We start from the raw sequence: 115,343 nt of genomic DNA, 5'->3' as shown, positions 1-115,343 counted from the left end.
CATACCACTGGCCACGACAACGTTCGTTCAATCGCGAACCTGCAGCTCTTATGTGGCAACATCGGTATTGAAGGTGGTGGTATCAACCCTCTGCGTGGCCAATCGAATGTGCAAGGTGCATGCGATATGGGTGCATTGCCAAATAACCTGCCGGGTTATCAAAAAGTGTATAACCCAATGGTTCGCCAAAAATTCGCGATGGAGTGGGGCGTTGCTGATTTGCCTGCTGAAACGGGCTTAACACTGACCGAGATTATTGATGGCGCGTGTAATCGAGATGTACGTGGTTTATATGTGATGGGTGAAAACCCTGTACTAAGCGATCCGAATCAAGCACACGTGATTGAAGGGCTTGAAGCGTTAGATTTTCTTGTAGTGCAAGACATCTTCTTAACTGAAACGGCCCAGTATGCCGATGTGGTTCTGCCGTCTTGCTCGTTCGCTGAGAAGTCTGGTCACTTTACTAATACTGAACGACGCGTTCAGCGTATTAACCCAGCGGTATTGCCTCCAGATGACGCGAAAGAGGATTGGGTGATTATCCAATTGCTGGCTAATGCAATGGGCGGCGGTTGGAGCTACGATTCAGTTGCGGACATTACTAATGAGATTGCTCGCGTCACACCACAATACGGTGGTTTACGTTGGGAAAACATCACGGTCAATGGCGTGCAATGGCCAAGCAATAAAAACAACCCTGATGGCACTCGTATTATGCACCAGACTCAGTTCACTCGTGGACGTGGTCAGATGGAAGCGATTCCGTTTCGATATGCAGCAGAGCTGCCAGATGCGGAATACCCGTTAGTATTAACGACAGGGCGTATCTTAGAGCAATTCCATACAGGTACTATGACGCGCAAAACGAAAGGTCTGGATAACTTAGCAGGGCCACGTGCCATGGTCAGTGTGCATGATGCTGAAGCGTTAGGAATCTCGAATGGTCAGATGCTCAAAGTCTCGACACGTCGCGGCGAAATTGAGATCGCAGCGTTTGTAACGAAGCGAATGCAGAAAGGCGTGGTGTTTATTCCATTCCATTTCGTGGAGTCTCCAGTTAACCGTTTGACTACGACAGCGACAGATCCGCATGCCAAGATCCCAGAGTTTAAGGTAGCGGCGGTACGTATTGATCCGATTCGTGAGCCTGAAATTGAAGCTACAGAGGCTTAGCCCAACCAGTTAACTTAATGGCAGAGACTAAAAAGCCGCGTAACTCTCAGAGTTATGCGGCTTTTTTATTGAGCTTTATAGGTATCAAGTGACCTAGTCAGCAAACAGCTTAGTTTGGAACAATCTCGTTACCGTGAACACCGAATTGCTTAGCAGCGTATGCCACGCGCTCTGCAGGTTTCGGGTATTCAGCTGGTGTACCAAGGTTCTCAATATGGTGCAATCGAGGTAGCAGACCAGCACCGTTCGCGATTTGGATAGCCAAACCTGGACGTGCGTTAAGCTCAAGTACCATTGGGCCTTCTTCTTGGTCTAGAACCATGTCAGTACCCATGTAGCCAAGACCTGTCATTTCCCAAGCACTTGATGCCAGTGTTAGCAGTTTTTCCCAATGCGGCACTTGAAGTAGCGCCAACTCTTTACCCGTATCTGGGTGGTGAGTGACTGGGTGGTCAAACTGAACTGCACGAACGGCTTTACCCGTCGCAATACAAATACCTACACCCACAGCGCCTTGGTGCAAGTTAGCCTTGCCGTCTGAAGCTGAAGTAGATAAGCGCATCATCGCCATAACAGGGTAGCCCTTGAATACGATAATTCGTACATCTGGCACACCTTCGTAACTGAAGCCATCGAAGCACTCATCAAACTTGATGAGGTTTTCAACTACTGCTACGTCATTCTTACCACCAAGTGAGAAAAGACCCGCAAGAGCGTTACTGATGTGACGTTCTACGTCTTCCTCATTGATAGTTGAACCTGATGGCTTGGTATAAACGCCGTCCTTGTGAGAAGTCACAACAAGGATGCCTTTACCACCACTGCCTTGAGCTGGCTTGATTACGAAACCCGGCCACTCTTTTACCATCTTGTGGATTGTTTTTACTTCAGCTTGGTGACCAATAACGCCAATCAGCTTTGGCACCGTAGCGCCAGCCTGTTCAGCGATGATCTTAGTCTTAAGCTTGTCATCAACGAGTGGATACTTGGAACGATCATTGTAGCGACCAATGTAACTATGGTTACGCTTGTTCATTCCCATTATGCCTTTGTCTTTCAACCTAAACGGTGAAGTAAACTGATCAAACATAACTTAGTCCTCCGCTAGCGGTTTAAAGCGACGAAGCTCTGTTAGACGGTAGCCTGTGTAGTTACCTAGTAGCAAGATGGTCGCTAGAATAACAAGCTGTAAACCAATAAAGTTAAACGTTAAGTGCTGAATGAATGGGTTAGTCATGCCTAGGTAAACAAGAACCGCAGTGAATAGAGAACCACCACCTTGTAGCATTACTTCTTTCGCGCCTTCTTCTTCCCATAGGATAGACATACGTTCGATAGTCCAAGATAGGATGATCATTGGGAAGAACGTAATTGACAGACCTTCAGTTAGACCGACTTTAAACGCGACCACGGTAAACACGGAGATAATCATGATTACCGTAATGATTACGGCGGATATCCTGGCTACCAGTAGCAAGTTGAGTTTGGACAAGTAACTTCGAATGATAAGACCCGTACCAACGATCAGTAGGAAGCCAACAATACCCGTTACCAATTGTGTTTGAACAAAGGCCACCGCAATCAGAACTGGCATGAAGGTACCAGACGTTTTCAGACCGATGATGACACGCAAGAACACAACAATAAGCGCACCGATAGGAATCAGCATGATGGTTTTAAACATCGCTTGCTCTTCTAGCGGTAGGCTATGAATTGATAGGTTTAACAGCTGATCAGCCGATACTTTACTGTTGGTTGCTTCAGTCGGTGAAACCTCTTGAGCAATCATAGAGAAGTGAACTTTACTGTTCTGACCGCCCACTACATCTAGCAGAGACACGTTTGACTCGTCCCAGATCAGTAGGTTTGGTTGAACTTGCTGTTCGCTGGATTCAGGAGAGAACAGGATCCACTCATCGTTATCCCAAATCTGAATCATGTTCTGGATAGATTGACGACGACGGCCATCTTCTAGCTCGATAACACCAACCACTTTGTTGTGTATTTTCGCTGCCGAAAGTAGCTTGTGTGTCGCTTCCACTTTGGTCATGTTGTTCAGAATCAGCGCTGAGTTTTGGCTGTCTGGATCATTCAGCGTTTTGATGAGCTCACGAGTGAACGTTAGATTGTCTGCAGAACGCTTTGTCGCTCTATCAATCAGAGCAAGAGACGCTGCTTTTTCCGGACCGTCGAAGCTTGGCTGAACCACTTCACCCTCTGGTGGTGTGTCGTTCACTTTAGCTTGGTTGTCGACTAGGAATTGTGTCTTGTAGTAGATGGTTTGAGGGCCATCTGCGTAACGAATAGACCACTCAGCACGACGACCTGACTCAGTATTTAAGTAAGAAATACCGTAACCTGGTGATGAAGCCGATTCGCCGATAAGTGTGTAGTTAGACTGAGTATGAGGAGCCGCTAAGGAAACTTTCGCTTCTTTGCCTACAGCGTTGAACTCAATGCGAGCTTCAACGTCCCAAACCTGCCTAGTTTCCCCTGGAGTCCAAGGTACACCGTAGGTCGTATGTCTGAACATACTCAGTGTTATGCCTGCCACGATAAGCAGGAATATAGAGATATAAAATGGAATTCTTGACGTCATAGCTTACCCTACTATTGTTATTTAACTTCCGTTTGTACGTACTTTTTACTTACATCTACTAGCGCTATGTCTTTGATAAATTCGCGCCCTAGTAATACAGGGTGACTCATTTGAGAGCGATCCGCCAATGTAAATTGCGCTTTTTCATGGATTTTTCCAACTTTAACCCATAATTCAATCACAGCTCGACGTTCTGTCTGATCATTCGTTGATTGACGGATTTTCACATAACGTACAACAGGTGCTTCAATCCACTTTTGGTCTTCTGCCGCTTGTCCTTGGTCTTCTAGGTGGAACTTAACCCAGTTCTTACCATTTCGTTCGAATTCTTTGATATCGACAGCATTTAGAGAAGAGGTCGTTGCGCCAGTATCAACTCGAGCATCAAAGCTTTGTTTGATTGAGTCGATAGATACTTTTTCGATTCCGCCAAGGATAGTTGGTTGTGAGGTAGGAGCGATAGGAGCCGCTGCAACTGCCACGGGTTCTTCTTCTTCCTCTAGCTCTTCAATGACTTTGTGTTCCATGCTCGTTAGATGGACATCTAACTGGTTTGAAAGGGTGATGATTTCGTCTTCTAAGCTTTCAATGTAATCACTTTGATTACTGACTTGCAGTTCAAGATTTTGAACCTTATTTGCGATGTTTGTCTCTGAGCGGGCAATAGCATCGAGAGTTTCTTGGTGGTAGGCAGCACCGTTAGTAAGGGTACAACCAGAGAGCAAACCAACCGCCACAATAGGCGATAATCGCTTAAACATAAAAAAAACCTTTGGAAATTAGAGAATAGTTCAGACTATTTAGAAGTTTAGCCCACAAAAAAGGATGCGTGAAGCATCCTATTGTAAGAGTCTGGTCATATTGAATCGCAATGTGAGCGCTACGCCAATTATTGTAATTTGAAATAGCTCACTTATTAAACATAAGTCAATTTTCGTTCAATTTACGCGCATTTTTGTGAAAGCTCACAGCGAAGCAAAAGGTGGCGTTGTAGCCACCAAAAAGCCATTACTCTGTTCTCGACTAAATAATGGCTTTTGGGCATCATATTTATGGCTTAGTCGCCACAAGAATGGCACGTCTTGGTGCTGGGTGACCTTCAACCGTTTTACTTGGATCATTCGGGTCTAAGTAATCTGGTAGAGAGTTGTGTGTCATCCATTCTGTCGTGCGTTGTTCGCCGATTGTGGTGACATTTTCGTCAACGATGCGTACGTCTTCAAAGCCTACCTGTTCAAGCCAACGTTTTAGTGCGCGAGCAGATGGGAAGAAGTACACGTTTCTCATCTGCGCGTAGCGGTCAACAGGAACCAGAACTGCATTTTCATCGCCTTCAATCACTAAGGTTTCAAGTACCAATTCACCGCCAGACACCAATTGGTCTTTCAGTTGAATCAAGTGATCAAGCGGAGAGCGACGGTGGTATAGCACGCCCATGCTGAATACAGTGTCGTACGCTTCCAGTTTTGGTAGTTGTTCAATACCTAGAGGTAACAGGTGCGCACGTTGGTCATCGCCCATTAACTTACGGATCGCTTCAAACTGAACCAAGAAAAGGTGAGAAGGGTCGATACCTACTGTAAGACGAGCGCCTTCGCCAAGCATGCGCCACATGTGGTAACCATTGCCACAACCTACATCAAGTACAGAACGGTTTTTAAGTGGTGAGATATGTGGAAGCACACGATCCCATTTCCAGTCACTGCGCCATTCCGTATCGATATGAATGTCGTGAACCGTGTAAGGGCCTTTTCTCCAAGGGTGGAAAGTCTTCAGTAAGCTTTCTAGCTTTTTAAGTTCACCTGTGTGGAACGGTGTAGAGCTACCAATGGTTACTGAGTTTTTCAGATCAACTTGGTCTGGCACACCTTGTGGAATCTTGTTCAGTGCACGTAACCAGCGGTCGAAGTCGCCGTGTTCTGCATTTTGCCAATCCGTCAGCTGTTGAGGAAGAACATTAAGCCACGGCTGAAGGCGAGTATCTTGGGCAATGAGTTGATAAAAATTGGCAAAATTAAACATTAGAACAAGTTCCTAAATTTTGTTACCCGATACTATCGTCATCCTCGAACGCGAGTCGACGAGTGCATCGGGGATCTATAAATAGATGCTAGAGTGTTTTGTTAAGGGGCGCTTTCTGAGTCGCTCGACACTCATAAAAATACTAGTGATTAAGGTAAAGCAAAAAAGAGAGATTCCCTATCACGTTCGTCCCTCAAAGTAGGGAATGACGGGTATCATTCAGTATCACTTAGCTAGACTATTTAATGGCGAACATCGAACCAAAGTTGAAACATTGGAACCACACTTCGCTGCTAGAGAAGCCAATTTTATCAAAGCGCTCTCTGTGTACAGGGATAGAGTCAGGGCGCATCACATTTTCAATCGCGCTACGCTTTTGGCTCACTTCTAGCTCGCTGTATCCGTTCGCACGTTTGAAATCATGGTGCAGGTCGATAAGCAGTTCATTTGAGCTTTCGTCTTCGAATACGTATTTTTCTGACAGGATTAAGATGCCGCCTGGGCGTAAGCCTGCGTGAATTTTCTCAAGCAAAGCGTATCGGTCATCTGGAGACAAGAATTGCAGCGTAAAGTTAAGCACCACAACAGAAGCGTCTTTGATTTCTACTTCACGAATATCAGCTTCGATCACTTCTACCGGCGTGTCGCTGCGGTAAGCGTTAACGTGCAATTTGCAGCGCTCAACCATCGCTTCTGAATTGTCGATAGCGAAAATCGTGCAACCTTCTTGTTGGATGTGACGACGCATGGAAAGCGTTGCGGCACCAAGAGAACAGCCAAGGTCGTAAATATTTGAATGCGGCTTTACGAAGCGCTCTGCCAGCATGCCGATTGCTGAGATGATGTTGCTATAGCCAGGCACCGAGCGTTGAATCATATCCGGAAATACTTCAGCAACCCTTGCATCAAAGGTGAAGTCTCCAATTTTATCAATAGGAGCGGAAAAGATATTGTCTGTGTTGCTCATGGCATTCTCTCTCGACAGTCAGCGTAATTGGCACAGAATTCGTACCAAATAAAAGGGGACGTATTTTACGTAAAAAAAGGACTGCTGTCACGAAAACTGAGATTACTGCTGAGGGATGTACAAGAAGACTTAAAACATCGAGATTTGATGGTTGCCTTTCTGAGCTGGAAACTGAGCAAGATCGGGCAGTAATAATGACGTATTTTCAGACACTTGTTTCTGCAATAGCTCGTAAATAGCAATCGCGAGTTCAGGAGCATGGTTATTGTCTGGGGTGTGAATCATTAAATACGGTTGTTTGCCTTCACTAAGCCAGGTTGGGATTTTGCTAAACCATGGCTTAAAAAACTCGATGTTAGGCGCTTGGTCGGGATGTCCAATAAAGCGAATCATCGGTTTTTTTGCAGTCGCTATGGCATGAACGGGCACACGCGGTTTTTTCTGATGCGCATCGATCACCGCATCTGTGGTTGGCGGTGCGGAAAAAACGGGGCGGCTATCCATAATAATGCGATTGATGCCTTCTTCAACGAGCCACTGGTTAAAGCGTTTTTCAGCATCACCTTTGTCAAAGAAACCAAAGTGGCGGACTTCAACACCCAACTGCATGTCCTTTGGAAACAAAGTACAAAACTTTTGCAGGGCAGGGAGCATGCTCGGTTCAAAGCTGTGTGGTAGCTGAATCGTCCATTGACCTATGCGATCATGTAACGGTGACATGGTCATTAAGAACTCTTTGAGTTCGGCTTGGCAGTGTCTCAGTTGTTGCTGGTGGGTGATGAATTTGGGTAGCTTAAAAGTGAACCTGAAGTCATCGTGACTGGCGGCTTTCCAGTTATGTAAGGTAGACATACTTGGTGTCGCGTAAAAGGTCGTGTTGCCTTCAACGGTATGAAAAACTTGGGTGTATTTTTCTAGGCGTTCCGCGGGCTTTGTTCCCTTACCATAGAACTGACTTTGCCACTCAGAATGAGACCACATGGTTAATCCAAGTCTTAAGGGTAAAGTTTCTGCTGTTATTACACGATCATCCATCTATTACACCGTTAATTATCACGCCATCAGTCATTATAAAAAGTTTTTGGGTTGAAATTAGGGCGTGTTGATCTTTCGAGCTGGTTTTTGCAGCGAGTTGCTGGGTATTTATACAAGGCAGAGGCTTTGATGTGTAGCTAGCCTACATGAGAAGCCGATAACGCAGTAAAAATGACCAGCAAACGCTGCCCGAAGGGTTCGGCTAAAAGCGTTTTACTCTTTGTTGAGGGAGATTTACTTAGAATGACTAGGCTACTTCCCCCTCGCCGCGATTAAAACGCTTTTATCTCGAACAAAATTTAACCACGGAAGGTCAACGCGCCCTAAAATCTACTGTACGAGAGTTTTGCTGATTAAGGTACTTTCGAGATATAATTATCGCAATTTTTTCGGTTTTGATGAATCTTTGCGCACTTGGTGGGCTAAAAAGCAGCAAAGCCAGATAAAACACAATAAATTCGAATGTGGAAGGTCGATTTTAACCGAGTTTCCGCGTATAAATGTTTCTTTGCTCTGTTGTGTGGAATGACCACTGACAGCTTGGAAATTAGTAAATAATTAAGAGATTGGGAAATTCATTATGCGTACCCATTACTGTGGTAACCTGAACAAGTCCCTGGCGGGACAAACTGTAGAATTGTGCGGCTGGGTAAACCGTCGCCGTGATTTAGGCGGTCTTATCTTTATTGATATGCGTGATCGTGAAGGCATCGTTCAGGTTGTTGTCGATCCAGATATGAAAGATATCTTCCCGATCGCTAACCAACTGCGTAATGAATTCTGTATCAAATTTACTGGTGAAGTACGTGTTCGTCCTGACAGCCAAGTAAATAAAGACATGGCTACTGGTGAAGTAGAGCTTTACGCGACCGGTCTAGAGATCATCAACCGTTCAGAAGCGCTTCCACTAGACTTCAACCAAACGAACTCTGAAGAGCAGCGTCTTAAGTACCGTTACATCGATCTTCGTCGTCCAGAAATGAGCGACCGTATCAAGCTTCGTGCACGCGCTTCTAGCTTCGTTCGTCGTTTCCTTGATGAGAACCTGTTCCTAGACATCGAAACGCCAGTACTAACTAAAGCGACGCCTGAAGGTGCTCGTGACTACCTAGTACCAAGCCGTGTTCACAAAGGCAGCTTCTACGCGCTTCCTCAATCTCCTCAGCTGTTCAAGCAACTGCTGATGATGTCTGGTTTTGACCGTTACTACCAAATCGTTAAATGTTTCCGTGATGAAGATTTACGTGCTGACCGTCAGCCTGAATTTACTCAGATCGATATCGAAACATCGTTCATGTCTTCTCAAGAAGTACGTAACATCACTGAAAAGCTAGTTCACGATATGTGGAAAGAGCTTCTAGATGTTGAACTAGGTCAATTCCCAGTAATGCCTTTCTCTGAAGCGATTCGTCGTTTCGGTTCTGATAAGCCAGATCTACGTAACCCACTAGAGCTAGTGGACGTTGCTGACTTAGTTAAAGACGTTGAATTCAAAGTATTCTCAGGCCCTGCAAACGACGAAAAAGGTCGCGTAGCGGTTATCCGTGTACCAGGTGGTGCTAAGCTAACTCGTAAGCAAATCGACGGTTACGCAGAACACGTAAACATCTACGGCGCGAAAGGCCTAGCTTGGATGAAGGTTAACGACCGTGCAGCAGGCATGGAAGGTATTCAATCTCCAGTTGCCAAATTCCTAAGCGAAGACGTAATCAACGGTATTCTAGATCGCACTCAAGCTGAATCTGGCGATATCATTCTGTTCGGCGCAGACAAAGCGGGCATCGTTGCTGAAGCAATGGGCGCACTTCGTCTTAAACTAGGTACTGATCTAGAGCTAACAGATACATCTGCTTGGGCTCCACTGTGGGTTGTTGACTTCCCAATGTTCGAAGAAGACGGCGAAGGTAACCTACACGCAATGCACCACCCATTCACATCGCCACTAGGTGTGAACGCGGAAGAGCTAAAAGCGAACCCAGCAGCAGCAAACTCTGATGCATACGACATGGTAATCAACGGTTACGAAGTAGGCGGCGGTTCTGTACGTATTCACAACGCAGAAATGCAAACGGCTGTATTCGGTATCCTAGGTATCGAAGCTCAAGAGCAACAAGAGAAGTTCGGCTTCCTACTAGATGCTCTTCAATACGGTACTCCACCACACGCTGGTCTAGCATTCGGTCTTGACCGTCTAGCGATGCTACTTTGTGGTACAGAGAACATCCGTGACGTTATCGCATTCCCGAAAACAACAGCTGCAGCATGTCTACTAACAGACGCGCCAAGCCTAGCGAACCCAGCATCACTGGAAGAGCTAGCAATCGCTGTTAAACTAGCGAAGAAAGAAGACTAATCAAACGATTAGCCTAACTTTCTATTGAAGCTTTGAGTTTTAGATAGAGCTAAATTTTGCAGTAGAACAATAAAATGCCCGTTAATTTGACGGGCATTTTTTTTTGCGTTCGATATACTAAGCTCATAAAGCATGTATAAATAATCAGTGTTTGAAGTTATGTCTATTATCTTAGGGATTGACCCTGGCTCACGCATTACCGGTTACGGTGTTATTCGCCAAAATGGCCGCCACCTATATTACTTAGGGAGTGGTTGCATTCGCACCTCAGAAAAAGAGTTGCCGGGTCGACTCAAGCAGATCTATGCCGGTGTGAGCGAAATCATCACTCAGTTTCAACCCGATGTGTTTGCGATAGAACAGGTCTTCATGGCGAAGAATGCGGACTCGGCGCTTAAGCTGGGACAAGCTCGTGGCAGTGCGATCGTAGCAGCTGTAAATGCGGATCTGCCTGTTCATGAATACGCGGCTCGTTTAATTAAGCAAGCGGTGACTGGTAATGGTGGTGCGGACAAGTCTATGGTTCAGAACATGGTGATGAGCATGCTTAAGCTACCTGCCAAGCCACAGGCTGATGCAGCCGATGCTCTGGGCGTAGCGATCACTCACGCCAACACCAACAAAACTTTGATTGCACTTGCGGGTAAGGCGACAGGCGCAAGAAAAGGGCGTTACCGTTAATTCCCATTCTTCTGTTAGCTCCTACCATACAGTCTTTTAAACCAATTCTACTGATGAGCCTCACGACTTGTTTGGCTCATATCAAAATACTACGCCGCTAAATCCTTGATGAAATGAGATCTTTCGAACAGAACCCAGATAATAACATTGCATATCATTTAACATGTTATTAACATTGGTCGGAGGTCTAACAAGTTAATCAAGGATGATCACTGATGAACCCTATCAAGCTGTGGCGCACGCTGTTTCTACCCAAAAATAATGGGTGGAGTAACAACGAAGTCAGACAAGCCGATATCTTATTACTCTTTACCTTTATCGCCTTCTTTGTGGGTGTCTACAGCTTAATCAAATGGACAAAGCACGAAGAGCAACTCCTGATCGCCACATCTGTATTCCTTATCGTGTTCGAATTGATCTCTGCACTGCTGTTGCGTGTTACCAATAAACCAAGCCTTGCACTCAATTTTGGCTTTGTCGGGATGGCAGTACACGCGCTGAATATCATCTACCAAAGCGGTGGTGTGGTGGCATCGACTCAGGCTTATTGGGTTCCTTTGTTAGTGGTCGCTTTTTTCTTGTCAGGAACACGCATTGTCGCCTTAGTATGGAGTGGGTTAGTGATTGGCGTTTCATTGGTGATGACGTCGGCTCACCTGAACGGCTTTGAATTTCCGCAGTTAGTACTTACTCCGGAAGCGGTGGTGGTTGAAACCTGGTCTGGTGTGATTATGCCGCTGGTGGTGATTTGCATTGCTCAAGCGTTTACTGCCAAACAAAAAGAGGTCGCAATCGAAATGGCGGAAGAAGCGATTTCAGAAAGCCAGCAGGTTGCCAATCAAGCAACTCAAAGTGAAGCGCGACTCTCGGTGGTGCTCGATCAAGCCAATTCCAACTCTGAAAGCTTACAGGGTGTGTCTGTTCATCTAGACCAACAGTCGCGAGACTTACATTCTCAAGTTGAAGTGCTGAACATCAACTGTGAATCTCAAGCCAGCGCCGCAGAACAGATGAGCCAACAATTGCACCAAATGACTCAAGGTATCGAAGAGTCCAATTCATTTGTCTGTGAGCTGAAAGAACGCAGTGAAGCGGTTGGCGAGAAAGCGCAAAAGAGCTCTGAGTCATTAGAAGCCTCAACCAGTGCAATCACTCAGATCATTCAAAGTAATCAAGAGATCATGAAAGTCGCTGACTTGATTACTTCAGTAGCGGAACAAACTAACTTGTTGGCATTAAACGCGGCCATAGAAGCGGCTCGCGCAGGTGAACAGGGAAGAGGCTTTGCGGTCGTCGCAGACCAAGTGAGAGAGTTATCGGCGAAAAGCAGTCATTCCGCAATAGAAATTCGAACCTTGTTGGACCGCAGTAAAGACGAAGTGGAACATGGCCGAGCGATTATTGAAACCACGGCGAATGAGATGAACGGCATCATCTCGGAGGTGCAAAGCATCTCGACTGACGTTAATCAGCTCACCAACATCATGGCGATGCAGATGAATTCTTTGAAAGAGCTCGATCTTGCGAGTTCAGAAGTGGCGCAAAGTGTCGCGGAAACTAAATCTGTGTCGGGGTTAGTAGCTAATTATGGTTCTGAACTCACAGGACATGTTACCTCTGTCAAAGAGTTGGTCGAAAGCTTAAATAACGTGGTTTCACAAGCCAAACAAGCGTAAATAAATCACCCGAATAAACACAAAGAACTGGATAAGCATCCAGTTCTTTTATATTCTGTCCCTCAAATTATATACCATCAAGAGAGTGAATTGTGATCGGACGTCTACGCGGTACATTAATAGAAAAACAGCCACCAGAGTTATTAATTGAAGTGAGTGGCGTTGGCTATGAAGTTCAAATGCCAATGAGCTGTTTTTATGAATTACCAAACGTTGGCGAAGAGGCAATTATCTACACTCACTTTGTTGTTCGTGAAGATGCACAACTGCTTTACGGCTTCAACACAGTTAAAGAACGCGCGCTGTTCCGCGAAGTCATTAAAGCGAATGGTGTTGGCCCTAAGCTTGGCCTTGGCATCCTTTCAGGTATGACGGCGAGTCAGTTTGTTCAGAGTGTTGAGCGTGAAGACATTTCTACGCTTGTGAAATTACCGGGTGTTGGTAAGAAAACGGCTGAGCGTCTTGTTGTTGAAATGAAAGACCGCCTGAAAGGTTGGGGCGCAGGTGATCTGTTTACGCCTGCAACGGATGCTGCGCCGATTGACTCTATGCCAACCGTTCATGACGCTGAAGAAGAAGCGGTAAGTGCACTACTTGCATTAGGCTACAAGCCGACTCAAGCTTCTAAGGTTGTTTCTCAAGTGGCTAAAGAAGGCATGACGAGCGAACAACTGATTCGTGATGCCTTGAAGTCGATGGTTTAAGTAAAACCGACACTGAAATCGCGATGTAAGCTCAGTACTGCATCGCGTTAATCTCTAGCGAGTACTATCTCGTTAGAATATGCTTAGTATTGATGTGCTCCGGTATTGGTGAGCGACTAAGCAAGAATTAAAGATAACAGAGTTAACACTCTTAAATTGGAACCCTCTATGATTGAAGCTGATCGCCTCATTGCTCCTGATAATCCGGTCTTTAAAGATGAAGATGTTATTGACCGCGCGATACGACCGAAAGCATTAGCCGACTATCAAGGTCAGGATCACGTCCGTGGTCAGATGGAAATCTTCATCAAAGCAGCTCAACTACGTAATGAGGCACTCGATCATCTGTTGATATTTGGTCCGCCTGGCTTGGGTAAAACTACCTTGGCGAATATCGTTGCCAATGAAATGGACGTTAACATTCGCACCACTTCAGGACCTGTACTAGAGAAAGCAGGGGACTTGGCGGCATTGCTGACCAACCTTGATGAAAATGATGTGCTGTTCATCGATGAGATCCACCGTTTAAGCCCTGTGGTTGAAGAGGTGTTGTATCCAGCGATGGAAGATTACCAATTGGATATCATGATTGGTGAAGGACCTGCGGCGCGGTCAATCAAGATCGACCTTCCACCTTTTACCCTGATTGGCGCGACGACTCGTGCTGGTTCTCTGACGTCTCCGCTGCGTGACCGTTTTGGTATTACTCAGCGTCTTGAGTACTACAAAGTTGAAGACCTACAAAACATCGTTCAGCGCAGTGCCGATTGCTTAGGTTTATCTATGGAGTCTGCAGGGGCGTTGGAAGTGGCTCGTCGTGCTCGTGGCACACCTCGTATCGCTAACCGTCTATTGCGTCGTGTGCGTGACTACGCGGAAGTAAAAGGGGATGGGCATATTTGCCCTGAGGTTGCCGACAAAGCACTAAACATGTTGGATGTCGATGCTAAAGGTTTCGACTACATGGACAGAAAGCTTCTGCTTGCGATTATGGAGAAGTTTGGTGGTGGCCCGGTTGGTATCGACAATATGGCTGCCGCGATTGGTGAAGAGAGAGACACTATTGAAGACGTGTTAGAGCCTTACTTGATTCAACAAGGTTACCTACAAAGAACGCCAAGAGGTCGAATCGCTACTGACAGAGCGTATTTACACTTCGGAATAGATAAACCGTCTAATCGTTAAATTCTTCATTTTTAAAGATCCCAGTTGCATAAGCGCTGGGATTTTTTGCTTTTTACTGAATAACAACTCTTTGAGCGAGTCGATAAAAAGGCTGAATAATGGCCATCAAAAATGAAAACTTTGATTGCAGGTTTGATTTGGCTAACAAAAAATGAAATAAGTTGTCATATTTTTTGTTAATACTTTATGGGTAGTTGTAATTCGCATGTTGAGGCAGTGCTGAGCTTTTGTCACAGATATCATGCACTGTTATTAACGGAGGCTAAATTGGTGTGATTTTAATCATGATTGTTCAAAAATAACTCTAATTTGCTCGAATAAAATTGATACAAATCAAAGCAAGGTTCTCCTATAAACCTTTTGAAACATACTGATTTTACCAGTAATATTAGCGCCAGCTATATTAGCTCATGCTTAACAATAATCTAACTATAACGGTACGTTTTTGCTACAAATTTCAATTTGTAATAACAATTACACAAATTGTTTTAACATGGATTTTTGCGGTGAATAATCACACAAGTGTCATTCAGCCGACACAAAGGAGTTACCATGATTGATGTTGTTGATCTGTCGCGATTGCAATTTGCATTTACAGCGATGTATCACTTCCTATTTGTTCCACTGACACTAGGTATGGCATTTCTACTTGCCATCATGGAGTCAGTTTATGTAATGACTGGCAAGCAAATTTACAAGGACATGACTAAGTTCTGGGGTAAATTGTTTGGTATTAACTTTGCTCTTGGTGTAGCGACAGGCTTAACCATGGAGTTCCAGTTTGGTACTAACTGGTCTTACTATTCTCACTATGTTGGCGACATCTTTGGTGCTCCGCTAGCTATCGAAGCGCTTGTTGCATTCTTCCTAGAGTCTACTTTTGTTGGTCTTTTCTTCTTCGGTTGGGACAGATTGTCGAAGCGTCAGCACTTAGCGGTAACTTGGTTAGTAGCACTTGGTTCTAACTTCTCTGCGCTTTGGATCTTGGTAGCTAACGGCTGGATGCAAAACCCAGTAGGTGCGGAATTTAACTTTGAAACGATGCGTATGGAAATGGTGAGCTTCGCTGAAGTTGTACTAAACCCAGTAGCACAGGTTAAATTCGTACACACAGTAGCGTCTGGTTACACAACGGGTGCAATGTTCATCCTTGGTATCAGTTCATACTACATCCTTAAAGGTCGTGACCTTGCCTTTGCTCGTCGCTCTTTTGCGATTGCAGCATCTTTCGGTATGGCGGCGATCCTGTCAGTAATCGTGCTAGGTGATGAATCTGGCTATGAGCTTGGTGAAGTTCAAAAAGTGAAGCTAGCTGCAGTAGAAGCAGAGTGGCACACGGAAGAAGCACCAGCAGCATTTACTGTTTTTGGTATTCCAAACCAAGAAACAATGGATACTGACTACGCAATTAAAATTCCTTACGTAATGGGCATTATCGCGACACGTTCTCTTGATAAAGAAGTAACGGGCCTGCGTGACCTACGTGATGACCACGTTGACCGTATCCGTACTGGTATGTACGCGTACGAGCTACTTGAAAAGCTACGCGCAGGCGATAAGTCTGAAGAAAACATGGCTGCGTTCGATGAAGTAAAAGGTGACCTAGGTTACGGTCTACTTCTTAAGCGCTACACAGACGACGTTGTAGATGCAACAGAAGACCAAATCCAAATGGCTGCGGATGATTCAATCCCAACAGTTTGGCCTCTATTCTGGTCATTCCGTCTGATGGTTGCTTGTGGCTTCATCATGCTGTTTGTATTCGGTGCGGCGTTTGTTCAAACGTGTCGTCAGAAGATCGAGCAGAAACCATGGGTACTTAAAGCTGCGCTGTTCTCAATCCCACTTCCTTGGATTGCGATTGAAGCTGGTTGGTTCGTTGCTGAGTTTGGTCGTCAACCATGGGCGGTTGGTGAAATCCTGCCGGTTAACGTTGCTGCATCAGCACTGACTATTGAACAGCTTTGGACTTCTCTATTCGCTATCCTGGCACTGTACACAGTGTTCTTGATTGCTGAAGTTTACCTAATGCTAAAATTCGCACGTAAAGGTCCAAGTAGCTTAAAGACAGGCCGTTACCACTTTGAACAAAACGATAACTCTGTTGAAGACAAAGTTAGCCGTTCAGTCGAAGTATAAGTGAGGGAATATTATGTTTGATTACGAAAGCTTACGACTTATCTGGTGGGTATTGATCGGTGTTCTACTGGTTGGTTTCGCCGTAACTGATGGCTTCGATATGGGTGTTGCCGCTCTTTCTCCTGTTATTGGTAAGAGTGACACAGAACGTCGTATTATGCTTAACACGATTGCTCCTCACTGGGATGGCAACCAAGTTTGGCTTATTACGGCAGGTGGTGCATTGTTTGCTGCATGGCCACTGGTTTACGCAACGTCGTTTTCTGGCTTCTACTTCGCAATGTACGCGACGTTAGCGGCACTTTGGTTACGCCCACTTGCACTAGACTACCGTTCTAAGATTGAAGATCCAAAATGGCGCAAAACTTGGGACTACGCACTTTGTTTTAGTGGCACAGTTCCACCAATCATTTTTGGTGTTGCGTTTGGTAACCTATTACAGGGTGTACCGTTTGACCTGAACGAACTGATGATGTCTAAGTACCATGGTACGTTCTTCGCTCTGTTGAACCCATTTGCATTGTTATGTGGTGTGTTGGCGCTAATGCTGTTCGTTATGCAAGGTGCAACATGGCTTCAAATGAAGACAACAGAAGAACTGCATAGCCGATCTCGTAACGTTGCTCAGATCACTGGTCTAATTGCTATTGCTCTGTTCGTTATTGGTGGCTTCTGGGTTCAATCTATCGAAGGCTATGTAATTACGAGTACTCTCGATACGTTTGCAGACTCAAACCCACTAAACAAAGAAGTATCACTTCAAGTTGGTGCTTGGATGACAAACTTCGAAACGTATCCAGCAATGTGGGCTGCGCCGATTCTTGGTGTGGTGATGCCACTGCTTGCTGTGATTGCATCTCGCTTTGAGCGTGGTGGTTTCGCATTCTTGTTCTCAAGCCTATCTAACGCTGGTGTTATTCTAACGGCTGGTTTTGCAATGTTCCCATTTGTAATGCCATCAAGCCTGAACCCTAACCATAGTTTGACTATGTGGGATTCAACAGCGAGTGAGCTAACGCTTGGTCTTATGACTGCAGTTGCGGCGGTCATGGTTCCTGTGATTCTTGGCTACACAACTTGGACATACTACAAAATGTTCGGTCGTCTAGATAAGAAACACATAGAAGATAACGACGTTTCAGCTTACTAAGCTAGAAGTGAAATAACTTAGGAGAAATTTTATGTGGTATTTCGCATGGATTTTGGGTGTACTTCTAGCATGTGCATTCGGCATCATCAATGCTCTATGGCTAGAGCATTCAGAAATGATGGACAAAGACAGTGAGTAATCTCGCAGAGCAAGTTGCTAAGCTGCATCAACCAATGGATAAGACTCTGTTAAGAGCTTTATCCCTAGTATTGGGTTTCATGCATGTTGGTTTGGTAATGTGGGATCCTGAAGCGTATGCGACAAGCATCGGTGGCTTTAACGCGATCATCGGGCCAATGTTTATCTGGGCAGTATGCTCAAGCATGGTTTACGGTATCGGATTTAAGCCAAGAGCTTGGATGTGGCAACTGCTGTTTAGCCCGTACGTTTCGCTCACAATTTTGCTCTACCTAACGGTGCTGCGCCTTATCTAAATAAGGTTGTGAATTAGGTTTATAACAAAGTAAACCTAGGTAACTGTTGGGTTTTTAGTCAAAAAGAGGTCATCTTATACAGATGGCCTTTTTTTTCGTCTCCAAACTCAAAAAATTCACTGCCATATACTATTAATGATAATGAGTTAGGTTATAGTAATCTCTTTACCGTTTTAGGGTTGTGGAATCAATTTGCAGGGATTATCTAAGCCGTTTACGTGGCCAGTAACCGTATATTACGAAGACACCGATGCCGGTGGCGTGGTGTACCATTCTAACTATCTCAAGTTTTTTGAACGCGCTCGAACTGAGATGTTGCGCTCAATTGGCGTTTCTCAGCAGGTATTATTAGAACAAAACATCGGTTTTGTAGTCCGACATATGGACATAGATTTTATTCAAGGCGCGCGCCTTGATGATTCTTTACAAGTCATTACAAATATTTACGAGTTGAAGCGAGCTACCTTGGTCTTCTGTCAAGAGATCGTAAATCCTGATGGCAAAGCATTGTGTAAAGCAATGGTTAAGGTAGCATGTATCGACAATCAAAAAATGAAACCAAAGGCAATGCCAACATTTATTCTTACGGAGCTAACGAATAGTGACTGCTGAAATCTCAATCTTAGGCCTAATTTTAGAAGCTAGTTTACTAGTGAAGATGGTCATGCTGACTCTTATGGGCATGTCTGTTGTGTCTTGGGCGATGATCATAAAAAGAAGTAAAGTGTTATCTCAAGCTTCTAAACAAACTGAAGTGTTTGAAGATAAATTCTGGTCTGGTGTTGATCTGGCTAAATTGTATCAAGAGAGCAATAAGCGCAAAGATGAGCTTTCTGGTACCGAAGAGATTTTCTACGCAGGCTTTACTGAATTTGCTCGCCTTCGTAAATCAAACGCAACGTCTCCTGACTTCATAATGGAAGGTACTGGCCGTGCAATGCGCGTTGCAGTAGCCCGTGAAGTCGATGAACTAGAAACGAACTTACCTTTCTTAGCGACAGTGGGTTCTATCAGTCCTTACATCGGCCTATTTGGTACGGTTTGGGGCATCATGCACTCATTTATCGCATTAGGTGAAGTGAAGCAAGCGACACTGGCTATGGTTGCTCCTGGTATTGCAGAAGCACTTATTGCAACGGCAATGGGTCTGTTCGCCGCAATTCCTGCGGTAATGGCTTACAACCGCTTCAGCAGCCGAGTAGGTAAGCTAGAACACAACTACGCGACTTTCTCTGAAGAGTTCCACAGCATTCTTCACCGTCAAGCGATGGCTGGCAGGGAATAATAGATGACTGGATACCAACCTAAAAAACGCAAAATGACAGCAGAGATTAACGTTGTACCTTACATCGACGTTATGCTTGTTTTGCTGATCATTTTTATGGTGACTTCACCGTTTGTGACTCAAGGTGTCGACGTTGAATTGCCTCAGGCTTCAACGGCTAAGTCTGCACAAGATCTTTTGGGTGACGACAACGCGAGCTTTATTATCGTTGAAGTGAACAAAGACGGTGAGCTTGGTTTGAGCGTGAATGACGAAGAAGTACAACGTGGCTTATCTATGGAAGATATTATCGTCCGAGTGAAAGCTGAGTTGTCTTTGAAGCCGAATTCTCCAGTGGCGGTTGGCGGTGATGCCGCAACGCCTTACGCTGAAGTGGTTTTATTACTTGATGAATTAAGCCGTGCAGGTGTGCCAAAGGTTGGCCTTTTAACGGATATAAGGGAATAGCTCCGTAGCATTCATGAAAGCGACTAATAAAAAATCCAATAGTTTCAGAAAACCGCTTCTTATTTCACTTGGGCTGCACGTCATTCTATTCGTTGCGCTCATTTGGGGAGCGGATTTCACGATGTCAGAACCTAAGCCGACAGGACAAATGGTTCAGGCTGTGGTGATTGATCCTCAGTTGGTCCGCCAGCAAGCTCAACAGATTCGTCAACAACGAGAAGCGGCGAGCAAGAAAGAGCAAGAGCGTCTAGACAAACTCAGACGTGAAAGTGAACGACTGGAAAAGAATCGTAAAGCGGAAGAAGAAAACATCCGTAAGCTAAAAGAACAGCAAGCGAAGGACGCAAAAGCCGCTCGAGAGGCTGAAAAACGACGTATCGAGAACGAGAAGAAACGCAAAGCTGAAGAAGCGCGTTTACAGCAAGAGCAAAAGAAAGCAGCTAAAGCAGAAGCTGACCGCAAGTTGAAAGAAGCGGCGTTGGTGAAAGCTGAAAATGAACGTAAAGCCAAAGAAGCTGCTATCGCGAAAGCTGAACAAGAACGCGTGGCAAAAGAAAAAGCCGCACAAGAGGCCGCTGAAAAAGCTCGTAAAGAGAAAGAAGCCGCTGAACTCGCTGAAAAGCAACGTATAGCCAAAGAGAAAGAAGCAGCCGCTGCAGCAGAGAAAGCCCGTAAGGCAAAGGAAGCTGCAGCAAGAGCGGAAAAAGAGCGTAAACAGCAAGAAGCAGCATTGAACGATATCTTTGCTGGGCTTGAAACTGAAGCGACTCAAAACTCTTCAGCAAGACAACAATTTATTAGTGATGAAGCGCAACGTTACGGTGCAATTTATACCCAGTTGATTCAACAGAACCTGTTGTTAGAAGACAGCTTCCGAGGACGCTCGTGTCGAGTGAACCTTAAACTGATTCCAACTGGATCTAACGCGATATTGGGCAGCTTGAGTATCTTGGATGGCGATAGCCGTTTATGTGCAGCAACCAAGCGTGCTGTGGCACAAGTGCAATCTTACCCGTTGCCTAAAGACCCAGACATTGTGAAGTCACTAAAAGATATTAACTTAACTGTATCACCAGAGTAAAAGGACGAACTTGTGTTAAAAAAACTATTACTGAGTTTTGTTTTTGTAATAGCGACAAGCAGCCAGTTTGCACATGCGGCACTGGAGCTGGTTATTACAGATGGTATTAACTCTGCAAGACCTATCGCTATTGTACCTTTCCGCTGGGAAGGCGCAGAGCCATTGCCACACGATGTATCAGCAGTTATCGCTTCTGACCTACAACGCAGTGGTAAATTCAGCCCAGTTGCAACAAGCAAAATGCCTCAAACACCTTACAGTGAAGGTGAGGTGAATTTTGATGCTTGGACTAACCTCGGCGTTGACTCATTACTAACCGGTAGCATTACTAAAAATGCCGAAGGGCAGTATGTGGTGAACTACCAGTTGATCGACATTGTTCGTGGTCAACTGACCAAAGGACAAAGCCGTGCGTTAAGTGATGAAGGCCAATTGGTACTTTCTAAAGATCACGTGTTGTTCAACAAAAAAGCAACAGTGCCAGGTAAACGCTTGAGAGAATATGCGCACCGCATCTCTGACTTAGTATATGAAGAACTAACTGGTGAGAAAGGCGCGTTCTTAACACGTATCTCTTACGTAGTTGTGAACGACAAAGACAAGTACCCATATCAACTTCGTGTTGCTGACTACGATGGTTTTAACGAGCGTCTAGTGCTTCGTTCTAAGCAACCTCTCATGTCACCAGCCTGGTCACCAGATGGTAAAAAGCTTGCTTATGTGAGTTTCCAAAATGGCCAAGCTGAAATATTCATCATGAATATTTACACCGGTGAACGCGAGAAAGTGACGTCATACCCTCGTCATAATGGTGCGCCAAGATTCTCGCCAGATGGTAAAACATTGGCATTGGTATTGTCGAAAACCGGTAGCCTGCAGGTGTACACACTTGACCTTGCTAGCCGTAAGCTTACTCAAATTACCCGCGGCCGTTCGAATAATACTGAACCATTCTGGCACCCAGATGGCAAGTCTCTTATTTTCACATCGGATCGTGGTGGTAAACCACAGATTTATAATGTAAATTTGTCAAATAATTCGACATCTCGTATTACTTGGCAAGGTAGCCAAAACTTAGGTGGCCAGATCACTCCTGATGGACGATTCCTAATCATGGTAAATCGCAGCAACTCAGGGTTTAACTTGGCTAAGCAGGATTTGGAAACAGGTGCGGTTCAGGTACTAACAAAAACGTTGTTAGACGAATCTCCAAGTATTGCACCGAATGGAGGTATGGTTATCTATAGCTCTATTTACAACAAGACAAATGTACTATCGATGGTTTCTATCGATGGACGTTTTAAAGCTCGATTACCGGCAACTAACGGACGCGTGAGAGCGCCTGCGTGGTCACCGTTTCTCTAGTTATTTTGATACATTCTTTTAGCTATTGATAGTGTTAACTATTGTGGCGTTTAACTATCTATAGCACTTAGTCGCTGTAGAAACTAAGTTTGATAACGTAAGGAAAAAAAGATGCAACTTAACAAAGTTCTTAAAGGCTTGATGATTGCACTACCAGTGATGGCAGTAACAGCATGTAGCTCAACTGATGAAGCAACATCTGCAACATCTGGTACAGAAAGCAACCAAACAACTTCAGGTTCAGAAGGCAACGTAGACACAACTGTTGTAACGCCAATTGACGCTAACGGTCAACTGTCTGAGCAAGAGCTTAAAGAGCAAGCGCTACGTGAAACTCAAACAATCTACTTCGCATTCGATAACTCTACTATCGCTGGCGACTACGAAGAAATGCTAGCAGCTCACGCAGCTTACCTAGTTAAGAACGTTGACATGAACGTTACTATCGAAGGTCACGCTGATGAGCGCGGTACTCCTGAGTACAACATCGCACTTGGCGAGCGTCGTGCACAAGCTGTAGCTAAGTACCTACAAGCTCTAGGTGTTCAAGCTGACCAAATCTCTATCGTAAGCTACGGTGAAGAGAAGCCACTTCTTCTAGGTCAATCTGAAGATGTGTACGCTAAAAACCGTCGCGCAGTACTAGTTTACTAATTTTAGTAGACTCTATAATTGAGGAATTGCCTCATGTTCAGTAACACAAAGCGAGTTATTTTGCTTTCGTTACTGGCAAGTGCAGCGAACACCGCGTTCGCTGCACCAGCTCCAGTATCCGATCTCAATAGCACCGCAACCAATTCATCATCTTCCTCTCGATCAGCATCTAACGAATCAGATATTGAGCGTTTAGAACGCCTGCTTCAAAATCGCAACCTCGTTCAGCTTCAAATGCAACAGCAAATCGACGACATGGCACTGGAGATCAGTGAACTTCGTGGTGAGCTGGAACGAAACAGTTACGATATGAAGCAAATGCTAGAGCGTCAACGTGAACTGTTTATTGAACTGGATCGCGTGAGAGGCGAGGTGAAAGCCGCAGGAACAGCAACGGTAGCAGTGGCGGCGAGCGAAGGCTCTAAAGACGCTTCTGGTACGTTCAGTACTGATGTGGATGAGCAAACCGCTTATCAAAATGCTGTAGATATGATTCTAAAGCAACGAGACTACACGGGTGCTATTGCAGCATTCCAAAAGTTTCAAAAAGACTTCCCAGATTCTACCTTCACACCTAACTCACATTACTGGTTAGGACAGCTTTATTTCGCTAAGAAGCAAGATAAAGAAGCGGTGAAGAGCTTTGCCGCTGTTGTGTCATACAAAGACTCAAACAAGCGAGCAGATGCACTGGTTAAGCTTGGTGACATAGCTGCGCGCAACAACAACGCGGAGCAGGCTAAGAAATATTACCAACAAGTCGTTACCGAGTACCCAAACAGTGCCTCGGCTAAAGTGGCTAAAACCCACTTATAAAACCAAATAGGGGTGCTCAGGCACCTCTTTTTATACCTGCTCACTTCCATTTGGTGTTAACTCATCTTGTTAGTGATGCCAATTAATGATAACAACGTATAGCAGTGTTTATGCGTTTTAAGCATTAGCTGGACACCGCTTGCAACCAATCCTTTTTGATCCTAATCGCTGTCCTGTGTAGAATACTCGGATTCTCGGAAGAAGTTGCGTAGAGCAAGAGCAATGAGTCATATACTAGATAAAATCGATACAGTTTACCCGTTTCCGCCTAAGCCAGTTCCATTGAGCGACGCTCAGAAACAGGCCCACATCGCAAACATCAAAAAACTACTTCAAGAAAAAGATGCAGTTCTAATTGCACACTACTACACAGACCCTGAAATTCAGGCTCTGGCAGAAGAAACTGGTGGTTTCGTTGGCGATTCATTAGAAATGGCTAAATTCGGTAACCGTCACTCAGCAAGCACTTTGATCATCGCTGGTGTTCGTTTTATGGGTGAGTCTGCAAAGATACTTACTCCTGAAAAACGCATTCTAATGCCAACACTTGAAGCTGAATGTTCACTTGACCTTGGTTGTCCTGCTGATAAATTTACAGAATTTTGTGATGCTCACCCTGACCACACAGTGGTTGTATACGCGAACACCTCTGCGGCTGTTAAAGCTCGTGCAGACTGGGTGGTTACGTCGAGTATCGCTTTAGAAATCGTTGAAAGCCTAGACGCTGAAGGCAAGCCAATTATTTGGGGCCCAGACCGTCACCTAGGTTCTTACATTGCAAATCAAACCGGCGCTGACATGTTGCTTTGGCAAGGTGAGTGTATCGTTCATGACGAGTTCTCAGCTGATGCTCTGAAGAAAATGAAATCGGTATACCCAGAAGCGGCTATTTTGGTTCACCCAGAATCACCAGCAAGTGTGGTTGAACTGGCTGACGCTGTAGGTTCAACAAGCCAACTGATTAAGAAGGCGAAAGAGCTTCCTCATCCACAGATGATTGTTGCGACTGACAAAGGTATCTTCTTCAAGATGCAGCAATTGGTTCCTGAAAAAGAACTGATTGAAGCGCCAACCGCTGGTGCTGGTGCAACTTGTCGTAGCTGTGCACACTGTCCTTGGATGGCGATGAACGGCCTTGAAGCGATTGAAAATGCGCTTGAGAACGGTGGTGAGCAACACGAGATCTTCGTTTCTGACGAACTGCGTGTGAAGTCTCTTATCCCATTGAACCGCATGCTAGATTTTGCTGAGCAGTTAAATGTGCAGATAAAAGGTAACGCGTAAGCCGTTCTTTTATCTAACCAACGAAAACCAGCCAATAGTGCTGGTTTTTTTTGTGCCTAAAGATAGGTCGCTACTATCAATCTTGTGGTCATGTATCTTTTTCTGATGATACATCTTGTTGATATCAGGTATTTTTTCTAGCATGTAAGTAAGATCGAAGGATTTGAGGCTCGAATGATAATCTGGTTACAACTCAAACGTTGGGTCAAAGCAAATATCTTTGTTTTGAATGGAAAAAACTTACTGTTCACCTTCTTAGGCTACGTATTTCTGTCGTGGTCGAGTTTGTATTTAGCGGGTGAAACAGCGCTAACCAGCTCGTTTACCACGTTCGCTTACTACCTAGTCGTGACTGCGTCTACGGTGGGTTACGGTGATTTATCACCAACGACAGAGGCAGGACAATGGATCGTTATATTGTTTGTGATTCCGGGTGGACTGAGTCTTTTCGCGGCCTTGCTTGGTAAGGTAGCGACAGAAGGTGTTGAATATTGGCGAGCGGGCTTGCTAGGAAAAAGGAGAGTTAGAGTGGACAACCACATTTTGATGCTTGGATGGAATGAGCAAAGAACCATTCACCTCATTCGTATGTTGCAGCATGAAGAAACGGGCAAGCGACCAATTGTGCTATGTACTCGTTCAGATATCGAGAACCCGTTACCCGGCGAAATTAATTTCGTTAAAGTAAATAGCTACACTGATGGCAAAGAGATGGAAAAAACAGGCATAGAATCTGCCAGTTGTATCCTCATTGATAATCCTGAAGACGATATTACGTTATCTGCTGCGCTTTACTGTGCAAACCGTAATCCTAAAGCGCACCTTCTGGTGTACTTTAAAGATGAAGCATTGAGCGATTTGCTACACAAGCATTGTCCTAACTCAGAATGTATTCCTGCTGTTGGTGCGGAAATGTTGGCTAAAGCTGCGGTAGACCCGGGTTCAAGTGCGCTTCACCAAGAGCTATTGAGCTCAACAAGGGGCATGACACAGTACTCGACCTATTTCCCTGAGGATTCTGAGCCTGTGACGGTTGCGCCGATTTTCTCAGTGTTTAAAGAGAAGTATCAAGCTACTTTGATTGCGATTGATACGGGAAGTGGTATTGAACTTAACCCAGAACTCGACCAAGTTGTCAGCAGCGGCACTAAGCTGTTCTATATTGCCGATGAACGGATTGATCATTTTGATTGGAAAGGCTTTTAAATCAGCCGAATACCTTCAGAATTAAAAAAGGCCTCGTTAGAGGCCTTTTTGTTATCGTTTATTCGAGTTAAGCAGTGAGCTTAATTCTTTTGCAGATCTGATTGATAATATCTAGATTATTGAGCTTCTGCCAATGCGATGCCACGCTGCGTTAGACCGCAAAGCATCACAGGAACCGCGTTAAAGATCTCTTCGAACTGCTCTAGACCTTCAATGCCTTGCTCAGCAAGCGTTGCGATTGAAGTTTCTGGATCGTAAAGCATGCTCAGTGAAAGCAGTACGCCACCAACCAGCGCATTGTCTTCGCTGTCTTCAGGCATCAGTGTTTCCCAATCATCACGGGCAACCTGCCAGCCTTGAAGCAAGCCTTCACAAAAATCGCGCGCCGCTGTGTTAACGACTTCTTCATCATCCAACTGACAAGCTTCAGGCCAAACCCAAGTGCCTTCAATCAGCTCTGGGCGTGTTTTATTCCAAAGCGCGATGATAACTTCAATGTAGCTTTCAAGTTGCTCACCATCAGTAAAAGGAGCGACTTCTTCACCACCCCAAAGGAACGGTAGCCACTCATGCGGGGTTAACACATTAGGTGCCGCTGCCATTGCAGTGACAAATCCGATGGTTTTGTGTTCTGTGATTAGCTTTCCTTCCAACTCTGGAAGCGCAAGAATATCTTGTAAAGTCAAAGTGAGGTACCGTAAAAGGGAACATATTTGCGCTTATAGTACCAATGAACTTGTGCCAATCAAGCTTCAATCTAAAAAGCCTTGATGTCATGGATGATAAACACTAGTTTTAACAGAAAAGAAAACAATAAAAGAATTATGCAGATACGGTCGTCTCTTAAGAAAAAAAGCATGGTAGCGCTTGGGCTGTACCTTGCTATGTTTATTGCCATTGTCGGTAGTGTGACGTATTACGTCGTAGAATCCCCTGTGCGCGCCAAATTACAACAAAACCTCGACTTGCGTACACAACTGTTATCCGCATTGATTACAGAGCCACTCAGCAGCTCTCAAGGCTTTGTTGATAGTTTAGTTGGTTTTGCTCAGGCACATCGTAAAGGTGAAGATGTCATCCCGCTATTTAAGTCGATGTTAGCCGCGAGCGATGACACAATTGTTAGTGCTGGTATTTGGCCAGAACCTTATGCGCTGGATTCCGACAAGCTCTTAAACAGTTATTTTTTCAACAAAGCTGACGATGGTACGATTGACCAGCTGTTCTCTTACAACAATCCTAAAAACGCCCCTTATCACGAAGAGTATTGGTATACCTCGGTTGTAGACAAGCCGCAGGGAACCATCTCTTGGAGTGATGTCTATATCGATCCCTATACTCATGTTCGAATGATTACGGCATCGTCACCTTATTACTACGACGGCACCTTTGCCGGTATTGCGACGGTGGATCTCTCGCTCGAAGAGTTGTTGGGTTTCATTAAAAATCACGCAGAAGAGTACAACCTTGGTATCACCCTCAGAGATAAACTCAACCAGGTCTTGGTTTCGCATAACTTCAATCTGGTTGAAGGGATCTACATCAGTAGCAATCAATTTGGTGAGTTTGGCTGGCAAGTGGATGTGGTTAACTCAAAATCACGTGTAGCAGATGAAGTGTTTCGTCAGGTCATGAGTGTTGAGGGCGGTATTGTTCCGCTGTTACTACTGTGTGTCATGGCAGGTTATTACTTGCTAAACCGCTACTTGATTAGCCCAATTACCAACATTGCCGCTAAGGTCGGCGGTTCTAAAGCGGGAGAGATCATCGATGTTGAATATTCAAGTGACGATGAAATTGGTCACTTGATTAAAACCTTCAACGAGAAGACCATCTACCTCGAGGCGGAAAAGGTTAAAGCTCAGGCATCAACCAATGCTAAAACGGCTTTCCTCGCGACCCTGTCACATGAGATCCGAACGCCGATGAATGGCGTATTGGGTACCGCTCAGATCCTATTGAAAACGCCTTTAAATTCGGAACAAGAGAAGCACCTGAAGAGTTTGTATGAGTCAGGCGATCATATGATGACACTGCTCAATGAGATCTTGGATTTCTCGAAGATCGAGCAGGGCAGGTTGGATCTCGATGAAACTCGATTCCCTCTGGATTCGATCATCGGCAGTATTAACAGTGTCTACTACACCTTATCTTCTGAAAAAGGCCTCCAATTCAAAGTGTACTCTGAAGTGCCTTCAGGTCGTTGGTACTTCTCGGATAAAGCACGCTTGCGTCAAATCTTGTTTAATCTATTGAATAACGCTGTGAAGTTCACTTCTAGAGGCTTTGTTGAGGTGTACTTTAAAGAAATCGTCGAGGGCAGTGACACCTATCTGAGTATTCGAGTTCGTGACACTGGTATCGGTATTTCTAAAGAAGCTCAAAAACGTATTTTCAAACCTTTCGAACAGGCAGAATCGTCGACTACAAGACGTTTTGGAGGTACTGGCCTTGGCTTAGCTATTGTGAAGAAGATTGCCCAGCTCATGGATGGCAGCATTACGGTCACCAGCGAAGAGGGCATAGGCACGAGCTTTGATGTTCGATTGAAGATCCAACCATGTCAGCCTGGTGAGATAGAGAGCTTGCCACACAAGAAATTAGATTACTCCGGTTTGAAAGTGCTGATTGTTGAGGATAACCGAACCAATACCGTCATCATCGAAACCTTCATGAGCAGCAAAGGGTTCACGTGTAAGAGCGTCGAAAACGGTGAGCTTGCCATACAAGCCGTCGTTGCTGAGCATTTTGATTTGGTGTTGATGGATAACCACATGCCAGTGATGGACGGTGTGGAATCAACAACTGCGATTCGTGCTTTAATTGGCGATGTTTCATCCGTCTTAATATTTGGTTGTACTGCAGATGTATTTAAAGAGACTCGCGAGCGTATGCTCGGTGCGGGTGTCGACTACATCATTGCAAAACCTATCGATGAGCGAGAGCTCGACGACGCTTTATTCCGATATTCGAACAAGCTCTACCAGTTCCACGAGGAAGATAGTAATGATGAACAGAGTGATAGTGCCGACTATAGCTATGATCAAGCTAATCATGAAAGAGCAAGTCATGGAACAGAAACCTATGAGCTAGAAAGCAATAACGCTAATACTCAAAAAACACACCTTAATGGGCAAAAGAGTCAAAGTCGCTCGCTGCCTAAACCTGACCTACGAAACAAAGACAATACTGAAGAGTTGTTGGTGACACTTTACGTGGCACTTGAAGACAACAATCTCGAGTTGATTCAATTTGCATTAGAGAGCTTGCGTGTTCATGTCAGACCTATGAACAATGCTGAACTAACCTACCAAGTGGATAAGGCTTTAGAGCAGGTTTCTCAGGGCGCTCCTCCTACTCAAGATGTTATTAATATCATTACTGTCAACCTGCCCATGGCCTAGTTGTTGTTTAATTACAGAAAGTAAACAACGAATTGTCCATTATTTGACCTTGATGTGATTTCTTGGTGGAAGTGACTGCTTTTCAAGTGGTTTTTGGTTGTTAATTTACAACTTGATTTTGAATTTGGAATGTATGACTACCTATCTTGTGATTTAATAGCGACATTATCTGGTAGGGTGTGGAAACACCTTGTTTATATGTTACTAAATCACTAAATAGGTAGTGATATATTTTAGGTTTGGCATCAATGAAGTCTCGTGGTTCATTTTGTATCCGTAACGCAGCGGCGGATACATTTGCTATGGTAGTTTTCTGTTTTATCTCTGGCATGATCGTAGAAGTGTTTATCTCTGGAATGACGTTTGAGCAATCTCTTGCTTCACGAACGTTATCTATTCCGGTAAACATTGCTATCGCATGGCCTTATGGTGTCTTTCGTGATTGGTTCTTGCGCAATGGTGCAAAACTTTCACAAATTTCGTTGATGAAGAACTTGTCTGATCTTATGGCTTACGTGTTATTCCAATCACCTGTGTATGCGGGTATTTTGTTGGCGGTGGGCGCTTCAAGCGATCAGATCGTGACCGCGGTAACCAGTAATGCAGTTATCTCATGTGGTATGGGCGTACTTTACGGTTACTTCTTAGATATGTGCCGCAAATGGTTTAGAGTTCCAGGCTACTATCAACAAGCTTAAGAAAAGCAACAAGCGTAAGTGTAGCGATAGAATAAAATTTGGTTTGTTTTTGATCTAATGAGTTAATTTGTAATCGAACAAGCTGAAAAAGGCACTTTTTTTGAGAATGCCCCTTGACCAAAGCAAGCAGAATCAATAAAGTAGCGCCTCGTTGAGTGATAAGCTTAACACACAATTTGTGGAAGGATGGCTGAGTGGCTTAAGGCGCTCGCCTGGAAAGCGAGTATACGTTTATAGCGTATCTGGGGTTCAAATCCCCATCCTTCCACCACTATTCAAAACCCTAGCAGAAATGCTGGGGTTTTCTCGTTTTAGAGCTCCTATATTCCGCACTACCTTCATACTTCCTTAATATGACTTTCTTTAATCATTTCTTAGTAGTTATTTCCTCTATTTATACTGACGTAAATTGATCCATATTAGCCGCTTTTGTCACCGATAAATGCTTGATTTTTTGGCCTAGATCTTGATTATTAAGGGTAAGCAACATTATGAATAATCTCACCACTAGGAATTTATTATCTCATGACAGAAACCCTCGTTTCTCCAATGCTCTCCTTTACGATCGCGATCTCTTTACTGTTTATCGGTAAAGGTCTGATCGAGCGATCGGAAGTATTAAGGAAGTACTCACTACCAGAGCCGGTTATTGGCGGCTTCGTTTGTGCTGCAACCGTAGCAGCGCTTTACTATCTGTTTGAAATTCAGATTACTTTTAGCCTAGATGTCAGAGACTTTTTGCTTCTTTACTTTTTTGCTGGCATCGGACTTCAAGCGGACATTAAAACGCTGATAAAAGGTGGGCGACCGCTGTTCATCTTGTTATGTCTTGCTGCTGTTTTTATCGTGTTGCAAAACGTGGTTGGTATGGCTGTCGCGTCAGGCTTTGGAATGGATGCGAAAGCAGGTTTGCTCTCGGGTTCAGTGAGTTTGATTGGCGGCGTTGGTACTACGTTGGCGTGGGCACCGATGTTCGTGGAAGAGTTTGGTATTGCTAACGCGCTAGAACTGGGTGTGGCTTCAAATACAGTTGGTCTGATTGCGGCGTGTGTTATTGGTGGCCCGATTGCCAATTACCTGCTCAATAAACACAAGGTCAGCCCATCTAATGAAGAAGAGGTGACGGTTGGTGCATACCAAGAGAGTGAAACCAAAACAGAGCTTAGCCACTACGGTGTTCTGTGGGCTTGGTTGATTCTTAACTTAACACTTATGCTGGGTTACAGTTTGAGTGAAGTTATCGACTCTATGGGCCTAAAACTGCCACTATTCGTTAGCTGTTTAATCGCAGGTATCCTAATCGGTAACGTTGGACGTGCATTGTTCAAGAAACGTCGCACACAAGAGAAAATCGAACAAGGTCGTAAAGGCTTAGCAATGATCTCTGACATCTGCTTGGGCATGTTCTTGACCATGGCATTGATGGGACTACGTATCTGGGATCTTGACGGCCTGTTTGGCTACATCTCAGTGGTCATGAGTATCCAGATTCTACTTTCACTGCTGTTTACCATCTTTGTCGTTTATTACTTGATGGGAAGAAACTATGACTCAGTGGTGATGTGTTCTGGCTTCGGTGGTATCACCCTAGGCTCAACTGCTACTGCGATCGTAAATATGACTGCGGTTACACATCGCTATGGTGCAAGTCCACAAGCATTTATCGTGGTGCCATTAGTGTGTGGTTTCTTTGTCGATCTGATTAACGCGTTGGTGATTAGCTTTTTTGTTGGGATGTAACACTAATCAAAAGCTGTTTTCTTAAACTTAAAAGCCTAGCTGTGATGCTAGGCTTTTTTGTCTTTAAGGCTTAACGTCATCTTCTACAAGGTGAATGCTCAGATCCGAAGGCAATTGGCTGTTATTGGTGTAGATACGGTCAAAGTCATCCAGCGGAGCGACTTTGAGAGCGGCAAAGCGCCCCCATTTACTGGCATCTGCGACAAGCCAACTTTCACGGCTATTGTTAATTATCGACTTGGATAGGTCGGCTTCAACTTGCTCATGTTCCATCGCGAAATGGCTGTCTGTTACTGAGCCACAGCCACAAATACCGATGTCAGCTTCAAAGTCGGAAAAGAAGTGGACCACGCTACTTCCCACCATGTCTTGGTGTTCTCGCCTGAACAAACCGCCGGCTAAATACACTTCAATTTGCTCATTAGCTTCAAGGATACGGGCTACTTGAAGGTTATTGGTGATCACTCGTAACGCTGGCTTAGCCAACAAATACTGAGCGATGCGAGTGACGGTGGTACCAATCCCCATCATAACCGTTGAACCTTCAGGTATCGCATCGGCAACCGCCATCGCAATACTGTCTTTGGTTTCAGACTCAACGCCAGCACGGAATCTGTAGCTAGTATTAGTGAGCGTAGTGGGTAAGCTCACGCCTCCGTGTACTCTTCGCGCAAGGCCTTGTTCACACAGGTGGTTTACGTCACGACGAATGGTTTGAGTGGTGACAGAAAATAACTCGGCTAAATGGTCGATCTGTATGTCTTGATTAGCCTTAAGCGTTGCGAGTATTTCTTTCTGACGATGGTTCAGTTCCATAGAAGCTCACTAAAATTGGTTTGGTACGTCGGTGATGATGTTATCGACACCAAGGTTGAAATATTTAGCCGCCAATTGAGGATCGTTCAGTGTCCATATTTTAAGAACTGCGCCAGAAGCTTTGATCGCTTTCGCCGTTTTCTCGTCAAGAATTCGGTGGTCAATATGAATGCTGTAAAGGTCGAGTGATTTAAGTGACTCTAGGCTGAAATCATTCCAAACCTCGCAGATAAAGCCTCTTTTAACTTCTGGCATCATCTGTTGGCAAAGGCTTAGTGCCTCTTTTTTGAAGCTTGAGATGAGTAGCTTTTCAATAGGGAACTGCTTTTGTTCAATCAGTGCAGCGACTTTCTCAACTAAAGGTTGGATAGCCTTATCGTCATAAATTTTGATCTCAAGGTTCAAAGTCACATCGAGCTCTAGGCACTTGTCGAGCGCTTCATTCAAGGTCGGAATCGTTGTCCCTGCGAACTCACTACCAAACCAACTGCCAGCATCTAACGTTTTGAGAGCGGATAAATCTAAGTCTGCAATATTGCCCGTTCCGTTAGTGCAACGATTTACCGTCTTATCATGAAAAACCATTGGGGTGCCATCAGCGCTTAACTGGGTATCAATTTCAATCCATTTAGCGCCAGCTTTCGCTGCTTGCTCAATACTCACTAACGTATTTTCTGGTGCTAAAGAAGCGGCACCGCGGTGGCCTGTGATCATAATTCAATCTCGATGTTCATTTGAAAATTCAGGAAACAGTAGCTCTACTTTATTACAGATTTATTATCTATCCGCCATATCTACTTATTTTAAATGAGAGCTAGCTTAAAGGTGTTGTACAGAGTTTATACAATAGTGAGACCTTATACTCACAATGTTCAAATCGGTAAGATTAATGTTCATATGAATGTAATAATTCACTTACATACTCTACGAAAACTTAATAACACCCTCTATATTTAGAAAACGATAGCCACGAAAAGGTGATAAAAAATGAAAAAGCTATTAGGTACAGTAATTATGGCGGCAACGCTGCTTGTTGGTTGTGGTGAAGCTGACAAGGCTGGTTCTGAAGCTAAAGATGAGCCAATCAATATCAACATGAGCCTTGTGTTCACTCAAAATGAGTTGTTAACACAAGAACTTATCAAAGCGACCGACAAAATTAGAGAAAGAACCGATGGTTCGGTAAACATTAAAGTTTTCCCAGGCGGTCAATTACCTGTTTACAAAAATAACTTGGAACAAGTGGTTAACGGTGCAAACTGGATTGCTGTAGAAGATTTGACTTACCTAGGTGATTACGTACCTGATTTTGCAGCACTGGCAGGTCCAATGTTGTACAACACTTACGATGAATACTTAGCGATGATGGACACTGAATTTGTCGCTGGCCTAAAAGCTAAAGCCGAAGAAAAAGGCATCAAAGTATTGAATGCTGACTACATGTTTGGTTTCCGTCATATGATCACCAATAAAGAGATTGTGAACTCTGAAGACATGAAAGGCATGCGTATTCGTGTTCCACAAAGTCAGCTGTTCATTAGCACGCTTTCAGCAATGGGCGCAGCACCAGCTTCGCTGCCATTCCCTGAAACCTATGCAGGCGTTCAACAAGGTGTTGTTGACGGTCTTGAAGGTTCTATCCTGACAATGTACTCAACCAAAATCTACGAAGTAGCAAAGAACATGTCTTTGACTAAGCACTTCCTAGGTACTGTTGGCATCTACATTTCACCAACGCTTTGGGACAAATTTACGCCAGAGCAACAACAGATCATCAATGAAGAGTTAGAAGCGGGTGCTGAATCTAACACTGCTGAGCTAGTTAAGTTGGATGTTGAATACACTCAGAAACTTGAAGAACTAGGCGTTACCTTCAATGAAGTGAATTCTGATGAGTTCAACCAACTGACTGCGGATGTATACAACCAGTTCCCAACTTGGAGCGAAGGCATACACGCGACGATCATGAAAGAGTTGGAAACGATTCGAGCGGCACAGTAGTCCTGCATACGTCAATTAATTAGTTAATGATTACGGCCTAAATATCTTTAGGCCGTTTTATTCCTGAAATACCCACGTCGTATTAGGTATTTCGTTGGAGAAGTCTTTTGTTTTTATTGAAAAATATTGAAGAAATCCTCGCTTCTATCGCTATTTCGATCACCGTTTTGGTTGTTATCGTTAACGTCGTCTTGCGTTATGGATTTGGCTTTGTTGTCCCGTGGAGCGAAGAGCTGTCGGTTATTTGCTTCATTTGGGCTGTCTACTTAGGGATTAGCTCCTGTTACAAACACAAGCTTCACATGGGTGTGGACGTGGTGGTCGCCATGTTGCCAGAAAAAGCAAAAATCCCATTTAGGTTATGTGTTTCCGTTTTCCTACTGGCTCTGAACCTCTTGATGGCGGTTCTGAGTTATCAATATCTCATGCTATCTAACAAGGTAACGCCAGTAATGGGCGTGTCATATTTTGTTATCAATGGCGTGCTGTTGCTTTGTTTCTCATTGATGGCGATTCACACCGTTCGATTCATCGCGTGCGATGTCGCATCTCTAAAGCGCTCTTCTAAGTAGGTACGATTTATGGAAAGCTATCTTCCGATCCTTATTCTGTTCGTTCTGTTTTTATTGAACATACCCATCGCATTTTCTCTGATCGCATCGGCGATGGTTTACTTTCTTTTTATCAATGACTCTATTCCGGTGAGCTTGGTAATGCAGCGCTTTATTAGCTCTGCCGAGTCTTTTCCGCTGCTGGCCATTCCGTTCTTTATCATGGTGGGTTCGGTGATGAACTATGCGGGAATCAGTAAGAGTTTACTCGCCTTTGCCGACTCGATGATTGGTCATAAAACCGGTGGTCTTGCTCAAGTAAATGTAGCGTTGAGTACTCTGATGGGCGGTATTTCTGGTTCTGCAAATGCGGATGCAGCGATGCAATCTAAGATTCTTGCCCCTGAAATGACCAAGCGTGGTTATGACTTGCCATTCACGGCCGCTGTAACAGCTGCGTCATCAAGTATCAGCCCCGTGATCCCGCCGGGTATCAACTTAATCATCTTTGCTTTATTAGCGAACGTGTCAGTCCATCAAATGTTTATTGCGGGTTACGTTCCGGCATTTTTGATGGCGCTGTCGCTGATGGTGACGATCGCGTTCATTGCGCGTAAGCGTCGTTACAAACCTTCTCGTTCTGAGCCAGCTTCTGCCAAAGAGCGTTTTCACTACTTCTTGAAAGCGATTCCGGCACTGTTGATCCCATTCGGCATTATTTTAGGCATGCGTTTTGGTTTGTTCACGCCTACTGAAGCGGGCGCTATCGCTGTATTGCTTTGCGCGATTATTGGCATCTTCGTTTATCGTCAACTGGGTTTGAAACACATCCCGCTCATCATGCGCGAAACGGTGCAGGGCACCAGTAGCGTTATGTTCATCATTATCGGTGCCATGGTGTTTGGTTACTACATGACGCTAGAGCAGATCCCACACAATGTTGCGTCTGCTTTGATTGAACTTACCGACAACAAGCTCGTCTTGCTGTTGTTGATCAACGTGTTGCTGTTAGTGGTTGGCATGTTCATCGAAGGCGGCGCTGCAATGATCATACTCACGCCATTGCTGCTGCCTGCTGTGCTTAACTTAGGCGTTAACCCGGTTCACTTCGGCATTATCGTTATTGTGAATATCATGATTGGTGGTGTAACTCCGCCATTTGGCTCGATGATGTTTACGGTTTGCTCGATTTTAAAAGTTCGTATGGTCGACTTCGTGAAAGAAGTGGCTCCGTTGTTGCTAGCACTACTCACGGTTCTGATGTTGCTGACTTTCTCTGAAAGCTTGGTGATGTTTTTGCCGAATTTGCTTTAACACTGTTTAGTGATTGATTATTTAGAGGTGTAGAAATGAATTCGGTATCGAATGAATTGAACCAAAATTGGAAAAAGATAGATTGGGTGTTAACCGATGTGGATGACACCTTAACGTGGCAAGGTCAATTGCCGCCTGAAACCTTGATCGCGTTAAGCAAGTTACGTGATTCGGGCAAGAAAGTGGTTGCGGTAACGGGTGCTTGTGCCGGTTGGTGTGATCATATTGCTCAGCTTTGGCCAGTCGATGCGGTTCTCGGTGAGAATGGCGCGTTCATTATGGAAAAGAAAAACGGTTATCTGACATTGCGTTCTGATACCCCTTTGCCAGAAGTCAGTGCCAATCAGAGTAAGTTGAAAGAACAAGTATTAGCTATTTTGAGCGATTACCCAGAGCTCAGTTTAACGCTGGATCAGTCTTACCGTTTGTGTGAGGTCGCAATCGACATCGGCCAAAACCGTCCAAAAGTCGATGATGCGATTATTGAAGAGATTGTCTCTAAGATTCATGCGTTAGGCGCTCATGCCACAGCAAGCTCTATTCACATCAATGCTTGGTATGGTGAGCACTCGAAGAAAGCGACATCGACCGCTTTTCTCAAAGAGAAGGGGTTATCTGATCGAGAGATAGTCGAACGTAGTTGCTATGTAGGTGACTCGATGAACGACCAATATATGTTTGAAATATTGCCGAACAGTGTTGGTGTAGCCAATATTCAGCATTACTGGGAACGACTAGAGCATCACCCATCAGTGGTGATGAGCAAGCCCGGCGGGTACGGTTTCTCAGAGTTTGTCGATAAGCTACTTACTTTAAAATAAGTAGCTTCACTTTTTCTAGTGGGTAGATGAAGTTTGTAAGGTTAAGGATTAAATTAAGAGGAGTGGCGACTCCTCTTTAGGCTTGAAATAACTAGCAATAAAGTTATTAAATACTAGTTCTCGTAGCTTTGTTCGCAATCATCTACTACAACATTATTAACATGGCAGTATGACGAGTTCGTTCCATCCGCATAATGCTTGGTTACTTTGGTCGGTGAGGTTAAATTTAGGTCTAATGAGGTTTTATTGAAGCTTCGAAACATACTTGTCTGAACGATGTCACCATAAGTGCTGTAATCTTGGTGAGATTTCCAAACTTCGAAGGCACTATTTAGGTCGTTTGTATCAAAATCAGAGCTGTAGTAGGTCAGTGTATCGAGACTGTCAGAATCAATTTTTCCTGCAAATAAGGTAGGGTGCAACACCGTACCTTGTTCGCTTCGGTAAATTGACTCCTGCATCGTATTTTCTTCGTTGTTTATGGTCTTGGCAATAACACTTTCATTAAGTTCGTTAGCTCTGTTTTGGACTTGCTCACGACAATCTTCAATGCTTGTCGTATTGTATATGAATGCAGCAACTGAATATCCGCGCGCGTCACCTTTTGCTTGTAAAGCCTGATTTGCGATGCTGCAGTAAAAGTTTTCGTTACTAGGTTCCCACTTCTGAATACCTTGTTCTGGAGCTGAGAACATGTTGCGTGACATCGCTAGGAAGTTGGTTTTGATTAAGCCCTCCACCTTCTGCTCTGCGGCTTCTTTATAATCTACGAGACCTAGTTGTTCTTCTAGATCATACGAATACAGCCATGTCGTTTCTTCCCAGTTTCCTTCTTCAGATTGAATAAACTCGAGGCGGTACCACGTTGTTGCTTCTGAACTCTCGTAAGCATCCGTTGGCCAATCAGGGCTTGCAAGGAAATACTCAACGTATGCATAGTCGTAGCCTTCTTTTGAAATATCACTTGTTTCGTCATAGCTTTTTTGAAGGCCAGGCACTAGATTTTGCGCGAGCAAATGTAACTCTTCATTCTCAGTCTCAACATAATCACTGTAAAGCTCATCTACAGTAATGTTGTAGCGGTACGCAACCCGTAACTCTTGGTCTTTGACGCGGTTAATTATGTCACCACGTAGTTCCTCATTTTGAAGTAATACGCTGCAAGTTGGTGACTTATCTTCGGCAGTTAAATCACGCTGAATTCCAACCCACACAATGGTCGAGAGAGGAGTAACGGCCAGAATATAGCTATCGCTCGTGGTAGCTATAGAAGGTGGGTAGGTAAGTTGATAGGGTTCGGTGATAGGGTTATCTGGGTAGTCACTGTCAATTGCACCAATAGGCACATCGATCACAGTAGCGGCATACTGCTGGCACTCCGCTTGTTCACTGGAAAGGCTGAAATCGTATTGCCCTTGCTCATCTGTGGTGTCGAATGGTTCACCTGTATCAAGGATGCCGTTGGCATTAATGTCTAGAAAGGCGGTTGCACCCTGAATATACCCATCGATTGCTTTTCCTGACATGGTTATGGCTTGATGGGGACTATCTAATGACGAGCTTTCACTACCACCACATGCAGTAATTGTCACAGCTCCAGATATAACCAACAAAAATTTAATTGTATTCACGGTATTCCCTTATTTGAATTATGTATTAACAGAATACCATTTGGGAGTTTTCACAAGTCGTTATAAAAAAGAAATTAAAGTGGCGTTATTTGCTTCATTAAGATCAAGTCAAAGGACTCAATTCCTTCGGCTTTTAAGTGATTTAACGCACAAGTTAGGAGGTGGAAACATGGTATGAATATATTGGGATACATGTCTTGCTAAAACTATGAGACGCTTGCCTTGTGCCAGTCGAATCACAAGGAAGTTGCATGCATCACTTTAATCTCCGTGCGCTTGAGTATCTGAATGCGTTATCAAAATATGGGTCGCTTCGAAAGGCATCTAAGATGATGAATGTTGACCCTGCGGCAATGAGCCGAATGCTGACACAGCTCGAAGCACAGGCGGAAATCAAAGTATGGGAACGCAACAACCGTCAATCACTGCTGACTGAGGCGGGCAACGAATTGTTGAACTACTACCGTTCCATCGTTCGCAGTGAAACGGCGGTATTAGCTCGTTTAACCAAGTTGAAAAACCTCAAGGGCGGTAACGTTAGCATCGCGATTGGGGAAGGGTTTATCACTAACTTGGTCTCTAAACCGATGCAAACCTTCATGGCTCGATACCCTGATATTAATTTATCGATTGAAATTGCGGGTGCATTGGATGCCGTAAAAATGTTGGAAGATCAACAGATCGACTTCGCGATTACCTATGCGTCTGCACCGCACCCAAAATTGCATTCACACGTCGAACGTAGCCATCCTCTAGAGCTTATCGCGCCGAAAGGGCACGTGCTGACGATGCAAGAAACACCAGTGACACTGCAAGATATTAAAGATGCTTCTCTTGCCTTGATTGATAACTCGACTGGTATGGGGAGGTTAGTAAAGCAGGCTGAGCAAAACTCTCATCTTACCTTGCAGCCAAAACTTCAAACCAACTCGGTAACCGCACTCACAAACTTTGTTTCGGCAGGGCTAGGCGTGACTTTTATGCCCAAACTGACGGTGCTTGATGAGATAAAGTCCGGACAAATAGAAGTGGTTGCGACTGAGTTAGACATGTTCTCGAAAGCGACTGTAAAAGTTCAATCTCTCAAAGGGCGAGCCCTGACTCTGCAAGCCGAAACCTTTTTAGATTTCCTGCTCGAAAACGCAGCTTTCTTAAGTCACGACGCCCACAATATTTAAGTTGAAGTGGGTTGGTGTAGATAATCACATCGCCTAACTTCATTCAGCATAGCTTAAGTATTCCTATCCTCGTAGAGGGCTCTCTCTTAGCAATAAGCCTATTCCTTAAAGCTCTATAAGCGCCTCAACATCACACTTCCAAAATTCATCCTCCCGATTTTCCTGTGAATTGACTTTTTATCAACACTGCATGCATTGTTAAGTCAACGCGTGCCGAATAAGTTACAAATTATTAACGAAGGTAGTTTGAAACCGACAGCAGTGTTCGACACATTTTACTGTGTCGGATATTAGGGGAAGAGAATGGAAGTAATCGTAATTGGCAGCGGTGTGATTGGATTGACCAGTGCTTGGTATTTGGCGAAAGAGGGTCATTCGGTGACGGTTATCGACCGCCAAGATAGCAGTGGTAAAGAGACCAGTTTTGCGAATGCCGGGCAAATTTCTTACGGTTATTCTTCACCGTGGGCTGCCCCAGGTATTCCGTTGAAAGCGATGAAGTGGCTCACTCAAGAACATGCTCCCTTAAAGGTACAGCCGTCACTTTCCCCTGAATTAGTTTCTTGGGCGACCAAGATGCTCGCCAACTGTAACGAAGCTAAATACGCGGTGAATAAGTCACGTATGTTAAGAGTGGCAAACTACAGCCGAGACTGTCTCACTCACCTAAGAACCACTGAAGATTTGGCTTATGAAGGTAGGCAGAAAGGGACCTTACAAGTCTTCAGAAGCGAGAAGCAACTGGACGCTATTCAGCAGGATATGAAGCTACTTAAAGAGAGTGGAATCGAACACGCGCTGTTTGGTGTTGATCAGTGTCTGTCGGTGGAGCCGGGCTTAGCGGACGTGAAAGACAAGCTGGTGGGCGGTTTATACTTACCTCATGATGAAACGGGCGATTGCTACCAGTTCTGTTTAGCCTTAACTGAGAAAGCAAAGGCGCTTGGCGTCCAGTTTGTATTTGATACTGAAGTGGTGAGTTTGAATCATCAGAACCAAACCATAAAGAGCATTACGACAACCCAAGGTGAATTCAAAGCGGACGCTTATGTGGTGGCTTCGGGAAGCTATTCTCGTGAACTGCTCAAGCAAGTGGATTTATCGATTCCTGTATATCCCGTGAAGGGTTATTCTCTGACACTGCCGATCGTGAGTGCGGATAAGTCACCGACGTCAACGGTTATGGATGAAACCTATAAGGTGGCGATGACTCGTTTTGATGATCGTATTCGTATTGCTGGGACGGCAGAGCTTGCTGGTTTCAATTACCTGATTCCAGAAAAACGCAAAGCTACGATTGATATGGTGATTAAAGATCTTTTCCCACAGGCGGGAGACTTCTCAAAAGCAGAATACTGGACAGGGTTAAGGCCGATGACGCCAGATGGCACACCTATCATCGGGAAGACGCCAATTAAGAATCTATTTACCAATACTGGGCATGGAACATTGGGTTGGACGATGGCATGTGGTTCAGGAAAGCTACTAGCGAGTGTGGTCAGTGGTTCTGATTGCGATATAAAAGCAGACGACTTGAGTATCCATCGTTACATGTAGTCCATTAAAATACTTTGTCATACGAATCAGCCCATGTTTATTAAGCATGGGCTGATTCGGTTTGAGTGTTGCGCTTTATCGGGTGGTGGTTTCTAACACATGCGTGAATCGTTCCCACGATTTTTGGTCTGCTTCATTTTGGTAATTATTGGAGCCGAACACGGTAAACGCATGTGGAGCGCCACTGTAGGTGATCATTTCATGTGGAACCTTGGTCGTTTCAAGTTCAGCGGCAAGGTTGCCAAAATCTTGCATTGAAATCATGGCATCAGCCGTACCGTGGAACACGACAATTGGAGCCTTAGTCTGAGAGTAGTCTTGGCCTTTTGGTGTTGATAAACCGCCATGGAAGGTGACGTAAGCCTTCGAAGGAATGCCTGCACGAGCGGCTTCCAATACAGCGGCTCCGCCGAAACAGTATCCCATCATTACGTTGTTATCTAAGTTGCCACCAAGTCTTTTCGCTTCCGTGGCTCCAGCGTTGAGTAGCGCACGCATTTTCTCTCGGTCTTTGTACAGTTAGCCTGTGTGTTGTTTTTTGTCTTTGACTTCGGTTGGGCGGATGCCTTTACCAAATAGGTCGATGGCGAACACGTTGTAACCGAGTTCGTTGAGCATCTCAGAACGCTTCTTTTCGTAATCAGTTAAGCCATCCCAATCGTGAATTAGCAGCACCAAAGGCGCTTGGTCGCTGGCTTCACTCCAATAACCTTCGTAGTCCATACCGTCGACTTGGTAAGTGACGTTTTCTCCAGAAATTACTGAAAAGGGTAGTAAAACTGAAAACAGGCCGAGTGTAGTGAGTTTTCGCATGCGTTATTCCTTTAGATGACAATGACGTTCCAATCGAAAGTATAGATAACACGATGATTCTCGCCAGATTTCTGTTTTTAATTTGAAGTGAAGGGTAGAAGTGAAATATGAAAGTGAAATGCTAAAACAACCATCACGATGAAGTGTGATGGCTGCTTGACGGGATACAATTACCAAGAAGCGTTGGTCGTACTACGGCACATATCTGGATATTTTCGCTGGTAGCGTGGCAACATCGATTCGTTACCTAAGATGCCACCTTGGTGAATGTAGATAATGGTTTTGGTTGGGTTATTTTCTTGCCATTGTTCTAAGCATTGCCACATCAATGGATCGTAAAGCAGGTCAAACTCGATGTCGGTTTGCTCTTGTAGATCCAACCAAGTTTGATAATCCTGTTGATACAATTTTCCAAAGTGGTGTTTGGTTTCGAGGGATAAGACCTGTGGGTGATCAGTTTCACCTAGCTCATTAAATTGCTGCGTTAAATAGTCGCTGCCACCGACACAAGCACAGGTTAACACTGGGATGTTGTGCAGCTTTAAATGCTTATGAAGATAGAGAGCAGTGCTGCCTGTCCCTGCGGGCAGTGCGACCACAAAATCGTGTTGGTTTTCGAAGCGAGTCCAGCTCAGTATCTCCATTGCCAGTTGCTTAACACCATACTCAGCAAGCTGAGAGCGTCCACCCTCTGGTAATACGATACAGTTGGAGTCAGGCTGTCTGACTTGCTCAATATACGCTTTTGGATGAAGTTCAGAGCCTGTTTCTTTGACTGAAATCACCTTAGCGCCAAGGTCAATAGCACCACGGTAATTACCGAGTGGGCGTTCTCGTAACCACTGGGGAAGGTGATCGACGTAGAACTCAAGCGTCCAACCTTTGATCTTTGCGAGTGCTGCGAGTGAGAACAGAGAGTTAGCCTGCGCAGAACCATAGCTGATCAAGGTTGTGGCTTCTGGATGCTCGTCTTCCAGCAGCTTCATGAACTTGCGGGCTTTGTTACCGCAAAAATGGGAGTGAAGCTGATCGTCACGCTTTAAGAAAAAGGTGTGGTCGTTAAATTGATGCTGAGTTACAGGGCTATTATTTAGTTTCATCGCACTTAAACAAAATGCTGACTAAAGAGCCAGCATTTTTAAATCAAATCGGACGGACGAGTATCTAGTAGCCAGAGACGGCTGTAAACCGTCTAAATCAAGTTTTCGTTCGATATTAACGCGGATGAATCGCCTTGAAAGGTTATCTTGGCGGTACATCCACCACAGCTGCGATTGAACAATTCAAAGTCCCAATCAAAACGCTGACACAAGTCATCGACAATCAATAATCCTAGCCCGTGACCATTCGGGTTGTATTGTTCCTGCAGGCCTTCGCCTTGGTCTTCAATAACAAGACTGTCTTGGGAAAGGGAGATTGTTACTGTACCGCTATTGGTTGCTGCAATCGCATTTCTCAACAAGTTTCCGACCAACATATTCATGATCGTGCTGGTGGCTTGAATGGTGGGCTCTGATTGAACTTGTAAGGTTATCTCGACTTCCTTTTCGTCAGCCTGCAACGAATTTTTAGAAGCGATAGTCTCTAGCTCTTGCTGGCTAAACAAACGTAGTGGTGCATCGTCACTGTTTCTTTCATAGCGAACCAGACCAAGCAGGGCATCGACCATTTCAGACATTTGAACAATGGCTTCATCAATACGTTCAACCTGACGAGATTGAAACTCAGTTGTTTCACTACGAAGGAGCAGCTTATTCGCCCCGCGAGCGACAGTCAGAGGTGTTCTTAATTCATGACTTGAATAGCGAGCAAAGGCTTGTTCGCGTTTGACTAACGAATTGATTTCTCGACGATATTGATTGAGTTGATCGGTCAATTGACGGAATTCAACCGCCGCATCATCACTCACACCAAACTCTTCGTTTAGATTGAGCTTATTGGATTCGAGTTGTTCAGACAGGGAGTTGAAAGGCTCAATTAGGCGCTTAGACAATCGATAGAGCAGCGCCCCAAAGCTAAAAATCAGAATGGAGAGTAGGGTCAGTACAAAGGTGGTCGCATACACTAATTCGTAAATATCAAATTCAACGCGGTCTATTTCAGAAAGTAGGATGATCGGGTGGGTTTCACCTTCATCAGAATACTCTCCGACATACACCATGCGTGAGTCTGGCTCTTCACCAACCTCGCCAACAAAGCTCTCTTTGCCTTCAACGTACTTTTTGTATTCTTGAGGTATGAACGACGGGTCGTTGTAGGCGATGGTTAGGTCATCAATTCTTAACTCGCCACTCTCACCAGCTTGGAATAAACCTACGGCGTAGTTGCGGTCAATCAGGATACGCCTTTCACCAACTCGGTCTTCTGATAAATACAGTGCGGCGATAAAAACCACATAGACGAATGCCGACACAATCACGGCCATTAACCCAAAGAAAAGCGCTAGGCGGCCGGTTAAGGTCTTGGTGCTTGTGAGGACATTTAAGATCAATTCGACGACTCCAAACGGAATCCAACTTTAGGTACGGTAATCAACATTTGCGTGTCGAAAGGTTTGTCGAGTTGGTTACGCAGTTGATAGATGTGACTGCGTAACACGTCGTTATTGGGTTCGTCTTCTTCCCACAATTTGTATGAGATATCTTCGCGAGTAACCACTTCAGGTGCGTTTTGGCAAAGCATCTCAAGTATGGTGTAAGTGGTTGGGTTCAGCGCAAGTAGCTTATCTTGGCGGTATGCTTTACGTGTCTTTTGGTCGATGGTGAGTTCATCGAACTGGAGTTTAGAAGAGGCCACTTTTCCGCGGTAACGACGAACTAATGCGTTCATTCTCGCTTCTAGAATATCCAAATCAAAAGGCTTGGTGAGGTAGTCATCGGCACCATGTTCAAAGCCTTTCAACATATCTTCGCGGCTATCTAGTGCAGTCAGCATCAAAATGGGTGTTGCGTTGCCTTGTTCTCGTAGTTTATTACAAACCGTTAGGCCGTCCATTCTTGGCAACATCAAATCTAAGATAATGATATCAAATGAATTATCCAACGCGAGTTGCAGGCCAAGCTCGCCGTTGTCCGCGTAATCGAGTTCCATGCCAATACACTCAAAATAATCAAACAAGACACCTGCAATTTCACGGTTATCTTCGACTAATAGAACTCGTTTCATTTTGATTCTCATACAGAAATAGACAGTAACATTATCCTGAGTGAGCGTGAAAAATATGTCAATAACATAACTTTCACTTATGGGAGGGTAGATTGGCTCCAGATTAAAAAATAGAAGAACATATTATGTCTGAACTTCATATTAGCCGCCCCAAAATAACCACATCGCAGATCAACCCTGCGGTTTCTTTGTCTATCATTGTGCCTTTTTACGATGAACAAGAGGTGTTGGAAGAGTTCCATTCTCGCCTTACTAAGGTTCTCGATAGCTTACCAATCACGAGTGAAATTGTTTATGTCGACGATGGCAGTAAAGACAACAGCTTGGACTTAGTGAGTTCATTCACTTCAATCAATAGCTCAATCTCGGTGATTGGTTTAAGCCGTAACTTTGGTAAAGAGTCAGCCATGAGTGCTGGCCTTGAGCACTGTCGTGGACAAGCGGTGATTCTGTTAGACGCAGATCTGCAAGATCCGCCTGAGCTTATCCCGCAAATGGTTGCTAAGTGGCGTGAAGGCTATGACGTCGTCAACATGCAGCGCAGCCAGCGTGACGGTGAAACCTGGTTTAAGAAGTTTTCAGCGGCGAGCTTTTACAAGGTCATGAACGTGGCTGCGAAGATCGATGTTCCTGAAAATGTCGGTGATTTTAGGCTGCTGAGCCGTGAAGTCGTCGACCATATCAATCAACTTCCTGAACGTAATCGCTACATGAAAGGCATTTTCTCATGGCCGGGTTTCAGACAAGCGACGATCCAATTTAAGCGCGACGCTCGCTTTTGTGGTGAGACCAAGTGGAACTACTTGAAGTTGATTGGCTTGGCGATGGACGGCATTACCTCGTTCTCTATCCGACCACTGCGAATTGCAACGGCAGTCGGTGGCCTCGTTGCCCTAACGGCTTTTGTGTATGGGATGGTCATCGTGTTCAAAACCCTGATGTTTGGTGAGCCAATCACGGGTTACCCATCAATGATGGTCGTTCAACTTGCCCTTGGCGGCATTCAACTTCTGAGTATTGGTTTAATGGGGGAATACATAGGTCGTATTTTCATCGAAACCAAGAATCGTCCTTTGTATCTGATCCAATCCGTGGTCGATACACCTGCATTAAAAACACATTTTAAATTAGAGGAGTCAGCATGAGCCTGAACCGAACGCACCTATGGTATTTGTTGGCTTTTGCATTGGTTCTAAGGCTTTTATCTCTGGCAACCTATCCATTAATGGACACTACTGAAGCGCGCTATGGCGAAATGGCTCGTTTGATGGTGGAAACAGGAAACTGGTTAACACCACAATTCGACTATGGCATTCCTTTCTGGGGTAAGCCGCCGCTGTTTACATGGATGAGTGCTGCGGGTATTGAGTTGTTCGGCTTGAGTGAATTTGCCGTTCGTGCACCTCATTGGTTAGCGGGTGTCGTAACGATCTTGCTGACCGCTTACATGGCGAAGCGAACAGGTCAAAGTGCTTTGGTCGCAGCCGTTGTATTGGCTACATGCGGTATTTTCTCTATTGCTGCGGGTGCTGTAATGACAGACATAGCATTAACCTTAGCGATGACTATTGCCATGCTGGGTTTCTACCTATGTTGGAAAGGAGAAGGGAATGCGAAGACCAATAGAAATTGGGGTTACGTTGGCTTTATTGGTTTAGCGCTAGGTTTACTTGCAAAAGGGCCAGTAGCGATTGTCATCATGGGTATCGCGGTATTCCCTTGGTTGGTCTTACAGCATGGATTCTTCGGTGCTTTTAAAGCGCTTTGGCAACGTTTCCCATTGTTGTCTGGTTTAGGTGTGATGTTAGTGATTGCTCTGCCTTGGTACATCATGGCAGAAATGGCGACACCGGGCTTTATTGATTACTTTATTGTTGGCGAACACTTTAAGCGTTTTGTTGTGAGTGGCTGGGAGGGGGATCTTTACGGATCCGCTCACGACGAAACACGAGGTATGATTTGGGTATTCTGGATCCAAGCTGCTGCGCCTTGGTCGATTGTATTGCCGATACTGGCGTTTGCTCGACGTAAGAAAATTGCGGAAATTAACGCTGAGAATAGCGGGCTGTTTTCATTCCTTGTGTGCTGGTTGATTTCACCTCTGATTCTTTTCACCATGGCGGGCAATATTCTTCCAGCTTACGTGTTACCGGGTATTCCAGCTCTTGGCTTGTTGGTTGCTATACTTGTGGTGGAAAAAGATAAGAAGTGGTTCTCGAGCGTTGCGTTAGTTCTGCCTGTGTTGCTGATGATAGCGATGGTTTACCTAAACCTAGGTAAAGCGAACGAGAAGAGTGACCGTATTATTTTCGAACAGATCACCGATTCATCGCCAAGTTTTTATGTCGGTAAACGACCGTTCTCTGGGCAGTTTTATAGCCACGGGCAAGCGAAAAAACTGCTTGATATCGAACAACTGGATGGCATCGACAAGTTCTATCTGATTGGCAAAAGAGCGGAAGTAGAAACCAAGATTAAAGACAATGCGTTAACGTGTATTTTGGAACCCACGGTGAAAATAAAGCGTGCTTTGTTTAGTTGCCATAGCCAAAACATCAAACCAAATTTGTCGCTGAGCCACATTAGAAGTGCAAGTGATGTTCAGCGTTAACTCAGGGGTGCAAATGTTCAACAACAAGCTTCAGGCACACTGTCAAAGGCTCCAGTCCCATCACAAGATGGTTCGGTTCGCTGTGGTTGGTGTTGGTGGGTTTGTTGTTGATTGTGCGGTATTTGCCTTGCTGCATTACATGGTTGGTTTGCCTTTGATGACGGCGAGAATTGGGTCTTTCATTGCGGCTGCAACGACAACATGGTTTGGTAATCGAGTCCTGACTTTTGGGTTCAAAGGGCAGGGTAGTTGGTCTGATAAACTGATTCAGTGGCAAAAGTTCATGTTCTCAGCGTCGATATCAGCGGTGCCTAATTTACTGTGCTTTAAGCTGATGACGGAGTTGCTGCCAGCGTTTACTGGCGCTGTGTTTATTGCGATGGCCGTGGGTATTTTAGTCGGCATGGTGACGAACTATCTGTTTAGTCAGTATTGGGTCTTTACCCGCTGAAAAAGAAAGAGAAAGGCAAGTCATCTAATGACTTGCCTTTTTTATTGAATCTTTGGATAGCTCTGAAGGTAAATTTAACTCTGCTCTTTGCCTTCGTTCGCTTGTGTAGGTTGAGCCTGCTTTGTTCGAGCCGCTTTTAGTTGCCAGTTCTTGATCGCGTAGCAAATTAACCCTAAACATAATCCCCAAAATGCGCTGCCGACTCCGGCAAAATTAATCCCAGAGGCAGTAAGTAAGAAGGTGAGGAGTGCAGCCTCTCTATGCGTCTCATCAGCAAGTGCCGTTGTTAGGCAGTTCGCAAGAGTTGGCAATAAGGCCAATCCCGCAATGGTTATAATGATGGCTTGCGGAACTGATGAGAACAGAGACACAAAGGTTGTGCCTAATATCCCTGCCAACAGATAGAAACCACCCATCGCTAGTGCTGCCTTGTAACGACTTTTCTGATTTGGGTCGGCATTTGGGCTCATACATATTGCCCCAGTCAACGCTGCCAAGTTAAAGGCAAAGCCGCCAAAAGGAGCAAGTAATAACCCCGTGATACCTGTTGTGGTGATAATGTGTGACGCTGGTGGGTTATAGCCATTGGCTTTCAATACTGCGAAACCGGGCAGGTTTTGTGATGCCATTGTCACCACAAATAACGGAATACCTACACTCAATAAAGACGCCAAATCAAAATCTGGGGTGATGAACATAGGTTGAGTCAGCGTTAAGTTCACATCTGACAGATCGAGCTTCCCCGCGACGCCACTCATAATAACGGCAAGCAACAAGATAAAAGGAATCAATAAATTACCAAACTTAGGCTTAGCAAAAATATACGCGGCTAACATGGTGCCGATGATAATCGCCTCTTGAGACAAAGAGGTAAATATCCCGATGCCGAACATCCACAACACACCCGCTAGCATTGCAGAGGCGATAGATGTTGGGATTCGTTTAAGTAGCGTGTCAAAGATACCTGTTAGACCCGTAATAGTGATCAGCAGCGAGCTAAATAGGAAGATCGCCACAGCTTGCTCTACGGTGAGCCCGTCCAATGAGGTGATAAGTAGCGCAGCACCCGGCGTCGACCATGCGGTCACGACTGGTTGCTTGTATCGCCACGAAAGCAAAATTGTCGATACACCCATACCAATTCCGAGCGCCCAAAACCATGAAGCGATCTGTTGCTGACTTGCTCCTGCACTGGTCGCCGCTTGGAAGATGATCGCCGCCGCACTCGCATAACCGATAAATACCGCAATAAAACCAGTACTGATGTGAGAAAACTTAATCTGACCCATACTAACCACTCTCATTGTGCGTTATAACATACATAGAACTAACTTAGCATTTGTGCGCTATAACGCACAAGTGTTATTTGTATAAATTTTGTTCGTGATGATTTTAGGCACGAGCAAACTTAAGTAGGTAGATGAACGAGAACATGCCGAAGAACATGCCGAAGAACATGAATGTAGACGCTAGCTTTAATCTAAAAGAGAGTTTGAGTGGTCAAGACGAGTTGCAAGTCAGCCACAATCTAAAACGAATTCGTAAAGAGAAAGGATGGAGCCTCGACGCTACTGCAAAGGCGACCGGTGTCAGTAAAGCGATGCTCGGTCAGATCGAGCGTGGAGAGTCTAGTCCGACTGTAGCTAAGTTGTGGCAAATCGCGACGGGCTTGAACGTGTCATTTTCGAGTTTAATTCTGTCTTGCTCTAGTGATGAACTGGTGAGCTTGTTCCGAGACGCTAATGAGCTGCGCGATGAAAGCCTGAATAAGGGCTTCTCGGTGAGCGTTGTTTTTCCTTTTGAACCCTCGTTAGGCTTTGAAGTATATGAGCTTGGGCTAGCAGAGAACTATGAGCATTTTTCTGAACCACACAGCACTGGGGTGATTGAGCATATCTTGTGTATCTCAGGTCGTATGGCGGTGTTCTTCGACGATTGCTGGTATGAATTGAGCCCGGGGCAAGCGGTACGCTTTAATGCCGAACAACTTCATGGATACAAGAATATCGGGACGGAACAAGCGGTTTTCCATAATATCATCCATTATCCTGACCAGTGGCAGCGTGCATAGATTTACTGGTGTTAATGACTTGGAACTTCAAGACACAAAAAAGCGCAGCTAAATAGCTGCGCTTTGTATTTTATTATGACTAAGTTTATTGGCTCACAATATTAACGTTGTGTCGCGCGTTGGCGATTCTTTCCGTTGCCAGCAGGTTTGCCACCTTGACCATTGCCGGCTTTGTTGCGGTTTCCGCCGCCATTGCCTTGTGATTGACTACCAGGACTTTTCTTAATGAAGCCAGTCGCTGGCTTACGAGCGTTGCCATTACCGCCGCCGTTTTGCTTACCGTTACCTTGGTTAGCATTGCCTTGGCTACCGTTTCCGTTACCATTCGGCTTTTTACCACCAGGCTTATTGCCACCAGATTTGGAATGGTTGCGTGGCTTCTCGCCGCCTAAACCCGGTTGAGATTTGCTGTGCTTAGTTGCAAAGCGTTGTGAGCCATGACGACCAGACTTACGACGTTGTGCCGGTGTTTGTGCATCAAAGTCTTCTTCCGGAATCAAACAGCCCGGCTTGTCACCGATAAGGTGCTTCTTACCCATATCGATTAGCGCTTCGCGGATGATCTTCCAGTTTTCTGGATCGTGGTAACGAAGCAGTGCTTTATGCAGACGACGTTGACGGTCACCTTTAGGCACTAGCACATCTTCACGCTTTTTATATTTCACACGCTTCAGAGGGTTCGTCTCTGAGTAGTACATCGACGTTGCATTACACATTGGTGATGGGTAGAAGTTCTGTACTTGGTCACACTCGTAGTTGTGCTTTTTAAGCCACAACGCAAGGTTAAGCATGTCTTCATCTTCTGTGCCCGGGTGAGCTGAGATGAAATAAGGAATCAGATACTGCTTCTTACCGGCTTCAGCGCTGTACTTCTCGAACATCTCTTTGAAACGATCGTAAGTGCCCATACCCGGTTTCATCATCAGGTCCAGTGGGCCTTTTTCAGTATGCTCTGGAGCAATCTTCAAGTAGCCACCTACGTGGTGAGTCACAAGCTCACGCACGTATTCTGGAGATTCGATCGCCAAGTCGTAACGAACACCAGAAGCGATCATGATCTTTTTAACGCCCGGAACTTTTCTCGCAGAGCGGTACAGGTCAATCGTGTGTTGGTGGTCTGTGTTTAGCTTCTCACAGATCTTAGGAAACACACATGATGGACGACGACAGTTAATCTCTGCTTTCGGATCTGAACAACCTAAACGGTACATGTTTGCCGTTGGGCCACCCAAGTCAGAAATAGTACCGGTAAAGCCAGGTACTTTATCTTTAATGTCTTCGATCTCATCCAAGATAGATTCTTTCGAACGGTTTTGAATGATACGACCTTCGTGCTCTGTGATTGAACAGAAAGAACAACCACCAAAACAACCACGCATGATGTTCACCGAGGTTTTGATCATGTCGTATGCAGGAATCTTCGCTTTGCCGTACATAGGGTGAGGTACACGCTTGTAAGCAAGGCCAAAGACGTAATCCATCTCTTCAGTCGTCAATGGAATTGGTGCTTGGTTAACCCAAAGTTCACGGTCACCGTGACGTTGAATCAAAGCACGACCTGAGTACGGGTTTGTCTCTAGGTGCAAGATACGGCTAGCGTGAGCGTAAAGAATACGGTCGTTGTTTAGCTTTTCGTAACCTGGGATACGAACGGCTGTTGTTTTTGCATCGTGACGAGAAGGGCGAATCGTGATCGGCTGCGCTTTTACTTCTTCTTTCTCATCTTTCTTAGTATCACATTGCGTTTCCACTTCGTACGGGTTTACCGGCACGTAAGCTTTGTTCGGTTTTTCGATACGAGAAGAGTCGATGATTTTGAAGCCTTCAGGCGCTGCTGCAAGATTGATTGCCGTACCACGAATGTCTGTCAGCGTTGACATGTCTTCGCCATCAGCAATGCGGTGTGCTACTTCAACCAGTGCACGCTCAGCGTTACCAAAAAGAAGGATGTCCGCTTTTGCATCAAACAATACCGAGCGACGAACTTTGTCCGACCAGTAGTCGTAGTGCGCAACACGGCGCAAGCTCGCTTCAATACCACCAAGAACGATTGGCGTGCCTTTGTAGGCTTCGCGACAACGCTGAGAGTAAACCAGAGTTGCACGGTCAGGACGCTTACCACCTTCGTTATTTGGAGTGTAAGCATCATCGTGACGTAATTTGCGATCAGAGGTGTAGCGGTTGATCATGGAGTCCATGTTACCCGCTGTGATGCCGAAGAATAGGTTAGGCTTACCTAGCTTCATGAAGGCATCTTTATTGTCCCACTTTGGTTGAGCGATGATGCCCACGCGGAAACCTTGAGCTTCAAGTAGGCGGCCAATGATAGCCATACCAAAGCTCGGGTGATCGACATACGCGTCACCGGTTACAATAATAATGTCACAGCTATCCCATCCAAGAGCATCCATCTCCTTTCTACTGGTAGGCAAAAAGGGTGCAGTTCCGTAGCACTCGGCCCAGTATTTTTTGTGTTCGTGAATAGGAGTGATATCGCTGTACATATTTCGACCTCTGATTTTTGAGGCGGGAATTATAGCGGCATGCGCCCTGACTAGCCAGTAGAACATGCCCCTGTTAGTTCTGGTGTCTTTCGTGTTATCGCTTTTAAAATCAGCAAAAGAGCCATACAACAGCATAGTTGAAGCCTTGAATAACGTCGCTAATTTGTGATTTTGATTAGTGTTCGCAGCAGTTTTTGATATTATTCGCGAAAATAAGTCTGAAGAAGTAGATCCACAATGGTCGAAACGTTATTAGTACAATTTGCTCCGATGCTTTTAGGAGCCCAACTGATCTTAACCCTCATCTTGGTGAAAGGGGATATTTGCCCGGGACAACGTGGCCGTATTCACAAGATGTTGCCTGCAATTGGCGTGCTGTGGCTGGCGGTTGCCTCAGTGAAAATTGAAGCCTTTCTGGTCGTGTTCGCAATCTTTTATTTCTATTCTCAAGTTCAAACCAAAAAGACTCGTGATTCTGGCCCTATCTGGGTTATGTATTTGGCGTGTGGTTTGGCGCTGTCGTACGTTGCTATTCAAGCGACGGAACAAGCAACCACAGTCGGCATCATTACGACCCTGTTGTTGGTGGTATTGTTAGGTGCTGCGTTTGGTCATTTATTGCTGACGATCGCAAGAACGCGTTTGCAAGCATTCCACCGTGTTTTGCCTGTGATGGGTGTATTGACGGGTATGTTGGTGGTTTTGGCGACAGTCGTGAACGTTTACTCACTCTCTGAAGCTCAGTTAGAGCCAGTAATTTCCACCTTGCTATTTAGCTTCGCTTTGTTGATCTCTTCTATCGTAGTGTGGTGTTGGCATCTACTGTTTGTTAAGACACCTGAAAAACTTCAACTTACGGTTTCTTTGCTGATGTTATTAGCGGCTGCTGTTGGTTTAACGCCAGTTTGGGCAATGTAACTTTGGGTATTGTAACTTTGGTCATTGTAACCACGTATCTGATTTAAGAAGTGTGATCTGTTTTTTAGCGTGACCTTAGTAAGCGTTCTAAACTTAATTCTAGTCAGTGTGTTCGTAAGGAGTACGAGATGGATTTAAGCAACGTCAAAAGTCTGGATAGCATTATCTTGCTAGGAATAGTGAACGAGAAACTGCGCTTAGAGTGTGACAGTTTTGAAGAGCTCATTAGCATGTATGAGATGGATATAGAAAGTGTCGTCGGTAAGCTTGATATGCTTGGCTATCAATACGACCCACTGACTAACCAGTTTAAATCTTACGCAAGATAGTCTATTTTTCGCGAATCAACAGGTATCGAAAATCATCGGTACTGAAACTAAAAAGTCACAGATTATCTGTGACTTTTTTTGTTTCTGACGGTTGTCTCTTGTACTTGGCGTAAGCGGAGTTAACTGACGATGGTGATTGTTAAACGACCTCGATGCCATCAAGATGACTCTTACTTTGTTGCCTTGCCGTACTAAAGAAAGCCTGTAGGTAGCGCTTGTCTTTTTCTGAGTTTCTTACCGCTGCAAATAGTCTTCTTGAGAGTCCTGTTCCTAATGGCTTACTGGCGATTAAGCCTTGTCTTGAAAACTCACTGATTGCCCAATTTGGCAATGCCGCGACACCTAATCCTGCCGATACCATTTGTACCAACATCAATGTGTTGTCTGCCTGCTTCCATTTCTTCGGCTCGATGCCTGCAGGTTGTAAAAAGTGTTTCACTACATCCAAGCGCTGCTTTTGAACAGGGTAGGAGAGCATAGTGAGATCGCTAAGATCTTGCGGATCAATGCTTGGCTTATCAGCCAAAGGCGAGTTAATTGCCGTGATCAAACGCATCTCGAAATCGAAAAGTGGCTCATAGTGAACCTCTGAACGCGGCTGAATGTCTGAGGTGATCACCAAGTCTAATTCACCAGCCATTAATGCGGGTAGAGGCTCAAAACCAAAACCTGATGAAAAATCTAATGTCACGCTTGGCCAAGCAACTTGGTATTCCTTTAAAGCGGGCATTAACCATTGGAAGCATGAGTGACACTCGATCGCCATGTGCAAACGCCCATTCACGTCCTCTTTTAGGCTTGCGAGTTCGTTCTCTGCTTTAGCGATTCTTGGCTGTATCTCATCGGCGAGCTTAAGCAGAATCTCACCTTCAGAAGTGAATTTAACTGGCCTAGTTTTACGAAGGAAAAGCTGACCGCCAATGCGCGCCTCAAGGTCTTTCAATTGGTGAGAAAGTGCCGACTGCGTCAGGTGAAGAGAGGTTGCAGTTGCTGTCAGTGAGCCGCTGTCTCTCAAGGTAGTCAATGTTCGAAGGTGTTTAAGCTCTATCATGAGTATTCCTCATATTCCCTAAGCCAATTCAATATTTCTTAATAATCACCCTACGGGGTTTTTTATCATTTGTAAACGTCTAGATGTCCAGATGGATTTAAGTTCCTTATCTTAGGTTTATTCAAGATGAATATTTTTAATAAACAAGATGAATATTTGGACGTTGTTCATTATTCCGATTGGGTAGATAGTTTAGCCATCCAGACGCCTTTTTGTGAAAGCAAGAACACAATAGGCAGTCTGAAAAGATACTAACAATTATTGAATAAGGAACAGGTTCATGACTACGACAACGCATATTCTTGGCTACCCACGCATCGGTGAAAAACGCGAACTCAAATTCACATTAGAGAAGTACTGGCGTGGCGAGATTGACCAATCACAGCTTAAGCAGCTCGGCAGCGAACTGAGAAATCGTAACTGGAATGTACAAGCCGAGGCGAATCTAAGCTTTGCAACTGCGGGTGACTTCGCATGGTACGACCATGTGTTAACAACCACTTTGCTTTTGGGCCATGTACCAAAACGTCACGCTGGTGGATCTGAAGAAGAAAAAGCCTTCCCAGACTTAGATACCTTGTTCCGCGTTGGTCGCGGTCAATCTCAAACTCAAATACAATCTCAAAAGCAGCCAACTTGTTGTGGCGGGAAACATGGTTCAGAAAGCGATCAAGATGGTGCTGCTGCATCCGACATGACCAAGTGGTTCAATACTAACTATCACTACATTGTTCCAGAGTTCAGTAAAGATGATTCGTTTGAAGTGAGCTGGCCACAACTGTTTGATGAAGTGAATGAAGCCATTCAAGCTGGGCATAAGGTTAAGCCAGTCCTTCTTGGCCCGTTGTCTTACTTGTACTTGGGTAAAGAAGTAGAAGAGGGCTTTGATCGTTTAGCCTTACTTCCACGTCTACTTACTGCCTACCAAGCGATTTTATCTAAGCTTGCCAAACTGGGTGTTGAGTGGGTGCAAATCGACGAACCTATTCTGTCGCTTGAGCTTGAAAAACAGTGGGTAGATTCATTCAAATTGGCTTATCAAGTGATTCAAGGTGATGTGAAGCTACTATTGACCACTTACTTTGATTCGGTGACGGACACCTTAGACCAAATCGTAAAACTGCCAGTGAACGGTTTACATATTGATTTAGCCGCTGCGCCACAACAACTCGATGAAGTCGTGAATCAATTACCGGAAGAGTGGGTGCTGTCTGCTGGTGTCATCAACGGACGTAATGTTTGGCGAGCAGACTTGGCTGTTCAGCTAGCGAAACTGCAACCTGTGAAAGAGAAGTTAGGCGATAAGCTTTGGGTGGCGAGTTCATGTTCGCTGCTGCACAGCCCAGTTGATTTAGAACTAGAAGATTCGCTTAGCGATGAAGTAAAAAGTTGGTTTGCTTTCGCGAAACAAAAAGTCACTGAGGTTAGCTTATTGGGTGCGGCGCTAGACGGCGATCAAAATGCCATTTTAGCGTGTGAGACTTATAGCCAGCCGATTGTTGCCCGTAAAAGCGCGACTCACGTAAACAAGCCACAGGTACAGGCACGGATTAACACTATTACTAAAGCATTAGCAGAGCGCAGTGCACCTTATGCAGAACGTGCCGCGCATCAATCGGAGGTATTAGGTTTACCACTATTGCCAACTACAACGATAGGTTCGTTCCCACAGACAGGCGAGATCCGTGTTCAACGCAGCGCTTATCGCACCGGAAAGTTGAGCGAAACGGAATACACCACCGCATTAAAAGGTCACATCGCGGATGCGGTGAAACGCCAAGAAGCACTCGACTTAGATGTGTTGGTTCATGGTGAAGCGGAACGTAACGACATGGTGGAATATTTTGCTGAAAACCTAGCAGGCTTCCAAACCACTAAATTTGGTTGGGTACAAAGCTACGGTTCTCGCTGCGTGAAACCAGCGATTGTGGTGGCAGATATCGAGCGTGAAAAACCGATGACGGTGGAGTGGTCGACCTACGCGCAATCACTGACTTCAAAGCAGATGAAAGGCATGCTAACTGGACCTGTCACTATCTTGTGTTGGACGTTCCCACGTGAAGATATCTCACGTAAAGAGATCACTAACCAATTGGCATTTGCGTTGCGTGATGAAGTGTCTGACCTACAAGATGCCGGAATCAACATTATTCAGATTGATGAACCAGCGATTCGTGAAGGTTTGCCGCTGAAAAAACGCGACCATGCAGAATATTTAGAGTGGGCAGTTGATGCCTTTAAGATCTCGGCTGCGAGTGCTAAGCCAGAGACGCAGATTCATACTCACATGTGTTACAGCGAATTCAACGAAATCATTGATTCAGTGGCTGCACTAGACGCCGACGTGATTACCATTGAGACCTCTCGCTCGAACATGGAACTGCTTAAAGCGTTTGAAGAGTTCAATTACCCGAATGCGATTGGCCCAGGTGTTTACGATATTCATTCGCCAAACATTCCGTCACAAGAGTGGATTATTGGTCTACTGAAGAAAGCGGCTGAAAAAATTCCGGCAGAACGCTTATGGGCAAACCCAGACTGCGGCCTGAAGACTCGCAATTGGGCAGAAACAGAAGCAGCACTGACTAACTTAGTCTCTGCGACTAAGGCATTGCGTAAAGAGTGGGAGTCAGCAGAAGCTTAACTATCACTAGAGCTAGATGACTCAAAACAAAAAGCCTCGCTACTGTGAGGCTTTGACGTTCATATTTGTTCGAATCTAGCTGCTGCTCTGGCAAGTATCTTTGCTGATCAGCTTCTCAACCATCAATTGTCCGCGTGTGTTGCGAATCTTGATGTTGTAAGCCAAGCCCATGTCTAGGTTTGCTCTTACTTCTGAGTTAGTGCAGTAGCTATTCACACTCATGTCTACAACTTGGTTTAAAGGCTTTGCACCTTTAGCATCTTGGTTGTAGATCATCATGATTTCAATCACGGTGTTTTTTGCGAGTACTCGCATGACCGACAGCGGGCCATACTCAATCGGTAGGCCGGCAGATAAAACGCCAGCACGGTGCTGCGCCATCATCTCGAGTTGTCTTTGTTGGTCTTGCTCACTTGAAGCACAGCCTGCAAGCAGAGCCATAGCTAGTGAGCCAATAATCCATTTTTTCACGTTAAAATACTTTCTTGAATGGTTTTACGATGACATTTTGGTAGACACCAGCTTCGATGTACGGATCTGCGTCTGCCCATGCCTGTGCGTCTTCTAATGAGTTAAACTCAGCAATCACAGTAGAACCTGTGAAACCCGCTTCGCCAGGGTTATCCGAATCAATTGCTGGCATTGGACCTGCTGTCAAAAGTCGGCCTTCATCGTGAAGTGTTTGTAGGCGTTCTAGATGTTGTGGGCGAACACTTAGGCGCTTTTCTAATGAATTTTCGACGTCTTGAGAAAAAATCACGTACCACATATTGAGATATCCTTATTTTACTTCACTGAATTGGGGCGTTTAAATTCGCTATCTTGCTAATTTACGCGAACTAATTGGTATTGGAAGGGCTAATGATAAGAAATTGTGAAATGGTGCGAGAGAGCAGTATGGTCGTTAGGGCGTGTTGACCTTTCGTGGTTAAATTTTGTTCGGGTGGGGATGCCTAGTCAAAAGCGTTTTAATCGCGGCGAGGGGGAAGTAGCCTAGCATTCTAAGCAAATCTCCCTCAACAAAGAGTAAAACGCTTTTAGCTGAACCCTTCGGGCAGCGTTTGCTGGTCATTTCTACTACGTTATCGGCTTCTTATGGAGGCTAGCTACACATCAAAGCCTCTGCCTTGTATAAATACCCAGCAATTCGCTGCAAAAATCAGCTCGAAAGGTCAATACGCCCTAGTAATTTCATTTGCTGAAACTAAAGACCACTGATGTATATGACTTAGTGAAAAGTACTATTTGTTGATAGGGCGAGGCTTGCCACTTTCATCAACTGCCACGTAGTTGAAGGTCGCGCCACAAACTTTGTAACGGTCGCCGATGCCATGATCAAGTACAGGCTTAACCCATACTTCTAGGTCGATATTCATTGAGCTACGGCCAATCTTGGTACAGTCGCCATAAACACACACTACATCGCCAACCGAAACCGGCTGTTTGAATTCAATGCTTGATACTGAAACAGTCACAATCTTGCCGTTAGAGATCTCTTTCGCCAAGATGCCACCCGCTAGGTCGAGCTGAGACATTATCCAACCACCGAAGATCTGACCCGCTGCATTAGTGTCAGAAGGCATCGCTAACGTGCGAAGAAGTAAGGAACCAATAGGGTTCAAAGTTGATTGAATCGTCATTGTAGTACTCTTGGTGGTATTAATTATCTTAAATAAAAACTGATGTGTTGACTGGTTAAGTACATTGGCAAATGAGTGCAATGAACAACAAGAAACCAGATGACCGCTAATTTAGTGAGATTGTCATTAAATAATAGGCTTTATTTTGACCAGTTTCCGCAACACAAAAAAGCCAGTGGCCAATGATCGCAAGTATCATTGGCCACTGTTAAATAGCATATTGATAAGAATTGTATCAAAAAGGGAATGAGGACTCATCCCTTAGGGTTACTTCTCGTCGGTATTTTTATCCGTTAACTCTTTCTGCTGATCTTTTGGCAAATGCTTATAGATGTATACACCTGTTAGTAATGTGAACAACAAGGTCGCTATCAGTAGACCAAACACCTTGAAGTTAACCCAAACATCCAACGGCAGGCTGAAAGCAACGTAAACGTTGAGAATGGCGCATAGGGTAAAGAACAGAGTCCAAGCCCAGTTGATTTTGCCCCACATGGCATCAGGTAGAGTGATCTCTTTCCCCAACATACCTTTAATTGCTGATTTGCCCATAAGATGACTGACTGTCAGGCCAATAGCGAACAGAGCGTAAACGATCGTCACTTTCCATTTAATGAAGTTGTCGTCGTGTAAGAAGATGGTCATGCCACCAAATACGGCAACCATAAGGAACGTAACTACCTGCATTTTCTCTACTTTTTTGTAGATGAAGTACGTCAAAACAATCTGTACTGCAGAGGCAACAATCAACGCACCTGTCGCGGTGTAGATGTCGTACATCTTGTAGAGCGCAAAGAAAATAATGAGAGGGATGAAATCAATAATTTGTTTCATGTGGACTGACTATCCAGTTAGTTGAGTTGCAAACAGTCTAACTAAAATTGCCCCGATGCTAAATAGCCCGAGGCAATTGGCTGTAAAACTAATTTTGTTAAGCACTAGTCAGCGGATTGACGACGTTTGGTAGCGAGGAATCAACTTCTTAATGTCTTCTAAATAGCCTTCGCTTTTCAGATTATCTAACATGTTTTCTAGCTCTTGCTCGCTCATGGCGAAACACGTTGATTTTCCCGTCGTCAGGTCGAGATACTCGTGATATTCACGCTCAGTAAAGTGACCAACTCTATCCATTAGCAAGGTCTTAATTCCGTGGTGAATCAAGCCGTAATACGTATGTCTTTGTAAGGTCATAGCCTATCCTCCGTGACAAGCTGCATGATGAATAAGATGCAACCTGCTGTATATTGGTTGGGTTATCTATGACAAAGCAATTCGAATGCCATTTTCTCTATGAGGTCAGATCTTTTAACCTAACGAAATGATTTGATTTGTATTTTCATTGAGCTAAAAGAAGGTTTCGTCTGCTCTCACCCAAACAATACGTTGTGGAAGAGGAATAGTTTTATTTTGAGAATCGATTTCTTACATCAATTTGGGAATCACTTGATTCTCATTCTGACGAACGAGGGCGCTTTTCCTTTATAACGCCTTGTTAAAAAAGAAATTTCATTGGGGTCATTTCCAGTAACTCTTTAGTCAACAAGCCAATCTACCAGAGTCGATAATGACGCATTTTGACGATTCTTAGGTTGCAGCAAGAAGTAACCGTTGCCTGAGAACACACTGCCTTCACTCACTTTCACCAATCTACCCAAATCGATATCTTGCTTAGCCAGTGTGATATCGCCTATCGCTATCCCAAAGCCCTGAATGGCCGCGTTCATCGCTTGATCGAGCGTGGCGAACTGTTGGTTGTTCTTACTTGAAAGGTCGTTGCTGCCGATGTGTTCTAACCAAAGTCGCCAGTCACTTTGCTCATTGTTAGCGTGTAACCAAGTGTACTTAGCAAGCTTGTGTGGCTTGATGACAGTTGAAGTGCTGTCAATCAGGTGGCTTGGCACAATACTCTGTGCTTGGCAGATAGGGGCGAGTTGTTCGTTGAACAGCAGTTGACTAACAATTGAGTGCTGGCTTGGTTTCTTGCCATAGGTGATCACCGCATCGAAGGGATCAAAGCTTGGCTCAAAACGTGCTTGATGGTTGATGTGAGCTCGACATCAATCTCAGGGTAGGCCTGTTGAAATGACATCAACTTAGGTAATAGCCAAGAGGTAATACAACTCGGGGCATTGAGTTTTATCTTAGAGGGAGAGCTCGCGACCTGATTAAGTGCCGATTGCAGCTGTTGAATAGTCCCTTGAATGAGAGGAACCAGTTCTTCCCCTTTAGGCGTTAATGACAAACCTCGAGCATGGCGATAGAAGAGATCACACCCAAGGCTTTCTTCAAACGACAACACCTGACGACTCACCGCACCTTGCGTCACGTTTAGCTCATGCGCCGCGCGTGTAAAGTTGAGATGCCTTGCAGTAGACAGGAATGCGAGCAAGGTTTTGGTTGAAGGTAGTGTGTTGTTCATATCTTTACCTATGACTTTTTATCATGGCTATTATGTGATTATTTCGATTCATTTATCAATAGTGTTCTGTTTGAATATAAATACTTACTCATCATTAGTGATTCAATATGTGTATAAATCACATTTTTTGAATATGAAAGCAGTGGTGAAGACATTGTGATTATGTGAAAGGGATAGCTTCTTGACATCTTTTATTGATAACTTAGTGCCTCAGGCTGTAAAAAAATTAATACCTTATCAATCAGCAAGAAGAATTGGTGGTGATGGACGTGTCTGGTTAAACGCAAATGAATTGGAAAGCGCTCTGTTTCAAGGAGAAGCCAGCCATAATCGTTACCCAGATTTTCTACCGCAAGACATTGCCAAGGCTTACCAAGCTTATTGTGGAACTGAGGCTGCAACCATTGCGGTGCGTGGCGCCGATGAAGCGATTGATTTACTGATCAGAACATTCTGCAAACCGGCTCAAGACAATATCCTTATCTGTTCACCAACGTATGCCATGTATGAGTTTTGCGCCGATGCACTAGCGATTGAAACGCTTGATTCTCCTTTACAGGAAGATTTCAGCTTAGACGTTGCTGACATCGTGAATAAAGCCGAGTTGGCCAATATCGTTTTTCTTTGTTCGCCGAACAACCCAACAGGCAATGTTATTCCGAAATCGGATCTGATTCAGGTGCTTGAAGGGACTCAGGGTAAATCTTTGGTTGTGGTGGATGAAGCGTATATTGAGTTTGAACCTCAAACATCAGCGGTGAGCCTGATTGAGCGCTATCCGCATCTAGTCGTGATTCGCACCTTGTCTAAGGCTTTTGGACTTGCAGCAGTACGCTGTGGTTTTATCTTGGCGAGTCAAAATGTGATGCAGTATGTCGCTAAGCTTATTCCGCCATACCCAATGCCAGATTGTTCGTCTCAGATAGTTTTAGAGGCGTTATCTAATGAGCGTGTAGCCGTGATGCAAGAAGCAACCTCAAAGTTGGTTGAACTGCGCAATCGCTTTGCTTGTGAGCTGAATCAGTTTGATTTCATTGAGCAGGTTTACCCGTCTTCTACCAACTTTGTGTTATTACGCCACAAGCCTGAACATGAGCTGTTTAGTGTATTGGCGAAAGATGGCATTGTGACAAGGAATCAACATCATGAGCCCGCATTACGTCACTGCGTTCGAATCAGCATTGGTAGCCCAGAGAGCATGGCGGAAGTGATAGCGTCACTTACAAGTTACCAAACCGAATTAGAAAAGAAGCAACAAACTCAACAGCTTCAAGATAAAGAACCTCAATTTCAACTCGACAAAGATCATATCTAGGATGGCAATGATGAAAAAGATAATACTAGGACTTGCTTGTGCGGCTGCTCTACTTGGTACAACGGTACAGGCGAAAGAAATCCGTTTGGCGTCAGACTTTACCTATCCGCCATTCAACTATAAAAACAGTGAAGGCGTACCTGTCGGGTTTGATATTGAGATAGCTGATGCTCTATGTGAGCAAGCCAAACTAGATTGTACTTGGGTATCACAAAGCTGGGATTCGTTGATTCCAAGTCTATTGGCAAGAAAGTCAGATGTGATCATGGCTTCAATGCGTATTACCGAAGAGCGTAAACGCAAAATCTTGTTTACTGATAAGTACTACCAAACACCAGCTGTATTTGTTGCTGCCAAAAGCACAGAGTTTGCAATTGATGAGTCAGGTCTAACAGGTAAAACTATCGGTGTACAGCAAGGCACGATCCACGATCGCTACGTAACAGACAAGTTTGATAGTGTTGCCAACATCAAGCGTTACACCGGGCAAGATGAGGTGTATCTGGATCTACAAAATGGCCGTTTAGATCTCACCTTCGGCAATTCCGATCAACTGTCACTCGCTTTCTTGGATAAGAAAGAAGGAGAGGGCTTTGAATTTAAAGGTAAAGCGGTAACCGACAAAGCCTACATTGGCGAAGGCACGGCGTTAGCACTAAGAAAGCAAGACTCAAAACTGGCAAAACAGTTCAACAACGCCATCGAAGAGATCAGAGCGAACGGTACTTACGACAAGATTGCTTCGAAGTACTTCACGTTTGATATTTATGGGAGTGATTTGTAATTGAGCTAGCACCTAGAGTTAAATCACTAAAAAATCCGAGAGCTGTGAGGCACTCGGATTTTTGTTACAAACAATTCTATCCAGTAAGATTCCCGCTGTTGCTCTCATACCGGTTTATCCACTCTTGTTACCAAAGCTCTACCCTTATCACCTCTCCTAAGCGCAGTTAACATCCCACTTTTCAATCGATGAATCCTTCTTTGCCCATGCTTCGAAATTGATTTTTAGGTCTTAAAATAACACAAGTTTGTGTTCGATTTTTAGTTAAGATCTTGTTCTTAAAGCAGTTGAAAGTCCCAAGAATTCCAAATAAATCCTAAGTTAGGCTAATTAATGGCTTAAATAGTGCCAAATATGATTGGTATCACAATCAAATCAAGCATCAAGCACACATACGAACCTTAGCTCACAAAATATACGGATATTATTGTAATACAAAATTCATAGGGTAAGAATATTGTAATGAAGCGTTACACGGGTAAGCGGTATGCAATTGATTTTTTGACCTCAAGCTCGGCGCTAACGTGACATATAAAACTGTACCTCTTACAAAAATGGATTCTGGAGAAGAACATGAAAAAACACCTACTGACGATTGCTGCAGCATCAATTCTCATGACATTTGGAGCTCAGGCAAAAACTTTGACCCTAGGGCATGCAATGTCACTAGAAAGCGCTGCTCACCAAGGCATGGTGATCATGGCTGATAAAGTTAAAGAAAAATCGAATGGTGACCTTACGATTAAGATCTTTCCGAACGGTCAACTAGGCTCTGAGCGTGACCAAGCTGAGCAAGTTGTTACTGGCGCGATTGACATGGCGAAAATCAATGGTGGATTAGCTGAATCTTTTGAACCAACGTTTAAGGTTAATGCACTGCCTTTCTTATTCCGTGATGTTCCACATATGAGAACGTTCATGCGAAGTGAAGCTGCACAAGAGATGCTACTTTCAAGCGAAGGTAAAGGTTTCATTGGACTTACATTTTATGATTCAGGTACACGTAGCTTCTATGCTAAAAAAGCAATTAACTCTCCGGCCGATCTAGCAGGAATGAAAGTTCGAGTTCCTGGTTCTCCAACCATGATGGAAATGGTCAACCTATTAGGCGGTAAAGCAACACCTGTACCTTTCAATGAGGTATATACGGCTCTGCAACAAGGCGTAATTGATGGAGCTGAAAACAATATTTCTAGCTTAGTTGAAATGAAACACAGTGAAGTTGCTAAATTTTACTCTATGGACCAGCACATGATGACACCTGATGTGATCATCATTTCAGAATATAAATGGGCTTCACTAACGCCAGACGAACAAAAAATGTTAAAGGAAGCAGCAGCAGAGTCTCTTGAAGAGCAGATCAAGATCTGGGACGCAACAGATGACATGAACAAAGAGAAAGGAATGAAAGCAGGCGTAACGTTTGTTGAGGTTGATAAAGCCCCTTTCCGTGCAGCTGTTAAACCTATGATTGATGAAGCGAAAAAAGATCCTAAATTAGCTTCATTCATTGAAAAAATTGAAGTTCTTTAACCAGTATTAGTGAAAATATAATTTTGCCTTGGCTTTGCTAAGGCAAAATTTTTTGAGGTATCACCCCATGTTAGCAACTTTCAGAAACCTACTTGATAGGTTGATTCTTTTTGTCTCTTCTTTTGCACTCATGTTACTGGTCGTGACGGTCACTTGGCAGGTTTTTAGTCGATATGTTTTGAATGACCCAAGTAACTGGACTGATGAACTTGCTCGTTATGCGATGGTATGGCTGGGCTTATTGGGAGCAAGCTACTTATTTGGTATCAAAGGACACTTAGCAATAACGTTATTGGATGGTTATCTTAAGGGCAAAGCACACATAGCACTACATTTACTCATCAATGTAATTTCTGGCGCATTTGTCTCTTTGGCAATGCTTCAAGGTGGTATTGCCTTAATGGGAAGAACCACACAACAACTATCTCCGGCACTGCAATTACCGATGTCGACGGTCTATTCAATATTGCCAATTTCAGCCGTTATTATCCTCATTTATCTGGTCATGAATACGTTTGATCTTTTTTGTGAACCCAACAAAAAGTAAGTTATAAAAGGACTCTATATTATGGATTTGTCCATTGGTGTTTGGCTGCTAGGCCTCTTCTTATTCATGATCGCGATAAGCATGCCCATTGCGATTGCAATTGCTATGTCATCTTTAACGATCATGTATTTCATCTTACCTTTTGAAGTCGCAAGTATTACTGCGGGTCAAAAAATTATTACCGGTATCGATAGTTTCAGTTTATTAGCAATCCCTTTCTTTATCCTCGCTGGGAATATAATGAATGTGGGTGGTATAGCGAATCGACTGATCAACCTTGCAAAGCTCTTGGTGGGTTGGATTCCTGGTTCACTTTTTCACGTTAATATCTTTGCAAATATGATGTTTGGCGCCGTTTCAGGATCAGCCGTTGCAGCTGCAGCTGCGGTTGGCAAAACCTTAGGCCCTGAATTAGAAAAAGATGGTTATGATAAAAACTTAGCAACAGCAGTAAACGTTGCATCTTGCCCAGCGGGTTTATTAATACCGCCGAGTAATTCGCTGATCGTATTTTCAGTGGTATCGGGTGGAACATCCGTTGCGGCACTGTTTATCGCAGGTTATGTCCCAGGTATTTTAATGGGTCTAAGTTGTATGGTCGTAGCCTATTTTATCGCTAAAAAGAAAGGCTATAAAACAAGTGCCAATGACGGATTTACAACGAAAGATGTGCTCAATATTGTTTGGCAAGCAACACCAAGCTTAGGGCTTATTGTTGTTGTTATTGGCGGTATTATTGGTGGTGTGTTCACTGCAACAGAAGGGGCGTGTATAGCGGTTCTTTACTCTTTTATACTGTCACTCTGTTACCGAACCCTCAAGTGGGAGCACTTCCCGGTAATTTGTAGAGAAACCGTTCAGGTGACTGGCATTATGTTGTTCTTGATTGGTGCTTCTACGATTATGTCATGGGCAATGGCGTTTACAGGTCTACCAACAATGATCAGTGATTGGATGCTCTCTATTTCTGACAATCCGATTATCATCTTTATTCTGATGAATTTGATTCTACTGATTGTGGGTATGTTTATGGATCTAACGCCAGCCGTATTGATCTTTACCCCTATCTTTATGCCGATAGCCGAGCATTTAGGCATGCATCCCATTCACTTTGCGATGATGATTATCTTCAACTTATGTATTGGCATTGCAACGCCACCCGTCGGTACTGCGCTATTTGTAGGTTGTAGTGTCAGTGGCTCTAAAATTGAGAATGTTATAAGAAGTATCATGCCGTTTTGCGCCGTATTGATCGTCACATTGTTGGCCATTACTTTTATTCCAGAAATCAGCCTGGCTCTTCCTCGTGCATTTGGGTTAATCAATTAACCTTTCAAGTACGAGATTAATCGACTCAACCAGAATAAGTATCTAATAAAAAACCGCCTTAAAATAAGGCGGTTTTTATTTATTCATTCAAAGTGAACGACAAGATTAAGCTTGCTGTTTTTGTAGCTCAGCTTCTTTTGCTTCGTCGTCGATTAGAGAGTCAACGATAACTGCACATGCTGCATCACCAGTGATGTTCAGAGCAGTACGGATCATGTCGAAGATACGGTCTAGAGCGAACAACAGAGGTAGACCTTCGATAGGGATGCCAGCTGCTAGAAGAACTGCAACTACTAGGAAAGAAGGACCTGGAACACCAGCTTGACCAACTGCACCTAGCGTAGACGTTACGATGATAGCAACGTAAGCGCCCATAGATAGGTCGATGTTGAACAGCTGCGCGAAGAAGATAGCCACTAGGCCGTAGTAGATCGCGTTACCAGACATGTTGATCGTCGCGCCAAGAGGCAGAACGAATGAAGCCGTAGAGTTACGAACGCCAAGCTCTTTCTCAACAGTTTCCATTGTTACTGGTAGTGTTGCCATTGATGAAGCAGTTGATAGTGCAACCGCTTGAGGCTTCTTCATTGCTACTAGGAACTTCTTAGCAGAAGTCTTAGTGAAGATTTGAATCATCAGCGGGTAAGCAACAAAGCCGAAGATCAGGATCGCAGCGATGTAAACAATGAACAGTTTGAATACAACCATTAGTGCGCCGAAACCGAACGTACCTACTGCTTCTGCCATTAGGCCGAATACACCAAGTGGTGCGATGATCATAACCTTGTTGATCATCCAAACCATAGCGTCAACAATCGCGTTTACGCCATTGATGATAGGGTCACGTTTTTCTTTTGCTTGCTTAGAAAGCGCGATACCAAAGAATAAGCAGAAAACTAGGATTTGCAGAATGTTTGCTTCATTCAATGATTGGAAAACGTTGGTAGGGATCATACCAGTAATGGTTGCCCAGAACGTTGGAAGTTCGCCTTTCGCAGCGTATTCAGAAGAGAACATGCCTTCTACGCCAGAAACATCGATACCACGACCCGGTTCGAATACTTCACCCATTACAAGCGCTAGTGCTACAGCAAGTGCAGACGTTAGTGCGAAGTAACCCAATGTTGTTACGCCGACTTTACCAGCCGATGAGCTATTACCTAGACCAGCAGCACCTGAAATAAGGGCAACCGCGACTAGAGGGATAACCAGCATCTTGATCAAGTTGATGAAGATAGCACCCAGTGGAGCGAACATAGTTGCGCTGTCACCCATCATCGCGCCGACTACGGTACCGATGATCATTGCAATAACGACTTGAACGCCGATGTTGCTTAGTAAACTCTTTTCTTTTAACACTTCCATAACCTCTGTGCTACTAAATATAAAAATCCCAGAACTACCTACCAATGTACGATGTACCATTGGGTAAATATTTCGCGAAGAGTTTTACACGTATCCTTTACATTTATCAATATGAGCAGAGGTGAAAGACGTCTAAAAATTGAAGGTCTAATGTTATTTGTCGTTTTTTTGTACCGATGCAAACGTTTGCTTTTGTTTTTTCTTAGTCGGTTATTTGTTGAGTTTATAAATGTAAATCTATCTGGTGTTTTGTGAATGATTTCTATGCTTCGGTATTTAGTGGGTTTTGTTAACATTTGTGTTTCATTTTTGCGCTTTTTTTGCTCGTTACGATCGAGGTGATATTTTGAGCAGTGTGTTGTGGGAAATTCAGCCTGAACTATGCTTAAGGTATCTATTTATTACCAAGATGTTACCTCTACGCTTTAAATAAAACGTCTATCTAGCATCTCAGTTGTAAGGAGAGGGGCTATGACTTTTATATTAAAGTGCTGTTTCGCGTTTCTTCTGTTGTTCGCCTCTGCGAATGTTCAGGCCGATGATGTCTGGGTGATAGAGGTGAATGGAGGTATAGGCCCGGCGACCAGTGATTACCTCACGAGAGAAATAGAACAAGCTCACGACGAGCAAGCTAAGCTCATCATATTGAAAATGAACACGCCCGGCGGGTTAGATACGTCGATGCGCGACATTATTCGATCCATCACCACGTCACCAATTCCGATAGCAACTTGGGTTGGACCTGCTGGTTCACGCGCAGCAAGTGCAGGGACGTATATTTTACTCGCTAGTCATATCGCTTCTATGGCACCCGGAACTAACTTGGGTGCAGCCACTCCAGTGTCTCTTGGCGGAGGTAAAGGCCCTACTAATCCGTTATCCCCACAAGAAGAGCCAAATAAAGATGACAACGCCACAGCCAATGAGCAAAGTTCACCTAAAGAAGAGAACTCCGAGAAAGTAAAAGCCACCACTGCGATGGAGAAGAAGGTGATCAACGATGCGTCCGCTTACATTGTTAGCTTGGCTAAATTACACAACCGTAATGAAGAGTGGGCAGAAAAGGCGGTAAGAGAGGCGGCGAGTTTAGATTCAGAGAATGCCCTCGAACTTAACGTCATTGATTTCATCGCGAGTGATTTACAGCAGCTAGTGGAAATGAGCAACGGACGCACCATCACTATTAATGGCGTTAGTCAGCAAGTTCAACTTAGTGATGTGGCGTTTGTCGAACGAGAACAAGATTGGCGTTTCAGTTTGCTTTCGGTGATCACCAATCCAAATGTCGCTTACATTCTCATGCTCATTGGTATCTACGGCTTACTACTTGAGTTCTATAACCCTGGTGTTGGCTTACCGGGCGTATTGGGCGGCATCTGTCTGTTATTAGCGATGTACTCCTTACAAATGCTGCCTGTGAGTTACGCGGGCCTTGCCTTAATCCTATTGGGAATTGCCTTAATGGTTGCAGAGGCGTTTAGCCCGAGCTTCGGTATTTTCGGTTTGGGCGGCGTTGCTGCATTTACATTGGGCTCAATCATGCTGATGGACACTGAGGTGCCGGGTTACCAAATCGCATTGCCGTTAATTATCGGAATCAGTTTGTTCTCTGTAGCGTTTATCGTCGTAACAATATCAATGCTAGTCCGAGTGAGAAATAAGCCAGTAACCACGGGGATGGAAGCGGTTGTCGGTGAGATTGGTAAGGTCGTCAGCGGTTTCCCTGGTGCGGGTCACGTGCTGGTTGAAGGTGAGATCTGGCAAGCTAAATGTGCCAACGAACTTAAAGCGGGGCAGAGTATCAGAGTTACCAAGCTCACCGGGCTTTCTTTGGATGTTGAAGCGCTGCCCGATGAGACATCATCGAAATCTGGTTAGCACGCACTGTTAGCACGGACTGTTAGCGTGGAATAGTAGGACAGACTTGATTGAATTATTAATTGCTTAACCATCGTTACCATTAGGGGGCGGTTATGTTTATACATACTATAGGTATTGTCATCGTGCTCGTTGTCTTGTTGATAGCCAGCATGTTCAGAGTTCTGCGCGAGTACGAGCGTGCAGTGGTGTTTTTCCTTGGGCGCTTTTACGGTGTGAAAGGACCGGGGTTAATCATCATCATTCCTTTCATTCAACAAATCGTGCGAGTCGACTTGCGAACCATAGTTTTAGATGTGCCGACACAAGATTTGATCACCAGAGATAATGTGTCGGTTAAGGTCAACGCTGTGGTTTATTTCCGAGTGCTTGATCCTAAGATGGCAATCAACAACGTGGAGAACTATCTCGAAGCCACCAGCCAGCTATCACAAACCACGTTGCGGTCTGTTCTAGGTCAGCATGAGTTGGATGAGCTGTTGTCTGAGCGAGAAGAGCTCAACAGAGATCTACAATCAATTCTTGATCAACACACCGATAACTGGGGAATTAAGATTGCCAATGTTGAGATCAAGCATGTGGATCTTGATGACAGTATGGTGCGAGCACTTGCGAAACAAGCAGAGGCAGAACGTTCTCGTCGAGCTAAAGTGATACATGCGACGGGTGAGTTAGAGGCATCCACTAAGCTAAGAGAAGCCGCGGAAGTGCTGAACAAAGCGCCTAACGCCATTCAGTTACGTTATATGCAAACATTAACTGAGGTCGCGAATGAACGCACCACGACCATCGTATTCCCAATGCCGGTCGACTTGGTGGATAAAATCACTGACCCAATCAAAGCGACACTCAATGAGGCCGCGATTAAGAAAGCGATGAAATCCGAAGATTAGCAAGTTTTCTAGCAGCAATAAAAAAGGCACCACATCTGTGGTGCCTTTTAGAATCTAAAGTCGCGTCTAGCGAATGCTAAAGATTACTTCTGTGTTGCGGCTTTCATTGGCGTTAAAAACTCAGCTAGTGCTTTAAGCATTGCTTCTGGCTGTTCAACGTTGTTCTCAATGATTTTTACAACCGCTGAGCCAGAAATAGCACCGGCAGCGCCAGCTTGAATCGCTTCTTTTACTTGCTCTGGAGCCGAGATGCCGAAACCAAGCAGTGCTGGTGGCGCATCAAACTTGTTCAAACGATCAAGCAGTGCGGTTACTGGCATGTTTGCTTTTGTTTCTGCACCCGTTACGCCAGCACGAGAAAGTAGGTAAGTGTAGCCACCACCAAGTTCAGATACTGACTGAAGTGTTTCATCGCTCGCTGTTGGTGGAGCAATAAAGATTGGATGAACGCCAAACATCTTCGCTGCCGCAACAAACTCACCACTTTCATTGGTTGGTACGTCTGCAATCAGTACCGAGTCGATACCCGCATTCGCACAACGCTCGTAGAAGTTCTCAATACCACGTGCGTAAACCAAGTTCGCGTACATCAGTAGGCCGATTGGTAGCTCTGGGTATTTCGCGCGGATTTGACCAATAAGATCAAAACACACATCAGGCGTTACTTTAGAATCTAACGCACGAATGTTCGCACCTTGGATTGTTGGGCCATCAGCCAGTGGATCAGAGAATGGGATACCAAGTTCGAGCGCATCAGCACCTGCTTCAACCAAAGTTTCCATGATCTTAAGAGACTGTTCAGGGTTAGGATCGCCAACCGTTACGAATGGTACAAATGCACCTTGATTCTTTTCAGCTAAGCGATTGAATAGTGATTGATAGCGATCCATTATAATGCTCCTTTCTCTTTAAGGATGTCGTGTACAGAGAAAATGTCTTTGTCACCACGGCCAGACAAGTTAACAACTAATAGCTGTTCTTTTTCTGGTTCGTCGTGAGCCATTTTGATTGCATGAGCTAAAGCATGAGATGACTCTAGCGCTGCGAGGATACCTTCGTTACGTGCGATAGATTGGAACGCTTCTAGTGCTTCGTCATCGGTTACGTTTTCGTATTCAGCACGGCCAATTGCGTTCAGGTGAGCGTGTTGAGGACCAACTGATGGGAAGTCTAGACCCGCAGATACAGAGTAAGACTCTTCTACTTGGCCGTTCTCATCTTGCATCAATGGTGCTTTCATACCAAAGAAGATACCCGTTTTACCGTGTTTAAGCGGCGCACCGTGTTGGTCGGTATCAATACCTTTACCTGCAGGCTCAACACCGATTAGGCGAACCGTTTCTTCTTCAATGAAATCAGCAAACATGCCGATAGCGTTTGAACCGCCGCCAACACAAGCGATAACGGCATCAGGAAGGCGACCTTCACGAGCTAGGATTTGGTTCTTGGTTTCTTCACCAATCATGCGTTGGAAGTCACGAACGATAGTTGGGAATGGGTGAGGGCCCGCAGCCGTACCTAGTAGGTAGTGCGCATCTTCATAAGTTGCAGACCAGTCACGTAGAGCTTCGTTACACGCATCTTTTAGCGTAGAAGAACCAGAATGAACAGGGATAACCTCTGCGCCCATTAGCTTCATACGGAACACATTCGGGCTTTGACGTTCAACGTCTTTAGCACCCATGTAAACGCGACACTTAAGACCCAATAGAGCACATGCTAACGCAGTCGCAACACCGTGTTGACCAGCGCCTGTTTCAGCGATGATTTCTTGCTTACCCATACGTTTAGCAAGTAGCGCTTGACCCAGTACTTGGTTGGTTTTGTGTGCGCCACCGTGAAGTAGGTCTTCACGTTTAAGGTACAGTTTGGTTTTTGTACCTTTAGTTAGGTTGCGAGTCAGCGTTAGTGCCGTTGGACGACCCGCGTACTCTTGAAGAAGCGTCATGAATTCACTGCGGAACTCAGGATCGGCTTGTGCATCGATAAATGCTTGTTCAAGTTGGTCTAGTGCTGGCACTAGGATCTGCGGTACGTATTGACCACCGTATTCACCGAAGTAGGCATCGAGTTTAGCCATTATCTTATTCCTTCAATTCTATTGGCGTGTCTTCACACCAAGTCGTTTAGTCTTGTTTGAGCCTCGCTAAGGCAAAGCTCACAAATATGTTTTTAGTTTTCGTTTTCTAGTTTTGGTTCTTGCTTTTAAAAGCCAGATTAGTAATTACGAATCGCTGCAAAAGCGCGTTGCAATTTGTCTGCGTCTTTTTTGCCCGGAGCAGATTCAACACCAGAGTTTAGGTCTAATCCTAAGCAGCCCAACTTAGCGGCTTGATTAGCATTTTCTGGGTTTAGACCACCCGCCAACATGATTGCGCTTTGGTTGTTGATTAGGCTCCAATCGAACGCTTGACCTGTACCACCTGTTTGAGAACCCACTTTAGTATCTAGCAGGTGACGAGTCACGTTGCTTTCCAGTAATTCTGGTAACGCGCTCTCAGCGCCGCAAGCCACACCATAAGCTTTCCAAATCTCAACGTTTTCAGGCAGTGATTGTTTTAGCTCATTAACATACGCTTGAGACTCATCACCGTGCAGTTGTACTGCAAACAAACCAAGCTCAGAAACCGTGTTAGCCACATCTGCCACGCTGTGGTTTTGGAACACACCCACGTAGTTCAATGGCGCGCCGCTCATCGTTAAACGAGCCGCTTCGATATCCACATGACGCTTAGACGCTTCAACGAAAATCAGACCACCGAATACCGCGCCTGCTTGATACGCTTTCGCAGCATCGTCAGAGTGAGTTAAACCACACACCTTGTTTTCGCCCAGTGTTACTTTACGAACGGCCAGTTCAAGGTTCTTTTCAGCCATAAGAGAGCTGCCGATTAGGAAGCCATCTGCAAATGTCGAAAGGTCACGCACTTGTTGGTGGGTGTAGATACCAGACTCTGAAATTACGATGGCGTTTGGAGCCAGTTCGCGAATCAGTGGAGCCAGCTGTTTGGTACGATTCAAATCAGTCGAAAGGTCACGTAGGTTACGGTTATTAATACCGATAACCTTCGCGTTTAGAGCCACAGCACGGTGAAGTTCCTCTTCGTTACTGACTTCCGTAAGCACGCCCATGTTAAGTGAGTGAGCAACCTCAGCAAGCGCTTTGTACTCTTCATCATCCAATACCGATAGCATCAACAATATAGCATCAGCTGAATAGTGACGAGCTAGGTAAACTTGGTAGGTATCCACCATGAAGTCTTTACACAGGATTGGCTGCTTAGCAATGCTGCGAACCTTAGGTAAAAACTCAAAGTCACCTTGGAAGTATTTCTCGTCGGTTAGAACTGAAATCGCGTTAGCGTGGTTGTTGTAAACCGATGCAATGTAGTCCAGGTCAAACTCGTCACGGATCAAACCTTTTGACGGAGATGCTTTCTTACATTCAGTAATGAAAACCGTCTGTTCGCCGCTCAGTGCATCATAAAAGCTGCGGTCTGTTGCGGTTAACGCTGCTTTAAACTCATCCAACGGTTGAGTTTGCTTACGCGCTTCAACCCATTGGTATTTATCACGAACGATTTTTGCTAGTACTTCCGCCATTTCAGCTTCTTTGACTGAAACGTGGGTCGACAATTTATCGGTAGTCTGTGTCATGTTCTTTGTCTCAATTCATCGTTCGTTAGGCGTGCGCAGCAAGCTTTTGTACAAGCTCGTATGCTTTGCCAGAGTTCATCGCTTCAATGGCTTGTTGCGCATTGGCTTTTAGGTCTTCGTGACCAAATAGACGCATCAATAGAGCAACGTTCACGGCTACTGCGCCAACTTGGGCTTCAGTGCCTTTACCCGTAAGGATATCGGTTGTGATAGCTTTGTTTTCTTCTGGCTCGCCGCCCTTGATAGCTTCAAGAGGGTGAGTGTTTAAACCAAAGTCTGCCGGTGTCACTGTGTATTCGTGAATTGCGCCATCTTTGATTTCAGCAACCATGGTTTCGCCGTGAATCGCTACTTCATCAAGGCCGCTACCGTGAACAACCGCCGCGCGCTTCATACCCATTTGCAGCATGGTTTCTGCGATAGGGCGTACAAGCTCTTTGCTGTAAACTCCCATTAGCTCGATGTTAGGGCGAGCAGGGTTAATCAGTGGGCCAAGGATGTTGAAGATAGTACGTGTTTTCATAGTTTGACGAACAGGCATCGCGTGACGCACGCCACCGTGGTATTGCGGAGCAAATAGGAATGCTACGCCAAGTTCATCGACAGCCGTACGTGTATCTTTCGCGGTCATTGCTAGGTTGATGCCAAACGAATCCAGTAGGTCAGAAGAGCCTGATTTGCTCGATACACTGCGGTTACCGTGTTTAGCGACTTTTAAACCACATGCTGCGGCAACGAATGCAGATGTCGTTGAGATATTAATGGTGTTGTGACCGTCGCCGCCTGTACCCACGATGTCTGCAAAATCGTAATCAGGGCGTGGGAACGGATTTGCATTGGCAAGCAGTGCTTTCGCCGCGCCAGCGATTTCGTCTGGCGTCTCGCCTTTGATCTTAAGTGCAGTCAGTGCAGAAGCCATTAGGATTGGGTCTAGATCGCCCTTGATGATGACATCAAATAATTGTTGGCTTTCTTCTTGAGTAAGAGACTGCTGTTCGTAAAGTTTATTAATCTGTTCCATGATTTCGTCCTAGTTAGTCTTTTTATCAAGAGTGGCTTTCTTCTCAAGGCAGAGAGGTTTCTCAAGAGCCCATTCGATCGCGTTCGCTAGAAGCGTTGCACCGTAGGTCGTCATAATTGATTCAGGGTGGAATTGGAATCCACACACCTTGTCTTGTTCTTGAACCACAGACATCACCAAATCATCGACTTCAGCTGTCACGGTTAGGCTATCTGATACATGCGTTGCTACTAAAGAGTGGTAGCGAGCAATAGCCAGTGGCGAAGGTAAGCCTTGGTAAGTCGCATGGTTTTGGTGTTCCATCATCGACACCTTACCATGAATGATTTCGCCTGCGCCTGCAACGGTACCGCCATAAGCTTCAACGATCGCTTGGTGGCCTAAACAAATCCCAATCATTGGCACTTTGCCTTTTAGCAGCTGAATCAGCTCAGGCATACAGCCCGCGTCTGCCGGAGCGCCTGGGCCTGGTGAAAGTAGGGCTACAGGGTTGTCTAGTTCGTTGATCGCCGCTTCAACGACCTTTGCCGAGATGTTGTTGCGGTAAATTTTTACGTTGTGACCCAATGAACGAAACTGGTCTACAAGGTTGTAAGTGAACGAGTCGAAGTTATCGATGAATACAATATCAGCCATGATTACGACTCCTTCTTGTTAGAAATGGTTTTAGTATGTGCAGCTTGAATCGCTGAGATGACCGCTTGCGCTTTGCCGCGAGTTTCATCAGCTTCTGCTTGTGGGTCTGAATCGAATACCACACCAGCGCCAGCTTGTACTTGTGCAACACCATCTTCAACGTAAGCAGAGCGAATTACGATACAAGTATCTAACGTGCCTTCACCTGTTAGGTAACCTACCGCACCGCCATAGCTACCACGACGCGTTTTTTCTACATCACGGATAAGCTGCATTGCACGGATTTTAGGAGCGCCTGTTAGCGTCCCCATGTTCATACAAGCTTGGTAAGCATGCAGGGCATCTAAGTCTTCACGCAGTTGACCAACAACACGAGAAACCAAGTGCATCACATGGCTGTAGCGGTCAACTTTTAGCAGGTCTGCTACGTGGCGAGTGCCTGCTTCAGCGATACGTGCCACATCGTTACGTGCTAGGTCGACAAGCATCATGTGTTCTGCGTTCTCTTTCTTGTCGGTGCGCAGTTCAAGCTCGATACGGCTATCTAGGTCGAAATCGATTTGACCGTCAGGACGCTTACCGCGACGACGAGTCCCCGCAATTGGGTAAATCTCGATTTGGTTGGTTTCGGTTTCGTATTTCAGCGCGCTTTCTGGAGAAGCACCGAAAAGAGTAAACAGTTCATCTTGCATGTAGAACATGTAAGGGCTTGGGTTGCTTTGCTTAAGCTCTTTGTAAGCTGCTAGTGGAGCAGGGCAAGGAAGCGTGAAGCGGCGTGAAGGCACTACTTGGAATACATCGCCTTTTACTACGTACTCTTTTAGGTCGCGAACCGTTTGGCAGAAGTCTTCATCTGAAACGCTTGGTACAGCGTCAACGTTGTCTAGTGGCGTAACTTCTGTGATGGCTTTCAGTGACTGACACTGTGTTTGAATGTCGGCTAAGCGCTCAGTTAGCTGTGCTTTGATGTTTTCGTCTTGAGCGAACAAGCTTGCGTGTAGCAGACCTTCGTTTTCTTGGTGATCGAAACGAAGCAGGGTTTCAGCCACGTAGAAAACAAAGTCAGGACAATTGTTGGTTGCTTCAGCATCGCCTAGTGGTTCGAAGTTCGCCACGATGTCGTAAGCGAATAGGCCAGCCATGAACAATGCGTGCTTATTATCAGCGTCTTGCTCGAAGCTGTGCTGAACCAAACGCAGTGCGTCGAAAGAAGAAGCTTCTCTTAAGCGTGAGTCTTCGTCTAGTTCGTTGCTCGGCTCAACAAAAGTCAGCGTCAGCAAGTTATCCGTCAAATCAGATTTAATTTCAGATTTAACGTTTTGAGTCAGATGTTCGATAAGCGCTTGACCGTTTTGAGTCAACGCTTGAAAGGTTACTTCATGTCCGCGACATACGATACGAACAGCAGAGTCGATAAGGAGTAGGCTTGTCAGGTTCTGTTTAGATTCAATCTCAGCAGATTCCAACAACAAACTGTCTGTTTTGTTTTCACACAAGGTATGAAAAACACTGGTTGGATCTTGCGAGTAAGGAACTGAAGAATTGATGACCTCAATGGTTCCCAGCTTTTTGATTTCAATGGCCTTGTTCACAAGACCTCCTTTATGATTCTTTAAATTTCCTGCCGTACATAGTCGCATAAAGATACCTTTCACCCAATCTAGAATATGGTCAATTCGATGATTTGTTAGTCAGTTGAATGTGAGATGTTCGACAAATTAAAAAGCCCGCTATTAAAGCGGGCTTAGTGATAACTTTTTTATAAACAAACTGTTTAATTAGAAGTACACGTTAGCCCACCAAGAACTTGTCCAAGTGCGCCACCAATTAAGCTCTGAACTTGCTTCTACTGAAGAAAGTTCTAAAACTTTATCTTTATGGTTTTGGTTAAATTCTTGTAACATGGTGAACCTATCAAATGTGATACTTCGTATTTGTGTACTAGTTAACTAGTTTTCCGATTGCGGGTCAAGTGTGTTGACACAAATATAACGATAAAAATTGAAAACAATGAAAAAGAATATATGAGAATTGATCTACATAGTCATACAACAGCCTCAGATGGCCGACTTACTCCACCTGAGCTAATTGACCGAGCGCTAAGCTTTAACATCGAAGCGTTAGCGATTACAGATCATGATACGACTGATGGGCTTGCTGAAGCACGTAGCTACATTGCGGATAACAATCTTCCTATTCAGTTGATTAATGGCATCGAGATCTCAACCGTTTGGCAAAACAAAGATATCCATATTGTTGGGTTAAACGTTGATCCTGAATCGCCAGAATTGAAAGCACTGATTGAACAACAGAAGCAACACCGTATCGGGCGTGCCGAGCTCATTGCTCAGCGTCTTGAGAAAGCGACCCGGGAAGGGGTGTTGGACGAAGTGAAGCTGATTGCTGGTGATGCGCCTATAACTCGCGCTCACTTTGCTAAGTGGCTAGTCGATAATGGCTACGCGAAAACCATGCAGCAGGTATTTAAAAAGTTTCTGACTCGCAATAACCCAGGTTACGTTCCGCCAACGTGGTGTTCAATGAGTGATGCTGTCACGGCGATTCATGCCGCTGGTGGACAAGCAGTATTGGCTCACCCGGGGCGATATGGCTTCACAGCTAAGTGGGTTAAGCGCTTGTTAGCGGCATTTGTTGAAGCAAAAGGGGACGCGATGGAAGTCGCTCAACCTCAGCAAGCGCAACAAGAAAGACGCACACTTGCGGATTATGCTATACAATACAAACTATTAGCCTCCCAAGGCAGCGATTTCCATTACCCATCTCCGTGGATGGAACTTGGACGTAATCTCTGGCTACCTTCTGGGGTAGAAGAAGTATGGAAAGATTGGGAGTTTCAAACGGTTTCACCATCTGAATAGTCTTTAGGTGAGCCAGCTCCTTCTGATGATAGAGTCGAGAGATTCGATAACGAGGATCAACAATGAGCCAGTTTTTTTATGTACACCCAGATAACCCACAAGCACGTTTAATCAGCCAAGCGGTTGCGATTATCCGCAATGGCGGTGTTGTGGTTTATCCAACTGATTCCGGTTATGCACTGGGTTGTCAGCTTGAGAACAAACAAGCACTTGAACGTATTTGTAAAATTCGCCGTATCGACGATAAACATAACTTCACGCTGTTATGCCGTGACCTGTCTGAACTGTCACTGTATGCACGCGTGGATAACGTTGCATTCCGTCTGCTTAAGGCGCATACGCCAGGTGCTTACACGTTTATTTTCAAAGCAACCAAAGAAGTGCCAAAGCGTTTAATGAACGCGAAACGTAAAACCATTGGTATTCGTGTACCAGACAACAAGATCGCGCTAGACCTGTTGGAAGCGATGGGCGAGCCGTTGATGTCGACGTCACTGATTCTGCCGGGTAACGAGACAACGGAATCGGATCCTGAAGAAATTCGTGACAGCCTTGAGCACGCCGTTGATGTCATCTTGAATGGCGGCTACTTGGGCGAGCAACCAACGACCGTTATTGACTTCAGTGACGACGACGCCGTGATTCTACGTCGTGGTGCTGGTGATCCTACGCCGTTTGAATAATCGCTTTACTGATTAACAGTCTGTAACGATACAACGAACCTGCTATAGCAAATAACAAGTGCTTTTTAGCGGGTTCTTTGCGATAATACGCGACCGCGATTTGGTCGCGAAAAAATTCATTCGACGTCTGTGAAGACGACAATTAGGTAGAAAAGAGTAAATGAGCGAAAAATTACAGAAGGTTTTAGCGCGAGCTGGTCACGGTTCTCGTCGTGAACTAGAAGGTTTAATTAAATCTGGCCGTGTAAGTGTTAACGGGCAAGTTGCGAAACTGGGTGAGCGTCTTGAAGACGAGAACTCAGTGATCCGTATCGATGGCCATACTGTTTCAGGCAAAGCTTCAGAAGAAGTTGTTTGTCGTGTACTTGCTTACTACAAACCTGAAGGTGAGCTTTGTACTCGTCACGACCCTGAAGGCCGCCGTACTGTTTTCGATCGTCTACCTAAGATCCGTGGTTCTCGTTGGATTTCAGTTGGTCGTCTTGATGCAAACACATCGGGTCTTTTGCTTTTCACTACTGATGGTGAACTTGCAAACCGCCTAATGCACCCAAGCCGTCAGGTTGAACGTGAGTACCTAGTACGTGTATTCGGTGAAGTGACTGAGCAGAAGGTTAAGAACCTTGTGCGTGGCGTTGAACTAGAAGATGGTATGGCTCGTTTCGAAGACGTGGTTTACGCTGGTGGTGAAGGTATGAACCATACTTTCTACGTAGCGATTAACGAAGGTCGTAACCGTGAGGTTCGTCGTCTTTGGGAATCACAAGAAACAACAGTAAGCCGCCTGAAACGTGTACGTTACGGTGATATCTACCTTGATAAGAAACTGCCTCGCGGCGGTTGGAAAGAGCTAGATCTTGAAGAAGTTAACTACCTACGTCAGCTAGTTGAACTGAACCCAGAGAAAGAAACCTTGTTGGACCTTGATCCTTCAAACACTTCTCGTAAGCGTGAGCGTTCTCGTAGCCAAAAAATTCGTCGTGCTGTTAAGCGTCACGAAGAGCGTGCAAACGCACCTAAAGGCCGTAGCAACCAACCTAAGCGTAAGAAGCCAGCGACTCGCGGCACTACAACACCTGATTCAGGTCGTAGCGCTCCAGCAGCTAAAGGCAAGCCTCAGGCTAACAAAAGCAAGCCTAAGATGAACAATGGTCGTCCGGCTAAACCAGCTAAGCCAAGAACACGTCAGTAATTTCGTAAGTTCTAAAGCTTCATTAGCTGAAAGCACTGAATACTAAAAAACCTGCTCATTGAGCAGGTTTTTTTACATCTGAATCTTCGGCTTTCATCCGCTCAATACCGCTCGGCATTGAAAGTCACCTTTCACAACTAACAAAGTAACAAGCCCCTTTGAGTCGTCATTCCCTAGAACGAGGAACGTATATGGACTCCCCTAGTATTGCAAGGAAACGAGTAAAGGTACGCAAGTGCACGTATATTCGGTTTCTTTATGGGGAGCTACCCCGAACCTCTATGGCTTAATCCACTCAGCAAAAGTTCTTATCGAGCGTGTGGTGTATTATCACCTTCGTCCCTCTCAGAGTTTCTCTTGCTTGCTATGCTCACTCTTTACCATAATTTACTTGCTTACATGGGGGATTGATGTCTCCCTTAACCTTATAAAATCAATTGTTAAGCGAGTAACGTTTCATTATAAGATCGATTGCTCTTCAGCATGGCACAAGCCATTCTGATCGTTTTGTTAGCAAGGGCGACAACTACTTGGTTAAACGACTTTCTTTCTAACAAGTTTCGTATCCAGCAACTTAAGCGATCTTCTTTATCTCGTATATTCGCTACCACTGCTCTTGCTCCATGAACGACAAGAGAGCGTAAGGTTTATCACCTGATTTACTTATTCCGTGGTTTTTGTTCTTACCACCACTGCCAGTATGAGCCGGAACTAAACCTAAGCTCGCACTAGCCCCTCGCCCATTTCTATAGGCCGAAGCGTCACCTAGGCGGGAAAAATGGCACTTGCAATCACCCAACGTACACCTCGTAAAGTGATTAATAACTGGCAAGCGGGTATTTGCTTTGCAAAGTCTATAAGTTGCGATTCAACTCTCTCGATAGGCTCATCAAGACTTAGTAGCTGAGCATGTAATTCTCGGAGAACGAATCGAGTTGTCAGTGTTAATTCATTCTCTGCATCTTCGATAACGAGAGGGAGCAGTTCTCGCAGTTTATTGGCTCCTTGTGGGAAGGTAATTCCACATTCCGCTGCATAGCCACGGATCCGTAGACTTACTGCTGTGCGTTGTTTTATATAGCTTTGTCTTAAACTCAGCAGCATAGCGATATCTTGCTGCTCAGGTGTTTTTACTGGTACCGCATGAATATCGGAGCGTAAGGAAGCTTCGTAAATCGCGATAGCATCATTAGCATCGTTCTTATTACCACAGCGATATGGCTTCACTTTTGGGGAGGTATCATTTTGACGGTATGACCACGGCTTTGAAACGTTCGTCCCCAATAATGAGATGCCGCACAGGCCTCTATGCAAATGGTCGCGCCAGGGTGTTGGCTGATGACCGTTAGCATTTTCTTTTTAGACATAGCTTGGTTCAACTTACGCTTTCCATGGCGGTTAAATACCGCGACTTGAAAGACGGATTTGGCTAAATCAATCGAGATTGTGTTAAATTTATTCATAGTATGGGCTCCTGTTTTGGTTCGCACCTGTAACTTTAGCTGACACTGTCAGTTGAGGTGGGGAGTCCATACCATTGAGTGTCATAGGGAATCTCAAGCGCGGCCGAAACAAAAGTCGTCTGTTACTTATGATTCGAAAAGTTATCACCCTTAGCCAATCGATCGTAAAGCACAACGTTCACTGATGCGGCTAGGTTCATACAACCATTCGTTGGGACGTAAATCGTCTCACGACAGAAGTCGGTGATCTCTTTCTTCAGCGTGCCGTCTTCAGGGCCAAAGATGTAAAACGCGCGTGGTGGATGCTTGTAATCCGGTAGAGGCTTAGCGCCCTCAATCAGATCGACAGCAACAGGTACGCAGCCTACTGGAATAATGTCTTTCAGATCTTCAACACCAATCAGAGGCAGCGCTAGGTGCTTCTCTTTGGTATCGGTATGGAATTTTCGCGCGTGGTCGTAGCGTGTGCCCGTGTAAAACACAGAGTTGGCGCCGTAGCAGCCAGCCGCTCGCATTACTGAACCTACGTTTTCAGGCGTCTTTGGGTTAACTAGGCCAATGCAGGCATAGCCTTTCGATTGTGTGTCTGTTTTTGCTTTGGTCATAATCAGTGAATCTAACGTTGATGATGAAAGTGGGTAGTCACGATGAGAAATAGCGCGATAAAAATAGCCGAGCAATGGGCTCGGCTAACTTTTAACTCGCGTACATGAATACTTGTTTACTCATGCAAATGAGCGTCGACAGCGGTACTAGTCGCGCTTCCACAGCATGTGACAGAACTTATGGTCTGGATCACGGCTGATTAGCATACGAGCAAATACGTCGTCTAGAACGTCATCAGCTTCATTCACAAGACCAATGCGCACTTCAGCGTAGATTTCTTTGTCGACTTCAAAGCCAACATGTTCAACCCAATCATCGCCAGTTTCAACAAGCTCTGCTGCGCCACGATCTTCAAACTGAGCCGTGAAAAGAATCACGTCTGCTGGTTCTAGGTTGTCAGGTGCCATCTCTAGGAAGATGTCGTATGCAGTGTCAATTGCGTCGTCATAAGACATTAGGTCGTTAGCTTCGGTCATAATAAGTATCTTAGCTTGCGCGGTTCATGTATTTACGTTCAGCAGTGTTTACTACTACTTTGTCGCCAGTCGCGATGTACTCAGGTACTTGGATAGTAAGACCTGTAGAAAGACGAGCAGGCTTAGTACGAGCAGACGCTGACGCACCTTTGATTGAAGGGTCAGTCTCTTCGATAACTAGCTCAACAGAGGTTGGTAGCTCAAGCGTTGCAGCGTTACCATCGATAAGGATCGCGTACATACCTTGAGTTTCTTCGTTGATGAACAGTAGTTCGTCTTCGATAGTTTCACCGTTGAAGATGAATTGTGTGTAATCTTCGTTATCCATGAAGATGTACTCGTTGCCATCAACGTAAGAGAACATTACTGCACGCTTAGTTACGTCGATAGTTTCAACGATTTCGTCAGCCTTGTGGCGAACTTCAGTTTTAACGCCAGTTGCTACATCGTTACCACGGAAGCGGTAAATCTTTTGGCCGCCGCGGCCGCCTGGTGTTGTTACTTCGATATCTTTAACAATCACTGTTTTGCTTTCTACTGTGATAGCAAAACCTTTTTTAATTTCACTTGCTCTAGGCATTTTGTGTTTGTCCTTATTGGGTCTATCCGCTGATTATATCTCGGAGATGCTATAAATAGGAATAGCTTGAATCATAAAGTCACCTAAGCGATCATAGAGTCACAGTTAAATCATGATTTTATTTGCCGAAACGACCTATGCAGCTACCTGTTATTGACCCAACACAGCCTTTTCAACCTGAATTCCAACCTGTGGTTAACGATCTGATTACCTTCTTAAAAGGTGGGTTAGGTTCTAATCTACACAGTGTCTATATTTATGGCAGTGTCGCTCGCAAGCAAGCCGTTGTCGGTCGCTCAAATCTTGATGTGGTTGTGGTGACACACCGCCCGTTTCCTGATCAGCGAACCACGCTGTTGAATACCATAAAATGGCGCTTCCAAAAAAGCTTCCCACAGGTCACTCAAGTGGCGATTAAAACCACCTTGGTGAGCGAGATAGTCGATTTCGACAATATCTTCACATGGGGCTTTATGCTTAAGCATTTGGCCGTGTGTGTGCACGGTGAAGACTTATCGGATTGCTATGGTGATTTTGAAACGAGTTGGGAAATTGCCAAGCATTGGAATATGGATGCGGAAAACTGGTTAGCGGTGTATCGCAACAAGATTGCCCGAGCAACAACGCCAGAACAACAAGTGGCCGCGCAAGTGATCATTGCCAAGAAGCTGCTAAGAGCGAGCTACTCTTTGGTGATGTATCGCGATAAGTATTGGTTTGACGATCCTGTGGAATGTGGACAACAGTTCTTGAAGTATCACCCGGATAGGGAAGTTGAAATTCAACGACTGGGCATCTTACTTTCTGGAAGAGCGATTCCGAAACGTTCGGTTATCGGCATTCTGGATGGTTTTGGAGAGTGGCTGGTTAAGCAGTACCAGAAAACAGAGTTTCGAATCGGGTAGAGCTTCGTAACTTATCGATGTAAAAAAGCAGAGCGAATTGAACATTCCTCTGCTTTTTTGTTTGCCCAGCGAAGCTGGCAAACCCGTTAGGTTGAAAGAAACCTGAATCACCCCGACTGAGGGGAAGATAATCCGAATCGCAAGGGCGTTGCTGGCTAACGGCAGGGTCTGAAGGAAGCGATAGGAAGTTAACAGTACACAACGCAAGTAAACCTGCTTCGGCAGTATAGGTGGGTAAGCGTCCGAAATAGCGCGAAGCCCTATACTCAGTCAGACCTATGCTGTGCTTGAGGTGGCATTGTTAACAGGGAGCCAGTGCAGTAACTGGGGAAGCCTGACACCACATCCAAAAGTCTGGAAGCACAAACTCGAAGCGAAAGCTAAGAGCTGTGTTGGTGCGAGGTGGCAGATGAATCCGTAGTAGTGAGTAAGGCTAAGCCCGAGAAGCCCAGTAATGGTGTGGAGGAGAAAACTTAGCTGACCATCAGCATCAAGTCTGATGGAGCACTGAAATGCCAAAAGCACTCAGTGCTGCGAAGGGAGGAAGTACACTTTAAGTCTGTGATGAACAGATGTTTTTTTTTTTCAGTGATACCCAAACCGAATCGCTATCGGGGTATTCCTAGTTTGGTTGATTGTGGAAGCAAGATACTGAGCTAAGAAACCGTATAGGGGAGTAACTCTGACACACTTCAGTAAATTGCCATTGAGCTAGAAGGCTGAATAGCAGAGAGAAATAACACCCACACTGGACATGAAACACTTGTCCCCACACAGCACACAAACCCAAGGAGAGAAAGTGCGAGTTTATTACAGTTTATATGGTCATCTGCTCAACAAAGAGAGGCTGTATAAAGGGTTTAAAAAGGTAAAGAAAGCGAAAGGCGCGGCTGGAATAGATGAGCAGAGCCTGAGCGACTACGCCGAAAATCTGAGTGATAACCTCGATCAACTCCTCTCTGAACTCAAAACCAAGCAATACAAACCTCAGCCAGTCAAACGAGTAGAGATACCCAAAGAAGACGGAGGGGTACGATTGCTTGGGATCCCAACCGTTAGGGACAGAGTTGTCCAACAAGCACTCAATGATATCCTCACCCCCATCTTCGAAGAGCAATTTCACCCATCAAGTTTTGGGTATAGACCGAATCGAAGTTGTCACGATGCAATCAACAAATCCACGATGTTTATCCGCCGATACGGATTACAGCACGTCGTAGATATGGACTTGTCGAAGTGCTTTGACAAACTCGACCATGAGTTGATCCTCAAGAGCATCAGAAGGCGAGTCACAGATAGCAGCGTGTTAGAGCTGATAAAACAGTTTCTGAAAAGTGGCGTGATGATAGACGGTAGTTGGCAGGAGACAGAGCTAGGAAGTCCACAAGGTGGTGTTATCAGTCCTTTGATTGCCAATATCTACCTTGATGCGTTCGATCAGGAAATGCGAAAGCGTGACCATAGGCTCGTTCGTTATGCGGATGACATACTCATCTTTTGTCGTAGCAAGGCAGGAGCAGAGAATGCCCTTGCACAAGCGACGAAGATCCTAGAAGGAGAGCTTAAACTCACAGTGAATCAGACGAAATCACATATAGCGCACAGCCGTGATGGCGTGAAGTTCTTAGGTGTAGAAATCGGGAGTCAATTTACCCGCATTCAAACTAAGAAACTGAAAGGGTTCAAAAGTAAGTTAAAGCGACTGACAAAGCGAGGTGCGGTAAGCCACTTGAGCAAGTCATAAAAGCTTTAAACCCAGTGTTAAGAGGGTTCAGTCAATACTTCAGGATCACCAATAGCAGCAGAGAGTTTCAAGGTTAGCAGGGTGGCTACGAAGAAGACTTCGTAGTATCCAGTTGAAACTTTGGAAGAAGCCTCAACGGTTACACCGAAGGTTAAAACAGTTAGGGTATAAGCCGCCGTTCCAACATATCTCAATGACAAGTTGGGTCAGTGCAGCGAGTCCCCTATCAAGCTATGCGATGCCAAATCAATGGTTTAATGACCAAGGGTTGGTAAATCTTGGAACAATAAGGACAGGGCATGTGTTCAGCCAATATGCTGAATGGAAGTGTGCATGAGCCGTATACGAGGTCCGTACGTACGGTTCTGTGAGAGGGATGAGGCGGTAACGCCTCACCCTACTCGATGTTTTGGTGAAACCTCGACAAGAATCTTAGAACAGACCTAACTGCTGCCCACTGACTCTCTCAAAATCTAAACCGATGAAGGGCAAAATAGCCTCTGCTACCGGTTTAATCTGTTTGTCAATGTAATGCTGATAATCGATACCACTCTTTAAATACTCTTTCGGCTCAGGGCCACTCAGAGTAATCAGATATTCAATACGGCCTTTGTTTTGGTATTGAAGTGGACGACCAAGCTGAGCGTTGATCTCGTCGGCTAATCTTGCGGCGCGAACTTGTGGCGGAATGTTCTTATGGTACTCATGCAGTTTACGACGCAGACGCTTCTGATAAACCAATAAATCATCGTGCTTACCTGCTGAAGTCTCATCAACAAACTGTCTCACGTAGTCGGTTGGGTCTTGATCGTGAAACACCATCTCATACAGATTTTGTTGGAACTGTTGCGCCAACGGTGTCCAGTCTGTGCGTGCACTCTCAAGCCCTTTGAAAATGATCCTCTCTTGGTCGCTTTGATTGATTAAACCTGCATAGCGCTTCTTCGAGCCAGTTTCTGAACCTCGAATGGTTGGCATCAGGAATTTGCGATAGTGAGTCTCATATTCCAATTCAAGTATCGAGGTTAGGTTGTAGGTCTCTTTGAGGTGATTCGTCCACCAATCATTAATGTAAGCGACAAGTTCATTCCCAACCTCGTCGGCTTGTTGTTGATCATAACTGTCATTCAGAGACACGAAGGTTGAATCGGTGTCGCCGTAGATCACTTGATAGCCTTTATCTTCGATAAGCACTTTGGTCTGCTTCATGATTTCATGGCCACGCATGGTGATCGATGAGGCTAGGCGAGTATCAAAGAAGCGACAACCAGATGAACCTAACACACCATAAAAGGAGTTCATGATGATCTTAATCGCTTGAGAAAATGCCTTTTCGTTGTTCTTCTTTGCTACATCACGAGCAGCCCACAAGTTCTCGATCATCTCAGGCAGAAAGTGCTTAGAGCGATGGAATTGACCACCGCGGAAACCATCAACGGCTTGGTCTTCAGCTGGGCCTAGTTCCAACTTCAACCCTTCGATAAGGCCCATTGGGTCAATCAAAAACGAGCGAATGATTGATGGATATAGGCTCTTAAAATCGAGCACCAATACAGAGTCATAAAGGTTAGGAATCGAATCCATCACGTAGCCACCGGGGCTTGCGATCCAATTCTCAGGCTCTAAGTTAGGCGCGACATAACCTGCTCTGTGGATTTGAGGCAGATATAAATTAGTAAAGGCAGCAACAGAACCGCCGACACGATCAAGTTCGACACCGGTCAATCGCGAGCGCTCAATCGCAAAATCGAGTAGGTGAGTATGTTCGAAGATTCGGTTTACCAACACACAGTCTTGAAGGTTGTACTTAGCGAGTGAAGGCTTATCGAACTTAAACATCCGGTTGATCTCATCCATGCGGTCATGAACGTTGTGGATGTCTTTGCCTTCGCCGAGTAGCTCTTGCGATACCGACTCTAGCGACCATGAGCGGAAGTGATAAGTTGCCGTTTTAAGCATATCGATACCATCCAAGACAACACGGCCTGGAATCGTGATAAAGCCTTGCTGGTTTTGTGCAGAGCTACGAAAGAAGCTGGGTTGATTGTCTCGACCAATAGTGAGCTTCACTTCATTCCATTCCGAACGTTTGTGCAGCAGCCTAAAGTCGAAATCAATGACATTCCAACCAATGATGATGTCAGGGTCAAACTCGGAGAACCAAGCAATCATGGCTTCGAGCAGTACTTTTTCGTTGGCAACCCATTGGATGTTAGTGTCTGCTTGTTGCGGTTCGCCGACCATGATCACTCGGCTATCCATTGGACTATCTAAGCCGATGGAGTAAAGCACACCTTTCTCTGAACACTCTATATCCAGTGAGACCACCGACAAGCTAGGTAAGTAGTTTCCTGAGCGGCATTTTGCGTTTGAGACTCTTCGATGCTGATTCTTTTGTACTGCTGTGCCTGTGAACTCAATACTTCCTTTGATAAAGCGTTCCATCAAGAATCGGTCAGCGAGTCGAATGTCGCTTTCAAAGGTTTGGATTTCTTCGTTATGGAAGGCTTGCGCTAAGCCGAAGCTGCTTCTTGAAAGCGAGGTGTAACAAGCCGCGAGAGGCGTTTGTTCGAAGGTCGCGAGGTCTAAAGGCTTAAATTGGCAGTCTATCGATTCTTTGGCCGCAATAGTCTGACACGCTGTTACATCAGATTGAGCGACAAAAAAAACAGGCTTTTCATTTTGAATGGTCAGCAGAGTAGGGCCTTGAGGGGTACTTAGCCACAAATCGATTTGTGTGCGCCCTGAAAAATCTCTTGCTTGTCTAGTGAGTACAAAGCCTTGCTGAATATCCAATGTAGTAACCTATTGAAACTGGGAATCGAATACTACCATCTAGCGCCGGATTCCGCACAATAGGCTGGACAAATAGTCATTAATTTATCGTTAATAGCATTGAATAACGGGACGATATAGGCAAAAAAGTGAAATTGTCACGAATGGTTATTCAATGGTATTGAAAATATCTTTATCTTGTGTGATTTTATTGGGTGTTGTTTTAACTAGTTGATTTTTACCAAAAGCTTGTTGTTTTAGCTGGCTTATTTATAAATAAGTACTTGCTAAAGTTCGTGTTTCAGCACATATTCAACAGAGCTTTTTTTTACTAATTAAGTTAAGATGTACTCAATGCTGCGATCCACTGTTCCTTTGTTCAATTGTTTCAAACAGATGAAACGACACAGTGGTTGCAGAGCCAATTAATAGTGTGGAGATACAAGTTTGATAAATGTTTTCCTTGTAGATGATCACGAGCTGGTTCGCACAGGGATACGACGTATTATTGAAGACGTCCGTGGAATGAACGTAGCAGGGGAAGCTGAAAGCGGTGAAGATGCTGCAAAATGGTGTCGTACTAACAATACTGACGTTATTTTGATGGATATGAATATGCCTGGTATTGGTGGCTTAGAAGCAACCAAGAAAATCTTGCGTTTCAACCCTGATATTAAAATCATCGTTTTAACTGTTCATACGGAAAATCCGTTTCCAACTAAAGTGATGCAAGCTGGAGCTGCAGGTTACCTTACTAAAGGTGCAGGTCCGGATGAAATGGTAAATGCAATTCGAGTGGTTAATAGTGGCCAACGATACATTTCACCAGAAATTGCGCAGCAGATGGCATTGAGCCAATTCTCGCCTGCGTCTGAAAATCCATTCGCAGACTTATCTGAACGTGAACTTCAAATCATGATGATGATTACCAAAGGTCAGAAAGTGACGGATATTTCAGAACAACTCAATCTAAGTCCTAAGACAGTCAACAGTTACCGCTACCGTTTGTTCAGTAAATTGGATATCAGTGGCGATGTAGAGCTGACGCACTTAGCGATTAGACATGGAATGTTAGACACTGAGACCCTTTAACACTGAGATCGTATAGTGACCAACTTGTTTGACTCAGTCTCATTCCTCAAGACAGTAACAGAGCAGCCCGGCGTTTATCGAATGTATAACGCCGAGGCTGTCGTTATTTACGTCGGTAAAGCTAAGAACCTCAAAAAACGCCTTTCCAGTTATTTCCGTAAAAAAGTCGATAGTGAAAAAACACGCGCTCTCGTCAGCAATATTGACAAGATTGATGTCACTGTAACGCACACGGAAACTGAAGCTCTTATTCTTGAGCACAACTACATCAAGCAGTATCTACCGAAATACAACGTACTTCTGCGTGATGATAAGTCGTACCCTTATATTTTCATTAGCGGTCACAAGCATCCTCGTTTGTCGATGCACCGTGGTGCTAAAAAGAAAAAGGGTGAATACTTTGGTCCTTATCCTGACTCCGGCGCTGTGCGTGAGACGCTACACCTAATCCAAAAAATCTTTCCTGCTCGTCAATGTGAAGACACGGTTTATGCCAACAGAACGCGCCCATGCTTGATGTATCAGATTGGTCGTTGTGCTGCGCCATGTGTTAGCTCGATTATCTCTGATGAAGAGTACAGTGAGCTTATCGACTATGTTCGTCTGTTCCTGCAAGGGAAAGATAAGCTGGTGCTAGAGACGCTCATCGAGAAGATGGACACGGCCAGCCGAGAGCTTCGCTTTGAACAAGCCGCCGCTTTCCGCGATCAAATCCAAGCGATTCGACGTGTGCAAGAACAACAGTATGTATCTGACGACTCTATGGAAGATATGGATGTGTTGGGCTTTGCTCAAGAGAATGGCGTGGCGTGCATTCATATCTTGATGATTCGCCAAGGCAAAGTCTTAGGTAGCCGAAGCCACTTCCCTAAGATTCCAAACAATACGGTGCGAGAAGAGGTCTTTTCGAGCTTTTTAAGCCAGTATTACTTAGCGCATAATGAAGCGAGAACCATTCCAACTCGTTTGATTCTGAATGCGGATTTAATGGAAGACGTCACACCGATTCAAGAAGCTTTGTGTGAGGTTGCGGGCCGTAAGATCCACTTCAACACCAACCCTTCTGGTACTCGTGGTCGTTACCTTAAACTGTCGAACACTAACGCGTTAACGGCGATTACGACCAAGATTAATCACAAGATGACCATCAATCAGCGCTTCAAAGAGCTGCAAGAAGTGCTGTCGATGGATGCGATTAAACGCATGGAATGTTTCGATATCAGTCATACCATGGGTGAAAGTACGATTGCGTCTTGTGTGGTGTTCAATCAAGAAGGTCCTGTTAAGCCGGAATACCGCCGTTACAATATCACGGGCATTACCGGTGGTGATGACTACGCTGCAATGGCACAGGCGCTTGAGAGACGTTACTCGAAGCAGCTTGATGTAGACAAGATCCCAGACATCATCTTTATTGATGGTGGTAAAGGGCAGCTTAACCGCGCTCACGAGATTATTTCCCAATATTGGGGTGATTGGCCGTTTAGACCGAGAATGATGGGTATCGCGAAAGGGGTGACCCGTAAACCTGGTTTAGAGACTCTAGTGACCCTTGAAGGGGAAGAGTTTAATTTGCCTAGTGATGCACCAGCGCTGCACCTTATTCAACATATTCGAGATGAAAGTCATAATCATGCGATTGCAGGGCACCGAGCGAAACGTGGTAAAACGCGCAGAACCAGTGCTTTGGAAGGAATTGAAGGGGTAGGACCTAAGCGTCGTCAAGCTTTGCTGAAATATATGGGTGGCTTACAAGAACTTAAGCGTGCAACTGTCGAAGAAATAGCCAAAGTGCCGGGCATTAGTCATTCTTTGGCAGAAAACATTTATCAAGCATTGAAACAATAGTAAAAATCCCGCACCATTAAAGCGCAATTAATAAGAGCCCAATAATATGCGTTTGAATATACCTAACATTTTGTCCTTACTGAGACTATTTTTGATCCCAGTATTCGTTGTTGTTTTTTACCTACCTTATCAATGGGCTCCTTTTGCTGCTGCGATGGTGTTTTGGGTGGCAGGTTTTACTGACTGGCTAGATGGAATGCTTGCTCGTAAGCTAGGGCAAACATCTCGCTTCGGCGCATTTATTGACCCAGTGGCCGATAAAGTGCTGGTGGCTACGGCTCTTATTCTGATTACTGAACACTATCACTCGATTTGGATAACTATCCCAGCGGTGACCATGATAGCTCGTGAAATTATCATTTCAGCGCTTCGCGAATGGATGGCTGAAATCGGCAAACGCGCAAGTGTTGCGGTATCTTGGGTTGGTAAAGTCAAAACGGTTTCTCAGATGTTCGCTCTTTGGGTACTTATCTGGAGATACGACGACTGGATGGTGTGGGTCGGTTACATTGCACTGTATGTCGCAACCGTTCTTACGTATTGGTCAATGGCGCAATACTTGATGGCTGCCAAAGATGATTTGTTAGACGAAAAACACCATTGATGAAGAAGCGAGCTGAGGCTCGCTTTTTTGATCTTTAACCTAAGGCTAAGTTATCAATACTGGATATCTAATGTGATATAGATCTCCTTTGAATAACCTGCTCACAGTGTCTTTTGCACATAAAGTCAGCTATTTGGCCTGTTTCGTATGAAATCTATTCAAACGAATTAAAAATACAAAAATAATATTGACTCAATCGTCTGAATCCGTAGAATGCATCCCGTACCCAAGAGGATGGCAATGAGCGATTCGATTGGAGTTACTAAGGCGCCTTGGCAGAGTGGCTATGCAGCGGATTGCAAATCCGTGGACCTCGGTTCGACTCCGGGAGGCGCCTCCATTCTCTCTTTCATTTTAGAAAGTTGATGAATGAAAATGCGATACTAGCTCAGTTGGTAGAGCGCAACCTTGCCAAGGTTGAGGTCATCGGTTCGAACCCGATGTATCGCTCCAAATTTTGTAATGTTGATTGGCGTCAGCATTAAGATGGTGTTTTACTTTTCAGTAATCGGCATCGCAATAAAGAATTGCGTGCCCTGGTGGTGGAATTGGTAGACACAAGGGATTTAAAATCCCTCGACGTTCGCGTTGTGCCGGTTCAAGTCCGGCCCGGGGCACCATCTATTAAAGTCTTTATCTCGATAAAGCAAATGCGATACTAGCTCAGTTGGTAGAGCGCAACCTTGCCAAGGTTGAGGTCATCGGTTCGAACCCGATGTATCGCTCCAAATTAAAAAGCCCGAACAGAAATGTTCGGGCTTTTTGGTTTCTGGTGTTTAGCTTTTACGTTTAAGAACTCTTCTTGTTCGAGCTCGAGCTCAAAATTTATATCTATATCTATATCTATATCTATATCTATATCTATCTCAAAATTTCGCAATCAAGTTTGTTTCGACAAGTTAGTTTTAAAAAGCGAGATTCCCTATGAACTCGTTCCTCGTACTAGGGAATGACGCCAAGACCTCAAAGCCTCTCTAGCAACGTTTGTAACTCCATGTCGTCATCTCGGGCATGAGGGACGAGCGAACCGGGGATTTACTTACGGTCTGCTGATTAACTTGTGTTTAATTCATCGCATCAGATAGCTTCTTGAATAAAGGAATGCAACGATATGTTGTAAGGGGTTACCTATGAACTCGTTCCTCGTTCTAGGGAATGACGGAAAGGTACAATGCCTTAAAGCCTCACAGCTTCTCTAGCAACGTTTATAACCCCACACCGTCATCCTCGGGCGCGAGGAACGAGCGAACCGGGGATCTCTGTCATGAAAGGCTGTGTTGATGATATTTTCAACGATCTTTCCGTCACTTCCGTTATTTATTAAGCCATCATTAAAAACTATTGATAGTTCGTTTCACTTTATGTTACTTTCCCGCGCAATCTCGGAATGACCGATGCTCAAAAAGAGCCGTGATTGCTTCTGGGGGATACGCGTGATGACCATTCTTGCTGATTGGGACATTACGTAGGGTAGGTATTGGCTAGTCCTTTAGCTGATAGACGGGATACTTATGGCGCAGTTCGCCATGTTAATGGGAAACCCAACATTGAACACACTAACTACAACATTGCTAATCAGCTCTGCATTTCCAAAGGGACCAGCTCGTCATAGCTGCCCGATCCTGCAAAAATGTCCAATTCTTCAAAACAGTAGCATTACTGAACCTTGAGCTTTCGCTAACAATTTTTCGCTGTCTTAAGACGGCCTAATTTCGTATTCGTCATTTGACTTATGCGAGCGTACAGCTATATCTCATTTCTAGACAATACGCGTGCTTCACCATGAACTCTCTATAAATAAACAGAGGGTCGGTGTGTAATTACGTCTGATGGAGGTGAGTATGAACACATTCAAGGGGACTTTTATGACTACCGCCTTTGAAGTCGATATCAATACTATCGCAAATTCATTTTCAACTATGGTTCCTATCGTAGAGGGAAAGTACGACCTAACACCTGATGCTATTTTGCTAGAGCAAGAACAGCATGAGTCGGATGTTCGTTCTTACCCAAGACGCCTGCCTATTGCTATTAAACGAGCATGTGGCGCTTTAGTTGAAGATACTCGTGGCCAACTCTTTCTCGATTGCTTAGCCGGTGCAGGTACACTTTCTTTGGGTTATAACCACCCAGAGATTAACCAAGCACTTAAAGACCAACTCGATTCCGGTCTGCCATACCAAACTCTGGATATCACGACTCAAGCAAAAGAGACGTTTATCAAGCGAGTTAAAGCTTTTCTTCCCCAAGACTTTTCAGATAACTCGGTTCTTCAATTCTGTGGCCCATCAGGCGCGGATGCGGTGGAAGCGGCAATCAAGCTAGCGAAGCAAACCACAGGTCGTAACACCATGTTTGCTTTCCGTGGTGCTTACCACGGCATGACCAACGGCACCATGGGCATGATGGGTAATCTCGGCACTAAAGAACGTCGTAGCGGCTTAATGTCTGATGTGCACTTTATGCCTTTCCCATACAACCTACGCTGCCCGTTTGGCATTGGTGGTGAAGCGGGTGCTAACGCAAGTATTCGTTACATCGAACGTATGTTGAACGATGATGAGTCTGGCATCATGAAACCGGCTGCGATGATCGTTGAACCTGTGCAAGGTGAGGGCGGTGTGATTCCTGCTCCTATGTCTTGGTTACAAGGTTTACGTCGCATCTGTGATGAACACGGTATCCTACTGATTTTTGATGAAATCCAGTGTGGTGTCGGCAAAACAGGTCATCGATTTGCGTTTGAAGAGTCAGGCGTTAACCCTGATATCTTATGTCTGTCTAAAGCGATTGGTGGCGGACTGCCAATGTCGCTGCTTGTATTCGATAAGAGCATCGATACATGGAAAGCGGGTGAGCACACGGGTACTTTCCGTGGTAACCAACTGGCAATGGTGTCTGGTGCGAAAGCGTTAGAAATCATCGAGCGAGATGGTTTGGTTGAACACGCAAACATTGCAGGCCAATACCTACGTCATGGGTTAGAGAAGATTCAATCTCGCGTGAACTGTATTGCTGAGGTTCGTGGTAAAGGCCTAATGCTTGGCGCTGAAATCAAGCAACCAAACGGTGAACTTAACAAATTTGGTGAGCCGAAGTCAGACGGTGAACTCACCCTCGCGATTCAACGCGCAGCACTAGAGCGCGGTTTGATGGTCGAGAAGGGCGGTCGTGATGGCTCTGTGATTCGCTTCCTACCACCGATGATTATCTCTTTCGAGCAGATAGACTTTGCACTGCGCGTGATGGAAGAAGCCATTATTGCTGCTGGCGGAGGTGTTCAAGAAGATCAAGCTTCAAGTGAGCAAGCAAACCAAGAGTGGAAAAAGCACTTCATTCACACCGGCCTAGGCGGTAGCGACGAATTCTCAAACGTAATGAACCAAACCACTCAAGCAATGAAAGCCGTTTTTGAGCAGGTTGAAACGCCATACTCAGGTCTAGAACCAAAAGTACTAGAGGCAGCTATCAAGGCTGTCGACCTAGATAACAACCAACACGCTTTGGTTGACGTTGTAGATAGCACTGCAGACCTTGTCGCTGCTAACTCCATCTTTGTGCAACACCCTGACTGTATTGCACACCTTCATACTCCTCCTCTTATGGCATCGGTAGCGGCGGAATCCATTATCGCGGCTCTGAATCAATCAATGGATTCATGGGATCAAGCATCGGCTGCAACTTACGTTGAACAGCATGTGGTTGATTGGATGTGTGAAAAGTACCAACTTGGCGAGCAAGCGGACGGTGTTTTCACCAGTGGCGGCACGCAAAGTAACCTAATGGGCTTATTGCTAGCGAGAGACTGGGTTGCGGATAAGCACGATGGTCACTCAATCCAAAAGATGGGTTTACCAGAGTATGCAAGCAAGCTGCGTATCTTGTGTTCAAACAAATCTCACTTCACGGTTCAAAAATCCGCTTCATTGCTTGGTTTAGGCGAGAGCGCGGTGTGTTGTGTTGAGACCAACGCAAACGGCACCATCAAACCTGATTTGTTGGATGCAGAAGTCAAAGCACTTAAAGCTCAAGGCCTGATTCCTTTTGCGGTGGTTGGTACGGCAGGTACTACTGATCATGGTGCTATCGACGACCTTGATGCGATTGCAGATATCGCAAACCAACAAGGCCTTTGGTTCCATGTCGATAGTGCTTACGGTGGCGCACTTATCTTGAGTAGCCACAAGGCTCGCTTACAAGGTATCGAAAAAGCGGACTCTGTGAGTGTCGATTTCCATAAGCTTTTCTACCAAACAATCAGCTGCGGCGCGGTGTTGTTGAAAGACAAAGCGAACTTTAAGTACCTTCTGTATCACGCAGATTACCTAAACCGTGAACACGATGAGCTACCGAACTTAGTCGACAAGTCTATCGCGACGACCAAGCGCTTTGATGCATTGAAAGTCTTCATGACCATGCAAAGTGTTGGTCCAAAGCAGTTGGGTGATATGTACGACCATCTTCTTGAGCAAACGCTAGAAGTGGCAGACCTAATTCAAAACCAAGCGGACTTAGAGCTACTCGCGGAGCCTTCACTATCAACAGTGCTGTTCCGATCTAAGCCGTCAGCAAACGGTGAGCTAGATTTAGACAAACTGAATCAAACGCTAAGACTGGAAGCGCTGACTCGTGGTGTTGCGGTATTGGGTGAAACGGTCGTGGATGGTAAGAGCGCGCTTAAATTTACTATCTTAAACCCGTGCTTAAAGACATCAGATTTCAAATCTCTAATTAACAAAATTCAAACTCTAGCCACTGAGCTAGCTGAACAACAAGGGTAATTAATACTATGGCTATTCTACAAATTGGTGCAGGCGGCGTTGGTTGGGTTGTTGCACATAAAGCAGCACAAAATAACGAAGTACTGGGTGATATCACAATCGCTTCTCGCACAATCGCGAAATGTGAAAAAATCATCGAATCAATCAAAGGTAAAAACAACCTTAGAGATTCAACTAAAAAACTAGAAGCTCGTGCAGTAAACGCTGACGACGTTGACGCACTTGTTGCTCTGATTAACGAAGTACAACCAGACCTGGTCATCAACGCTGGTCCTCCTTGGGTAAACATGGCGATCATGGAAGCGTGTTACCAAGCAAAAGTATCTTACCTAGACACATCGGTAGCGGTTGACCTATGTTCTGAAGGCCAACAAGTACCACAAGCTTACGATTGGCAGTGGGGCTACCGTGAGAAGTTTGCTGAAGCAGGCATCACAGGTATTCTTGGTGCGGGCTTCGATCCAGGTGTGGTTTCAGTATTTGCAGCGCACGCGGTTAAGCACCTGTTCGATGAGATCGATACGATCGACGTAATGGACGTAAACGCTGGCGATCACGGTAAGAAGTTTGCGACTAACTTTGACCCAGAAACTAACATGCTTGAGATCCAAGGCGATTCTTTTTACTGGGAAAATGAAGAGTGGAAACAAGTACCTTGTCACTCTCGTATGCTTGAGTTTGATTTCCCTAACTGTGGTTCTCATAAAGTTTACTCAATGGCGCACGATGAAGTTCGTTCAATGAAGGAATTTATCCCAGCTAAGCGTATCGAATTCTGGATGGGCTTTGGTGATGCTTACTTAAACTACTTCAACTGCATGCGTGATATCGGCCTTCTGAGCCCTGACCCGCTAACACTGCATGATGGCACTGTTGTTCAACCTCTACACGTTCTTAAAGCACTACTGCCAGACCCAACATCTTTGGCTCCGGGTTACACAGGTTTAACGTGTATCGGTACTTGGGTTCAAGGCAAGAAAGATGGTAAAGAGCGCAGCGTGTTCATCTACAATAACGCAGACCACGAAGTGGCTTACGAAGACGTAGAGCACCAAGCGATCTCTTATACAACGGGTGTTCCAGCAATTACGGCTGCACTTCAGTTCTTCCGTGGCGAATGGGCTGATAAAGGCGTGTTCAACATGGAACAGCTAAACCCAGACCCGTTCTTAGCAACGATGCCTGAAATCGGTCTAGACTGGCACGTTCAAGAGCTAGAGCCAGGTCAAGGTCTACCTCTAATCCATACTTTGAAGTAATTCTGGCTCTTTGCCCTCGTAGCGTTGTTCATCGTGCTCATTTACATTCGTAAACTCCGCGCGATGTCCTAACTACAAGGGGAAAGTTCTGCGAATTCAATCCAAAGTTATCGGAATGACGAGAACATATAATTACAAGCCGATGCTGTTGCGCCGGCTTTGTTCGATTATCATGTGCCTTCGTGAACGCGAGGGCCGCAAGGTATTAACATGCAAAACAACGAACTAAAAACGCCGTATTTCATGATCAACGAAGACAAGTTGATTGCGAACTTAGAGAAAGCCAAGCAGCTGAAAGAGATTTCAGGTGTGAAGCTGGTATTGGCACTGAAGTGTTTCTCTACATGGGGTGTGTTTGACATCATCAAACCTTACCTCGACGGCACGACAAGCTCTGGCCCATACGAAGTGAAACTTGGTCACGAAACCTTTGGCGGAGAAACGCACGCTTACAGTGTGGGCTACAGCGAAGATGACGTGAAAGAAGTCGCGGATATTTGTGACAAGATGATCTTCAACTCGCAAAGCCAATTCGAAGCGTACCGTCATATTGTTGAAGGAAAAGCGTCGCTGGGTTTACGCCTAAATCCGGGCGTAAGCTACGCAGGACAAGACTTAGCAAACCCTGCGCGTCAATTCTCTCGTTTAGGTGTTCAAGCTGACCACATTAAGCCAGAGATCTTCGACGAGATTAATGGCGTGATGTTCCACATGAACTGTGAGAACAAAGACGTTGATGCCTTTATCGGTTTGCTTGATTCAATCTCAGAACAGTTTGGTGAGCACTTAGATAAGTTAGATTGGGTGAGCATGGGCGGTGGTGTGTTCTTCACTTGGCCGGGCTACGATATCGAGAAACTGGGTCTTGCTCTAAAAGCCTTCTCTGAAAAGCACGGCGTACAGATGTACCTAGAGCCGGGCGAAGCCATTATCACGAAAACAACAGACTTGGTTGTGACAGTGGTGGATATTGTTGAGAACGAAAAGAAAACGGCGATTGTGGATTCAGCAACTGAAGCACACCGTCTTGATACGCTTATCTACAATGAACCAGCATCGGTATTAGAAGCCTCTGAAAACGGCAGCCATGATTACGTGATTGGTTCGTGTTCGTGTCTGGCGGGCGATCAGTTCTGTGAAACAAGCTTTGATGAGCCGTTGAAGATCGGTCAAAAGCTTCACCTGTTGGATAGTGCAGGTTACACCATGGTGAAACTGAACTGGTTCAACGGCCTGAAGATGCCATCTATCTACTGCGAGCGCAGCAATGGTGATGTTCAAAAGCTGAATGAATTTGGCTATGAAGACTTTAAACGTTCATTGTCACAATGGTCGGTTAAGTAACTGAACATCGCATCAGAACAATAAAAAGAGCAGCCGATGAGCTGCTCTTTTTGTTTCCATATAATGCTTAGTTTGTGTCGTTAAGTACTAACAACTAACAACTAACCCTCAATCATCACTCGAGTATCTTCGCTGAGAGTTTCTAGCTCATTAACCACGTCATCAATTTGCACTTCGATTGGCAGCTTAACCGCTATTTTAGAAGTGAATAGGCTTGAGCTTACACCGCCACCACCCGCGATAAATACTCGGTGACAGTCCATATCGAGAATACTGATGCCTTGTCTATCCAATACATGAGTCACTTCATTAACGATACCTGCTCGGTCGTTTGAGTCGAGTCTTAGGTGATGGATTGTGTCTTGCACGTTGTGTGAATGGTCTGAATCGACAAACTGCACGATGAGATCAGGATTAGCGCTGAAGGCCTCTTTAACAATCGATTCGTTGATGGCTGGAAGTTGAACCTTGAGTACGCCTGCGACTTGGTCTTCAATAAAATTCACTTTACTGATGAGCCATTTCCCGTCGTTTTCGTGAGTAACCGCAGCAAGTTGTTTGATTGTTGCTGGTGATGCTTTTCCGATAAAGTTTACGATAAATGTACTGTTCATATCAGCCCCCAAAGTCTCAATAAATCGTTGCTAATTAAATGTTTGATATCACGCGATAAAGTTCTTTAATTTCAGTGTAGAAGGTTACATCGAACAATGTTTGACCTGTGTCAATTTTTGAAACTAAGCTGTGATGCAAAAAAAGAGAATGAAGAGTAGGGCACAAAAAAAGCGGCTAGAGAGCCGCTTTTTAGAAGAGTTTTGTTTTTACGAAAGTAATCAGGTCGCTGTATTAGAAGGTTACTTTAAAGTTCATACCAACAAACTGAGAATCGTAGGGTGCGCCAGCATCGTATGCGAATCGAGCTGCGTCTTGGTTATCCCACCAAGGGTTAGTATTCAGATTAACTTCTGCGTCACCGCCCCAGGCATCACTTACCCAGTAGTGGATGTGTCCAACAGGGTTTAGGAAAAAGAGAGACACATCACCCATGGTTTGAGAGCCCATCACTTCGCCGCCTGAAGCAATGATGTCTTGCTCTGCTTCTAGCATCATTTCACCAACAACCGCACCGAAGAATGGAGTGATGAACAGATCTTGCCATGATGGTACTTCAGCAAACGCTTCTACGCCGTATTCCCAGAAGAACGTCGACATGGTCCAAGAGTATAAGAAAGACTCAAACTCATCGTAACCTGCGTGTCGAGCCGCGGTATAGTAAACACCACCAAAATATGGGTGCATCACGTAGTTTAGGAAGTGTTCATCGCGGTCCCATACTGGGCCGTCAGACACGTTATCTTTCCACTTTTTACCTAATGAGCTGATGTCACGTTGGTCATCGTCCCACTTAGTGATACTTTCAGGGAGTAGAGTCATCAAACCTACCGTAGCGACACTTAAGCCCAAAATGGTGTAGGTTTGGCCCATTAGGTAGTCCCAATCCTTCTCTTGACTCACCAACATGTGTTTTGGTTGTTGGATTGAGAAGTCGTACTCGTCACTTGATTCGCTCAGTGCGTAATTGGTATTAGGCTTGTAGGTGTACAAGCTATCATTAACACAGTAATCTTGAGCACATTCATCCGAATAAGAAAGGTTGATTGGCTGGTCGAAGTCGTATTGGCTTGCAACCGAGTTAACTGACATTAGCATTGAAAATGCAGCAGTAACCTTTGCTAGTAACGGTGATTTGGCCACAAGGGTCTCCATGAGAAGTTAAGAATTGATCAGAGTCACAATTATCTATTAAACGCCTGATTTAGGGAACTAATAATTTATCGCTTTTCCTAAGAAAACCTTAGATTTAACATTATTAATATTTGTGAAAAGCTGAAATGTCTCAAATTCAACCATAGACCAGTTTATGAATAATGCAGTGTCTTTTTATGACCACAAGGGATAGAAATATGACGAAAATCGCAATGTTAAGCACAGGTGAAGAAGTTCTTCACGGAGACATTGTAGACACAAACGCAGCTTGGATGTCTGGTGAGTTTTATCAGCATGGTTTTGCTCTTGCGAAACGTTCCACTGTGGGTGACCAAATGAGTGCTCTGGTTGAAGAACTGCTGATGCTGAGCTTTAACTATGATGTGGTTATCGTCAATGGTGGTTTAGGGCCGACAACCGATGATATGAGTGCAGCCGCCGCTGCCGCTGCTTCCGAGCAAAAGTTAGTCATGTTCCCTGAATGGCTCGCTCGTATGGAAGAGATGTTTTCAGGACGTGGCATGCCGATGCCTGACAGCAACCTTAAGCAAGCCTTGCTGCCAGCAAGCTCTGAGATTGTCGATAACCCTGTTGGCACCGCATGTGGCTTTAAGCTGAAAATCAACGATGCGACTTTCTATTTCACGCCGGGAGTGCCGAGTGAATTCAAGCGTATGGTGACCTTTGAAATCCTGCCTGATTTGTCACGCACGTATCCTCAAGTTGTTGCCTCAGAATGCAGTCGCTTGTTTACGTTTGGCTTATCTGAGTCGGGTATCTCGGATGTATTAGACCAATTAAAGCTGCCTGAAGGTTATGAGTTGGGCTATCGCTCTTATCTACCCTTCATTGAGGTAAAACTGTTTGGGCCTAAGTCTGGCTTAGAAACGCGCGTTAAACTGCTACAAATGGTGTACAAGCTGTTAGAGAGCAACGTAGTCAGTGTTGATGAACCGATGATTGATCATATTGGCCACATCATGGCAGAGAGAAAGAAAACCTTATCTGTATCTGAAGTGTCGACCAAAGGTGCGCTTTCGGCTTGGCTACAATCGAATGAGCAAGTTGAAGATTGCTTCGGTCACTCTTGGGTGATGGCTGAACCAAAAGAGAGTGAACTCGAAAAGAGCGACCCACTAGCGGCGACTTTTGCCTTAGCGGGTGCAACCAGAGAGAAGTGCGGGACGGAATTGGCCTTGGTGACGGGCAAGTTAGAAGGCAATACATTCAGTATCGCGCTATCGAGCGAAGCGGGTGAGTGGGGACAAGTGCTCGAGTTCTATCGCCAATACAATCGTGAAGATGCACGTACCATTATCAAAACCGTAGCGGCAGATATGCTGAGAAGACACTTAGATAGCAAACCTATGTTTGGTGACTATTCTTCACTAAAACGCGTGAAGGATATGTTTATCCCTTCGGCTATCATCAAGTAAGCTGCTCTTATCGTTAACCAAGTTTTCTTGAGCCAAGACCTCTTGAACTAAGGTTAAAACAGAACAAATAAAAAGGCCCCACATCCATATGGTTGTGGGGCCTTTTGTTTACCTAGTCTTCTAGATAAGCCAACAATTGGCGAATAGCTTTGTAGCTAGCACTTAAACTGAGTAAGTGATTACAAACCGCTTGTCATGTGTAGGCTGTAGAACAAGCCACGGCCGATTAACTCTGAAGCTAAGAACAGTACTAATGCTAGGCCTAGGTTTACTGGGTTCACTTTTGCTTTGTTCAGCATAGGTAGAATCCAAATCAGTAAGCTTGCCATCAGTAATGCAACTTGAAGAATCACATAGCTGCCTAAACCGTCAACCAACTCAGATGCTTTTGCTGCTGAAGTTTGGATGTCGCCGATTAGGTCCAGTTTGCCTACTGTCACAAGTAAGCTGATCGCAACCGCAATCACAGCCAGCATGGTGATATTACGGTCAACCGTAAAGCGGCTATCGTTTGCGAACACAATCACGAACTGAGACAGCAGCAAGCCACCCACAATCATCGTCATGATGAAGCTCAGTGGTGTGTAGATGTTGTCCCATGTAGGTACTGTATTGATCATGTATACGTTGATCATCGCGTACATGAAGATAACACCCAGCACCATAGCGCCAACCATCAGTGCTTTCTGGATAGCCACGCCACCTTTTTTAACTACAGATAGTAGCCACTGTAGGCCGCCTACTGCGAAGAATGCCGCGCCGAAGAACACTTCGTTAGATAGCCATGCAGAACCTAGTTGGTTAAAGGCATTAAACGCGCGCAGTGGAGAGCCAAGGTGCGTTGTCGAGAACATAAAACCAAGACCCATTAATGCCCACAGAATGAACATTGGAACCTTGTAGCTGTTCAGTTTCTCTTCGTCATGACCAAGTACCAGTGCACGTGCGCCAATAAGTAAGTAACCACCCACGGCTGTTTGAGCCAGTACCGTAAAGAAGATCAAAGACCACTCATGAAAAATCATCTTACACCTCCTTCGGGTTTGCTAGGTGACCACTGGTATCGCCAGTAGGCTTCGCGTTTTTGTTCAGCTTGATCACGATGTTTGGCAGCGTTTCGGTGGAAGATGGCAGTGGCGCCACATCTGCACCAGAACCGTACTTCTCGCGAAGTGTATTAATTTCACCAAACTCCAATGCGCGAAGTGGGCAAGACTCAACACAGATAGGTTGTTTACCTTCTGAAACACGTTGGTAGCAACCATCGCATTTGGTCATGTGACCTTTCTTCGCATTGTATTGTGGTGCGCCGTAAGGACACGCATTGCTACAATGCTGACAACCAATACATACACTTTCGTCAACCACAACCAAGCCGTCTTCATCACGTTTGTGCATTGCGCCCGAAGGACACACTTTCACACATGCAGGGTTAGTACAGTGGTTACAAGCGATAGACAGGTAGTAAGAAAAGACATCTTTCTGAACCCAGGTGTCGCCATCTTGAGTGAAGCCACCACCTGCGTATTCGTATACGCGACGGTAGTTCGTTTTGATGTCTAGATCGTTATAATCTTTACAAGCAAGCTGACAGGTTTTACAACCCGTGCATTTACTTGAATCAATGTAAAAGCCGTATTGTTTCATTCCAACCTACCTTATGCTTTCTTTAGCGCTTTGATTTGAACTAGGTTTGTATGCTGAGGGTTACCCTTAGCAAGTGGACTCGGGCGCTGAGTGGTCAGCACGTTGATAGAGCCTGCATGGTCGATCTTCTGACCATCGGGTGCGTACCATGCACCTTCGCCTAGTGCGACAACTCGAGGAAGAATCCTTGGTGTCACTTTCGCTGGAATATGTACTTCGCCACGGTCGTTGAAAATACTCACCATGTCGCCGCTTTCAATACCACGTTCTTTCGCATCGATTGGGTTGATCCACAACTCTTGCGGTGCCGCAGCTTTGATCTCTGCAACGTTGCCGTAAGTTGAGTGCGTACGAGCCTTGTAGTGGAAGCCCGTTAGCTGAAGTGGGTACTTCTCTGCTAGTGGATCGTTATGACCTTCAAAAGAATCTGCGTAAATCGGAAGTGGGTGAATCACTTCATCTTCTTTCAGCTTCCACGTTTTCGCGATATCAGCTAGTTGCTCTGAGTAAATCTCGATTTTGCCACTTGGTGTAGTCAGTGGATTCGCTTCAGGGTCTTTACGGAAATCTTCGTAAGCGATGTAGTGGTGGTCGTAGCTACGCTTGTAGATACCCAGCTCTTTCATCTCTTCGAAGGTTGGCAGTGTTGGATCGTTCTTACGAGTTTCCGCGTAAAGGTGCTCAATCCATTGTTCTTGAGTACGACCTTCTGTGAACTCTTTTTCAACGCCCATGCGCTTAGCAAGTTGCGTACACATCTCGTAGATAGATTTTGCTTCAAACTGAGGCTCAATCGCTTTTTGTGCGTAGATGAAGTAAGGCATGTTCGATGCTTTACCATCCATACACCAGTCGTCTTGTTCTGATGTGGTTAAGTCAGGCAGGATGATGTCGGCGTATTTCGCAGAAGACGTCATATGGTTATCAACCACAACAATCATTTCACATGCGCTTTCATCTTGAAGGATCGCGTGCGTCTTGTTGATGTCTGAGTGTTGGTTGATGATGCAGTTACCTGCGTAGTTCCAGATCATCTTGATTGGGTTCTTAAGGCGCTCAGCACCGCGAACACCGTCAGTGATGTCTGTCATCTCGTGGTGACGGTGAATTGCGTCTGTCCACATGAACATTGAAATTGATGTTTCAACAGGGTTTGGAACAGTCGGGAAGCGAACAAACGGAATGTTGATGTCACTTTCACGAGCACCTGTTGAACCGCCTGATACACCGACAGAGCCAGTGAGTAGCGACAGCATTGCGATTGCACGACAAGCTAGCTCACCGTTCGCAGTACGTTGTAGACCCCAACCTTGGTGGATAGCACACGGTTTCGCTGTGCCCATCTCACGGCCAAGCTTAACGATAGTATCAACCGGAATGCCTGTGATCTTAGAAGCCCACTCTGGTGTCTTCTCTACGCCATCTTCACCTAAACCTAGGATGTAAGATTTGTAGTCACTGTTTTTAGGCGCTGATGCAGGAAGGGTCTTCTCATCGTAACCGACACAGTATTTGTCTAGGAACGGTTGGTCGACTAGGTCTTCAGTAATCATCACATGCGCAAGACCCGCTACCAATGCAGCATCCGTAGAAGGACGAATTGGGATCCACTGATCTTCACGGCCACCGGCAGTATCGGTGTAGCGTGGATCGATGATGATCGTTCTTGCGTTTGATTTGTTTTTGCTTTCTACGTAGTGGTGGATCAGACCGCCGCCAGACATACGAGTCTCAGCAGGGTTGTTACCAAATTGGATGTTAAGCTTAGTGTTCTCTAAGTCAGAGAAAGAGTTGTTGTTTGCCCAACCACCGTAGGTGTAGCTCAAGCCTTTCGCGATTTGCGCTGTTGAGTAGTCACCATAATGGTTTAGGTAACCACCACTTAGGTTCATTAGACGCGCAATCAGCGTCTGAGCTGGTGGCCAAGACTTAGTTACCGTACCACCAAGTGTACCTGTACCGTAGTTTAGGTAGATAGTGTCGTTACCGTAATCTTTGATAAGGCGTTGCATAGTGCCAGCGACTTCATCATAAGCCTCTTCCCAACTAATACGCTTAAACTTACCTTCACCACGTTTGCCCACACGTTTCATTGGGTATTTCAGGCGATCTGGGTTGTAAACACGGCGACGCATAGAGCGACCACGTAGACACGCACGTACTTGGTGATGACCGTATTCGTCAGTACCCGTATTGTCTGTTTCTACGTATTTGATTTCACCGTTTTGTACATGCATACGTAACGGGCAGCGTGAGCCACAGTTTACTGTACATGCACTCCATACGATTTTCTCATCCACATTCTCAGCAACCGCAGCCGCTACTGGTTTGGATTTGAAAGGTAAAGCGATACCGCCCGCGAGTGCGGCTGCACTACCTACCGCCGAAGAAGCTTTCATGAAGCCTCTTCGAGTAAGATTCATTACCCCAGATTCTTTCTTATTCGTCATTCTAAGATGCCTATTGTTATTGATAGCTAGCACTTTATAGGTAGTTTGGCTTCTATATTTTTATTTCTAAATATTGATTGATTGGCATCAAATAAGAGCGAAATTTAAATGTTATGAATCGAATGTATAAAATAGATCAAAGAATCTAGTTGGTGTATTTATATAATCGTCGTTAAACCAATTACGGTATAAATAAGAATGATTATTGATACGCATAAATTGCTCGGTTCATTATTTTATCAAGCAACAAATAAAGAACAGTTATTAGATATTGTTCAGGCACTAGTAGAGAGCCAAGTCTTATCAGAAGATTGCTTACTGGCACTTCAAAACGAACAGGAAGATGCCTTAGCTGCAGAGTTTAGCCGCTTGTTTGAAGGCGTTGGAGACATGCCAGCTCCGCCTTGGGGCTCTGTGTACCTAGATAAAGACCGTGTGGTGTTTGGTGCATCGACTGTGGAATATCGACAGTTTCTAGAATTAAACCAAATTGAATTGGATACAGGTTTAAGAGAGCCAGAAGATCAATTTGGTTTAATGTTATTCGCTCATGCGTATTTGTTAGAAAACAATAATGTTAATTCAGCTAGTGAATTACTTGAGTGTCACTTATTACCTTGGTCTTCTGTTTATTTAGATAAATTAAATACAGCATCAGATTTATCATTTTATAAGAAGCTATCAAGTGATGTAATAAATTGGCTTAATCAATTAACATCTGAATATAATTTAAACGTTGCCACTAAAAAGTTATATATCGACTAATGTCTGAGCAAATAAATTCAAATAGGCGTGGTTTCTTAACTCGACTCTCTAAGCCAGTTAAAGCGGCTGCAAGTTATGAAGAGAAATCACAGCGCATACATGCTAGGCCACCTAGGGCTGTCGATGAGGTGCTGTTTGAGCGTCTTTGCGACGGTTGTGGGTTGTGCGAGCAAGCGTGTCCGAATAGCGTTATTGAGATGCTAGAGGGCAGTGCGCTACTGAATTTGGATTACAACAGTTGTTCGATGTGTAATAAGTGCAGTGAAGTGTGTCCGACTGGCGCGCTGCATCAAACCGTGACGTCTTATATCGACTTGAAGCCCAGCTTTGCTGATAGCTGCAATAACTACATGCAAATGGACTGTAATGCATGCCAAACCGCGTGTTCTGTCGGTGCGATACACATTGAAGTAGGAGAGTTGCCTACGGTCGTTCAAGATAAGTGCAATGGCTGTGGAGAGTGCCGAAGCGCTTGTTACATTGGCTCTGTGACTTTGAACCTGACTCAACAGTAACCATCTGGTTTGGCTTGGTGGTCGAGAGCTAAAGACACGAATAGAAAAAGGGTCCGCATTCCAAGAGGAGGCGGACCCTTTTTAATACTTATCATCTTTGATGAAGCGTTTGAACTTACATGATTCTTCTAAAGCGAAAGCAAATGAAACTAAGCAAGCTAACTTAAACCGAATAGCCTTAGGCGCGCTTTTGTTTGCTTCTGTGAATCACGTTACTTAGCGACAAATCGGTTTTTGCTTTGCAGATGCATGGCAAAATCTCATCGCCTTGTGTGTAAGCCATAGCAAAACCAACGTACTCAACTTCACCAGAATCCAACGTACATCGGCATGCGCCACAGTGACCATCTCGGCAGTTGTATTCTGGTTCTAACCCAGCTTGTTCCATTGTTTCCAACAGAGTATTTGAAGGGTTAGATTCAATCGAAGTCAGCTTGTTGATTTTGATTGTTGGCATTACAGCTCAAATCCTTCAAAGTCGTCAGCTTTTACTTCGTTGTCGATTTGACCAACTAGGTAAGAACTGATTTCAGCTTCTTGTGGAGCAACTTGTACGTTATCTGAAGATAACCAAGCGTTGATCCATGGGATTGGGTTCGATGTCGCTGCTGGGTAAGCAGTACCTAGACCAACCGCTTGCATACGAATGTTGGTAATGTACTCAACGTATTGGCAAAGAATGTCTTTGTTCAGACCAATCATAGAGCCGTCTTTGAATAGGTATTCTGCCCATTCTTTCTCTTGCTCTGCTGCTTCTTTAAATAGGTCGAAACATTCTTGCTTGCACTCTTCAGCGATTTGCATGAATGCGAAGTCGTCTTGACCGTTACGTAGCAAGTTGATCATGTGCTGAGTACCAGTCAGGTGAAGCGCTTCATCACGAGCGATTAGCTTGATGATTTTAGCGTTACCTTCCATTAGCTCACGCTCAGCGAATGCAAATGAACATGCGAAACTTACGTAGAAACGGATTGCTTCTAGTGCGTTTACCGACATTAGACATAGGTAAAGTTTCTTCTTCAGGTCGTGAAGTGAAATCTTAACGTCTTCGCCGTTGATGCTGTGGTTGCCTTCACCGTAGCGGTGGTAGTCAGCCGTTAGCTTGATTAGGTCGTCGTAGTAGAAAGCGATGTCTTTAGCACGCTTAAGGATCTCTTCGTTTTCAACGATGTCGTCGAATACTACGCCTGGATCATTCACGATGTTACGGATGATGTGCGTGTAAGAACGAGAGTGAATCGTTTCAGAGAAAGACCAAGTCTCAATCCAAGTTTCTACTTCTGGTAGTGATACCAATGGAAGTAGGGCAACGTTCGGACTGCGGCCTTGGATAGAATCTAGAAGTGTTTGGTACTTCAGGTTAGAGATGAAGATGTGCTTTTCATGCTCAGGAAGCTTGTTGTAGTCGATACGGTCGCTAGACACGTCAACTTCTTCTGGACGCCAGAAGAAAGAAAGCTGCTTCTCGATAAGCTTTTCGAAGATTTCGAATTTCTGTTGGTCGTAACGAGCAACGTTTACCGACTGACCCAAGAACATTGGTTCTTTTAGTTGGTCATTTTTTTGCTGAGAAAAAGTACTGTAAGCCATAAATGCCTCAAATCCTTTAAAGACCCGTCATAAAACGGACCCTGTTAATGCTTTAAACCCAGAGAAGATAACTCTTCTCTGGGGTCTTAATGTTTATTGCGGTTTAGATCTTACAACCGCCGCCTTCACAATCTTCTTCCGGCACTGTTACTGCATCGCCTTGGTCGTCTTTAGCACCATCACGAGTGTTATGGTAGTAAAGCGTCTTAACACCGTACTTGTACGCTGTAAGTAGGTCTTGAAGCAGCTTCTTCATTGGTACTTTACCGCTGTCGTAAACACTTGGATCATAGTTAGTGTTTGCAGAGATAGCTTGGTCAACGAATTTTTGCATGATACCTACTAGGTGTAGGTAACCGTCGTTAGAACCAATGTTCCAAAGCAGTTCGTAGTTCTCTTTTAGATTTAGGAAATCTGGAACAACTTGCTTCAGGATGCCGTCTTTCGATGCTTTCACTGATACGTAACCACGTGGTGGCTCGATACCGTTCGTCGCGTTCGAGATTTGAGACGATGTCTCAGAAGGCATAAGCGCTGTTAGCGTAGAGTTACGCAGACCGTGCTCCATGATCTCTTCACGTAGAGAATCCCAATCGTAGTGCAATGGCTCTTCACATACTAAGTCGATATCTTTCTTGTAAGTATCTATTGGCAGTAGGCCTTTCGCGTAGTTGGTCTCGTGGAAAGATGGGCAACGACCTTGCTCTTTCGCTAGTTCAACAGATGCTTTTAGCAAGTGGTATTGAATCGCTTCAAAAGTACGGTGAGTCAGGCCATTTGCGCTGCCATCAGAGTACTTCACACCATTCTTCGCTAGGTAGTATGCGTAGTTGATAACACCTACACCTAGAGTACGACGGTTCATTGTCGACTTGTATGCTGCTGGAAGCGGGTAGTCTTGGTAATCAAGAAGTGCATCTAGTGCACGAACAACCAGTTCAGAAAGCTCTGCTAGGTCGTCAAGTTCATTGATTGCGCCAAGGTTGAAAGCTGAAAGCGTACAAAGTGCAATTTCGCCTTCGTCATCTTCTACGTTAGAAAGCGGCTTAGTTGGAAGCGCGATTTCTAGACATAGGTTCGATTGACGAACAGGGGCAACTTCAGAATCAAACGGGCTGTGTGTATTACAGTGGTCAACGTTCTGAATGTAGATACGACCAGTAGAAGCACGCTCTTGCATTAGCAGAGAGAATAGCTCTACAGCTTTTACTGTTTCGCGCTTCACTGATGGATCGTTTTCGTACTTAACGTATAGCTCTTCAAAACGGTCTTGGTTTTCGAAGAACGCATCGTAAAGGCCAGGCACGTCAGAAGGTGAGAACAGGCTGATGTTGCCCCCTTGAACAAGACGAGAGTACATAAGCTTGTTCAGTTGTACGCCGTAGTCCATGTGACGAACACGGTTCTCTTCAACGCCGCGGTTGTTTTTCAGTACTAATAGAGACTGAACTTCACCGTGCCATAGTGGATAGAACACTGTTGCTGCGCCACCACGGACACCACCTTGAGAACAACATTTTACTGCTGTTTGGAAGTATTTGTAGAAAGGAATACAGCCAGTGTGGAACGCTTCACCATTACGGATTTCAGAACCAAGCGCACGGATACGACCTGCGTTGATACCAATACCAGCACGTTGAGATACGTAACGAACAATTGAGCTTGCTGTTGCGTTGATTGAATCAAGGCTGTCACCACACTCGATCAGTACACAAGAACTGAATTGACGAGTAGGCGTACGTACACCAGACATGATCGGTGTAGGTAGAGAAATCTTAAACGTAGACGATGCATCGTAAAAACGTTTGATGTAGTCAAGACGAGTCGATTTCGGGTACTTAGCGAATAGACACGCAGCAACTAAAATGTAAAGGAACTGAGCACTCTCGTAGATTTCTTTCGTTACACGGTTTTGCACGAAGTATTTACCTTCAAGCTGCTTAACCGCTGCGTAAGAGAAGTCTAAGTCACGTTTGTGGTCGATGTACTCGTCAAGCTCGTCGAACTCGGCTTTCGTGTAATCTTCCATTAGGTGGCTATCGTATTTACCCATATCAACCAGTTTTGCAACGTGGTCATATAATGCAGGCGGCTCGTATTCGCCGTACGCTTTTTTACGTAGGTGGAATACAGACAGACGTGCTGCTAGATATTGGTAATCAGGAGTCTCTTCAGAGATTAAATCCGCTGCCGACTTGATGATAGTCTCATGAATGTCAGTAGTGGTGATGCCATCGTAAAACTGAATGTGAGCTTTCAATTCTACTTGTGATACAGAAACATTGTGCAAGCCTTCAGCTGCCCATGTAATCACGCGATGGATCTTCTCTAGATCGATCGTTTCTTTGCGCCCGTTACGCTTGGTAACAGTAAGTTGTTGGTTCATTCTGCTTAATTTCCCTAACAAAACTGAACAAGGCCGTGTTTTTGTGTATTTCTGTGTAATTTTTGTAAATTACGTTTCGGCTTTGTGATCTTGGTCTACCCATACATTGTAGTTCAAACACAACATATAGGGGTCATTTGTTTGTTGGGTTACAAGATAGTGCTACAACTGATATTTTTCAAGGTAAAGAAATTGGGTTGCTTGTGGATAAGTGGTGGATTGAAAAAAAACTGTAAGTGACCACTAACTGATGAGGTTAGATGTGACTTGATTGTATAAAAGTCGGCTTTTAAGGATGCTTTATTTTTGCACTCCCATAAAAAAAAATCCCTTGATCTTTGGACAAAATGAGCGATGGATTTTGGGGGGTTAAAATTAAATCTAGGTGGTCAAAATGGAAGCTAGCGCACGAAATTTAGACTGAAAAAAGTCGCAAACTTATGTTAGTTGCAACTCTTTTCATTAGTCTTTTTTACAAAAGGTTTTACGGTAGGGATACTGGTAATTATACGAGCAGTTATTGGGCGAAATTTTGAGTGTGAACGATGTAGTTTACATCGACATTGTGGCCCAAACGGTAGCTGTCAGTCAGTGGGTTATAGTGTAGACCAGTGATGCCTAACTCTTGCAGTGGTGTGTTATCAATCATCTTAATAAGTTCTGCAGGGCGAATGAACTTCTCGTGCTCGTGAGTGCCCTCAGGGACAATTTTAAGCAGCTTTTCTGCACCAACAATAGCGAACAGGTAAGATTTGAAGTTACGGTTCAAAGTAGAGAAGAACACGTGACCACCCGGTTTCACTAATTTTGAACATGCGCTAATCACAGATTGTGGATCAGGAACGTGCTCTAGCATTTCCATGCACGTTACCACATCGTAAGTTTGTGGATTCTGTTCTGCATGGTCTTCGATGGTGCTTTGGATGTAATCTAGCTTGGTGCCTGTTTCTAATGCGTGAAGACGTGCCACTTCTAGTGGTTCCTTACCCATATCTAGGCCAGTGACTACAGCGCC

100 protein-coding genes, 5 tRNA genes, 3 pseudogenes and 1 other annotated feature (2 of these 109 running past the window's edge) are annotated in these 115,343 nt (G+C 44.9%); of the genes and pseudogenes, 61 read left to right on the top strand and 47 right to left on the bottom strand.

Going from position 1 to position 115,343, the window contains the following annotated elements:
- Positions 1 to 1,173, top strand: the final stretch of a protein-coding gene (fdhF, locus tag ITG10_RS01710) for a formate dehydrogenase subunit alpha (protein ID WP_017631171.1). Its footprint begins 3,057 nt before the window's first position; only the last 1,173 of its 4,230 coding nucleotides appear in the window; its start codon lies off the left edge, out of view; its stop codon occupies positions 1,171 to 1,173.
- Positions 1,174 to 1,282: 109 nt separating this feature from the next.
- Here fdhF and ITG10_RS01705 read toward each other — a convergent pair whose 3' ends face one another.
- The 6 genes from ITG10_RS01705 to ITG10_RS01680 all read right to left on the bottom strand — a co-directional run bounded on the left by ITG10_RS01705 (position 1,283) and on the right by ITG10_RS01680 (position 7,796).
- Positions 1,283 to 2,263 (bottom strand): alpha-L-glutamate ligase-like protein, encoded by a 981-nt coding sequence (locus ITG10_RS01705; protein ID WP_026084277.1) that lies wholly within the window; start codon positions 2,261 to 2,263, stop codon positions 1,283 to 1,285.
- Between the two features lie 3 nt (positions 2,264 to 2,266).
- Positions 2,267 to 3,772 (bottom strand): inactive transglutaminase family protein, encoded by a 1,506-nt coding sequence (locus ITG10_RS01700; RefSeq protein WP_026084276.1) that lies wholly within the window; start codon positions 3,770 to 3,772, stop codon positions 2,267 to 2,269.
- Between the two features lie 17 nt (positions 3,773 to 3,789).
- Positions 3,790 to 4,533 carry an ATP-dependent zinc protease gene (locus ITG10_RS01695; RefSeq protein ID WP_017631169.1) on the bottom strand — a complete coding sequence of 248 codons (744 nt, stop codon included), beginning with the start codon at positions 4,531 to 4,533 and terminating at the stop codon, positions 3,790 to 3,792.
- Positions 4,534 to 4,822: 289 nt separating this feature from the next.
- Entirely contained in the window at positions 4,823 to 5,794 is a 972-nt protein-coding gene (cmoB, locus tag ITG10_RS01690) for a tRNA 5-methoxyuridine(34)/uridine 5-oxyacetic acid(34) synthase CmoB (protein ID WP_009846365.1), read from the bottom strand.
- A 238-nt stretch (positions 5,795 to 6,032) separates the two neighbouring features.
- A complete protein-coding gene (gene cmoA, locus ITG10_RS01685) occupies positions 6,033 to 6,761 on the bottom strand; it encodes a carboxy-S-adenosyl-L-methionine synthase CmoA (protein WP_017062083.1) in 729 nt (242 codons plus the stop codon).
- A gap of 129 nt (positions 6,762 to 6,890) precedes the next feature.
- Positions 6,891 to 7,796, bottom strand: a complete 906-nt coding sequence (locus tag ITG10_RS01680; RefSeq protein ID WP_248386648.1) for a DUF72 domain-containing protein — start codon at positions 7,794 to 7,796, stop codon at positions 6,891 to 6,893.
- 580 nt (positions 7,797 to 8,376) lie between these two features.
- On the opposite strand from ITG10_RS01680, the gene aspS reads away from it, so the two are divergent.
- The 18 genes from aspS to ITG10_RS01590 all read left to right on the top strand — a co-directional run bounded on the left by aspS (position 8,377) and on the right by ITG10_RS01590 (position 26,256).
- Positions 8,377 to 10,149, top strand: coding sequence for an aspartate--tRNA ligase (gene aspS / locus ITG10_RS01675; RefSeq protein WP_017630636.1), 1,773 nt, complete (start codon positions 8,377 to 8,379; stop codon positions 10,147 to 10,149).
- Between the two features lie 159 nt (positions 10,150 to 10,308).
- Entirely contained in the window at positions 10,309 to 10,830 is a 522-nt protein-coding gene (gene ruvC / locus ITG10_RS01670) for a crossover junction endodeoxyribonuclease RuvC (RefSeq protein ID WP_008219936.1), read from the top strand.
- A 215-nt stretch (positions 10,831 to 11,045) separates the two neighbouring features.
- The gene (locus tag ITG10_RS01665) at positions 11,046 to 12,506 is read left to right on the top strand and encodes a methyl-accepting chemotaxis protein (protein ID WP_248386646.1); all 1,461 of its coding nucleotides are present in this window, start codon (positions 11,046 to 11,048) and stop codon (positions 12,504 to 12,506) included.
- Between the two features lie 92 nt (positions 12,507 to 12,598).
- Entirely contained in the window at positions 12,599 to 13,210 is a 612-nt protein-coding gene (gene ruvA / locus ITG10_RS01660) for a Holliday junction branch migration protein RuvA (RefSeq protein ID WP_008219934.1), read from the top strand.
- A gap of 168 nt (positions 13,211 to 13,378) precedes the next feature.
- Positions 13,379 to 14,395: a Holliday junction branch migration DNA helicase RuvB gene (gene ruvB, locus ITG10_RS01655; protein WP_017630635.1), complete on the top strand. Its 1,017-nt coding sequence runs from the start codon at positions 13,379 to 13,381 to the stop codon at positions 14,393 to 14,395.
- 552 nt (positions 14,396 to 14,947) lie between these two features.
- On the top strand, positions 14,948 to 16,534 hold the full coding sequence (gene cydA, locus ITG10_RS01650; RefSeq protein ID WP_017630634.1) for a cytochrome ubiquinol oxidase subunit I: 1,587 nt from the start codon (positions 14,948 to 14,950) through the stop codon (positions 16,532 to 16,534).
- 13 nt (positions 16,535 to 16,547) lie between these two features.
- Positions 16,548 to 17,684, top strand: coding sequence for a cytochrome d ubiquinol oxidase subunit II (cydB, locus tag ITG10_RS01645; RefSeq protein WP_017630633.1), 1,137 nt, complete (start codon positions 16,548 to 16,550; stop codon positions 17,682 to 17,684).
- Positions 17,685 to 17,715: 31 nt separating this feature from the next.
- A complete protein-coding gene (gene cydX / locus ITG10_RS01640; RefSeq protein WP_000270284.1) occupies positions 17,716 to 17,823 on the top strand; it encodes a cytochrome bd-I oxidase subunit CydX in 108 nt (35 codons plus the stop codon).
- Positions 17,816 to 18,118, top strand: a complete 303-nt coding sequence (gene ybgE, locus ITG10_RS01635) for a cyd operon protein YbgE (RefSeq protein WP_017630632.1) — start codon at positions 17,816 to 17,818, stop codon at positions 18,116 to 18,118. The genes cydX and ybgE overlap by 8 nt, the downstream gene beginning before the upstream one ends.
- Positions 18,119 to 18,310: 192 nt before the next feature.
- Entirely contained in the window at positions 18,311 to 18,730 is a 420-nt protein-coding gene (ybgC, locus tag ITG10_RS01630) for a tol-pal system-associated acyl-CoA thioesterase (protein WP_009846376.1), read from the top strand.
- Entirely contained in the window at positions 18,720 to 19,403 is a 684-nt protein-coding gene (tolQ, locus tag ITG10_RS01625; protein ID WP_017062073.1) for a protein TolQ, read from the top strand. The genes ybgC and tolQ overlap by 11 nt, the downstream gene beginning before the upstream one ends.
- A 3-nt stretch (positions 19,404 to 19,406) precedes the next feature.
- Positions 19,407 to 19,850, top strand: coding sequence for a protein TolR (gene tolR / locus ITG10_RS01620; RefSeq protein ID WP_248386645.1), 444 nt, complete (start codon positions 19,407 to 19,409; stop codon positions 19,848 to 19,850).
- 13 nt (positions 19,851 to 19,863) lie between these two features.
- Positions 19,864 to 20,931 (top strand): cell envelope integrity protein TolA, encoded by a 1,068-nt coding sequence (gene tolA / locus ITG10_RS01615; protein WP_017630630.1) that lies wholly within the window; start codon positions 19,864 to 19,866, stop codon positions 20,929 to 20,931.
- A 12-nt stretch (positions 20,932 to 20,943) separates the two neighbouring features.
- Positions 20,944 to 22,296 (top strand): Tol-Pal system beta propeller repeat protein TolB, encoded by a 1,353-nt coding sequence (gene tolB, locus ITG10_RS01610; RefSeq protein ID WP_048607285.1) that lies wholly within the window; start codon positions 20,944 to 20,946, stop codon positions 22,294 to 22,296.
- A 111-nt stretch (positions 22,297 to 22,407) separates the two neighbouring features.
- Complete coding sequence (pal, locus tag ITG10_RS01605) at positions 22,408 to 22,950, top strand: peptidoglycan-associated lipoprotein Pal (protein WP_017062069.1); 543 nt, start codon at positions 22,408 to 22,410, stop codon at positions 22,948 to 22,950.
- Between the two features lie 33 nt (positions 22,951 to 22,983).
- Positions 22,984 to 23,766 (top strand): tol-pal system protein YbgF, encoded by a 783-nt coding sequence (gene ybgF, locus ITG10_RS01600; RefSeq protein ID WP_017630628.1) that lies wholly within the window; start codon positions 22,984 to 22,986, stop codon positions 23,764 to 23,766.
- Positions 23,767 to 23,988: 222 nt separating this feature from the next.
- Complete coding sequence (gene nadA / locus ITG10_RS01595) at positions 23,989 to 25,050, top strand: quinolinate synthase NadA (protein WP_017630627.1); 1,062 nt, start codon at positions 23,989 to 23,991, stop codon at positions 25,048 to 25,050.
- A gap of 174 nt (positions 25,051 to 25,224) precedes the next feature.
- Positions 25,225 to 26,256, top strand: coding sequence for a potassium channel family protein (locus tag ITG10_RS01590; RefSeq protein ID WP_017630626.1), 1,032 nt, complete (start codon positions 25,225 to 25,227; stop codon positions 26,254 to 26,256).
- Positions 26,257 to 26,372: 116 nt separating this feature from the next.
- On the opposite strand, the gene ITG10_RS01585 is transcribed toward ITG10_RS01590, so the two are convergent.
- The gene (locus tag ITG10_RS01585) at positions 26,373 to 26,942 is read right to left on the bottom strand and encodes a UPF0149 family protein (protein WP_017630625.1); all 570 of its coding nucleotides are present in this window, start codon (positions 26,940 to 26,942) and stop codon (positions 26,373 to 26,375) included.
- Between the two features lie 171 nt (positions 26,943 to 27,113).
- On the opposite strand from ITG10_RS01585, the gene ITG10_RS01580 reads away from it, so the two are divergent.
- From ITG10_RS01580 to gltS, 4 genes are all read left to right on the top strand, one after another.
- A complete protein-coding gene (locus ITG10_RS01580; RefSeq protein WP_248386643.1) occupies positions 27,114 to 29,660 on the top strand; it encodes a hybrid sensor histidine kinase/response regulator in 2,547 nt (848 codons plus the stop codon).
- A 248-nt stretch (positions 29,661 to 29,908) separates the two neighbouring features.
- Positions 29,909 to 30,358, top strand: coding sequence for an L-alanine exporter AlaE (locus ITG10_RS01575; RefSeq protein ID WP_017630930.1), 450 nt, complete (start codon positions 29,909 to 29,911; stop codon positions 30,356 to 30,358).
- Positions 30,359 to 30,538: 180 nt separating this feature from the next.
- Positions 30,539 to 30,629, top strand: a tRNA-Ser gene (locus ITG10_RS01570).
- A gap of 254 nt (positions 30,630 to 30,883) precedes the next feature.
- Complete coding sequence (gltS, locus tag ITG10_RS01565) at positions 30,884 to 32,098, top strand: sodium/glutamate symporter (protein ID WP_017630931.1); 1,215 nt, start codon at positions 30,884 to 30,886, stop codon at positions 32,096 to 32,098.
- A 63-nt stretch (positions 32,099 to 32,161) separates the two neighbouring features.
- On the opposite strand, the gene ITG10_RS01560 is transcribed toward gltS, so the two are convergent.
- Positions 32,162 to 32,914 (bottom strand): DeoR/GlpR family DNA-binding transcription regulator, encoded by a 753-nt coding sequence (locus ITG10_RS01560; RefSeq protein WP_017630932.1) that lies wholly within the window; start codon positions 32,912 to 32,914, stop codon positions 32,162 to 32,164.
- Positions 32,915 to 32,923: 9 nt separating this feature from the next.
- Complete coding sequence (locus ITG10_RS01555) at positions 32,924 to 33,628, bottom strand: glycerophosphoryl diester phosphodiesterase (protein ID WP_017630933.1); 705 nt, start codon at positions 33,626 to 33,628, stop codon at positions 32,924 to 32,926.
- A gap of 273 nt (positions 33,629 to 33,901) precedes the next feature.
- On the opposite strand from ITG10_RS01555, the gene ITG10_RS01550 reads away from it, so the two are divergent.
- From ITG10_RS01550 to ITG10_RS01535, 4 genes are all read left to right on the top strand, one after another.
- Entirely contained in the window at positions 33,902 to 34,915 is a 1,014-nt protein-coding gene (locus ITG10_RS01550) for a C4-dicarboxylate TRAP transporter substrate-binding protein (protein ID WP_017630934.1), read from the top strand.
- A gap of 107 nt (positions 34,916 to 35,022) precedes the next feature.
- Complete coding sequence (locus tag ITG10_RS01545) at positions 35,023 to 35,487, top strand: TRAP transporter small permease (protein WP_017630935.1); 465 nt, start codon at positions 35,023 to 35,025, stop codon at positions 35,485 to 35,487.
- Positions 35,488 to 35,496: 9 nt separating this feature from the next.
- Positions 35,497 to 36,780 carry a TRAP transporter large permease gene (locus ITG10_RS01540; protein WP_017630936.1) on the top strand — a complete coding sequence of 428 codons (1,284 nt, stop codon included), beginning with the start codon at positions 35,497 to 35,499 and terminating at the stop codon, positions 36,778 to 36,780.
- A 35-nt stretch (positions 36,781 to 36,815) separates the two neighbouring features.
- Positions 36,816 to 37,601 carry an HAD-IIB family hydrolase gene (locus ITG10_RS01535; protein WP_017630937.1) on the top strand — a complete coding sequence of 262 codons (786 nt, stop codon included), beginning with the start codon at positions 36,816 to 36,818 and terminating at the stop codon, positions 37,599 to 37,601.
- Between the two features lie 113 nt (positions 37,602 to 37,714).
- On the opposite strand, the gene ITG10_RS01530 is transcribed toward ITG10_RS01535, so the two are convergent.
- Positions 37,715 to 39,232 carry a hypothetical protein gene (locus tag ITG10_RS01530; protein WP_128815184.1) on the bottom strand — a complete coding sequence of 506 codons (1,518 nt, stop codon included), beginning with the start codon at positions 39,230 to 39,232 and terminating at the stop codon, positions 37,715 to 37,717.
- A gap of 251 nt (positions 39,233 to 39,483) precedes the next feature.
- Here ITG10_RS01530 and ITG10_RS01525 point away from each other — a divergent pair, with 251 nt between their 5' ends.
- Positions 39,484 to 40,410, top strand: a complete 927-nt coding sequence (locus tag ITG10_RS01525; protein ID WP_017630939.1) for a LysR family transcriptional regulator — start codon at positions 39,484 to 39,486, stop codon at positions 40,408 to 40,410.
- Between the two features lie 303 nt (positions 40,411 to 40,713).
- On the top strand, positions 40,714 to 41,967 hold the full coding sequence (locus ITG10_RS01520; protein ID WP_017630940.1) for a D-amino acid dehydrogenase: 1,254 nt from the start codon (positions 40,714 to 40,716) through the stop codon (positions 41,965 to 41,967).
- 75 nt (positions 41,968 to 42,042) lie between these two features.
- Here the strand turns inward: ITG10_RS01520 and ITG10_RS01515 are convergent.
- The 4 genes and pseudogenes from ITG10_RS01515 to ITG10_RS01500 all read right to left on the bottom strand — a co-directional run bounded on the left by ITG10_RS01515 (position 42,043) and on the right by ITG10_RS01500 (position 45,945).
- Positions 42,043 to 42,780 (bottom strand): annotated as a pseudogene (locus tag ITG10_RS01515) (dienelactone hydrolase family protein).
- A 170-nt stretch (positions 42,781 to 42,950) separates the two neighbouring features.
- The gene (locus ITG10_RS01510) at positions 42,951 to 43,880 is read right to left on the bottom strand and encodes a pyridoxal-phosphate dependent enzyme (protein ID WP_017630943.1); all 930 of its coding nucleotides are present in this window, start codon (positions 43,878 to 43,880) and stop codon (positions 42,951 to 42,953) included.
- Positions 43,881 to 43,972: 92 nt separating this feature from the next.
- The gene (locus ITG10_RS01505; RefSeq protein WP_017630944.1) at positions 43,973 to 45,271 is read right to left on the bottom strand and encodes a HAMP domain-containing sensor histidine kinase; all 1,299 of its coding nucleotides are present in this window, start codon (positions 45,269 to 45,271) and stop codon (positions 43,973 to 43,975) included.
- Positions 45,268 to 45,945 carry a response regulator transcription factor gene (locus ITG10_RS01500; protein ID WP_017630945.1) on the bottom strand — a complete coding sequence of 226 codons (678 nt, stop codon included), beginning with the start codon at positions 45,943 to 45,945 and terminating at the stop codon, positions 45,268 to 45,270. Before ITG10_RS01500 ends, ITG10_RS01505 begins: the two co-directional genes overlap by 4 nt.
- Positions 45,946 to 46,070: 125 nt before the next feature.
- Between ITG10_RS01500 and ITG10_RS01495 the strand changes: the two genes are divergently transcribed.
- The 3 genes from ITG10_RS01495 to ITG10_RS01485 are packed head-to-tail and all read left to right on the top strand — an operon-like array spanning position 46,071 to position 49,007.
- Positions 46,071 to 47,090 carry a glycosyltransferase family 2 protein gene (locus ITG10_RS01495; RefSeq protein WP_017630946.1) on the top strand — a complete coding sequence of 340 codons (1,020 nt, stop codon included), beginning with the start codon at positions 46,071 to 46,073 and terminating at the stop codon, positions 47,088 to 47,090.
- Complete coding sequence (locus tag ITG10_RS01490; protein ID WP_017630947.1) at positions 47,087 to 48,556, top strand: glycosyltransferase family 39 protein; 1,470 nt, start codon at positions 47,087 to 47,089, stop codon at positions 48,554 to 48,556. Before ITG10_RS01495 ends, ITG10_RS01490 begins: the two co-directional genes overlap by 4 nt.
- The gene (locus tag ITG10_RS01485; RefSeq protein WP_017630948.1) at positions 48,543 to 49,007 is read left to right on the top strand and encodes a GtrA family protein; all 465 of its coding nucleotides are present in this window, start codon (positions 48,543 to 48,545) and stop codon (positions 49,005 to 49,007) included. The genes ITG10_RS01490 and ITG10_RS01485 overlap by 14 nt, the downstream gene beginning before the upstream one ends.
- A gap of 74 nt (positions 49,008 to 49,081) precedes the next feature.
- Here ITG10_RS01485 and ITG10_RS01480 read toward each other — a convergent pair whose 3' ends face one another.
- Positions 49,082 to 50,296, bottom strand: a complete 1,215-nt coding sequence (locus ITG10_RS01480) for a benzoate/H(+) symporter BenE family transporter (RefSeq protein ID WP_017630949.1) — start codon at positions 50,294 to 50,296, stop codon at positions 49,082 to 49,084.
- Between the two features lie 131 nt (positions 50,297 to 50,427).
- Here ITG10_RS01480 and ITG10_RS01475 point away from each other — a divergent pair, with 131 nt between their 5' ends.
- Positions 50,428 to 51,078, top strand: coding sequence for an XRE family transcriptional regulator (locus ITG10_RS01475; RefSeq protein ID WP_017630950.1), 651 nt, complete (start codon positions 50,428 to 50,430; stop codon positions 51,076 to 51,078).
- A gap of 101 nt (positions 51,079 to 51,179) precedes the next feature.
- On the opposite strand, the gene ITG10_RS01470 is transcribed toward ITG10_RS01475, so the two are convergent.
- The gene (locus tag ITG10_RS01470) at positions 51,180 to 53,582 is read right to left on the bottom strand and encodes a YgiQ family radical SAM protein (RefSeq protein WP_128644367.1); all 2,403 of its coding nucleotides are present in this window, start codon (positions 53,580 to 53,582) and stop codon (positions 51,180 to 51,182) included.
- Positions 53,583 to 53,819: 237 nt separating this feature from the next.
- Here ITG10_RS01470 and ITG10_RS01465 point away from each other — a divergent pair, with 237 nt between their 5' ends.
- Positions 53,820 to 54,500, top strand: a complete 681-nt coding sequence (locus ITG10_RS01465; protein WP_017630952.1) for a hypothetical protein — start codon at positions 53,820 to 53,822, stop codon at positions 54,498 to 54,500.
- A 128-nt stretch (positions 54,501 to 54,628) separates the two neighbouring features.
- Positions 54,629 to 54,829: a DUF4250 domain-containing protein gene (locus ITG10_RS01460; RefSeq protein ID WP_004741624.1), complete on the top strand. Its 201-nt coding sequence runs from the start codon at positions 54,629 to 54,631 to the stop codon at positions 54,827 to 54,829.
- Between the two features lie 139 nt (positions 54,830 to 54,968).
- Here the strand turns inward: ITG10_RS01460 and ITG10_RS01455 are convergent, their stop codons facing one another.
- Entirely contained in the window at positions 54,969 to 55,880 is a 912-nt protein-coding gene (locus tag ITG10_RS01455) for a LysR substrate-binding domain-containing protein (protein WP_017630953.1), read from the bottom strand.
- 280 nt (positions 55,881 to 56,160) lie between these two features.
- Here ITG10_RS01455 and metE point away from each other — a divergent pair, with 280 nt between their 5' ends.
- Entirely contained in the window at positions 56,161 to 58,524 is a 2,364-nt protein-coding gene (gene metE / locus ITG10_RS01450) for a 5-methyltetrahydropteroyltriglutamate--homocysteine S-methyltransferase (protein WP_017631805.1), read from the top strand.
- 75 nt (positions 58,525 to 58,599) lie between these two features.
- On the opposite strand, the gene ITG10_RS01445 is transcribed toward metE, so the two are convergent.
- From ITG10_RS01445 to ITG10_RS01420, 6 genes and pseudogenes are all read right to left on the bottom strand, one after another.
- Entirely contained in the window at positions 58,600 to 58,995 is a 396-nt protein-coding gene (locus tag ITG10_RS01445) for a GspS/AspS pilotin family protein (RefSeq protein WP_176680106.1), read from the bottom strand.
- Between the two features lies 1 nt (position 58,996).
- Entirely contained in the window at positions 58,997 to 59,293 is a 297-nt protein-coding gene (locus ITG10_RS01440; protein ID WP_017631803.1) for a YciI family protein, read from the bottom strand.
- 472 nt (positions 59,294 to 59,765) lie between these two features.
- Positions 59,766 to 60,164, bottom strand: coding sequence for an acyl-CoA thioester hydrolase YciA (gene yciA / locus ITG10_RS01435; protein ID WP_017061510.1), 399 nt, complete (start codon positions 60,162 to 60,164; stop codon positions 59,766 to 59,768).
- 267 nt (positions 60,165 to 60,431) lie between these two features.
- Positions 60,432 to 60,998 (bottom strand): septation protein A, encoded by a 567-nt coding sequence (locus tag ITG10_RS01430; protein WP_017631802.1) that lies wholly within the window; start codon positions 60,996 to 60,998, stop codon positions 60,432 to 60,434.
- A gap of 108 nt (positions 60,999 to 61,106) precedes the next feature.
- Complete coding sequence (locus tag ITG10_RS01425) at positions 61,107 to 61,355, bottom strand: hypothetical protein (protein ID WP_017631801.1); 249 nt, start codon at positions 61,353 to 61,355, stop codon at positions 61,107 to 61,109.
- A 341-nt stretch (positions 61,356 to 61,696) separates the two neighbouring features.
- Positions 61,697 to 62,583, bottom strand: a pseudogene (locus tag ITG10_RS01420) (LysR substrate-binding domain-containing protein).
- A 181-nt stretch (positions 62,584 to 62,764) separates the two neighbouring features.
- Here ITG10_RS01420 and hisC point away from each other — a divergent pair.
- The 5 genes from hisC to ITG10_RS01395 all read left to right on the top strand — a co-directional run bounded on the left by hisC (position 62,765) and on the right by ITG10_RS01395 (position 68,091).
- A complete protein-coding gene (hisC, locus tag ITG10_RS01415; protein WP_017631800.1) occupies positions 62,765 to 63,898 on the top strand; it encodes a histidinol-phosphate transaminase in 1,134 nt (377 codons plus the stop codon).
- Positions 63,899 to 63,908: 10 nt separating this feature from the next.
- Positions 63,909 to 64,682: an ABC transporter substrate-binding protein gene (locus ITG10_RS01410; RefSeq protein WP_026084347.1), complete on the top strand. Its 774-nt coding sequence runs from the start codon at positions 63,909 to 63,911 to the stop codon at positions 64,680 to 64,682.
- Positions 64,683 to 65,255: 573 nt separating this feature from the next.
- Positions 65,256 to 66,215 carry a TRAP transporter substrate-binding protein gene (locus ITG10_RS01405; RefSeq protein ID WP_017631798.1) on the top strand — a complete coding sequence of 320 codons (960 nt, stop codon included), beginning with the start codon at positions 65,256 to 65,258 and terminating at the stop codon, positions 66,213 to 66,215.
- A 67-nt stretch (positions 66,216 to 66,282) separates the two neighbouring features.
- Complete coding sequence (locus ITG10_RS01400) at positions 66,283 to 66,762, top strand: TRAP transporter small permease (RefSeq protein WP_239831084.1); 480 nt, start codon at positions 66,283 to 66,285, stop codon at positions 66,760 to 66,762.
- 21 nt (positions 66,763 to 66,783) lie between these two features.
- Positions 66,784 to 68,091 (top strand): TRAP transporter large permease, encoded by a 1,308-nt coding sequence (locus tag ITG10_RS01395; RefSeq protein WP_017631796.1) that lies wholly within the window; start codon positions 66,784 to 66,786, stop codon positions 68,089 to 68,091.
- Positions 68,092 to 68,196: 105 nt separating this feature from the next.
- Here ITG10_RS01395 and ITG10_RS01390 read toward each other — a convergent pair whose 3' ends face one another.
- Entirely contained in the window at positions 68,197 to 69,456 is a 1,260-nt protein-coding gene (locus tag ITG10_RS01390) for a dicarboxylate/amino acid:cation symporter (protein WP_017631795.1), read from the bottom strand.
- Positions 69,457 to 69,927: 471 nt separating this feature from the next.
- Between ITG10_RS01390 and ITG10_RS01385 the strand changes: the two genes are divergently transcribed.
- Together ITG10_RS01385 and ITG10_RS01380 are read left to right on the top strand one after the other, a co-directional pair.
- The gene (locus ITG10_RS01385) at positions 69,928 to 71,334 is read left to right on the top strand and encodes a nodulation protein NfeD (protein WP_017631794.1); all 1,407 of its coding nucleotides are present in this window, start codon (positions 69,928 to 69,930) and stop codon (positions 71,332 to 71,334) included.
- 95 nt (positions 71,335 to 71,429) lie between these two features.
- Entirely contained in the window at positions 71,430 to 72,227 is a 798-nt protein-coding gene (locus tag ITG10_RS01380) for a slipin family protein (RefSeq protein WP_017631793.1), read from the top strand.
- A gap of 83 nt (positions 72,228 to 72,310) precedes the next feature.
- Here the strand turns inward: ITG10_RS01380 and trpA are convergent, their stop codons facing one another.
- From trpA to ITG10_RS01345, 7 genes are all read right to left on the bottom strand, one after another.
- On the bottom strand, positions 72,311 to 73,117 hold the full coding sequence (trpA, locus tag ITG10_RS01375) for a tryptophan synthase subunit alpha (RefSeq protein ID WP_017631792.1): 807 nt from the start codon (positions 73,115 to 73,117) through the stop codon (positions 72,311 to 72,313).
- Entirely contained in the window at positions 73,117 to 74,307 is a 1,191-nt protein-coding gene (gene trpB / locus ITG10_RS01370; RefSeq protein WP_017631791.1) for a tryptophan synthase subunit beta, read from the bottom strand. Before trpB ends, trpA begins: the two co-directional genes overlap by 1 nt.
- 137 nt (positions 74,308 to 74,444) lie before the next feature.
- Entirely contained in the window at positions 74,445 to 75,884 is a 1,440-nt protein-coding gene (gene trpCF / locus ITG10_RS01365; RefSeq protein ID WP_017631790.1) for a bifunctional indole-3-glycerol-phosphate synthase TrpC/phosphoribosylanthranilate isomerase TrpF, read from the bottom strand.
- 25 nt (positions 75,885 to 75,909) lie between these two features.
- The gene (trpD, locus tag ITG10_RS01360) at positions 75,910 to 76,905 is read right to left on the bottom strand and encodes an anthranilate phosphoribosyltransferase (protein ID WP_017631789.1); all 996 of its coding nucleotides are present in this window, start codon (positions 76,903 to 76,905) and stop codon (positions 75,910 to 75,912) included.
- A gap of 9 nt (positions 76,906 to 76,914) precedes the next feature.
- Positions 76,915 to 77,541, bottom strand: coding sequence for an aminodeoxychorismate/anthranilate synthase component II (locus ITG10_RS01355; RefSeq protein WP_017631788.1), 627 nt, complete (start codon positions 77,539 to 77,541; stop codon positions 76,915 to 76,917).
- 2 nt (positions 77,542 to 77,543) lie between these two features.
- Positions 77,544 to 79,133 carry an anthranilate synthase component 1 gene (locus ITG10_RS01350; RefSeq protein ID WP_017631787.1) on the bottom strand — a complete coding sequence of 530 codons (1,590 nt, stop codon included), beginning with the start codon at positions 79,131 to 79,133 and terminating at the stop codon, positions 77,544 to 77,546.
- Positions 79,134 to 79,258: 125 nt separating this feature from the next.
- Positions 79,259 to 79,373, bottom strand: a sequence feature (Trp leader region).
- Positions 79,320 to 79,445, bottom strand: a complete 126-nt coding sequence (locus tag ITG10_RS01345; RefSeq protein ID WP_009848753.1) for a trp operon leader peptide — start codon at positions 79,443 to 79,445, stop codon at positions 79,320 to 79,322. (Overlaps the previous feature by 54 nt.)
- Positions 79,446 to 79,565: 120 nt before the next feature.
- Here ITG10_RS01345 and ITG10_RS01340 point away from each other — a divergent pair, with 120 nt between their 5' ends.
- From ITG10_RS01340 to rluB, 3 genes are all read left to right on the top strand, one after another.
- A complete protein-coding gene (locus tag ITG10_RS01340) occupies positions 79,566 to 80,420 on the top strand; it encodes a PHP domain-containing protein (RefSeq protein ID WP_017631786.1) in 855 nt (284 codons plus the stop codon).
- Positions 80,421 to 80,482: 62 nt separating this feature from the next.
- A complete protein-coding gene (locus tag ITG10_RS01335; protein ID WP_017631785.1) occupies positions 80,483 to 81,103 on the top strand; it encodes an L-threonylcarbamoyladenylate synthase in 621 nt (206 codons plus the stop codon).
- 160 nt (positions 81,104 to 81,263) lie between these two features.
- Positions 81,264 to 82,295 carry a 23S rRNA pseudouridine(2605) synthase RluB gene (gene rluB, locus ITG10_RS01330; RefSeq protein WP_017631784.1) on the top strand — a complete coding sequence of 344 codons (1,032 nt, stop codon included), beginning with the start codon at positions 81,264 to 81,266 and terminating at the stop codon, positions 82,293 to 82,295.
- A 604-nt stretch (positions 82,296 to 82,899) separates the two neighbouring features.
- Here rluB and ITG10_RS01325 read toward each other — a convergent pair.
- The 6 genes from ITG10_RS01325 to yeiP all read right to left on the bottom strand — a co-directional run bounded on the left by ITG10_RS01325 (position 82,900) and on the right by yeiP (position 85,420).
- Entirely contained in the window at positions 82,900 to 83,094 is a 195-nt protein-coding gene (locus tag ITG10_RS01325; protein ID WP_248386641.1) for a transposase, read from the bottom strand.
- Entirely contained in the window at positions 83,061 to 83,522 is a 462-nt protein-coding gene (locus tag ITG10_RS01320; RefSeq protein ID WP_248386639.1) for a transposase, read from the bottom strand. The genes ITG10_RS01325 and ITG10_RS01320 overlap by 34 nt, the downstream gene beginning before the upstream one ends.
- Positions 83,519 to 83,758, bottom strand: coding sequence for a hypothetical protein (locus ITG10_RS01315; protein ID WP_248386638.1), 240 nt, complete (start codon positions 83,756 to 83,758; stop codon positions 83,519 to 83,521). The genes ITG10_RS01320 and ITG10_RS01315 overlap by 4 nt, the downstream gene beginning before the upstream one ends.
- Before the next feature lie 122 nt (positions 83,759 to 83,880).
- Positions 83,881 to 84,363 carry an RNA methyltransferase gene (locus ITG10_RS01310; protein ID WP_017629620.1) on the bottom strand — a complete coding sequence of 161 codons (483 nt, stop codon included), beginning with the start codon at positions 84,361 to 84,363 and terminating at the stop codon, positions 83,881 to 83,883.
- Positions 84,364 to 84,510: 147 nt separating this feature from the next.
- On the bottom strand, positions 84,511 to 84,840 hold the full coding sequence (locus tag ITG10_RS01305; RefSeq protein WP_017055114.1) for an HI1450 family dsDNA-mimic protein: 330 nt from the start codon (positions 84,838 to 84,840) through the stop codon (positions 84,511 to 84,513).
- Between the two features lie 10 nt (positions 84,841 to 84,850).
- Positions 84,851 to 85,420, bottom strand: a complete 570-nt coding sequence (yeiP, locus tag ITG10_RS01300; RefSeq protein WP_017055115.1) for an elongation factor P-like protein YeiP — start codon at positions 85,418 to 85,420, stop codon at positions 84,851 to 84,853.
- A 137-nt stretch (positions 85,421 to 85,557) separates the two neighbouring features.
- Here yeiP and ITG10_RS01295 point away from each other — a divergent pair, with 137 nt between their 5' ends.
- Together ITG10_RS01295 and ltrA are read left to right on the top strand one after the other, a co-directional pair.
- Entirely contained in the window at positions 85,558 to 86,325 is a 768-nt protein-coding gene (locus ITG10_RS01295; RefSeq protein WP_017629621.1) for a hypothetical protein, read from the top strand.
- Between the two features lie 799 nt (positions 86,326 to 87,124).
- Positions 87,125 to 88,406 (top strand): annotated as a pseudogene (gene ltrA / locus ITG10_RS01290) (group II intron reverse transcriptase/maturase).
- A gap of 95 nt (positions 88,407 to 88,501) precedes the next feature.
- On the opposite strand, the gene ITG10_RS01285 reads toward ltrA, so the two are convergent.
- Positions 88,502 to 90,865 (bottom strand): DNA polymerase II, encoded by a 2,364-nt coding sequence (locus ITG10_RS01285; RefSeq protein ID WP_017633115.1) that lies wholly within the window; start codon positions 90,863 to 90,865, stop codon positions 88,502 to 88,504.
- 426 nt (positions 90,866 to 91,291) lie between these two features.
- Between ITG10_RS01285 and uvrY the strand changes: the two genes are divergently transcribed.
- The 10 genes from uvrY to nspC all read left to right on the top strand — a co-directional run bounded on the left by uvrY (position 91,292) and on the right by nspC (position 101,772).
- Positions 91,292 to 91,936 (top strand): UvrY/SirA/GacA family response regulator transcription factor, encoded by a 645-nt coding sequence (uvrY, locus tag ITG10_RS01280; protein ID WP_026084475.1) that lies wholly within the window; start codon positions 91,292 to 91,294, stop codon positions 91,934 to 91,936.
- 15 nt (positions 91,937 to 91,951) lie between these two features.
- Positions 91,952 to 93,784 carry an excinuclease ABC subunit UvrC gene (uvrC, locus tag ITG10_RS01275; RefSeq protein ID WP_102432892.1) on the top strand — a complete coding sequence of 611 codons (1,833 nt, stop codon included), beginning with the start codon at positions 91,952 to 91,954 and terminating at the stop codon, positions 93,782 to 93,784.
- Between the two features lie 46 nt (positions 93,785 to 93,830).
- Positions 93,831 to 94,388, top strand: a complete 558-nt coding sequence (gene pgsA / locus ITG10_RS01270) for a CDP-diacylglycerol--glycerol-3-phosphate 3-phosphatidyltransferase (RefSeq protein ID WP_017061490.1) — start codon at positions 93,831 to 93,833, stop codon at positions 94,386 to 94,388.
- Between the two features lie 266 nt (positions 94,389 to 94,654).
- Positions 94,655 to 94,728: transfer RNA gene (locus tag ITG10_RS01265), tRNA-Cys, on the top strand.
- Between the two features lie 37 nt (positions 94,729 to 94,765).
- Positions 94,766 to 94,841, top strand: a tRNA-Gly gene (locus tag ITG10_RS01260).
- 80 nt (positions 94,842 to 94,921) lie between these two features.
- Positions 94,922 to 95,008: transfer RNA gene (locus ITG10_RS01255), tRNA-Leu, on the top strand.
- Between the two features lie 32 nt (positions 95,009 to 95,040).
- Positions 95,041 to 95,116, top strand: a tRNA-Gly gene (locus tag ITG10_RS01250).
- Positions 95,117 to 96,229: 1,113 nt separating this feature from the next.
- Positions 96,230 to 99,169 carry a pyridoxal phosphate-dependent class III aminotransferase gene (locus ITG10_RS01245; protein ID WP_248386637.1) on the top strand — a complete coding sequence of 980 codons (2,940 nt, stop codon included), beginning with the start codon at positions 96,230 to 96,232 and terminating at the stop codon, positions 99,167 to 99,169.
- 8 nt (positions 99,170 to 99,177) lie between these two features.
- On the top strand, positions 99,178 to 100,428 hold the full coding sequence (locus ITG10_RS01240) for a carboxynorspermidine synthase (protein WP_017632077.1): 1,251 nt from the start codon (positions 99,178 to 99,180) through the stop codon (positions 100,426 to 100,428).
- A 210-nt stretch (positions 100,429 to 100,638) separates the two neighbouring features.
- A complete protein-coding gene (gene nspC / locus ITG10_RS01235; protein WP_017632076.1) occupies positions 100,639 to 101,772 on the top strand; it encodes a carboxynorspermidine decarboxylase in 1,134 nt (377 codons plus the stop codon).
- Positions 101,773 to 101,873: 101 nt separating this feature from the next.
- Here the strand turns inward: nspC and ITG10_RS01230 are convergent, their stop codons facing one another.
- On the bottom strand, positions 101,874 to 102,386 hold the full coding sequence (locus ITG10_RS01230; protein WP_017632075.1) for an ACT domain-containing protein: 513 nt from the start codon (positions 102,384 to 102,386) through the stop codon (positions 101,874 to 101,876).
- 232 nt (positions 102,387 to 102,618) lie between these two features.
- The gene (locus ITG10_RS01225) at positions 102,619 to 103,527 is read right to left on the bottom strand and encodes a DUF3943 domain-containing protein (protein ID WP_017632074.1); all 909 of its coding nucleotides are present in this window, start codon (positions 103,525 to 103,527) and stop codon (positions 102,619 to 102,621) included.
- Between the two features lie 209 nt (positions 103,528 to 103,736).
- On the opposite strand from ITG10_RS01225, the gene ITG10_RS01220 reads away from it, so the two are divergent.
- Entirely contained in the window at positions 103,737 to 104,975 is a 1,239-nt protein-coding gene (locus ITG10_RS01220) for a CinA family nicotinamide mononucleotide deamidase-related protein (protein WP_017632073.1), read from the top strand.
- 179 nt (positions 104,976 to 105,154) lie between these two features.
- On the opposite strand, the gene ITG10_RS01215 is transcribed toward ITG10_RS01220, so the two are convergent.
- From ITG10_RS01215 to ITG10_RS01205, 3 genes are read right to left on the bottom strand one after another with little or no spacing between them, the layout of a single operon-like run.
- Entirely contained in the window at positions 105,155 to 106,000 is an 846-nt protein-coding gene (locus ITG10_RS01215; RefSeq protein WP_017632072.1) for a DmsC/YnfH family molybdoenzyme membrane anchor subunit, read from the bottom strand.
- Position 106,001: 1 nt separating this feature from the next.
- A complete protein-coding gene (locus ITG10_RS01210) occupies positions 106,002 to 106,622 on the bottom strand; it encodes a DMSO/selenate family reductase complex B subunit (RefSeq protein WP_004733360.1) in 621 nt (206 codons plus the stop codon).
- Positions 106,623 to 106,633: 11 nt separating this feature from the next.
- Complete coding sequence (locus ITG10_RS01205; protein WP_017632071.1) at positions 106,634 to 109,072, bottom strand: DmsA/YnfE/YnfF family dimethyl sulfoxide reductase; 2,439 nt, start codon at positions 109,070 to 109,072, stop codon at positions 106,634 to 106,636.
- Between the two features lie 198 nt (positions 109,073 to 109,270).
- On the opposite strand from ITG10_RS01205, the gene ITG10_RS01200 reads away from it, so the two are divergent.
- Positions 109,271 to 109,837: a molecular chaperone TorD family protein gene (locus tag ITG10_RS01200; protein ID WP_017632070.1), complete on the top strand. Its 567-nt coding sequence runs from the start codon at positions 109,271 to 109,273 to the stop codon at positions 109,835 to 109,837.
- Entirely contained in the window at positions 109,837 to 110,352 is a 516-nt protein-coding gene (napF, locus tag ITG10_RS01195; RefSeq protein ID WP_017632069.1) for a ferredoxin-type protein NapF, read from the top strand. Before ITG10_RS01200 ends, napF begins: the two co-directional genes overlap by 1 nt.
- A 178-nt stretch (positions 110,353 to 110,530) precedes the next feature.
- Here napF and yfaE read toward each other — a convergent pair whose 3' ends face one another.
- From yfaE to ubiG, 4 genes are all read right to left on the bottom strand, one after another.
- Entirely contained in the window at positions 110,531 to 110,809 is a 279-nt protein-coding gene (gene yfaE / locus ITG10_RS01190; protein WP_017632068.1) for a class I ribonucleotide reductase maintenance protein YfaE, read from the bottom strand.
- Complete coding sequence (nrdB, locus tag ITG10_RS01185) at positions 110,809 to 111,942, bottom strand: class Ia ribonucleoside-diphosphate reductase subunit beta (RefSeq protein WP_017632067.1); 1,134 nt, start codon at positions 111,940 to 111,942, stop codon at positions 110,809 to 110,811. Before nrdB ends, yfaE begins: the two co-directional genes overlap by 1 nt.
- Before the next feature lie 103 nt (positions 111,943 to 112,045).
- Positions 112,046 to 114,328 carry a class 1a ribonucleoside-diphosphate reductase subunit alpha gene (nrdA, locus tag ITG10_RS01180; protein WP_017632066.1) on the bottom strand — a complete coding sequence of 761 codons (2,283 nt, stop codon included), beginning with the start codon at positions 114,326 to 114,328 and terminating at the stop codon, positions 112,046 to 112,048.
- A 517-nt stretch (positions 114,329 to 114,845) separates the two neighbouring features.
- Positions 114,846 to 115,343: the 3' portion of a bifunctional 2-polyprenyl-6-hydroxyphenol methylase/3-demethylubiquinol 3-O-methyltransferase UbiG gene (gene ubiG, locus ITG10_RS01175; RefSeq protein ID WP_017632065.1), read on the bottom strand. 249 nt of this gene lie beyond the right edge of the window; only the last 498 of its 747 coding nucleotides appear in the window; the start codon falls outside the window, past its right edge; the stop codon is at positions 114,846 to 114,848.

The sequence above is a fragment of the Vibrio sp. ED004 genome, assembly GCF_023206395.1.
Classification (GTDB): domain Bacteria; phylum Pseudomonadota; class Gammaproteobacteria; order Enterobacterales; family Vibrionaceae; genus Vibrio.
Note: the sequence above shows the minus strand (reverse complement) of the source record. Positions and strands in the feature narration are given on the sequence as shown.

Bases quoted from the DNA above. Each gene is read 5' to 3' on its own strand.
- nadA (WP_017630627.1), top strand. From the start codon at position 23,989: ATGAGTCATATACTAGATAAAATCGATACAGTTTACCCGTTTCCGCCT.
- ITG10_RS01465 (WP_017630952.1), top strand. From the start codon at position 53,820: ATGGTCGAAACGTTATTAGTACAATTTGCTCCGATGCTTTTAGGAGCC.
- ITG10_RS01590 (WP_017630626.1), top strand. From the start codon at position 25,225: ATGATAATCTGGTTACAACTCAAACGTTGGGTCAAAGCAAATATCTTT.
- ybgF (WP_017630628.1), top strand. From the start codon at position 22,984: ATGTTCAGTAACACAAAGCGAGTTATTTTGCTTTCGTTACTGGCAAGT.
- ITG10_RS01205 (WP_017632071.1), bottom strand. From the start codon at position 109,072: ATGACGAATAAGAAAGAATCTGGGGTAATGAATCTTACTCGAAGAGGC.
- ITG10_RS01220 (WP_017632073.1), top strand. From the start codon at position 103,737: ATGACGAAAATCGCAATGTTAAGCACAGGTGAAGAAGTTCTTCACGGA.
- ITG10_RS01695 (WP_017631169.1), bottom strand. From the start codon at position 4,533: ATGTTTAAGCGATTATCGCCTATTGTGGCGGTTGGTTTGCTCTCTGGT.
- cmoB (WP_009846365.1), bottom strand. From the start codon at position 5,794: ATGTTTAATTTTGCCAATTTTTATCAACTCATTGCCCAAGATACTCGC.
- ITG10_RS01495 (WP_017630946.1), top strand. From the start codon at position 46,071: ATGTCTGAACTTCATATTAGCCGCCCCAAAATAACCACATCGCAGATC.
- ITG10_RS01380 (WP_017631793.1), top strand. From the start codon at position 71,430: ATGTTTATACATACTATAGGTATTGTCATCGTGCTCGTTGTCTTGTTG.
- ITG10_RS01305 (WP_017055114.1), bottom strand. From the start codon at position 84,840: ATGACCGAAGCTAACGACCTAATGTCTTATGACGACGCAATTGACACT.
- ITG10_RS01385 (WP_017631794.1), top strand. From the start codon at position 69,928: ATGACTTTTATATTAAAGTGCTGTTTCGCGTTTCTTCTGTTGTTCGCC.
- pgsA (WP_017061490.1), top strand. From the start codon at position 93,831: ATGCGTTTGAATATACCTAACATTTTGTCCTTACTGAGACTATTTTTG.
- ITG10_RS01475 (WP_017630950.1), top strand. From the start codon at position 50,428: ATGAACGAGAACATGCCGAAGAACATGCCGAAGAACATGAATGTAGAC.
- ITG10_RS01440 (WP_017631803.1), bottom strand. From the start codon at position 59,293: ATGTGGTACGTGATTTTTTCTCAAGACGTCGAAAATTCATTAGAAAAG.
- nrdB (WP_017632067.1), bottom strand. From the start codon at position 111,942: ATGGCTTACAGTACTTTTTCTCAGCAAAAAAATGACCAACTAAAAGAA.
- ITG10_RS01680 (WP_248386648.1), bottom strand. From the start codon at position 7,796: ATGGATGATCGTGTAATAACAGCAGAAACTTTACCCTTAAGACTTGGA.
- ITG10_RS01455 (WP_017630953.1), bottom strand. From the start codon at position 55,880: ATGATAGAGCTTAAACACCTTCGAACATTGACTACCTTGAGAGACAGC.
- ITG10_RS01525 (WP_017630939.1), top strand. From the start codon at position 39,484: ATGCATCACTTTAATCTCCGTGCGCTTGAGTATCTGAATGCGTTATCA.
- nspC (WP_017632076.1), top strand. From the start codon at position 100,639: ATGCAAAACAACGAACTAAAAACGCCGTATTTCATGATCAACGAAGAC.
- tolR (WP_248386645.1), top strand. From the start codon at position 19,407: ATGACTGGATACCAACCTAAAAAACGCAAAATGACAGCAGAGATTAAC.
- ITG10_RS01245 (WP_248386637.1), top strand. From the start codon at position 96,230: ATGAACACATTCAAGGGGACTTTTATGACTACCGCCTTTGAAGTCGAT.
- rluB (WP_017631784.1), top strand. From the start codon at position 81,264: ATGAGCGAAAAATTACAGAAGGTTTTAGCGCGAGCTGGTCACGGTTCT.
- trpCF (WP_017631790.1), bottom strand. From the start codon at position 75,884: ATGACACAGACTACCGATAAATTGTCGACCCACGTTTCAGTCAAAGAA.
- ITG10_RS01400 (WP_239831084.1), top strand. From the start codon at position 66,283: ATGTTAGCAACTTTCAGAAACCTACTTGATAGGTTGATTCTTTTTGTC.
- ITG10_RS01665 (WP_248386646.1), top strand. From the start codon at position 11,046: ATGAACCCTATCAAGCTGTGGCGCACGCTGTTTCTACCCAAAAATAAT.
- ITG10_RS01340 (WP_017631786.1), top strand. From the start codon at position 79,566: ATGAGAATTGATCTACATAGTCATACAACAGCCTCAGATGGCCGACTT.
- ITG10_RS01490 (WP_017630947.1), top strand. From the start codon at position 47,087: ATGAGCCTGAACCGAACGCACCTATGGTATTTGTTGGCTTTTGCATTG.
- ITG10_RS01550 (WP_017630934.1), top strand. From the start codon at position 33,902: ATGAAAAAGCTATTAGGTACAGTAATTATGGCGGCAACGCTGCTTGTT.
- cydA (WP_017630634.1), top strand. From the start codon at position 14,948: ATGATTGATGTTGTTGATCTGTCGCGATTGCAATTTGCATTTACAGCG.
- metE (WP_017631805.1), top strand. From the start codon at position 56,161: ATGACTACGACAACGCATATTCTTGGCTACCCACGCATCGGTGAAAAA.
- aspS (WP_017630636.1), top strand. From the start codon at position 8,377: ATGCGTACCCATTACTGTGGTAACCTGAACAAGTCCCTGGCGGGACAA.
- napF (WP_017632069.1), top strand. From the start codon at position 109,837: ATGTCTGAGCAAATAAATTCAAATAGGCGTGGTTTCTTAACTCGACTC.
- ruvC (WP_008219936.1), top strand. From the start codon at position 10,309: ATGTCTATTATCTTAGGGATTGACCCTGGCTCACGCATTACCGGTTAC.
- ITG10_RS01210 (WP_004733360.1), bottom strand. From the start codon at position 106,622: ATGAAACAATACGGCTTTTACATTGATTCAAGTAAATGCACGGGTTGT.
- cydB (WP_017630633.1), top strand. From the start codon at position 16,548: ATGTTTGATTACGAAAGCTTACGACTTATCTGGTGGGTATTGATCGGT.
- ITG10_RS01390 (WP_017631795.1), bottom strand. From the start codon at position 69,456: ATGGAAGTGTTAAAAGAAAAGAGTTTACTAAGCAACATCGGCGTTCAA.
- gltS (WP_017630931.1), top strand. From the start codon at position 30,884: ATGACAGAAACCCTCGTTTCTCCAATGCTCTCCTTTACGATCGCGATC.
- ITG10_RS01430 (WP_017631802.1), bottom strand. From the start codon at position 60,998: ATGAAACAAATTATTGATTTCATCCCTCTCATTATTTTCTTTGCGCTC.
- yfaE (WP_017632068.1), bottom strand. From the start codon at position 110,809: ATGCCAACAATCAAAATCAACAAGCTGACTTCGATTGAATCTAACCCT.
- trpA (WP_017631792.1), bottom strand. From the start codon at position 73,117: ATGGATCGCTATCAATCACTATTCAATCGCTTAGCTGAAAAGAATCAA.
- ITG10_RS01535 (WP_017630937.1), top strand. From the start codon at position 36,816: ATGAATTCGGTATCGAATGAATTGAACCAAAATTGGAAAAAGATAGAT.
- cydX (WP_000270284.1), top strand. From the start codon at position 17,716: ATGTGGTATTTCGCATGGATTTTGGGTGTACTTCTAGCATGTGCATTC.
- ITG10_RS01485 (WP_017630948.1), top strand. From the start codon at position 48,543: ATGTTCAGCGTTAACTCAGGGGTGCAAATGTTCAACAACAAGCTTCAG.
- ITG10_RS01560 (WP_017630932.1), bottom strand. From the start codon at position 32,914: ATGGAACTGAACCATCGTCAGAAAGAAATACTCGCAACGCTTAAGGCT.
- ITG10_RS01425 (WP_017631801.1), bottom strand. From the start codon at position 61,355: ATGACCTTACAAAGACATACGTATTACGGCTTGATTCACCACGGAATT.
- ITG10_RS01410 (WP_026084347.1), top strand. From the start codon at position 63,909: ATGAAAAAGATAATACTAGGACTTGCTTGTGCGGCTGCTCTACTTGGT.
- ITG10_RS01345 (WP_009848753.1), bottom strand. From the start codon at position 79,445: ATGTTACAAGAATTTAACCAAAACCATAAAGATAAAGTTTTAGAACTT.
- ITG10_RS01200 (WP_017632070.1), top strand. From the start codon at position 109,271: ATGATTATTGATACGCATAAATTGCTCGGTTCATTATTTTATCAAGCA.
- yciA (WP_017061510.1), bottom strand. From the start codon at position 60,164: ATGACGATTCAATCAACTTTGAACCCTATTGGTTCCTTACTTCTTCGC.
- ITG10_RS01460 (WP_004741624.1), top strand. From the start codon at position 54,629: ATGGATTTAAGCAACGTCAAAAGTCTGGATAGCATTATCTTGCTAGGA.
- ITG10_RS01295 (WP_017629621.1), top strand. From the start codon at position 85,558: ATGCAGCTACCTGTTATTGACCCAACACAGCCTTTTCAACCTGAATTC.
- ITG10_RS01705 (WP_026084277.1), bottom strand. From the start codon at position 2,263: ATGTTTGATCAGTTTACTTCACCGTTTAGGTTGAAAGACAAAGGCATA.
- ITG10_RS01215 (WP_017632072.1), bottom strand. From the start codon at position 106,000: ATGATTTTTCATGAGTGGTCTTTGATCTTCTTTACGGTACTGGCTCAA.
- nrdA (WP_017632066.1), bottom strand. From the start codon at position 114,328: ATGAACCAACAACTTACTGTTACCAAGCGTAACGGGCGCAAAGAAACG.
- ruvB (WP_017630635.1), top strand. From the start codon at position 13,379: ATGATTGAAGCTGATCGCCTCATTGCTCCTGATAATCCGGTCTTTAAA.
- ITG10_RS01470 (WP_128644367.1), bottom strand. From the start codon at position 53,582: ATGTACAGCGATATCACTCCTATTCACGAACACAAAAAATACTGGGCC.
- ITG10_RS01480 (WP_017630949.1), bottom strand. From the start codon at position 50,296: ATGGGTCAGATTAAGTTTTCTCACATCAGTACTGGTTTTATTGCGGTA.
- ITG10_RS01240 (WP_017632077.1), top strand. From the start codon at position 99,178: ATGGCTATTCTACAAATTGGTGCAGGCGGCGTTGGTTGGGTTGTTGCA.
- ITG10_RS01405 (WP_017631798.1), top strand. From the start codon at position 65,256: ATGAAAAAACACCTACTGACGATTGCTGCAGCATCAATTCTCATGACA.
- ITG10_RS01230 (WP_017632075.1), bottom strand. From the start codon at position 102,386: ATGAACAGTACATTTATCGTAAACTTTATCGGAAAAGCATCACCAGCA.
- pal (WP_017062069.1), top strand. From the start codon at position 22,408: ATGCAACTTAACAAAGTTCTTAAAGGCTTGATGATTGCACTACCAGTG.
- cmoA (WP_017062083.1), bottom strand. From the start codon at position 6,761: ATGAGCAACACAGACAATATCTTTTCCGCTCCTATTGATAAAATTGGA.
- trpD (WP_017631789.1), bottom strand. From the start codon at position 76,905: ATGGAACAGATTAATAAACTTTACGAACAGCAGTCTCTTACTCAAGAA.
- ITG10_RS01580 (WP_248386643.1), top strand. From the start codon at position 27,114: ATGGTAGCGCTTGGGCTGTACCTTGCTATGTTTATTGCCATTGTCGGT.
- tolA (WP_017630630.1), top strand. From the start codon at position 19,864: ATGAAAGCGACTAATAAAAAATCCAATAGTTTCAGAAAACCGCTTCTT.
- ITG10_RS01510 (WP_017630943.1), bottom strand. From the start codon at position 43,880: ATGAAACTAAATAATAGCCCTGTAACTCAGCATCAATTTAACGACCAC.
- trpB (WP_017631791.1), bottom strand. From the start codon at position 74,307: ATGGCTAAACTCGATGCCTACTTCGGTGAATACGGTGGTCAATACGTA.
- yeiP (WP_017055115.1), bottom strand. From the start codon at position 85,420: ATGCCTAGAGCAAGTGAAATTAAAAAAGGTTTTGCTATCACAGTAGAA.
- ITG10_RS01520 (WP_017630940.1), top strand. From the start codon at position 40,714: ATGGAAGTAATCGTAATTGGCAGCGGTGTGATTGGATTGACCAGTGCT.
- ITG10_RS01555 (WP_017630933.1), bottom strand. From the start codon at position 33,628: ATGATCACAGGCCACCGCGGTGCCGCTTCTTTAGCACCAGAAAATACG.
- ITG10_RS01395 (WP_017631796.1), top strand. From the start codon at position 66,784: ATGGATTTGTCCATTGGTGTTTGGCTGCTAGGCCTCTTCTTATTCATG.
- ITG10_RS01315 (WP_248386638.1), bottom strand. From the start codon at position 83,758: ATGAATAAATTTAACACAATCTCGATTGATTTAGCCAAATCCGTCTTT.
- ITG10_RS01575 (WP_017630930.1), top strand. From the start codon at position 29,909: ATGAAGTCTCGTGGTTCATTTTGTATCCGTAACGCAGCGGCGGATACA.
- ITG10_RS01335 (WP_017631785.1), top strand. From the start codon at position 80,483: ATGAGCCAGTTTTTTTATGTACACCCAGATAACCCACAAGCACGTTTA.
- ITG10_RS01500 (WP_017630945.1), bottom strand. From the start codon at position 45,945: ATGAAACGAGTTCTATTAGTCGAAGATAACCGTGAAATTGCAGGTGTC.
- ITG10_RS01355 (WP_017631788.1), bottom strand. From the start codon at position 77,541: ATGGCTGATATTGTATTCATCGATAACTTCGACTCGTTCACTTACAAC.
- ITG10_RS01700 (WP_026084276.1), bottom strand. From the start codon at position 3,772: ATGACGTCAAGAATTCCATTTTATATCTCTATATTCCTGCTTATCGTG.
- ITG10_RS01310 (WP_017629620.1), bottom strand. From the start codon at position 84,363: ATGACCAAAGCAAAAACAGACACACAATCGAAAGGCTATGCCTGCATT.
- ITG10_RS01540 (WP_017630936.1), top strand. From the start codon at position 35,497: ATGGAAAGCTATCTTCCGATCCTTATTCTGTTCGTTCTGTTTTTATTG.